This window comes from Pseudomonas sp. S3_B11 (genome assembly GCF_054667715.1).
The window spans coordinates 3551104-3666446 of record NZ_CP162749.1 but is presented as its reverse complement, the minus strand read 5'-3'; the positions used below and the strand labels follow the sequence as shown (position 1 = coordinate 3666446).

98 protein-coding genes, 2 pseudogenes and 2 riboswitches (2 of these 102 only partly in view) are annotated in these 115343 nt (G+C 62.6%); of the genes and pseudogenes, 54 read left to right on the top strand and 46 right to left on the bottom strand.

Features of this window, described 5'->3' with window-relative positions; genetic code table 11:
- Both AB4O22_RS16460 and AB4O22_RS16455 read left to right on the top strand, forming a co-directional pair.
- Positions 1–588 carry the 3' portion of a sulfite exporter TauE/SafE family protein gene (locus AB4O22_RS16460; RefSeq protein WP_003200084.1) on the top strand. Its footprint begins 198 nt before the window's first position, so 588 of the gene's 786 nt are visible here — the last part of the coding sequence; its start codon lies off the left edge, out of view; its stop codon occupies positions 586–588.
- 267 nt (positions 589–855) lie between these two features.
- Positions 856–1404, top strand: coding sequence for a DUF4174 domain-containing protein (locus AB4O22_RS16455; protein WP_003200085.1), 549 nt, complete (start codon positions 856–858; stop codon positions 1402–1404).
- A gap of 64 nt (positions 1405–1468) precedes the next feature.
- Here the strand turns inward: AB4O22_RS16455 and ampC are convergent, their stop codons facing one another.
- Positions 1469–2617 carry a class C beta-lactamase gene (ampC, locus tag AB4O22_RS16450; protein WP_223471636.1) on the bottom strand — a complete coding sequence of 383 codons (1149 nt, stop codon included), beginning with the start codon at positions 2615–2617 and terminating at the stop codon, positions 1469–1471.
- Positions 2618–2888: 271 nt separating this feature from the next.
- On the opposite strand from ampC, the gene AB4O22_RS16445 reads away from it, so the two are divergent.
- A complete protein-coding gene (locus AB4O22_RS16445; RefSeq protein ID WP_223471637.1) occupies positions 2889–3767 on the top strand; it encodes a Dyp-type peroxidase in 879 nt (292 codons plus the stop codon).
- Positions 3768–3845: 78 nt separating this feature from the next.
- Positions 3846–4592: an SDR family oxidoreductase gene (locus tag AB4O22_RS16440; protein ID WP_003200090.1), complete on the top strand. Its 747-nt coding sequence runs from the start codon at positions 3846–3848 to the stop codon at positions 4590–4592.
- 115 nt (positions 4593–4707) lie between these two features.
- On the opposite strand, the gene mapR is transcribed toward AB4O22_RS16440, so the two are convergent.
- From mapR to AB4O22_RS16425, 3 genes and pseudogenes are all read right to left on the bottom strand, one after another.
- A complete protein-coding gene (gene mapR / locus AB4O22_RS16435; protein ID WP_003200093.1) occupies positions 4708–6117 on the bottom strand; it encodes a GntR family transcriptional regulator MpaR in 1410 nt (469 codons plus the stop codon).
- A 182-nt stretch (positions 6118–6299) separates the two neighbouring features.
- Positions 6300–7715, bottom strand: a pseudogene (gene ccoG / locus AB4O22_RS16430) (cytochrome c oxidase accessory protein CcoG).
- A 288-nt stretch (positions 7716–8003) separates the two neighbouring features.
- Positions 8004–8240 (bottom strand): DUF3203 family protein, encoded by a 237-nt coding sequence (locus AB4O22_RS16425; RefSeq protein WP_003200097.1) that lies wholly within the window; start codon positions 8238–8240, stop codon positions 8004–8006.
- A gap of 135 nt (positions 8241–8375) precedes the next feature.
- Here AB4O22_RS16425 and AB4O22_RS16420 point away from each other — a divergent pair, with 135 nt between their 5' ends.
- Positions 8376–8876 carry an MgtC/SapB family protein gene (locus AB4O22_RS16420; RefSeq protein WP_003200100.1) on the top strand — a complete coding sequence of 167 codons (501 nt, stop codon included), beginning with the start codon at positions 8376–8378 and terminating at the stop codon, positions 8874–8876.
- Positions 8877–9017: 141 nt separating this feature from the next.
- Here AB4O22_RS16420 and AB4O22_RS16415 read toward each other — a convergent pair whose 3' ends face one another.
- On the bottom strand, positions 9018–9182 hold the full coding sequence (locus AB4O22_RS16415; RefSeq protein WP_013692690.1) for a hypothetical protein: 165 nt from the start codon (positions 9180–9182) through the stop codon (positions 9018–9020).
- 211 nt (positions 9183–9393) lie between these two features.
- On the opposite strand from AB4O22_RS16415, the gene AB4O22_RS16410 reads away from it, so the two are divergent.
- The 3 genes and pseudogenes from AB4O22_RS16410 (at position 9394) to glgB (ending at position 17150) form a co-directional block, all read left to right on the top strand.
- Positions 9394–11391 (top strand): alpha-1,4-glucan--maltose-1-phosphate maltosyltransferase, encoded by a 1998-nt coding sequence (locus tag AB4O22_RS16410; protein WP_460096749.1) that lies wholly within the window; start codon positions 9394–9396, stop codon positions 11389–11391.
- Positions 11392–11560: 169 nt separating this feature from the next.
- The gene (gene treS, locus AB4O22_RS16405) at positions 11561–14905 is read left to right on the top strand and encodes a maltose alpha-D-glucosyltransferase (protein ID WP_460096747.1); all 3345 of its coding nucleotides are present in this window, start codon (positions 11561–11563) and stop codon (positions 14903–14905) included.
- An 11-nt stretch (positions 14906–14916) separates the two neighbouring features.
- Positions 14917–17150, top strand: a pseudogene (glgB, locus tag AB4O22_RS16400) (1,4-alpha-glucan branching protein GlgB).
- A gap of 128 nt (positions 17151–17278) precedes the next feature.
- Here the strand turns inward: glgB and gudD are convergent.
- Positions 17279–18622 carry a glucarate dehydratase gene (gene gudD, locus AB4O22_RS16395; protein ID WP_223473122.1) on the bottom strand — a complete coding sequence of 448 codons (1344 nt, stop codon included), beginning with the start codon at positions 18620–18622 and terminating at the stop codon, positions 17279–17281.
- Between the two features lie 28 nt (positions 18623–18650).
- The gene (locus tag AB4O22_RS16390) at positions 18651–19997 is read right to left on the bottom strand and encodes an MFS transporter (protein WP_003200111.1); all 1347 of its coding nucleotides are present in this window, start codon (positions 19995–19997) and stop codon (positions 18651–18653) included.
- A 337-nt stretch (positions 19998–20334) separates the two neighbouring features.
- Here AB4O22_RS16390 and AB4O22_RS16385 point away from each other — a divergent pair, with 337 nt between their 5' ends.
- A complete protein-coding gene (locus AB4O22_RS16385) occupies positions 20335–21045 on the top strand; it encodes a FadR/GntR family transcriptional regulator (protein ID WP_460096745.1) in 711 nt (236 codons plus the stop codon).
- A 248-nt stretch (positions 21046–21293) separates the two neighbouring features.
- Here the strand turns inward: AB4O22_RS16385 and AB4O22_RS16380 are convergent, their stop codons facing one another.
- Genes AB4O22_RS16380 through AB4O22_RS16370 form a run of 3 tightly spaced genes read right to left on the bottom strand, consistent with a single transcriptional unit; the run spans position 21294 to position 23886 of the window.
- Positions 21294–22475 carry an acetyl-CoA C-acetyltransferase gene (locus AB4O22_RS16380; protein WP_003200115.1) on the bottom strand — a complete coding sequence of 394 codons (1182 nt, stop codon included), beginning with the start codon at positions 22473–22475 and terminating at the stop codon, positions 21294–21296.
- Positions 22476–22486: 11 nt separating this feature from the next.
- Positions 22487–23152, bottom strand: coding sequence for a CoA transferase subunit B (locus AB4O22_RS16375; protein WP_003180355.1), 666 nt, complete (start codon positions 23150–23152; stop codon positions 22487–22489).
- 35 nt (positions 23153–23187) lie between these two features.
- On the bottom strand, positions 23188–23886 hold the full coding sequence (locus AB4O22_RS16370; protein ID WP_003200117.1) for a CoA transferase subunit A: 699 nt from the start codon (positions 23884–23886) through the stop codon (positions 23188–23190).
- A 130-nt stretch (positions 23887–24016) separates the two neighbouring features.
- On the opposite strand from AB4O22_RS16370, the gene AB4O22_RS16365 reads away from it, so the two are divergent.
- Complete coding sequence (locus tag AB4O22_RS16365; RefSeq protein ID WP_003200120.1) at positions 24017–24922, top strand: LysR family transcriptional regulator; 906 nt, start codon at positions 24017–24019, stop codon at positions 24920–24922.
- Positions 24923–24969: 47 nt separating this feature from the next.
- On the opposite strand, the gene AB4O22_RS16360 is transcribed toward AB4O22_RS16365, so the two are convergent.
- Positions 24970–25797 carry an NAD-dependent protein deacetylase gene (locus AB4O22_RS16360; RefSeq protein ID WP_003200121.1) on the bottom strand — a complete coding sequence of 276 codons (828 nt, stop codon included), beginning with the start codon at positions 25795–25797 and terminating at the stop codon, positions 24970–24972.
- 185 nt (positions 25798–25982) lie between these two features.
- Between AB4O22_RS16360 and AB4O22_RS16355 the strand changes: the two genes are divergently transcribed.
- From AB4O22_RS16355 to AB4O22_RS16340, 4 genes are all read left to right on the top strand, one after another.
- Positions 25983–26255: a hypothetical protein gene (locus AB4O22_RS16355; RefSeq protein ID WP_003200123.1), complete on the top strand. Its 273-nt coding sequence runs from the start codon at positions 25983–25985 to the stop codon at positions 26253–26255.
- A gap of 35 nt (positions 26256–26290) precedes the next feature.
- A complete protein-coding gene (locus tag AB4O22_RS16350; protein WP_013692693.1) occupies positions 26291–26539 on the top strand; it encodes a metallothionein in 249 nt (82 codons plus the stop codon).
- A gap of 393 nt (positions 26540–26932) precedes the next feature.
- Entirely contained in the window at positions 26933–27310 is a 378-nt protein-coding gene (locus AB4O22_RS16345) for a con-10 family general stress protein (RefSeq protein WP_013692695.1), read from the top strand.
- A 311-nt stretch (positions 27311–27621) separates the two neighbouring features.
- Complete coding sequence (locus tag AB4O22_RS16340) at positions 27622–28551, top strand: ZIP family metal transporter (RefSeq protein WP_013692696.1); 930 nt, start codon at positions 27622–27624, stop codon at positions 28549–28551.
- 24 nt (positions 28552–28575) lie between these two features.
- On the opposite strand, the gene AB4O22_RS16335 is transcribed toward AB4O22_RS16340, so the two are convergent.
- Positions 28576–28983, bottom strand: coding sequence for a YkvA family protein (locus AB4O22_RS16335; protein ID WP_212795669.1), 408 nt, complete (start codon positions 28981–28983; stop codon positions 28576–28578).
- Between the two features lie 179 nt (positions 28984–29162).
- On the opposite strand from AB4O22_RS16335, the gene AB4O22_RS16330 reads away from it, so the two are divergent.
- Positions 29163–30182 (top strand): hypothetical protein, encoded by a 1020-nt coding sequence (locus AB4O22_RS16330; RefSeq protein WP_038856110.1) that lies wholly within the window; start codon positions 29163–29165, stop codon positions 30180–30182.
- A gap of 9 nt (positions 30183–30191) precedes the next feature.
- Here AB4O22_RS16330 and AB4O22_RS16325 read toward each other — a convergent pair whose 3' ends face one another.
- Positions 30192–30386, bottom strand: a complete 195-nt coding sequence (locus AB4O22_RS16325) for a hypothetical protein (RefSeq protein ID WP_003200134.1) — start codon at positions 30384–30386, stop codon at positions 30192–30194.
- A gap of 218 nt (positions 30387–30604) precedes the next feature.
- Between AB4O22_RS16325 and glsB the strand changes: the two genes are divergently transcribed.
- Positions 30605–31513: a glutaminase B gene (gene glsB / locus AB4O22_RS16320; RefSeq protein ID WP_003200136.1), complete on the top strand. Its 909-nt coding sequence runs from the start codon at positions 30605–30607 to the stop codon at positions 31511–31513.
- A gap of 63 nt (positions 31514–31576) precedes the next feature.
- On the opposite strand, the gene AB4O22_RS16315 is transcribed toward glsB, so the two are convergent.
- Together AB4O22_RS16315 and AB4O22_RS16310 are read right to left on the bottom strand one after the other, a co-directional pair.
- On the bottom strand, positions 31577–31906 hold the full coding sequence (locus AB4O22_RS16315; protein WP_003200138.1) for a hypothetical protein: 330 nt from the start codon (positions 31904–31906) through the stop codon (positions 31577–31579).
- Between the two features lie 663 nt (positions 31907–32569).
- Positions 32570–34516: a DNA topoisomerase III gene (locus AB4O22_RS16310; RefSeq protein WP_460096743.1), complete on the bottom strand. Its 1947-nt coding sequence runs from the start codon at positions 34514–34516 to the stop codon at positions 32570–32572.
- Between the two features lie 244 nt (positions 34517–34760).
- Here AB4O22_RS16310 and AB4O22_RS16305 point away from each other — a divergent pair, with 244 nt between their 5' ends.
- From AB4O22_RS16305 to AB4O22_RS16290, 4 genes are all read left to right on the top strand, one after another.
- Positions 34761–35168, top strand: coding sequence for a response regulator (locus AB4O22_RS16305; protein WP_003200142.1), 408 nt, complete (start codon positions 34761–34763; stop codon positions 35166–35168).
- Positions 35169–35271: 103 nt separating this feature from the next.
- Positions 35272–35793 (top strand): sigma-70 family RNA polymerase sigma factor, encoded by a 522-nt coding sequence (locus AB4O22_RS16300; RefSeq protein ID WP_003200143.1) that lies wholly within the window; start codon positions 35272–35274, stop codon positions 35791–35793.
- Positions 35790–36749: a FecR domain-containing protein gene (locus tag AB4O22_RS16295; protein ID WP_003200145.1), complete on the top strand. Its 960-nt coding sequence runs from the start codon at positions 35790–35792 to the stop codon at positions 36747–36749. Before AB4O22_RS16300 ends, AB4O22_RS16295 begins: the two co-directional genes overlap by 4 nt.
- Positions 36750–36845: 96 nt before the next feature.
- Positions 36846–39323, top strand: coding sequence for a TonB-dependent siderophore receptor (locus tag AB4O22_RS16290; protein ID WP_460096741.1), 2478 nt, complete (start codon positions 36846–36848; stop codon positions 39321–39323).
- A gap of 42 nt (positions 39324–39365) precedes the next feature.
- Here AB4O22_RS16290 and AB4O22_RS16285 read toward each other — a convergent pair whose 3' ends face one another.
- Positions 39366–40988 (bottom strand): MFS transporter, encoded by a 1623-nt coding sequence (locus AB4O22_RS16285; protein WP_003200149.1) that lies wholly within the window; start codon positions 40986–40988, stop codon positions 39366–39368.
- Between the two features lie 205 nt (positions 40989–41193).
- On the bottom strand, positions 41194–42837 hold the full coding sequence (locus AB4O22_RS16280) for a GMC family oxidoreductase (RefSeq protein WP_038858847.1): 1644 nt from the start codon (positions 42835–42837) through the stop codon (positions 41194–41196).
- Positions 42838–42967: 130 nt separating this feature from the next.
- Between AB4O22_RS16280 and AB4O22_RS16275 the strand changes: the two genes are divergently transcribed.
- The 3 genes from AB4O22_RS16275 to AB4O22_RS16265 all read left to right on the top strand — a co-directional run bounded on the left by AB4O22_RS16275 (position 42968) and on the right by AB4O22_RS16265 (position 45770).
- Positions 42968–43852: a LysR family transcriptional regulator gene (locus AB4O22_RS16275; RefSeq protein ID WP_003200152.1), complete on the top strand. Its 885-nt coding sequence runs from the start codon at positions 42968–42970 to the stop codon at positions 43850–43852.
- Positions 43853–43984: 132 nt separating this feature from the next.
- The gene (locus AB4O22_RS16270; RefSeq protein ID WP_003200154.1) at positions 43985–44356 is read left to right on the top strand and encodes a c-type cytochrome; all 372 of its coding nucleotides are present in this window, start codon (positions 43985–43987) and stop codon (positions 44354–44356) included.
- Positions 44357–44471: 115 nt separating this feature from the next.
- Positions 44472–45770, top strand: a complete 1299-nt coding sequence (locus AB4O22_RS16265) for a D-arabinono-1,4-lactone oxidase (RefSeq protein WP_460097721.1) — start codon at positions 44472–44474, stop codon at positions 45768–45770.
- An 82-nt stretch (positions 45771–45852) separates the two neighbouring features.
- On the opposite strand, the gene AB4O22_RS16260 is transcribed toward AB4O22_RS16265, so the two are convergent.
- On the bottom strand, positions 45853–46797 hold the full coding sequence (locus AB4O22_RS16260; protein ID WP_003200158.1) for a SphA family protein: 945 nt from the start codon (positions 46795–46797) through the stop codon (positions 45853–45855).
- A 206-nt stretch (positions 46798–47003) separates the two neighbouring features.
- Here AB4O22_RS16260 and AB4O22_RS16255 point away from each other — a divergent pair, with 206 nt between their 5' ends.
- The 7 genes from AB4O22_RS16255 to AB4O22_RS16225 all read left to right on the top strand — a co-directional run bounded on the left by AB4O22_RS16255 (position 47004) and on the right by AB4O22_RS16225 (position 56689).
- Positions 47004–48047, top strand: a complete 1044-nt coding sequence (locus AB4O22_RS16255) for an AraC family transcriptional regulator (protein WP_003200160.1) — start codon at positions 47004–47006, stop codon at positions 48045–48047.
- A 282-nt stretch (positions 48048–48329) separates the two neighbouring features.
- Positions 48330–48947, top strand: a complete 618-nt coding sequence (gene lexA, locus AB4O22_RS16250; protein ID WP_013692700.1) for a transcriptional repressor LexA — start codon at positions 48330–48332, stop codon at positions 48945–48947.
- Positions 48947–49579 carry a translesion DNA synthesis-associated protein ImuA gene (gene imuA / locus AB4O22_RS16245; protein ID WP_003200164.1) on the top strand — a complete coding sequence of 211 codons (633 nt, stop codon included), beginning with the start codon at positions 48947–48949 and terminating at the stop codon, positions 49577–49579. Before lexA ends, imuA begins: the two co-directional genes overlap by 1 nt.
- A gap of 7 nt (positions 49580–49586) precedes the next feature.
- Positions 49587–51008 (top strand): Y-family DNA polymerase, encoded by a 1422-nt coding sequence (locus tag AB4O22_RS16240; protein WP_003200166.1) that lies wholly within the window; start codon positions 49587–49589, stop codon positions 51006–51008.
- The gene (locus AB4O22_RS16235) at positions 50984–54082 is read left to right on the top strand and encodes an error-prone DNA polymerase (RefSeq protein ID WP_460105437.1); all 3099 of its coding nucleotides are present in this window, start codon (positions 50984–50986) and stop codon (positions 54080–54082) included. Before AB4O22_RS16240 ends, AB4O22_RS16235 begins: the two co-directional genes overlap by 25 nt.
- A gap of 117 nt (positions 54083–54199) precedes the next feature.
- On the top strand, positions 54200–56311 hold the full coding sequence (locus AB4O22_RS16230) for an ATP-binding protein (RefSeq protein ID WP_460096739.1): 2112 nt from the start codon (positions 54200–54202) through the stop codon (positions 56309–56311).
- A gap of 96 nt (positions 56312–56407) precedes the next feature.
- Positions 56408–56689: a hypothetical protein gene (locus AB4O22_RS16225; protein WP_460096737.1), complete on the top strand. Its 282-nt coding sequence runs from the start codon at positions 56408–56410 to the stop codon at positions 56687–56689.
- A 192-nt stretch (positions 56690–56881) separates the two neighbouring features.
- Here AB4O22_RS16225 and AB4O22_RS16220 read toward each other — a convergent pair whose 3' ends face one another.
- The gene (locus AB4O22_RS16220) at positions 56882–57403 is read right to left on the bottom strand and encodes a DUF4142 domain-containing protein (RefSeq protein WP_123351362.1); all 522 of its coding nucleotides are present in this window, start codon (positions 57401–57403) and stop codon (positions 56882–56884) included.
- Between the two features lie 217 nt (positions 57404–57620).
- On the opposite strand from AB4O22_RS16220, the gene AB4O22_RS16215 reads away from it, so the two are divergent.
- On the top strand, positions 57621–57857 hold the full coding sequence (locus AB4O22_RS16215) for a YdcH family protein (protein ID WP_003200175.1): 237 nt from the start codon (positions 57621–57623) through the stop codon (positions 57855–57857).
- A 73-nt stretch (positions 57858–57930) separates the two neighbouring features.
- On the opposite strand, the gene AB4O22_RS16210 is transcribed toward AB4O22_RS16215, so the two are convergent.
- The 4 genes from AB4O22_RS16210 to AB4O22_RS16195 all read right to left on the bottom strand — a co-directional run bounded on the left by AB4O22_RS16210 (position 57931) and on the right by AB4O22_RS16195 (position 61867).
- Positions 57931–58794, bottom strand: coding sequence for a LysR family transcriptional regulator (locus AB4O22_RS16210; protein ID WP_003200177.1), 864 nt, complete (start codon positions 58792–58794; stop codon positions 57931–57933).
- Positions 58795–58857: 63 nt separating this feature from the next.
- Complete coding sequence (locus AB4O22_RS16205) at positions 58858–60576, bottom strand: hydrogenase maturation protein (protein ID WP_013692705.1); 1719 nt, start codon at positions 60574–60576, stop codon at positions 58858–58860.
- A gap of 214 nt (positions 60577–60790) precedes the next feature.
- A complete protein-coding gene (locus AB4O22_RS16200) occupies positions 60791–61105 on the bottom strand; it encodes an SCP2 sterol-binding domain-containing protein (protein ID WP_003200180.1) in 315 nt (104 codons plus the stop codon).
- Between the two features lie 51 nt (positions 61106–61156).
- Positions 61157–61867, bottom strand: coding sequence for a histidine phosphatase family protein (locus AB4O22_RS16195; protein ID WP_003200182.1), 711 nt, complete (start codon positions 61865–61867; stop codon positions 61157–61159).
- A 226-nt stretch (positions 61868–62093) separates the two neighbouring features.
- Between AB4O22_RS16195 and sohB the strand changes: the two genes are divergently transcribed.
- Positions 62094–63125: a protease SohB gene (sohB, locus tag AB4O22_RS16190; RefSeq protein WP_003200184.1), complete on the top strand. Its 1032-nt coding sequence runs from the start codon at positions 62094–62096 to the stop codon at positions 63123–63125.
- Between the two features lie 205 nt (positions 63126–63330).
- Here the strand turns inward: sohB and AB4O22_RS16185 are convergent, their stop codons facing one another.
- Both AB4O22_RS16185 and AB4O22_RS16180 read right to left on the bottom strand, forming a co-directional pair.
- Entirely contained in the window at positions 63331–63825 is a 495-nt protein-coding gene (locus tag AB4O22_RS16185; RefSeq protein ID WP_003200186.1) for a DUF934 domain-containing protein, read from the bottom strand.
- Positions 63809–65467: a nitrite/sulfite reductase gene (locus AB4O22_RS16180; RefSeq protein WP_003200188.1), complete on the bottom strand. Its 1659-nt coding sequence runs from the start codon at positions 65465–65467 to the stop codon at positions 63809–63811. The genes AB4O22_RS16185 and AB4O22_RS16180 overlap by 17 nt, the downstream gene beginning before the upstream one ends.
- Positions 65468–65970: 503 nt before the next feature.
- Between AB4O22_RS16180 and AB4O22_RS16175 the strand changes: the two genes are divergently transcribed.
- Positions 65971–67110, top strand: a complete 1140-nt coding sequence (locus AB4O22_RS16175) for an ABC transporter substrate-binding protein (RefSeq protein ID WP_003200192.1) — start codon at positions 65971–65973, stop codon at positions 67108–67110.
- Positions 67111–67184: 74 nt separating this feature from the next.
- Here AB4O22_RS16175 and AB4O22_RS16170 read toward each other — a convergent pair whose 3' ends face one another.
- Both AB4O22_RS16170 and metH read right to left on the bottom strand, forming a co-directional pair.
- The gene (locus tag AB4O22_RS16170; protein WP_003200193.1) at positions 67185–67403 is read right to left on the bottom strand and encodes a DUF2970 domain-containing protein; all 219 of its coding nucleotides are present in this window, start codon (positions 67401–67403) and stop codon (positions 67185–67187) included.
- A gap of 54 nt (positions 67404–67457) precedes the next feature.
- Positions 67458–71168 carry a methionine synthase gene (gene metH, locus AB4O22_RS16165; protein ID WP_460096734.1) on the bottom strand — a complete coding sequence of 1237 codons (3711 nt, stop codon included), beginning with the start codon at positions 71166–71168 and terminating at the stop codon, positions 67458–67460.
- A gap of 156 nt (positions 71169–71324) precedes the next feature.
- Between metH and AB4O22_RS16160 the strand changes: the two genes are divergently transcribed.
- Complete coding sequence (locus tag AB4O22_RS16160) at positions 71325–73616, top strand: fatty acid cis/trans isomerase (RefSeq protein ID WP_060613696.1); 2292 nt, start codon at positions 71325–71327, stop codon at positions 73614–73616.
- A 115-nt stretch (positions 73617–73731) separates the two neighbouring features.
- The gene (gene nfuA, locus AB4O22_RS16155) at positions 73732–74316 is read left to right on the top strand and encodes a Fe-S biogenesis protein NfuA (RefSeq protein WP_003182850.1); all 585 of its coding nucleotides are present in this window, start codon (positions 73732–73734) and stop codon (positions 74314–74316) included.
- 180 nt (positions 74317–74496) lie between these two features.
- On the opposite strand, the gene cobM is transcribed toward nfuA, so the two are convergent.
- From cobM to AB4O22_RS16135, 4 genes are all read right to left on the bottom strand, one after another.
- On the bottom strand, positions 74497–75243 hold the full coding sequence (gene cobM, locus AB4O22_RS16150; protein ID WP_027912555.1) for a precorrin-4 C(11)-methyltransferase: 747 nt from the start codon (positions 75241–75243) through the stop codon (positions 74497–74499).
- A 77-nt stretch (positions 75244–75320) separates the two neighbouring features.
- A complete protein-coding gene (locus AB4O22_RS16145; RefSeq protein ID WP_003200202.1) occupies positions 75321–75725 on the bottom strand; it encodes a cobalamin biosynthesis protein in 405 nt (134 codons plus the stop codon).
- Positions 75722–76417 carry a CbtA family protein gene (locus AB4O22_RS16140; RefSeq protein WP_003200205.1) on the bottom strand — a complete coding sequence of 232 codons (696 nt, stop codon included), beginning with the start codon at positions 76415–76417 and terminating at the stop codon, positions 75722–75724. Before AB4O22_RS16140 ends, AB4O22_RS16145 begins: the two co-directional genes overlap by 4 nt.
- An 11-nt stretch (positions 76418–76428) precedes the next feature.
- Entirely contained in the window at positions 76429–76617 is a 189-nt protein-coding gene (locus AB4O22_RS16135; RefSeq protein WP_014338677.1) for a CbtB domain-containing protein, read from the bottom strand.
- A 100-nt stretch (positions 76618–76717) separates the two neighbouring features.
- Positions 76718–76940: riboswitch (cobalamin riboswitch) on the bottom strand.
- Positions 76941–77153: 213 nt separating this feature from the next.
- A riboswitch (cobalamin riboswitch) is annotated at positions 77154–77367 on the top strand.
- Positions 77368–77465: 98 nt separating this feature from the next.
- Between AB4O22_RS16135 and cobW the strand changes: the two genes are divergently transcribed.
- The 15 genes from cobW to AB4O22_RS16060 all read left to right on the top strand — a co-directional run bounded on the left by cobW (position 77466) and on the right by AB4O22_RS16060 (position 93728).
- A complete protein-coding gene (cobW, locus tag AB4O22_RS16130) occupies positions 77466–78530 on the top strand; it encodes a cobalamin biosynthesis protein CobW (protein WP_003200209.1) in 1065 nt (354 codons plus the stop codon).
- A gap of 3 nt (positions 78531–78533) precedes the next feature.
- On the top strand, positions 78534–82307 hold the full coding sequence (gene cobN, locus AB4O22_RS16125; RefSeq protein WP_431093372.1) for a cobaltochelatase subunit CobN: 3774 nt from the start codon (positions 78534–78536) through the stop codon (positions 82305–82307).
- A gap of 47 nt (positions 82308–82354) precedes the next feature.
- Positions 82355–83353, top strand: coding sequence for an ATP-binding protein (locus tag AB4O22_RS16120; protein WP_027912553.1), 999 nt, complete (start codon positions 82355–82357; stop codon positions 83351–83353).
- A 101-nt stretch (positions 83354–83454) separates the two neighbouring features.
- Positions 83455–84012: a vWA domain-containing protein gene (locus AB4O22_RS16115; protein WP_081042411.1), complete on the top strand. Its 558-nt coding sequence runs from the start codon at positions 83455–83457 to the stop codon at positions 84010–84012.
- 200 nt (positions 84013–84212) lie between these two features.
- A complete protein-coding gene (locus AB4O22_RS16110) occupies positions 84213–85859 on the top strand; it encodes a phospholipase D-like domain-containing protein (protein ID WP_460096731.1) in 1647 nt (548 codons plus the stop codon).
- Between the two features lie 64 nt (positions 85860–85923).
- Complete coding sequence (locus AB4O22_RS16105) at positions 85924–86172, top strand: type II toxin-antitoxin system Phd/YefM family antitoxin (RefSeq protein ID WP_013692712.1); 249 nt, start codon at positions 85924–85926, stop codon at positions 86170–86172.
- 110 nt (positions 86173–86282) lie between these two features.
- The gene (locus AB4O22_RS16100) at positions 86283–86624 is read left to right on the top strand and encodes a YdcA family protein (RefSeq protein ID WP_003200220.1); all 342 of its coding nucleotides are present in this window, start codon (positions 86283–86285) and stop codon (positions 86622–86624) included.
- A 395-nt stretch (positions 86625–87019) separates the two neighbouring features.
- Positions 87020–87868 carry a transporter substrate-binding domain-containing protein gene (locus AB4O22_RS16095; protein WP_223473145.1) on the top strand — a complete coding sequence of 283 codons (849 nt, stop codon included), beginning with the start codon at positions 87020–87022 and terminating at the stop codon, positions 87866–87868.
- A 54-nt stretch (positions 87869–87922) separates the two neighbouring features.
- Positions 87923–88585 carry an amino acid ABC transporter permease gene (locus tag AB4O22_RS16090; RefSeq protein WP_436132212.1) on the top strand — a complete coding sequence of 221 codons (663 nt, stop codon included), beginning with the start codon at positions 87923–87925 and terminating at the stop codon, positions 88583–88585.
- A gap of 9 nt (positions 88586–88594) precedes the next feature.
- Positions 88595–89257 (top strand): amino acid ABC transporter permease, encoded by a 663-nt coding sequence (locus AB4O22_RS16085; RefSeq protein ID WP_028236639.1) that lies wholly within the window; start codon positions 88595–88597, stop codon positions 89255–89257.
- Positions 89254–90075 (top strand): amino acid ABC transporter ATP-binding protein, encoded by an 822-nt coding sequence (locus tag AB4O22_RS16080; protein WP_003200230.1) that lies wholly within the window; start codon positions 89254–89256, stop codon positions 90073–90075. Before AB4O22_RS16085 ends, AB4O22_RS16080 begins: the two co-directional genes overlap by 4 nt.
- Before the next feature lie 26 nt (positions 90076–90101).
- Positions 90102–90491 (top strand): RidA family protein, encoded by a 390-nt coding sequence (locus AB4O22_RS16075; protein WP_013692714.1) that lies wholly within the window; start codon positions 90102–90104, stop codon positions 90489–90491.
- A gap of 145 nt (positions 90492–90636) precedes the next feature.
- The gene (locus AB4O22_RS16070; protein ID WP_003200234.1) at positions 90637–91401 is read left to right on the top strand and encodes an IclR family transcriptional regulator; all 765 of its coding nucleotides are present in this window, start codon (positions 90637–90639) and stop codon (positions 91399–91401) included.
- 40 nt (positions 91402–91441) lie between these two features.
- Positions 91442–92659, top strand: a complete 1218-nt coding sequence (locus AB4O22_RS16065; RefSeq protein WP_460096730.1) for an amino acid deaminase — start codon at positions 91442–91444, stop codon at positions 92657–92659.
- Positions 92660–92813: 154 nt separating this feature from the next.
- Entirely contained in the window at positions 92814–93728 is a 915-nt protein-coding gene (locus AB4O22_RS16060) for a sugar kinase (RefSeq protein WP_003200238.1), read from the top strand.
- A 122-nt stretch (positions 93729–93850) separates the two neighbouring features.
- On the opposite strand, the gene AB4O22_RS16055 is transcribed toward AB4O22_RS16060, so the two are convergent.
- Positions 93851–94126, bottom strand: coding sequence for a peptidylprolyl isomerase (locus tag AB4O22_RS16055; RefSeq protein WP_003182808.1), 276 nt, complete (start codon positions 94124–94126; stop codon positions 93851–93853).
- A 48-nt stretch (positions 94127–94174) separates the two neighbouring features.
- Positions 94175–96712, bottom strand: coding sequence for a hybrid sensor histidine kinase/response regulator (locus tag AB4O22_RS16050; protein WP_223473148.1), 2538 nt, complete (start codon positions 96710–96712; stop codon positions 94175–94177).
- 132 nt (positions 96713–96844) lie between these two features.
- Here AB4O22_RS16050 and AB4O22_RS16045 point away from each other — a divergent pair, with 132 nt between their 5' ends.
- Positions 96845–97963, top strand: coding sequence for a PilT/PilU family type 4a pilus ATPase (locus tag AB4O22_RS16045; protein WP_057448215.1), 1119 nt, complete (start codon positions 96845–96847; stop codon positions 97961–97963).
- 117 nt (positions 97964–98080) lie between these two features.
- On the opposite strand, the gene AB4O22_RS16040 is transcribed toward AB4O22_RS16045, so the two are convergent.
- From AB4O22_RS16040 to AB4O22_RS15995, 10 genes are all read right to left on the bottom strand, one after another.
- The gene (locus tag AB4O22_RS16040) at positions 98081–100036 is read right to left on the bottom strand and encodes an acetoacetate--CoA ligase (protein WP_223492981.1); all 1956 of its coding nucleotides are present in this window, start codon (positions 100034–100036) and stop codon (positions 98081–98083) included.
- Between the two features lie 158 nt (positions 100037–100194).
- Positions 100195–100971 carry a 3-hydroxybutyrate dehydrogenase gene (locus AB4O22_RS16035; protein ID WP_039011205.1) on the bottom strand — a complete coding sequence of 259 codons (777 nt, stop codon included), beginning with the start codon at positions 100969–100971 and terminating at the stop codon, positions 100195–100197.
- Positions 100972–100978: 7 nt separating this feature from the next.
- Entirely contained in the window at positions 100979–102370 is a 1392-nt protein-coding gene (locus AB4O22_RS16030) for a GntP family permease (RefSeq protein ID WP_003200250.1), read from the bottom strand.
- A 302-nt stretch (positions 102371–102672) separates the two neighbouring features.
- Entirely contained in the window at positions 102673–104088 is a 1416-nt protein-coding gene (locus AB4O22_RS16025; protein ID WP_003200252.1) for a sigma-54 interaction domain-containing protein, read from the bottom strand.
- Positions 104089–104232: 144 nt separating this feature from the next.
- On the bottom strand, positions 104233–105813 hold the full coding sequence (locus tag AB4O22_RS16020) for an ABC transporter ATP-binding protein (protein WP_460097836.1): 1581 nt from the start codon (positions 105811–105813) through the stop codon (positions 104233–104235).
- Positions 105814–105838: 25 nt separating this feature from the next.
- Positions 105839–106861: an ABC transporter permease gene (locus AB4O22_RS16015; protein ID WP_003200255.1), complete on the bottom strand. Its 1023-nt coding sequence runs from the start codon at positions 106859–106861 to the stop codon at positions 105839–105841.
- Positions 106861–107919, bottom strand: coding sequence for a microcin C ABC transporter permease YejB (locus tag AB4O22_RS16010; protein ID WP_003200258.1), 1059 nt, complete (start codon positions 107917–107919; stop codon positions 106861–106863). The genes AB4O22_RS16015 and AB4O22_RS16010 overlap by 1 nt, the downstream gene beginning before the upstream one ends.
- The gene (locus tag AB4O22_RS16005) at positions 107919–109787 is read right to left on the bottom strand and encodes an extracellular solute-binding protein (protein WP_003200260.1); all 1869 of its coding nucleotides are present in this window, start codon (positions 109785–109787) and stop codon (positions 107919–107921) included. Before AB4O22_RS16005 ends, AB4O22_RS16010 begins: the two co-directional genes overlap by 1 nt.
- Positions 109788–109908: 121 nt before the next feature.
- Positions 109909–110190, bottom strand: coding sequence for a peptidylprolyl isomerase (locus AB4O22_RS16000; protein WP_003200262.1), 282 nt, complete (start codon positions 110188–110190; stop codon positions 109909–109911).
- Between the two features lie 96 nt (positions 110191–110286).
- The gene (locus AB4O22_RS15995; RefSeq protein ID WP_367859455.1) at positions 110287–111156 is read right to left on the bottom strand and encodes an esterase/lipase family protein; all 870 of its coding nucleotides are present in this window, start codon (positions 111154–111156) and stop codon (positions 110287–110289) included.
- 323 nt (positions 111157–111479) lie between these two features.
- Between AB4O22_RS15995 and AB4O22_RS15990 the strand changes: the two genes are divergently transcribed.
- Positions 111480–112541 (top strand): hypothetical protein, encoded by a 1062-nt coding sequence (locus AB4O22_RS15990; protein WP_460096725.1) that lies wholly within the window; start codon positions 111480–111482, stop codon positions 112539–112541.
- Positions 112542–112700: 159 nt separating this feature from the next.
- On the opposite strand, the gene AB4O22_RS15985 is transcribed toward AB4O22_RS15990, so the two are convergent.
- From AB4O22_RS15985 to AB4O22_RS15975, 3 genes are all read right to left on the bottom strand, one after another.
- Complete coding sequence (locus AB4O22_RS15985) at positions 112701–113771, bottom strand: 3-deoxy-7-phosphoheptulonate synthase (RefSeq protein WP_013692722.1); 1071 nt, start codon at positions 113769–113771, stop codon at positions 112701–112703.
- 47 nt (positions 113772–113818) lie between these two features.
- Positions 113819–113971 carry a hypothetical protein gene (locus AB4O22_RS15980; RefSeq protein ID WP_003200270.1) on the bottom strand — a complete coding sequence of 51 codons (153 nt, stop codon included), beginning with the start codon at positions 113969–113971 and terminating at the stop codon, positions 113819–113821.
- A 132-nt stretch (positions 113972–114103) separates the two neighbouring features.
- Positions 114104–114232 (bottom strand): hypothetical protein, encoded by a 129-nt coding sequence (locus AB4O22_RS15975; protein WP_257785723.1) that lies wholly within the window; start codon positions 114230–114232, stop codon positions 114104–114106.
- Between the two features lie 154 nt (positions 114233–114386).
- Between AB4O22_RS15975 and AB4O22_RS15970 the strand changes: the two genes are divergently transcribed.
- Positions 114387–115148, top strand: a complete 762-nt coding sequence (locus AB4O22_RS15970; RefSeq protein WP_460096723.1) for a carbon-nitrogen hydrolase family protein — start codon at positions 114387–114389, stop codon at positions 115146–115148.
- 7 nt (positions 115149–115155) lie between these two features.
- On the top strand, positions 115156–115343 hold the 5' portion of the coding sequence (locus tag AB4O22_RS15965) for a GNAT family N-acetyltransferase (RefSeq protein ID WP_460096722.1). Its footprint extends 247 nt past the window's final position; only the first 188 of its 435 coding nucleotides appear in the window; its start codon is at positions 115156–115158; the stop codon falls past the right edge of the window.

Sequence of the window (115343 nt, the reverse complement as noted above, 5' to 3'; positions counted from 1 at the left end):
CGCAACATCGACTGGGCGATTACTGGCTGGCTGACGTTGGGCAGTGTGCCGGCGGTCGGCTTGACGCTGTGGTTCCTCAGCAGCCTGCACAGCTCCCCCGAGGCGATGAACGCGGTAATCAAGCAAGCCTTGGGCTTTGTGTTGTTCGCCACCGCCCTGGCGATCCTGTTCAAGAAGCGCCTGCTGCAATTTGCCCACGACCGCGCTGGCGGCCACTACAACCCCTCCGGTTCGCGCCTCAATGTGCTGACGGTCATCACTGGCCTCGTGCTGGGTGCGATGGTCGCCTTGACCTCCATCGGCGCTGGCGCCCTGGGCACTGTCGCGCTGTTCATCCTCTACCCGTTCCTGGTCACCAAGCGCCTGGTGGGCACCGAGATCGCCCACGCCGTACCGCTGACCCTGGTGGCTGGCCTGGGCCATGCGAGCATGGGCAACATGGACTGGCACATCCTGGGTTTCCTGCTGATCGGTTCGTTGCCGGGGATCTACCTGGGCAGTCATTTGTCGGGACGCATCTCCGACGAATTGCTGCGCCCGTGCCTGGCGGTGATGCTGGCGATGATCGGGTTCAAGCTGGCGTTCTAGAACAGTCAGCTCAAGTCCAATAGTGTGGGAGCGAGCTTGCTCGCGATAACGGTGTGTCAGTCGACTCGATGTTGGGCGTCATGACGCTATCGCGAGCAAGCTCGCTCCCACAATTAGTCTCTCCCGACTTCAGCGCTCTCCTTGCGGTTGCGCAATGAACCCCCTGGCCTAAGCTTCAAGTCAGGCAGGCGCAGTATTGAGCGACTCTCGCGGAACAATCGCCGCCCTGTGCAATCAGTACAGCGTAAATATCAAAAGGAGAGGCGCATGCTCATTCGGTCGTTGACCTTCGCTACCTTGCTGGCCATCGCCGGCCCACTGTTCGCTGCCGATGGCGACTCGCCGCTGTTGGCGGACGCAGGCAAGTCACGTCCCCTTGTCGTCATCGCGCCCAGCACGGTCGACCCTGCCTGGGTGAGCCTGAAAAAGGCCTTGGATGAACCGGCAGGCAAGCAGGGCTTTTCCGAGCGCAACATGGTGCTCTATACCGTGCTCAATACCATTGGGCAGCGCGATGGCAAGGATCTGGATCCGCAAAGCACCATGGCGTTGATTCGCTCGCTCAAGCTGGGAGCCGGAGCACAGACCAAGATCATCCTGGTGGGCAAGGACGGGGAAAAGAAGCTTGAGCATTCCGGGGCGATCGAACTGAAAGACCTCTTCGATGCCGTCGATAAACTGCCTGCGGCAGAGAAAGAAGCAACACCTCCAGCCCCACCACCCGCGCCAGAGCCTGCACCGACCAAGGATGCGAAAGGCGCCAAGCCTGGCAAGGCAGTCAAGCCGGCGGGGCCGGTGAAGCCGCTGGATGATTGATTTCCGCCGACAGACTCTTATGATGAGGGGATAAATCCCCTCGCCACAAGTGAGCCCAGCCGATTTATTTCACGTCCAGCGCAGCGAGGATCCGATGCGCCGCTTTCACCCGTTCTTCGATCGGGTAGTTCCTGTTGGCAAGCATGACGATCCCCATGTCCTTTCCGGGTACGAACGCCGCGTATGCGCCGAAACCGTTGGTAGATCCTGTCTTGTTGACCCAGGCGCCGTCCGGCGCTGGGCGGGGCGGGTTGAGAGGTTCGACTTTTTGTGGGGTCAGGGCCATTTGCGGTGTGTTGCCAGCGAGCAGGTCATCCAAGGTGAACGGAGCGGGGTAGAACTCCCAGCCCAGCCCCTGATTCATCCCGCCAACCCTGTAGAAACCTGTATGCGTCGTGGCGATCGCTTGCTTCAGATCCGCGTCCAGTTTTTCCGGTCGCAGGTTGGCCTCGAGGAAACGCATCAGGTCCGATGAGCTGGTTTTCACCCCGTAGGCCTCGGAGTCCAGGGCTCCCGGTCCGACCCGGACGGGCTTGCCGTCTTTTGCATAACCTTGGGCGTATCGGCCCAACTGATCCTGCGGCACCCGCACATAGCTGTGCTGGAGGCCCAGCCCTGGCATCAGCGTGCGCTCCATCACCTCGTCAAACGGCCGCCCCAGGCTGCGGGCTGCCAGATAGCCGAACAGGCCGATGCTCGGGTTTGAATAGAGCCGCTGGGTGCCGGCCGGGTAGAGCGGCTTCCAGGTCGTGTAATAACTGAACATCCGGTCCGGATGGTCCGCCTCGGCGGGGAACTGCAACGGCAGGCCTCCGGCGGTATAGGTGGCGAGGTTGAGCAGGCTGATGCCCTCGAAGGCACTGCCGCGCAGCTCGGGAGCAAAGCGACTGGCCGGGTCCGCCAGGGACAGCTTGCCCTGGGCCTGGGCATAGGCGCCAAGGGTGGCGGTGAAGGTCTTGCTGATCGAGCCGATTTCGAAGAGGGTCTGGTCGGTGACCGGCTTTTTCGTGTCCTTGGAGGCCACGCCGTAGTTGAAGTAATGGCGTTGACCGTTGTAGGTGATCGCCACGGCCATGCCGGCGATGTCCTGTTGCTTCATCAAGGGCTGGATCGTGGCATTGACAGCGTCTTCAATACGATCCTGGGCAAAGCCCGGAGCTGCCCCGCAGACCAGGAAAAAAGTGCCTGCGAGTATCGATTTGGCCATGTGCATGTCGGACCGTCTCCTTGGATGGCGGTGGTTCAAGCTGCTCTGTATCCAGCAGCTTTCGATGCCTGAGTGCATCTTGGGGTGGTCAATCTAGGAGGTTTTCGGTTGCTCGGCAATCGGTGCTCATCCGGCTCGAGGGCGCTTCGGAGTCGTCCGACTGGGCCGCAGGAGTGTTCCTACGAAAATCTTCGGTCGTCGGCTTTCGGTGTCGCATGGCAAACCACACAAACCCCCGGCTGCCGGGTAAACTTGCGCTCTTTCTAAAGGAGTTCACATGAGTTACTACCAGCCCGGCATTCTCGCCACCCCTGTTCCGCCTCAGGCCCGTCATTTGTTTTTTGCCCTGGAATCGGTCGAGGCATTGCCGGCTGCGATAGACAAACTCCTGTTGCTGGTCGATGGGCGGGTCGTGGTCGGCTTTGGCGAATCGCTGGTCCAGGCGCTGGGCGCCCAGGTCGAAGGCCTGCGAGCCTTCCCTGCCTTGGCCGGCGTGGGCGTGGACAACCCCTCGACCCAACACGCGCTGTGGTGCTGGCTGCACGGCGAAGACCGCGGCGAGCTGATGCACCGCAGTCGCGCCATCGAGGCGGTGCTGGCCCCGGCGCTGCGCCTGGTGCAGATGAACGAAACCTTCCGCCATATGACCGGCCATGACCTGACCGGCTACGAAGACGGCACCGAAAACCCTCACGACGAAGCGGCCATCGCCGCCGCCCTGACCCAGGGTGTCGATGGGGTGCGCGGTGGCAGTTTCGCCGCGATCCAGCAATGGCAGCACGATCTGGATGGCTTCGCGGCGATGCAACCCCATGAGCGCGACAACATCATGGGCCGTCGCCTGAGCGACAACGAAGAACTCGACGACGCGCCGGAATCGGCCCACGTCAAGCGCACCGCCCAGGAAAGCTTCGCCCCGGAGGCGTTCGTGGTGCGTCGTTCCATGCCGTGGATCGAAGGCGACCGTGCGGGGCTGATGTTCCTGGCGTTCGGTTTCTCCCTCGATGCTTTCGAGGCACAACTGCGCCGCATGAGTGGCCTGGAAGACGGCATCACCGATGGCCTGTATCGCATGAGCCGGCCAATCACCGGCGGCTATTACTGGTGCCCGCCACTGTTGGACGGACGCCTGGATCTGCGCGCCCTGGCCCGGTAAGCGCAACGGTTTGTGCAAAGCGTGACGTGAACGCTATTCTTGGGCCGGATGTCTATCCGTGGAATGGGGGAAGCAAACGTGGATAAAGTCATCGTCATCACCGGTGGCGGCCGCGGAATCGGGGCGGCCACGGCGCTGTTGGCTGCCGAGTTGGGCTATCGGATCTGCATCAATTACCAGTCCGATGAGAGTGCTGCGCAGGAGGTGCTCGAACAGGTCCGGGCCAAGGGCGCGCAGGCGATTGCCGTGCGGGCCGACGTGAGCATCGAAGACGAAGTGATCGGCCTGTTCGACCGGGTGGACGCCGAGCTGGGCCGTGTCACCGCCCTGGTGAACAACGCCGGCACGGTCGCGCAGAAATCCCGGCTCGATGAAATGTCCGAATTCCGCATTCTCAAGATCATGAAGACCAACGTGCTGGGGCCGATTCTTTGCGCCAAGCACGCGGTGCTGCGCATGTCGCCCAGGCACGGCGGGCAGGGTGGCAGCATCGTCAACGTCTCGTCGGTGGCCGCGCGCTTGGGCGCACCGGGGGAGTACGTCGATTACGCGGCCTCCAAGGGCGCGCTGGACACCTTCACCATCGGCTTGTCCAAGGAAGTGGCCGGCGAAGGCATTCGCGTCAACGCGGTGCGCCCCGGCTACATCTACACCGATTTCCATGCCCTGAGCGGTGACCCGGACCGGGTCAGCAAGCTGGAATCAGCGATCCCCATGGCCCGGGGCGGGCGTCCGGATGAAGTGGCCGAAGCGATTATCTGGCTGTTGTCGGACAAGGCTTCGTATGCGACCGGGACGTTTGTGGATCTGGGGGGCGGGCGCTGAGTCCTGGGGTGTCTGTTTCGGCCCTATCGCGAGCAAGCTTTGCTCCCACAGGGGACAGTGTTCCGATGTGGGAGCAAAGCTTGCTCGCGATGGCGGTCTGACGGACAACCCGATATCAGAACGAACGAATAATCCGCCCCAGCGTCTCCATGGCCTTTTCCGAGGCCTCGGTCCACGGGCTGCCGTAATTCAAGCGGATGCAATTCCTGAAACGCCGGGTTGGTGAAAAGATCGGTCCCGGCGCGATGCTGATGCCCTGGGCCAGGGCCATCTGGAACAGCTTGAGCGAATCCATCTGCTCCGGCAGCTCCAGCCACAGGAAGTAGCCCCCCGCCGGCTGGCTGACCCGGGTCTGGGCGGGGAAGTAGCGGGCGATGGCGGCGAGCATCGCGCTTTGCTGTTCCTCCAGGGCATAGCGCAGTTTGCGCAGGTGACGGTCGTAGCCGCCGTGTTGCAGGTAGTCGGCGATGGCGGCCTGGGCCGGCATCGAGGCGCACAACGAGGTCATGAGCTTGAGCCGTTCGATCTTCTGCGCGTAGCGCCCGGCGGCGACCCAGCCGATGCGATAACCCGGTGCCAGGCTCTTGGCGAACGAACCGCAATGCATCACCAAGCCTTCGGTGTCGAACGCCTTGGCAGGCTTGGGGGCCTGCTGGCCGTAATAGAGTTCGGCGTACACGTCGTCCTCGATCAGCGGCACCTGATGGCGGCGCAGCAACTCTACCAACGCCTGTTTGCGCTCCTCGGGCATGGTCGCGCCCATGGGGTTCTGGAAGCTGGTCATGCACCAGCAGGCCTTGATCGGATGGCGCTCCAGTGTCTGCGCCAGCACGTCCAGGTCGATGCCGTCGCGCGGGTGCACGGGAATTTCCACGGCCTTGAGCTTCAGGCGCTCCAGTACCTGCAGGCTGGCGTAGAACGCTGGCGCTTCGATCGCCACCAGATCGCCGGGTTCGGTCACGGCTTGCAGGCACAGGTTCAACGCTTCCAGGGCGCCGTTGGTGACCAACAGCTCCTCCATGGGCAGCATCAACCCGCCGACCATGTAGCGCAGGGCGATCTGTCGGCGCAGTTGCGGGTTGCCTGGCGACATGTCCGTGACCACCATTCGCGGGTCCATGTCCCGTGTTGCGCTGGACAGCGAACGAGACAGCCGTTGCAGTGGGAACAGCATCGGGCTGGGGAATGCCGAGCCGAACGGTACGGTGGCCGGGTCCTTGATCGAGTCGAGGACCGAAAATACCAGCTCACTGACGTCGACTTCGGTGGACTCGTGCACCTGGCTGCTGATCGCAGGCTCCGAAAACGGGCTCGGCGCATGGGTGTTGACGAAGTAGCCGGAGCGCGGCCGGGCCCGGATCATGCCGCGTCGTTCCAGCAGGTAATAGGCCTGGAACACGGTGGACGGGCTGACACCGTAGGTCTGGCTGGCGTAGCGTACCGACGGCACACGCTGACCTGGCCCCAGCATGCCCGAGCGGATCAGTTCAGCGATGTCGTCGGCAAATTTCTCGTAGCGTTTCATGGTGGTGCCCAGTCTTGAATGACGCGTGGTTTGCGCTTTTTAAACTGTGGGAGATTCTGTGGGAGCAAAGCTTGCTCGCGACGCAGGCGACACGGATCAACAGTAAGGTCGCGTTATCGTTCTTCGCGAGCAAGCTTTGCTCCCACACGCTCGCTCCCACAGGTGCCCGGCATCTTAAAGCTTCAACGATTCATCGGTGCGACAAAACGGCTCTTGGCGATGCTGTAGATGCCTGGCTCGTCGCTGTCGGCGACCTTGAACGTCATTTCCTGGGAGCCTTTGCCGGGCCGTTCGCTGAGCATCGCCACCGACACCGGCACATCGACGATTTCCCCCCCGGGGCCAGGCTCAGTTGGGTCTTGCCTTGCAGGATGAAGCCGTCGCCGTCCACCAGGGACAGATGGTAATCCTGGCGCTGTTGGGTCTTGTTGATGATTTTCAGGCTGTAGATGTTCTCGATCTGGCCTGCGCTGTTTTCCCGAAACAGGCCACGGTCCTTGCTGACGTCCAGCGACACCATGGGCCGTTGCATCAGCGCCACGACCAGCGCGCCGATCATCACCAGCAGCACGGCGGTATAGCCGATCAGGCCGAGGTCGCAGCAGGTGAGTCTTGCCACCCTGCAGCTGATGTTCGGAGGTGTATTTGATCAGGCCGCGGGCGTAGCCCATCTTGTCCATGATCGAGTCGCAGGCATCGATGCAGGCCGCGCAGCCGATGCACTCCATCTGCAGGCCGTCGCGGATGTCGATGCCGGTGGGGCAGACCTGCACGCACATCTGGCAGTCGATGCAGTCGCCCAGACCAATATTGGCCGGGTTTGCCTCGCGTTTGCGTGGGCCGCGGATTTCACCGCGGGCCGCATCGTAGGAAATGGTCAGCGTGTCCTTGTCGAACATCACGCTCTGGAAGCGTGCATAGGGGCACATATGCATGCACACCGCTTCACGCAGCCAGCCGGCGTTGAGGTAGGTGGCTGCGGTAAAGAAGAGCACCCAGAACAGACTCACGCCGGCCATTTGCAGGGTCAGCAGTTCTTCGGCCAAGGGGCGGATCGGCGTGAAGTACCCCACGAACGTCAGGCCGGTGAGCAGGCTGATGGCCAGCCACAGCGTGTGCTTGGCGCTGCGGCGCAAGAGTTTGTTCAGGCCCCAGGGCGCGGCCTGCAGTTTGATCCGCTGGTTGCGTTCGCCCTCGGTGATTTTCTCGCACCACATGAAGATCCAGGTCCAGGAACTCTGCGGGCAGGTGTACCCGCACCACACGCGGCCGGCAAACACGGTGATCGCAAACAGGCCGAAGGCGGCAATGATCAGCAAGGCCGACAGCAGGATGAAATCCTGGGGCCAGAAGGTCGCGCCAAAGATGTGGAATTTGCTTTCGGAAAGGTCCCAGAGCACCGCCTGGCGTCCGCCCCAGTTCAACCACACCGTGCCGAAGAACAGCAGGAACAGAACCCCCGCACCGCTGATGCGCAGGGTACGAAACAAACCGGTGAAGCTGCGGGTGTGGATCAGGTTGTCGGTGCTCCTGGCCTTTATCTTCGTTGGCGCAGGTTCGAACGTCTGTATCAACTGGACGGGGATTCTATCGCTCATGGTCGGTCGCTCATCAGCCTCTATCTGGCCGGGGCACTATGACCATGGAACTGTTTGCATAACAGACTCAGGTGTTTCGATAAAAACCGGATCAGATGACGCGAAACCCAGGCCCTGCGACACTTTGATGCACCCGAGGACGAGCGAACATACCGTTGAGGCCAGGGGGTAGTGGGAGCAAAGCTTGCTCGCGATACAGACACCTCGGTTCAAGAAGTATCGTGTTGTTTTCATCGCGAGCAAGCTTTGCTCCCACGGATTGAACACCTCGCAGAGGCTTCAAGCCGTTCAGATCGCCGAGCCGCTGTCGCTGGCCTTCAGGTGCTTGCGCCCGTCGACTGCGCCGGCCACGGTCAGTGCATCGGCCTCGGCCTCGGTGATGTAGACCCGGTCGCCATTGAGCTCCACGACTGACATGGCCTTGTCCGGGTCGGTGATGATGGTCAGCTCGCTGGCAGGGCGCTGTTCGGTGCCATTGGGGGTTTCGAAATGGCAGGTCTGGTTGTCATCGATACGGACAGTCATGGTGTTGCTCCTTCTGGGGTCATGTACGTTAGGTCGTGCGGCCAAGCCGGGGTTCGTTGCGGCTGATCAGCGGTCGGGCGCACCTCTGGCGCCGCCTGCGGTCCATCGTTTATCGAATGAAAAAGAGGACGGTCCATGGACGCCTGGTGGCATGAAGTCTGGGTAACCCTGCAGGCGGAATTCGCCGACATCACCGATGCCCAGCAGATGACCCGGGTCACGGTGCGTCTGCTAATGGCCGCGCTGTTGGGCGGCATTTTGGGTTTCGAGCGCGAACACAAGGGCAAGGCTGCCGGCGTGCGGACCCACATGCTTGTGGCCCTGGGGGCGGCGCTGTTCGTATTGGTGCCACAGATGTCCGGGTCCCAGGCCGACGCGATGAGTCGGGTGATACAAGGCGTGGTCGCCGGCATCGGTTTTCTCGGCGCCGGCACCATCCTGAAAAACACCGACGGCGACGAAGGTCACGTCAAGGGCCTGACCACGGCTGCGGGCCTCTGGATGACCGCCGCCATTGGCGTCGCCGCCGGGCTGGGCCGGGAGGCGACGGCGGTGCTCAGCACGGTGCTGGCGCTGGCGATCTTCAGTGTGATGCCGGTGATCGTCCGGGCGCTGGAGAAGGGCGGCAAGCCATAGCCTGAGCATAAGACTTGAACATTAAACTTGTGGGAGCGAGCTTGCTCGCGATGGCGGAGGATCAGCCAGTCACTATGCTGATTGACAGTCTGCTATCGCGAGCAAGCTCGCTCCCATAGGGGGCAGCTCCAAGTCGTTGGCTCAAACCCGCTCCGGCGGCGCCTCGCTCGGCGGGTCGCCCAGCGGCGGTTGTGGGTCCAGTGGCGGGTCTTTCTCTGGAATCGGCTCGGGATCAGGGCCGGGCGGGGGCAAGGTGGGGTCGTCGATGTTCGGATCGGGTGTTTCGGCCGGGATGGGAATGTTCATCGGGACGGGTCTCCGTGACGCACATGGCTTGAGTCGTGCTTATTGTTGTTGACCACCTTGCACCGGCTTTGATCCCCGGGATGCATCGGGGTAAATCCCTCTGAACTTTTAGCCGCTGATCCGGTTCGGAGTTTAAGTGAGTTTTTTCAGGGACCCGTTGGGCCTTTACCGCCACAAGCGCGTCCATGGGGCGTAAAAGGAGCGATGCTCGATGACTGCCGAACACCCGACTGAACTGGCCTACAACCCGCATTTGCCGCTGTCCCAAGCCTTGCTGTTGCCGCGTATCGCTATTGAAAGCACCATGCCGGTGATCGACGGCGGGCAATTCGCCGCCAAGGCCGTGGCTGGACAGGACGTGACAGTGACCAGCAAAGTCTTCGCCGATGGTCATGACAAGCTGGCCGTGCGCATTCGCTGGCGTGCGCTGCAGGATGAAGTGTGGAACAGCGAGGTCATGAGTGACCTGGGCAACAACGGCTGGCACGGCCAGTTCAACGTGCCGGAACAAGGCCGCTATGTGTTTTGTATCGAGGCCTGGATCGATCAGTTCGCCAGTTTTCGCTACGAGCTGGAGAAGAAATTCGGTGCAGGAGTGCCGATCAGCCTGGAGCTGCAAGAAGGGCGCAGCCAAGTGCAAATGGCCGTCGAGCGCAGCACGGGTGAATTGAGCGAGCAACTGGCGGCCTTGCACCATGAGCTCTCCGGCTTGTTGCCGACCGAGCAGGTGGCGCTGTTCCTGGCGCCGCGCAGTGCCGATCTGATGTCCCGGGCCGATCATCGCCCGTACTTGAGCATCAGCCCCGAGTATCCGCTGGATGTGGAGCGCAAGCTGTCCGAGTTTGCCAGCTGGTATGAGCTGTTTCCCCGATCGATCACCGACGATCCCCAGCGCCACGGCACTTTCAACGACGTGCATTCACGCCTGGCGGTGATCCAGGACATGGGCTTCGACGTGCTGTACTTCCCGCCGATCCACCCCATCGGTCGCAGTTTCCGCAAAGGCCCGAACAATTCCCTCACTGCCGGTCCCGACGACCCGGGCAGTCCGTATGCCATTGGCAGCGAGGAGGGCGGGCACGAGGCCATTCACCCGCAATTGGGTAGCCGCGAGGACTTCCGGCGCCTGGTGGCGGCGGCCGCTGACCACGGCCTGGAGATCGCCCTGGACTTCGCGATCCAGTGTTCCCAGGATCACCCCTGGCTCAAGCAGCACCCGGGCTGGTTCAGCTGGCGGCCGGACGGCACGATCAAATATGCGGAAAACCCGCCGAAGAAATACCAGGACATCGTCAACGTTGATTTCTACGCGGCCGATGCGATTCCCAGCCTGTGGACGGAGCTGCGGGACATCGTGGTGGGCTGGGTCAAGGAAGGCGTGAAGATATTCCGCGTCGACAACCCTCACACTAAACCGTTGCCGTTCTGGCAATGGCTGATCGCCGATGTGCGGGCGCAATATCCTGAAGTGATCTTCCTGGCTGAAGCGTTCACTACGCCGGCCATGATGGCGCGGCTGGGCAAGGTCGGTTACTCCCAGAGCTACACCTATTTCACCTGGCGCAACACCAAGGCTGAGCTGGCGACCTACTTCAGTGAGCTCAATGAATCGCCGTGGCGTGAATGCTACCGGCCGAATTTTTTCGTCAACACGCCGGACATCAACCCGGCCTTTCTCCATGAGTCGGGGCGCGCCGGTTTTTTGATCCGCGCGGCCCTGGCAACCATGGGCTCAGGCCTGTGGGGCATGTATTCGGGCTTCGAGCTGTGTGAGTCGGCACCGGTGCCGGGCAAGGAGGAATACCTCGATTCGGAGAAATACGAGATCCGCCCCCGGGACTTCACCGCGCCGGGCAACATCATTGCCGAGATCGCCCAGCTCAACCGCATCCGCCGGCAGAACCCGGCGCTGCATACCCACTTGGGCCTGAAAATCTACAACGCCTGGAACGACAACATTCTGTATTTCGGCAAGCGCACCGCCGACGGCAGCAATTTCATCCTGGTGGCGGTGAGCCTTGATCCGCACAACCCGCAGGAAGCCAGTTTTGAGTTGCCGCTGTGGGAGATGGGCCTGCCCGACGACGCCCAGACCCAGGGCGAGGATCTGATGAATGGACATCGCTGGACCTGGTACGGCAAGTACCAGTTCATGCGGATTGACCCGGCGTACCAGCCGTTCGGGATTTGGCGGATCAGCGTGGCGTGATGCTGTGGGAGCAAGGCTTGCCCGCGATGAAGAGGGCGCGGTCTCCCTGAGGAATCGAGGTGCCTGCATCGCGAGCAAGCTTTGCTCCCACAAAGCGCAGGCCTCACAACACAAAAAGACCTCACAAGCCTGTATCCCGCGGCTTTATTGAATTCATCAGGAGTTGCAAATGGCGAAGAAACCCCGGTCTGCCACCTTTATCAAAGACCCGCTCTGGTACAAGGACGCGGTGATCTATCAGGTCCACGTAAAATCCTATTTCGACTCCAATAACGACGGGATCGGTGACTTTCCCGGCTTGATCGAAAAGCTCGACTACATCGCCGATCTGGGCGTCAACACCATCTGGCTGCTGCCGTTCTATCCTTCACCCAGGCGCGACGACGGTTATGACATTGCCGAATACCGCGGCGTCAGCCCCGACTACGGCACCATGGCCGATGCGCGGCGGTTCATTGCCGAAGCCCACAAGCGCAACCTGCGGGTGATCACCGAGCTGGTCATCAACCACACCTCGGACCAGCACCCCTGGTTCCAGCGCGCGCGCAAGGCCAAGCCGGGTTCGAAGGCGCGGGACTTCTACGTCTGGTCCGATGACGACCACAAGTACGACGGCACGCGCATCATCTTCCTCGACACCGAGAAGTCCAACTGGACCTGGGACCCGGTGGCGGGCCAGTACTTCTGGCACCGCTTCTACTCCCACCAGCCCGACCTCAACTTCGATAACCCGCAGGTCCTCAAGGCCGTGTTGTCGGTGATGCGCTACTGGCTGGACATGGGCATCGACGGCCTGCGCCTGGACGCCATCCCGTACCTGATCGAGCGCGACGGCACCAACAACGAAAACCTGCCCGAGACCCATGACGTCCTGAAGCTGATCCGCGCCGAGATCGACGCCAACTACCCCGACCGCATGTTGCTGGCCGAAGCCAACCAGTGGCCGGAGGACACCCAGTTGTACTTCGGCGATGTCGACGCCCAGGGGATGAACGGTGACGAATGCCACATGGCCTTCCACTTCCCGCTGATGCCGCGCATGTACATGGCGCTGGCCCAGGAAGATCGCTTCCCTATCACCGACATCCTGCGCCAGACCCCGGAGATCCCCGCCAATTGCCAATGGGCGATTTTCCTGCGCAACCATGATGAGTTGACCCTGGAGATGGTCACCGACAAGGAGCGTGACTACCTGTGGAACTACTACGCCGCCGACCGTCGGGCGCGTATCAACCTGGGCATTCGTCGGCGCCTGGCGCCGTTGGTGGAGCGCGACCGTCGTCGCGTCGAGTTGCTCAACAGCCTGCTGCTGTCGATGCCTGGCACGCCAACGCTGTACTACGGCGATGAAATCGGCATGGGCGACAACATCTACCTCGGCGACCGCGATGGCGTGCGTACGCCGATGCAGTGGTCCATCGACCGCAACGGCGGTTTCTCCCGTGCCGACCCGGCCAGCCTGGTGCTGCCGCCGATCATGGACCCGCAGTACGGCTACCAGTCGGTCAACGTCGAGACTCAGGCCGGCGACCCGCACTCGCTGCTCAACTGGACCCGGCGCATGCTGGCGGTGCGCAAGCAGTCCAAGGCCTTTGGCCGTGGCACGTTGAAGATGCTCTCGCCGAGCAATCGCCGGATCCTGGCCTATACCCGCGAATACACCGGGCCCGACGGCAAGCACGAAATCATCCTCTGCGTGGCCAACGTGTCCCGCAGCGCCCAGGCTGCTGAACTGGATCTGTCGACCTACGCCGGCATGGTCCCGGTGGAGATGCTCGGCGGCAATGCCTTTCCACCCATCGGCCAGTTGAACTTCCTGCTGACCCTCGCGCCGTACGGCTTCTATTGGTTCGCCCTGGCAACCGAGAACCAGATGCCGAGCTGGCACGTGGAGCCGGCCCAGAGCCTGCCGGACTTCACCACCCTGGTGCTGAAAAAACGCCTGGAAGAATTGCTCGAAACGCCATCGCGCACCACGCTGGAGCAAACCATCCTGCCGAGCTGGTTGCAGAACCGGCGCTGGTTCGCCGGCAAGGACAGCGCGATCGAGAAGGTCGAGATAGTCTATGGCGTGCGCTTTGGTGACCCGCAGCACCCGGTGCTGCTCAGCGAAATCGATGTCACCAGTGGCGGCCAGACCCTGCGTTATCAGCTGCCGTTCGGCCTGCTCGCCGAAGACCAGGTCGGTGCGGCATTGCCGCAGCAACTGGCGTTGTCGCGGGTACGTCGGGTGCGTCAGGTGGGCTTGATCACCGATGCATTCAGCCTGGAAAGCTTCGTGCGCGCCGTGCTGCACAGCATGCAGGCCGCCACGGTGCTGCCGTTCGCCGAAGGTGAGTTGCGCTTCGAACCCACCGAAGGCCTGGCTGCGCTGAACCTGGGCGAAGAGCCGGAGGTGCGCTACCTGTCCGCCGAACAGTCCAATAGTTCGGTGGTGGTGGGCAGCGGCCTCGTGCTCAAGCTGATTCGCAAGGTCGCCTCGGGTGTGCACCCGGAACTGGAAATGAGCGCCTACTTGACCGCCGCCGGTTTCAGCAACATCTCACCGCTGCTGGGTTCGGTGGTTCGCCGCGACGTCCAGGGTGAAGATGCGCTGCTGATGATCGCCCAGGGCTACTTGAGCAATCAGGGCGATGCCTGGGAATGGACCCAGAACAACCTCGAACGCGCCCTGCGCGATGAGCTGGCGGACGCGGTGTCCGAACAGGAGCAGCATTACAACGCCCTGGGCGAACTGAAGGATTTCGCCGGCATGCTCGGCCAGCGCCTGGGGGAAATGCACCAGGTATTGGCCCAGGCCACCGACGACCCGGACTTCGCGCCGCAGGCTACCAACGTCAAGCAAGCCCAGGCCATCGGCAAGGACGTGGCCGCCCAAGTGGAAAACGCCTTGCGCCTGCTCAAACAGAACCAGGGCCAATTGAACCCCGCGGACCAGGCCATGGTCGCACGTTTGCTGGAGCACAAGAAAACCGTCCTGGCCCATGTCCAGACGCTGGCCGGCAAGGCTGAGGGAGGCTTGCGCATTCGCGTCCACGGTGACCTGCACCTGGGGCAGGTGCTGGTGATCAAGGGCGACGCCTACCTGATCGACTTCGAAGGTGAGCCGGCGCGGCCATTGCATGAGCGACGGGGCAAGCACAGCCCCTATAAAGACGTCAGTGGCGTGTTGCGTTCCTTCGATTACGCGGCGGCCATGGCGATTCACTTGCACACCGTCGACAGCACGGCCGATGCCGATGCGGCGCGGCAAAGGGTCGCCGATCGTTATTTGAAAGAGGCTCGCCAGGCATTTGTCGAGGCATATCGGCTGGCGGCAGCTAGTCTTGCCCATGAGTGGAAGGATGCTGAAGGCGAAGACGCCGCACTGGCGTTGTTCGGCCTGGAGAAGGCGGCCTATGAAGTGGCCTATGAAGCCGAGAATCGCCCCACCTGGCTGCCCGTGCCGTTGCACGGTCTGGTCGGGTTATTGAGTGGGCTGCAACCCTTTTCCGACGTAGCCGGACCGATTTAGTGGAGAGAATCATGAGTGTCTCGAACAAAGAACCACAGGGGCAGGCCAAAGAGTCGTTGCTGCCGGCGCCCCATGACATCGACGCGCTGGTGCGTGCCGAACACCACGACCCGTTTTCCATCCTGGGGCCTCATGGCGACGACGCCGGCGGCCAATTCATTCGCGCGTATCTGCCCGGAGCCCTGAGCGTGCATGTGCTGGCCCGCGATGGCGGCGAAGAGCTGGGGGAGCTGCAATCCACCGCAACCCCGGGACTGTTCGTCGGCCATTTCGACCGTACCCAGGCGTACTTGCTGCGCACCCGTTGGGCCGGCGGTGAGCAAGTTGCCGAAGACCCCTACAGCTTCGGTCCGCTGCTGGGAGAGATGGACCTTTACCTGTTTGGCGAGGGCAATCACCGCGACCTCAGTTCCTGCCTCGGTGCGCAACTGACCACAGTCGATGGCATCGACGGCGTGCGGTTCGCTGTCTGGGCGCCGAACGCCCGACGCGTTTCGGTGGTCGGGGACTTCAACGTCTGGGACGGGCGTCGGCATCCGATGCGCATCCGTTATCCGTCCGGCGTGTGGGAGATATTCATTCCCAGGCTGGGCCCCGGCGAAGGTTACAAGTATGAAATCCTCGGCGCCCACGGCATCCTGCCGCTCAAGGCCGACCCGGTGGCCCTGGCCACGCAGATGCCGCCAGACACGGCGTCGAGAGTCGCCTCACCCCTGAAGATCGAGTGGCAGGACGACGAGTGGATGCAGCACCGTCGCGAGCGGCATCTCCCGGGTGCGCCGCTGTCGATCTACGAATTGCACGCCGGCTCCTGGCAGTGCGAAATCGACGAGGCGGGGGAGGTGGCCCGGCAGTACAACTGGCATGAAATGGCCGAGCGGCTGATCCCGTATGTCAAGGACCTGGGCTTCACCCACATCGAGCTGATGCCGATCATGGAGCACCCGTTCGGCGGCTCCTGGGGCTATCAGCCGCTGTCGCAATTCGCGCCGACGGCACGCTTCGGCTCGCCGGACGATTTCGCGGCGTTCGTCAACGCCTGCCACCAGGCCAATATCGGCGTCATCCTCGACTGGGTGCCGGCGCATTTTCCCACCGACACCCACGGCCTGGCCCAGTTCGACGGCACTGCGCTGTACGAATACGGCAACCCGCTGGAAGGCTTCCACCAGGATTGGGACACGCTGATCTACAACCTGGGCCGCACCGAAGTGCACGGTTTCATGCTGGCGTCGGCGCTGCACTGGCTCAAGCATTTCCACGTCGATGGCCTGCGGGTGGATGCCGTGGCCTCGATGTTGTACCGCGACTATTCGCGCAAGGCCGGCGAGTGGGTGCCCAACCGCCACGGCGGACGGGAAAACCTCGAAGCGATCGATTTCCTGCGGCACCTCAACGATGTGGTGGCGCTGGAAACCCCGGTGCGCTGGTCATCGCCGAAGAATCCACGGCGTGGCCGGGCGTCAGCCAGAGCACCCAGCAGGGCGGCCTGGGTTTCGCCTACAAGTGGAACATGGGCTGGATGCACGATTCGCTGCACTACATCCAGCAAGACCCGGTGTACCGCGCCCATCACCACAACGAACTGAGCTTCGGCCTGGTGTATGCCTGGTCCGAGCGCTTCGTCCTGCCGATTTCCCATGACGAAGTGGTTCACGGCAAACGCTCGCTGATCGACAAGATGCCCGGTGACCGCTGGCAGAAATTCGCCAACCTGAGGGCCTACCTCAGCTTCATGTGGGGGCATCCCGGCAAGAAGCTGTTGTTCATGGGCTGTGAATTCGGCCAATGGCGCGAGTGGAACCACGACCAGCAGTTGGACTGGTACCTGCTGCAATACCCTGAGCACCGTGGTGTGCAGAAACTGGTCAGCGATCTGAACCGTCTGTATCGCGAAGAGCCGGCGCTGCACGATCAGGATGACGCGCCCCAGGGGTTCCAGTGGTTGATTGGTGACGATGCGCTCAACAGCGTCTACGCCTGGCTGCGCTGGAGCAAGGAGGGCCGGCCGGTGCTGGTGGTCGCCAACTTCACACCGGTGCCGCGCGAGGCCTACCGGGTCGGCGTGCCGTTCGGCGGGCGCTGGGTCGAATTGCTCAACAGCGATGCCGACACCTACGCCGGTTCCAACTATGGCAATGGCGGTGGTGCCTCCACCGAAGAGGTGCCCAGCCATGGCCAGGCCCTGTCGCTGGAACTCAACTTGCCGCCGTTGGCGGTTTTGATCCTGCGGCCGGAGGGTTAGTCGCGAGTCTTGCCGTGCAACCCTGTGGGAGCGAGCCTGCTCGCGATGGCGGTGGATCAGTCACCTGGATAGAGGCTGACACTGCGCAATCGCGAGCAAGCTCGCTCCCACAAGGGATATTGCTCGCTTCAGCGAACCAGGCACGGCCGCTTGTTGTTGAACGTCCAGCCTGGAATCAGGAACTGCATCGCCACCGCATCGTCCCGCGCGCCAAGGCCCATGCCCTTGTACAACTCATGGGCCTTGGCCAGTTGGTCGGTGTCCAGCTCAATCCCCAGCCCCGGTTTTTTCGGCACTTGCACGCAGCCGCCCTGGATCTGCAACGGTGCCTTGGTCAGCCGCTGGCCGTCCTGCCAGATCCAATGGGTGTCGATGGCCGTGATGTCGCCCGGTGCGGCAGCGGCCACGTGGGTGAACATCGCCAGGGAAATGTCGAAGTGGTTGTTGGAGTGCGAGCCCCAGGTCAGGCCCCATTCATTGCACATCTGCGCCACCCGTACCGAACCCTGCATGGTCCAGAAGTGCGGATCGGCCAGGGGAATGTCCACGGACTGCAAGGTGATGGCGTGGCCCATCTCGCGCCAGTCGGTGGCGATCATGTTGGTGGCGGTCTTGAGGCCCGTGGCGCGGCGGAACTCGGCCATGACTTCGCGGCCGGAGTAGCCGTTCTCGGCACCGCAAGGGTCTTCGGCGTAGGCCAGCACCTTGTGCTGGTCGCGGCACAAACGAATGGCTTCCTTGAGTGACCAGGCACCGTTCGGGTCCAGGGTAATGCGTGCCTGGGGAAAGCGTTCGGCCAGCGCCGTAACCGCTTCGATCTCCGCGTCGCCTTGCAGCACGCCGCCCTTGAGCTTGAAGTCCTGGAAACCATAGCGGGCGTGTGCCGCTTCGGCCAGGCGGACCACGGCGTCGGCGTCCAGGGCCTTCTCATGGCGGATGCGGAACCAGTCGTTGTCGGCGTCCGGCTCGCTGCGGTAGGGCAGGTCGGTCTGCTGGCGATCGCCGACGTAAAACAGATAGCCGAGCATCTTCACTTCATCGCGTTGCTGGCCTTCGCCAAGCAGGGCGGCGACCGGTACGTCCAGGTGTTGGCCGAGCAGGTCCAGCAACGCCGCTTCCAGGCCGGTCACCGCGTGGATGGTGATGCGCAGGTCGAACGTCTGCAGGCCACGACCGCCGGCATCGCGGTCGGCAAAGGCGTGGCGCACGGTGTTGAGGATCTTCTGGTATGTGCCGATGGGGCTGCCGACCACCAGCGAACGGGCGTCTTCGAGGGTCTGGCGAATGCGCTCGCCACCGGGCACTTCGCCCACGCCGGTGTGGCCGGCGTTGTCTTTGAGGATGACGATGTTGCGGGTGAAGAACGGGCCGTGGGCGCCGCTGAGGTTCAGCAACATGCCGTCATGGCCGGCCACGGGCACGATCTGCATGCTGGTGATGATCGGGGCTTTGCTGGTTTCTGGGGTGCTCATCTGTAATTATCCTTGAACAATCGAATGATCAGACGTGGCTGGCGGCCGGGTCGGCTGGGGTTGTCACGGCTTTGGGCTTGGGCGTGTTGCGTGCGGCAAACACGATGATCGCGGCAATGATCGAGGTGGCCGCCAAGCCATAGAGGCCGCCCTGGATCGAGCCGGTGTTCTGTTCCAGCAGGCCGAACGTGGTTGGGGCGACGAACCCACCGAGGTTGCCCACCGAGTTGATCAGGGCAATCACCCCGGCGGCGATCCGGGCGTCCAGGTAAGCCTGGGGAATTGGCCAGAACAGCGACGACGCCGACTTGAAGCCCAGGGCCGCGAAGCAGATGGCGACGAAGGCGAAGATCGGCCCGCCGGTGGTGGACATGAACATCCCGGCTGCCGCGATCAACAGGGCCGTGGCGACCCAGGCCTGCTGGAATTTCCACTTGGCCGACAGCGAGGCGAAGGCGTACATGCCGACGATCGACAACAGCCACGGGATCGAGTTGAACAGCCCGACCTGGATGTCGCTCAGTTCGCCCATTTTCTTGATGATGCTCGGCAGCCAGAACGTGGCGGCATAGATCGTCAATTGGATGAAGAAGTAGATCAGGCAAAACAGGATGATCTGGCGGTCCTTGAGCAACTGGCCGATGGACAGTTTGATCGGCGAGGCGGCTTCTCGTGCGCGCTGTTCATCGTCGATGGTTTTGACCAGCACATCTTGTTCTTCGCGGCTCAACCATTTGGCGTCGTGGGGCTTGGAGTCCAGCCAGAACCAGACGAAGACGCACAGGCCGACGGAAAACATCCCTTCGATGAAGTACATCCACTGCCAGCCGTGCATGCCCAGGCCATTGATTTGCAGCAGCAGCCCCGACAGCGGGCCGGAGATCAGCGACGCGATGGCCGAACCGCTGAGGAAGATGGCGATGGCTTTGCCGCGTTCGACACCCGGCAGCCAGCGAGTGAAGTAGTAGATCACCCCAGGGAAGAAGCCGGCTTCGGCCACGCCCAGCAGGAAACGCAGGATGTAGAAGTGGGTTTCGTTCTGGATGAAGGCCATGCCCGCGGCCACCAGGCCCCAGGTGAGCATGATGCGGGTCAGCCAGATACGGGCGCCGATTTTTTGCAAGAGGATGTTGGACGGGACTTCGAACAGCGCGTAGCCGATGAAGAACAGGCCGGCGCCAAAGCCGTAGGCCGCGGCACCGATGCCCAGGTCGTGCTCCATATGGGCGCGCACGAAGCCGATGTTCACGCGGTCGATGTAGTTGACGATAAACATGATGACGAACAGCGGCAGGATGTGGCGCTTGACCTTGGCGATGGCCGACAGCAGCACCGGATCCGCTCCGGCATTCGCCTTGAGGCTGGATGTGTTCACTGGTTTTTCTCCCACTCGTTATTTTTATGCGGGGCATCGTGCAGGTGCCGATGTTGATAGACATCATACAACTTGATTTTTTTGAGTGACAAGATATTTTTTAGCGCGATTGGATGGGCGGTCAGACTTTTTAATGCTGTATTTGTTGGGTGTCGTTGAGGTTTTTGACGGTGTGCAGGGCGCACGGTGCGATAGAGGTCGAGCTTTTATGGGCGTTGATTTTCGAAGTTAATCGCCAGGCGCGGTGTGTTGTCATACAAGTTGGGCGTTCTGTAATGCTCACTCTCAAGCCTGCTGATGGTAGGATCGACCAGCCTGTTTTCGAGGAACCCTGGCGATGCAAGACACCGAAGCGCCGCTGCGCAAGCGTACCCATAACCTGGCCCATGACCTGGTGGCGAAGCTGAGCCAGAGCATCTTGCTGGGACAGTTGAAACCCGGGGAAAAACTGCCATCGGAAGGTGCCATCGTTCGCGAGCATGGCGTCAGCCGGACCGTGGTGCGCGAGGCGATTTCCAAGTTGCAGGCTTCGGGGCTGGTGGAGACCCGCCACGGCATCGGCACCTTTGTGCTGGCGCAAACCGGCGAGCCGGGGTTGCGGCTCAATGTCGACACTGCGGCGGGTGTTCGGGCAATCCTGGAGCTGCGCCTGGGCCTGGAAACCCAGGCGGTGGCATTGGCGGCCCAGCGTCGCAGCGAACACCAGTTGCAGCAGATGCGCCATGCGCTGGATGACTATCAGCGGCTGTCCAGCAACAATGACAGCTGTGTCGAGGCCGACCGGCGCTTCCATCTGCTCATCGCCGAAGCCACGGACAACGCCTGTTTTGTTGAAATCATGCAGCACCTGGGCAGTGCGATGATCCCCAGGACCCGAGTGAACGTGGCCGAACGCGGCCAGGCGGACCTGGGCAAGCTGGCACAACTGGCCAACCTCGAGCATGAGGCGATCTTCAACGCCATCAAACGCCAGGACCCGGACGCCGCCCGCGCCGCCATGTGGCTGCACCTGACCAACAGCCGCGACCGGTTTGGCGCAGGTTCCTGACGGCTCATCGTCGCCTGACCCACCGCCATCGCGAGCAAGCTCGCTCCCACAGGGGATTGGCGGTGGGCACAGAATCCCAGAACACCACAGATCCACTGTGGGAGCGAGCTTGCTCGCGATGAGGTCGGTAGGCCATGCGCAAAACAGCAGGCAAAAAAAACCGGCGCAACCGAGGTTGCGCCGGTGGTGGTGCCAGTGGTTGTGCGGATATTCGTGGGTCCGCGCAACCACCGTTGAACCTGTATCGGTTATGCCCGTTCCAGCGCCAGGGCCACGCCTTGGCCGCCGCCGATGCACAGTGTCGCGAGGCCTTTCTTGGCGTCGCGCTTGATCATTTCATGCAGCAGCGACACCAGGACTCGGCACCCCGATGCGCCGATAGGGTGGCCCAGGGCGATGGCGCCGCCGTTGACGTTGACCTTGTCCATGTCCCATTTCAGTTCCCGGGCCACGGCCAGCGATTGGGCGGCGAAGGCTTCGTTGGCTTCGACCAGGTCCAGTTGATCCAGCGACCAGCCAGCCTTGTCCAGGCAGCGGCGGGTAGCCGAGACCGGGCCAATGCCCATGATGGCCGGGTCGACGCCGGCATTGGCGTAGGCACTGATTTTCGCCAGCACGGGCAGGCCCAGGGCCTTGGCTTTTTCCGCGCTCATCAGGATCACCGCAGCGGCGCCATCGTTGAGCGAGGACGCGTTGCCCGCGGTGACGCTGCCGTCCTTCTTGAAGGCAGGCTTGAGCTTGCCCAAGGATTCGGCGGTCGTCCCGGCGCGCGGCTGTTCGTCGGTGGCGAACGCCACAGGATCGCCTTTGCGCTGGGGAATCAGGATCGGCGTGATCTCATCGGCGAACCGACCGCCCTCGATGGCGGCGACGGCCTTCTGCTGGGACGCGGCAGAGAAAGCGTCCTGCTCCTCGCGGCTGATGCCGTACTTGTCCACCAGGTTCTCGGCGGTGATGCCCATGTGGTAATCGTTGAAGGCATCCCACAGGCCGTCGGTGATCATGCTGTCGATCATCTTCGCGTGGCCCATGCGCAGGCCGGTGCGGGCGGCCGGCAACACGTACGGGGCCAGGCTCATGTTCTCCATGCCGCCGGCGATGATGACGTCGGCGTCGCCACAGCGGATCGCCTGGGCGCCCAGGTGCAATGCCTTGAGGCCCGAGCCGCAGACCTTGTTCAGGGTCAGCGCCGGCACCGCATGAGGCAGGCCGGCCAGGATCGCCGCCTGGCGAGCCGGGTTTTGCCCGGATCCTGCGGTCAGCACCTGGCCAAGAATCACTTCATCGACCTGTTCGCCCGACAAACCGGTCTGTTCCAGCAGGCGACGAATCACCGCGGCACCGAGTTCCGGCGCGGGAATGGAAGCCAGCGAACCCTGGAAACTGCCGATGGCGGTACGGGTAGCGGCGACAATCACGACTTCTTGCATCGAATCTCTCCTCACTGGGCAGCGAACTGCATTTCAGGCACGTGGTCCGGCACGATCAATTTGCCGGCGGTCTTGGCGACGATTTCCTCGACGCTGACGCCCGGGGCACGTTCTTTCAGGATGAAGGCGCCGTCCTGGATTTCCAGGTAGGCCAGGTCGGTCAACACCCGCTTGATGCAACCGGCGCCGGTCAGCGGCAGGCTGCAACGCGGCAGCAGTTTCGACTCGCCGTCCTTGGACGCATGGGTCATGGTGACGATGATGTTCTCGGCACCGGCCACCAGGTCCATCGCGCCGCCCATGCCCTTGACCAGCTTGCCGGGGATCATCCACGAGGCAATATTGCCTTCCACGTCCACCTCGAACGCGCCGAGCACGGTCAGGTCGATATGCCCGCCACGGATCATGGCAAACGATTCGGCCGAAGAGAAGATCGACGCGCCAATGCGCGCGGTGACGGTCTGCTTGCCGGCGTTGATCATGTCGGCATCGACTTCGGCTTCGGTGGGAAACGCACCCATGCCGAGCAGGCCGTTTTCCGATTGCAGCATGACTTCCATGCCTTCGGGAATGTAGTTGGCGACCAGGGTCGGAATGCCGATGCCCAGGTTCACGTAGTAGCCGTCCTGCATTTCGCGGGCGACGCGTTGAGCCATTTGTTCGCGGGAAAGTGCCATGTTGTTATTCCTTCATTCGGGCCGGGGGCAGGGGATCACTTACGCACGGTGCGCTGTTCGATGCGTTTTTCGAACGTGCCGCAAATGACCCGGTCGACGTAGATGCCAGGGGTGTGGATCTGCGTCGGGTCCAGCTCGCCGGGTTCGACGATTTCTTCGACTTCCACCACCGTGATCTTGCCCGCCGTGGCGGCCAGTGGATTGAAGTTCTGGGCGGTGTGGCGATAGATCACGTTGCCGAAATGATCGGCCTTCCAGCCTTTGACGATGGCGAAGTCGCCGGTGATGGATTCTTCCATCAGGTACTGGCGACCATGGAATTCACGCACTTCCTTGCCTTCGGCCACCGGGGTGCCGACGCCGGTGGCGGTGAAGAACGCCGGGATGCCTGCGCCGCCGGCGCGCATTTTTTCCGCGAGGGTGCCTTGGGGGGTAAGTACGACTTCGATTTCACCGCTGAGCAGTTGCTTCTCGAACAGGGCGTTTTCGCCCACGTAGGAGGCGACCACCTTGCGGATCTGCCGGTCTTCCAGCAGCACGCCGAGGCCGAAGCCGTCGACGCCGCAGTTATTGGACACTACGGTGAGGTCGCGGATGCCCTTGCGCTTGATCTCGGCGATCAGGTTTTCCGGGATACCGCACAGGCCGAAGCCGCCGGCGATGACGGTCATGCCGTCCTTCAAGCCTTCCAGCGCTTCCTCATAAGAGCTCACGCGTTTGTCGAAACCTGCCATAGACACCTCTTTTATTCTTGATGGGGTCGCAATGGGATGCAGTGTTGCGCCAAGTCATATATTTGTTAAGTTGATTTTTAGGTTGGATTGATTGATAAAACTCAACAATAGACCCTGGAGCGTAGCGAGCATGACCCTCAAGCAAATCCGCGCCTTCCTCGCCGTGGCCCAGAGCCTGAGCTTTGCCGTGGCCTGCGAGCGGTTGCACCTGTCCCAGTCGGCCCTGAGCCTGACCATCAAGGCCCTGGAAGAAGGCCTCGGCGGTCGCTTGTTCAGCCGTAATACCCGTAACGTGGCGCTGACGCCCGAAGGCGAATCCTTGCTGCCACTGGCCCGACGGCTGATTGCCGACTGGGACAACGCCGAGGACGAAATGCGCCAGCGCTTCACCTTGCAGCGTGGCCGCGTGACGTTGGCGGCGATGCCGTCGTTTGCCGGCAACCTGCTGCCGCCGATCCTCAAGACCTTCCGCGCCCGCTATCCGAATGTCAACGTCACGGTCAACGACGTGATCAACGAGCAAGTACTGGAAATGGTCCGCGATCGTCATGTCGAATTGGGTGTGGCGTTCGAGCCGATGCAGGGTTCGTCATTGGCGTTCACGCCCTTGTATCTGGATCGCTTCGTCGCGGTAGTGCCGTTGGACTCACCGTTTGCCCTGCGCGACGAAATCCACTGGGAAACCCTGCTGGAACAGCCCTTCATCACGCTGCAACGGCCCTCCACCGTACGGGTGATGCTGGAGGAGCATCTGCGGGCCCGGGGCATGAAACTGCCTGTGGAGTTCGAGAGCCACCAATTGGCGACCGTCGGGCGGATGGTCGCCAGCGGGCTGGGGGTGAGTGCCGTGCCGGCGCTGTGCGTCGGGCAGATGCATGAGCTGGGCGCCCGCTGCATCACCTTGAGCGATCCGGTGATCGAACGGGCCATCGGGGTGCTGACCAAGCCGGGGCATGAACTGTCTGCGGCGGCGCAGGCGTTGTTCGATACGCTCAGGGATCAGGATTTGGGCACATTGACCGCAGGCTACCACTGATCCTGTGGGAGCGAGCAAGCTCGCTCCCACAGGGGTATGGCGTGGTGTCAGATCAACAGTGGCAACAGTTGCTCACACGGCTCTTCAAGCTTGAGGTCCAGCAGCTCATCGGCCCGGGTCTTGCCTCGGTTGATCGCCAGCAGCGGCTTGCCCTGGTCCTTGATGGCCCGGCACAGGCGAAATGCCGAATACGCCATCAGCGACGAGCCCACCACGAGCAGGCCGTCCGCTTGCTCGACGGCTTGCACGGCGCGGGTCGCGGTGAGGGGGGCGACGTTCTCGCCGAAAAACACTACGTCGGGTTTCAATCGCTCGCCGCCGCAATGAGGGCAGCGAGGCACTTGGAAGCGCGCCTCGAAGGCCGGGTCGAGCAGGGTGTCGCCATCGGGTGCCTGCACCGCATCGACACCGGCCAGGTAAGGGTTTTCGGTTTCCATCAACTGTTGAATCTGCTGTCGTTCGCTGCGCTGGCCGCAATCCAGGCACAGCACGCGATGCAGGCTGCCGTGCAGTTCGATGACGTCCTGGCTGCCGGCCTGGTCATGCAGGGTGTCGACATTCTGGGTAATCAGGCCGGTGATGCGCTGCCGTGCCTGCAATTGGGCCAAGGCCTCGTGAGCTGCGTTCGGCCTGGCCTGCCGCACCCGTGGCCAGCCCAGCATCGCCCGCGCCCAGTAGCGCCGTCTTGCCTCGGCCTGGGCGAGGAACTCCTGATACATCATCGGCTGTCGACCCCGGCGTACACCGTCGCTGTCGCGGTAGTCGGGGATGCCCGAAGGGGTGCTGATGCCAGCACCGGTGAGCACCAGGAAGCGGCGTCCGGCCAGGTACGCCTGCAACTGATCGAGCGGTTCGCGATGGAAATCGTCCGGCATGGGTGTTTCTCCGTGGGCCTGGATTCGTTGAGGGTAGCACTGTCGAGCACGGGGCCTGCGTCACGCCTTTCGTCGCTCAGCGGCGCTGTTCTGCAAACTTTCCTTGCAGGAGGGGCCTCCACACTTATGTGCGAAAGAGCAATCGGGTTGTTTCGGTCGCTCTGAACCTGTCGCAGGGGAGGCTTATGAAACAGACCATCGGTGAAGTACGGGCCATCAATCGACCGCGCGCAATGGTGGGTGTGTACGTGGGGCAGGAGCACGGCCATACCGTGCTAGCGCTGCGTTCGGCCAATGACATCGATATTGGCGACATCCTGGAGTGGGACAGCGGCACGGCCTTGGGCACTCAGTCCTATCACAACCAGACCAAGGGCTGGACCGCCGATGTGTATGTGGCAAACCACGGTGTGGCGACGGCCAACCTTGAGGTCCAGTTGATGGTGGGCTCTTCCTGACGGCGCCTTCGACTTATTACTTAGGGAGAAAGAGCATGAGCAAACTAAAGTGCGGTTGCCCCGATTGCCAATGCGAGGTGGATCCGCAACGGATGTTCAACCACGACGGCGAGGCTTATTGCAGCCAGGCGTGTGCCGAACAACATCCCAACGGTGAGCCGTGTCCGGCCCCCGACTGCCATTGCGAACGCAGTGGCAAGGTGGGTGAGCGGAATGTCACCGATAACCAACTGGACGACGCGCTGGAGGAAACGTTTCCGGCGAGCGATCCGATTTCACCCTGAGCATTCTTGAATCCGGGTATCGGCGACAGGGTATCCGGACGCCGCAAGCCGGTCAGTGCGGTGGTGCAGGACAACACCGGCAGCCCGCGAGTTTTGGCTTCCTGGAACGGCGCGAGGCCAGGGTGACGAGACCGGTGCAATGGGGTGCCGGCGCCACTTGGCCTTTGGCGGACAGCGTGGAAAGACACGCACTGTTTTCCCCCCATGTGGGAGTTTCAGCCTCGACCTGTTTAATAGCCTGATGCAATAAAGATCATGGCGGCGGCAATATAAATCGAGCATTGACCATTCGTCGCCGTTTACAACGTTTCCTTAAAACCTTGGCGGCGTCATGTTTTCCGAATAAGACGAGTCAGCAAGACTCGTTGACATCAACTAAACGAGGTGAATGAAATGGCTAACACAGGAAATAACAATCCTGGCAATTTCGCTAACGATCGTGAAAAGGCATCGGCAGCCGGGAAAAAGGGCGGCCATGCATCAGGTGGTAACTTCGCCAATAATCCTGAGCGTGCATCCGAGGCCGGGCGCAAGGGAGGGCAGGCATCGGGTGGTAATTTTGCCAACGACCCTGGGCGTGCCGCAGAAGCCGGCCGCAAAGGCGGGCAGGCCTCTGGCGGTAATTTTGCCAACGACCCTGAGCGGGCTTCGGAAGCCGGCCGCAAAGGTGGCCAGGCCTCGGGCGGCAACTTTGCCAACGACCGGGAGAAAGCCTCCGAAGCGGGTAGAAAAGGCGGTGAGAACAGCCGCGGCGGCGGCCGTGATTCATAATGCCCGCTGACATGGCAAGCCCCGTGCCCATGGCATGGGGCCCCATTGGTTTATATAGCCGAGTTTGCCGGGTTTAAACTACTGCCGGGCTTTACAGTCTTTTCGCTTTGTTCGTTAAAAATATCGGTTAATTGGTGAGTTAATCACCGTTCGTCTCGTTTATTGAATAAAAGATAAATCATCCTGTTACTTCCTCCGACTATAAAAAACGGCGAGGGCGGCGCTTCCTTGCCTGGATATTATGTTTGATCGTTGCCACCGTTTAGGAGCACGATCAGCCATGTTTTGGTCAACACCCGTAAGGACCTTCGATGGACCAACCCACCTCCCGGAGTCGATCGCCCTGGCGCACCTGGCTCAACCCCGTGCAAGACAACCTGTTGCTGGGGGTAACGTTCTGGCTCGGGCTGGCGTTGGTGGCCGCGTTGTTGCTCTACAGTGGCTACAACGCCCTGGTTGGCGCCAATCGTCAAAACCTGGGCTACGCAGTGCTGGGCGGTACCTCGGGCTTTGCCGCCACCGCCCTGGGTGCGTTGATGGCAGTGGTGCTGCGCGATATCGCCTCGCGTACCCAGGACATCATGCTGGGTTTTGCCGCCGGCATGATGCTCGCCGCCAGTTCGTTCTCATTGATCCTGCCGGGCATCGAAGCGGCACAGGTCATCTGCGGCAATCAGTTGCTTGCCGCGTTTGTCGTCGTGGTCGGCCTGGGCCTGGGCGTCGCCCTGATGATCGGCCTGGACCGTTTCGTGCCGCACGAGCACGAACTCAGTGGCCGGCGTGGGCCCCAGGCCGAACGTATCAATCGCGTCTGGCTGTTCGTGCTTGCCATCACCTTGCACAACTTGCCGGAGGGCATGGCCATCGGCGTCAGTTTTGCCGACGGCGACTTCAAGGTCGGCCTGCCCCTGACCACCGCCATCGCTATCCAGGACATCCCCGAAGGCCTGGCCATTGCCATGGCGCTGCGGGTTACCGGTATCAGCACCTTGCGTGCGGCGCTCATCGCGGTCGGCTCGGGGTTGATGGAGCCACTGGGCGCGGTGATTGGCCTGGGCATGTCATCGGGTGTCGCCGTCGCGTACCCCATCAGCCTGGGGTTGGCGGCGGGGGCGATGATTTTCGTGGTATCCCACGAAGTGATTCCCGAAACCCACCGCAACGGCCATGAAACACCGGCCACTCTGGGGCTGATGATGGGGTTTGCGGTAATGATGTTTCTCGACACGGCGCTGGGCTGAGCCCCCTGAACCGAATGCATGGTTTCAGCCGGTATTGACGGGACCGCCGTAGAACATGAACCAGGTACCTGCCAGTGTCGCTATCCAGGCCAGCACAATCAACACCGCCGCTAGCTTGTTCACCGGGCGCTGGCCATCGTTTTCCTGCCATTGTCGGGCCTTGGCTGCACATTCTGCCAGCACTGCGAGCGGCGTCAGGCGAAGCGCCAACCAAATCCCCAGGGGCAGCAAGATCACATCATCCAGATAACCCAATACCGGGATGAAATCTGGGATCAGGTCAATGGGGCTCAGGGCATACGCCACCACGATAACGGCGATCCATTTGGGCAGCCAGGGCGTCTGCGGATGGCGATAGCAGAACCACAGCGTCATGGTCTGGCGTTTCAGGGTCCTGGCCCATTGGCGAAGACGTTCGAGGAGCTTGGTCATCAAAGCCCTGCAAAGTCTAGGGATCGACAAAGGATACTCGCAAACTGCGAGATGACACCTGTGGGAGCAAGCTTTGCTCCCACAGGTTTGCTCCCATAGGTTTTTGCCTCCACAGGTTTTACTGTTCTCGCGACCTATACTCAACCCCATGGGTGACCTGAATCCGGGGTGGCGCGATCGTGCTGCGTTCGCTGGTGCTGGCCGTTTTGCTCGTTCTGGCGGGGTGCGCCACGCCGCAGCGCGGTCAACAGGCTGCCACGGTGACGATTGACCAGGCCACTTGGCGACAGGTGGACCAGCAGATCATCGCAGCATCGAAAAGCGCTATCGAAAAGGCGGGGCTCTACGCCCGCGGGTCGATGGAGCATTGGCGTGTGTTGGTCTATGAGCGCACCGAGGCTGAGTTCATCCCCTGGTTCAGCAGCTATTGGACCCAGGAATGGCTGGCGGTGAAGGTCAGCTGGTATGCCGCCAGTGCCAAGGCTGAGGAGGATTCCTCGGCCAGGCGCCTGGCGGTTTACCTGCAAGAACAATATCGCGAGCAGGTACTGGAACCGGTGGCGGTGGAAATTGATCCCGAGGCGATCAGGGCTGCCGCGACGGACTACTACATACGTCAGCTCAATCAGCAGGTCCAGGTCATCGCCCTGCGGCATCGAATCCCGAACGAACTGATGAACCGGCGCCTGCACGGTATTCCTGCCATCAACCTGGGGCCGCCGGCGGCGCGTAACGCGTCGTTGTACGAGGTGGTGCATACCGAACCGCTGAACACGCTGCCGGCTTATGCGGCCCTGATCGACCACGTCAACAAGGCCGCTACCACAGGTGCCGGGCCCTCAGAGGCGGTGATCGCAACGGTGGCGCAACGCACCAGCGAAAAAATCGAGGCGCAATTTGCCACCCGAGGGGCGACCGGCGCGGCGGCGGCGGTGGCCGGGAAGGCGGCCGGGGCGTTGATCTCGGTGGGCGTGGCGGGTATTCGCGCGATCATCCACGAGGGCGAGCGGCCGGAAATGGAGGCAGAAATCCGCAAAAGCCTGAGCGCTGCGTTCGATGAGGCGTGGTTCAGGTCGCTCAAGCATCCCCTCAGCGGGGTGATGGCGCCGGTGTACTACCTGGACGAGGAAATAGAAGGCAACCTGGTGGAGGCGGAGCTGGCCAATCGCGCGGTGGCATTGCCGGACATCAAGCCGTGACGGGCTGGCTCATTCTGACCCGAGGGTGACGCGGCAACCCTTGCGCTGGCGGATCTGCTCGTCCGATGGGCGTTCCTTGATGAACTCGAAGCGCGGCTCGCCTTCGCTGTAGATCACCAGCCAGCCCCATTCCAGCTCGCTTTCATCCTGCCCGGGCTTGGGCGGCGAGGCCCACCAGGGTTCTTTTTGCATGATCTGGCGCATCGTCTGCTCCTGTCGATTGATCCTTTGAACTATAGACCGCTCGATTTTGTGACAAGCGCCTGTGAAAGCGCTTGCTCCCACAAAGTCTGCTTCCACAGATCCCCTTGCCGGAGGGTTGTGTGCCTGAAGCTTGATAATCAGTGTGCTCTGACCTCGCCCACCAGCGTCTAGCGTCTGTATCCCCGCACTCGAACGGGGAATGACTGGACCCCGCGCATATGCAAGCACTGTTGAACGAGATCCTCGATGCGGTTCGCCCCCTGATTGGTCAGGGCAAGGTGGCCGACTACATTCCGGCCCTGGGCACTGTGGCGCCCAACCAGTTGGGCATTGCCGTGTATGGCAACGACGGCGAGTTGTATTGCGCCGGCGACGCCGAAACAGCGTTTTCGGTGCAGAGTATTTCCAAGGTGTTCAGCCTGGTGCAGGCCATCGGGCATTCCGGCGAAGCGATCTGGGAGCGCCTGGGCCATGAGCCGTCCGGCCAACCGTTCAATTCCCTGGTGCAACTGGAATTCGAACGCGGTCGACCACGCAACCCGTTCATCAATGCCGGCGCGTTGGTGATCTGCGATATAAACCAGTCGCGTTTCGCCGCCCCGGCGCTGTCGATGCGCGATTTCGTACGCCGTCTGTCGGGTAACCCACAGGTGATGGTGGACGGCAAGGTCGCCGAATCGGAATACCAGCACCGCGCCCGCAACGCGGCGATGGCGTACCTGATGCAATCGTTCGGCAATTTCCATAACGATGTGGAAGCGGTACTGCGCAGTTACTTCAGCCACTGCGCCCTGCGGATGAGCTGTGTCGACCTGGCACGGGCATTCTGCTTCCTGGCCAACGACGGGTTCTGCAAGCACAGCGGCGAACAGATCCTCAGCGCCCGGCAAACCCAGCAGGTCAATTCCATCATGGCCACCAGCGGCTTGTACGATGAGGCCGGCAATTTCGCTTATCGCGTCGGCCTGCCGGGCAAGAGCGGGGTCGGTGGCGGGATTGTCGCCGTAGTGCCGGGGCGGTTCACGGTGTGCGTCTGGTCGCCTGAGCTCAACGTCGCCGGCAACTCCCTGGCCGGCATGGCGGCGCTGGAGTTGATGAGCCAGCGGATCGGCTGGTCGGTGTTCTAGAACCTGCCTCACAAAAAAAGGCCCGCTCCTGGATCAGGAGCGGGCCTTTTTGTGGAGTGGTTATCAGCAGAGGCGGTCGATGACCCGGACCTCAGAAGTGTTCTGCATCGACTGCCAGGCCTGGGTCAGCGTTTGCAACACGCGACCGATGAAGTCTTTGTCGGCCGCGGCCTTCTTGCCAACGTAGCCCTGGCCACGACGGTACATCTTCAGCCGGGCACCCAGCTCTTGCGTGTTCTTTTCGAACTCGTCTTCGCGGGTGTAGGGCGACAGGCAGTCCATATGCACCTGGCCAGTCTTGCTGATCCACAGGATATGGCTGTCGAGAGTGTCCTTGTGTGCTGCGAATATGCGAGCCAGTTCATCAATAGATGGTTGATTATTCAGATTCATGTGTAAGCCCCTTGACCATTTGGTTGATCTGTCTGGTGGTTCGCAAAAACTTCGCTACTCGGTAAGTACCTGCCTGCTACCGAAACCAGGCCGTCAGCATTCTTCCGTCGAACTTCGACAGGGTCGTGCATCGGTTGTGTAGTCTTATCGAAGGGCTGCTACGCAAATGCGCTACAACGAAGAGAAACAGCGAAGAATCTTCAGGCAGTGTCAACTTTCGAGGGTCGAACCACGCGCGTCATGAGGATTGATCGCCGGCGTTTCTCGTCCTTGTTACCGGACGGTCAGGCCAGGTCAGCACCTTCAATCTGCCTTGTGGGCAGTCCCTTATCAAAAAACAGCTCGGCGGTCAGACGAGCTTGCTCAAACAGTTGCCTGTACTCCCGATCGGGGAGACGTCTGCATCATGCAAGGGCAAATCGGAGGCGTCAACGGTTTTGTAGTGATTATTTTTGGTCACTACATATTGTCGGACAAAACGGTTTGGGTATGAAAAATTGGCGAAGGCGCGGACTTATCTGTGGGAGCAAGGCTTGCCCGCGATGAAGATCACACGGTCGATCTGGAACCGAGTCGCCTGCTTCGCGGGCAAGCCTTGCTCCCACAAAGCCTTGCTCCCACAGATCTTCTGCCACAGGTTCCATGTCTTCGGTGAGCCGCTGCTCAGGTCGCCTTGGCCTTGCTCGCCTTGCGCGGTGCGCCGCCAGCCTTGCGCTTGGCCGGCTTGCGTTTGTTTTTCCACGGCGTTGCGCCGCGCCCGGCGGGGCTGGCCGGGCCGCTGATGGTCAGGCTCATGCCCTGGCAGCGGGCGACGTGCTTGCTCATCCAGGCGGCTTGTCGGGTCACGAATTCCTCCAGGCTCATTTCGCCGCTTTGCACCATGTCCAGCGCCTGCTCCCAGATGGCCGTGGTGCCCGGGTCGGCGATGGCCCGGGGCACGGCGTCGATCAGGCTGAAGGCCGCCGGGGTGGCGGACAGCGCCTTGCCGTTTTTCACCAGGTAACCGCGGTCGAGCAGCCCCTGGATGATCGAGGCCCGGGTCGCTTCGGTGCCAATGCCGGTGGTGTCCTTGAGCTTTTGCTTGAGCAGCGGATCTTCTACCAGTTTGGCGACGTTCTTCATCGCCTTGATCAGGTCGCCTTCGGTGAACGGCTTGGGCGGTTGGGTCCACAGGTCCTTGGGTTTCACCTCGTCCACGGCGCAGTCGCGGCCTTCGGCCAGCGCCGGCAAGGTCTGCGGCGCCGGTGCTTCACGGCCCCTGGCCGGGGCCAGCGCTTCGGGCAGGGCGCGTTTCCAGCCGGGTTCGACGATCTGCTTGCCTACGGCCCGCAGCGCCTGGCCGGCACAGTCGAAGTCGGCCTGGGTCCGGTCGTATTCGTGGTTGGGCAGGAACTGCGCCAGGTAGCGCGCGCGAATCAGCGTATAGACCGCGCGCTGCTTGTCGGCGAGTTTGTCGAGGTTCCTGGCGGCGGCGGTGGGAATGATGCCGTGGTGGGCGCTGACCTTGGCGTCGTTCCAGGCCCGGGACTTGCGTTGCGGCTGCAGGTGCTCGCGCAGCGGTGCAAGGCTTGGGTCGGCCTGGGCGAGGGCGGCCAGGATGGCTGGTGCTTCACTGTGCTGGCTCAAGGGCAGGAAACCGCAATCGCTGCGAGGGTAGGTGATGAGCTTGTAGGTCTCGTAGAGCGACTGGGCGATGTCCAGGGTTTCCTGGGCGCCGAGGCCGAGTTTCTTCGAGCAGACTTCCTGCAGCGTGCCCAGGTCGAAGGGCAAGGGTGCCGCTTCGCGCAGACGCTCGGTGCGCACTTTCAGCGTCCGGGCGCTGGCGGCGTTGCTCATGGCCATGGCCGCGTCTCGGGCCAGGGCCTGGTTCAGGCAGCGCTCCTGGTCGTCGCAGGCGTCCGGGTCGGCGCGCCACTGGGCGGTGAACGCCGTGCCTTCGTGGCTGAGCTGCACGTCGATGGCCCAATAGGCGATCGGTACGAAGTCGGCGATGCTGCGGTCGCGGTCCACCACCAGGCGCAGCGTGGGTGTCTGTACGCGGCCCACCGGCAACACGCCCTGGTAGCCGGACTGGCGCCCCAGCAGGGTGAACAGGCGACTCATGTTCATGCCGATCAGCCAGTCGGCCCGGGAACGGCCCAGCGCCGAGTGATACAGGTTGAAGGTTTCGGCCCCCGGCTTGAGGGCGGCCAGGGCCTTGCGGATCGATGCTTCGTCCAGGGCCGACAGCCATAGCCGCCGGATCGGCCCGCGATAACGGCAATGTTCCACCAGCTCCCGGGCGATCATTTCGCCTTCGCGGTCGGCGTCGGTGGCGATCACCAATTCCTTCGCTTCCCCCAGCAGGCGCTTGACCGCCTTGTACTGGCTGGCGGTTTTCGGCTTGACGGTCATTTTCCATTGCGCCGGCACGATGGGCAGGTCGGCCAGTACCCAGCGCTTGTAGCGCGCGTCGTAGGCGTCGGGTGGGGCGGTTTCCAGCAGATGGCCGATGCACCAGGTGACCGTGATGCCAGGGCCCAGCCAGCAACCGTCGCCACGGCGCGTGGCACCGAGCACGGCGGCGATGTCCTTGGCCTGGGACGGTTTTTCACACAGGTACAGCTGCATAGCGCCCTTTTCCCGAGCAGATTTTCATGGGGCTGTAGCATGGTCATGGATGCGCGCCAGGGCAAGTTTTATCTGTATGGATATACAGATAAAAAGCGTTGCGCTGCGTTGCCAGGACGGCTCTGGCATGACATTCGGCGGCCTGTTGGCACACAGAATGAATTTCTCGCAGGGGGATTGCTCATAACTTCAAGGCGGTTGCTGCCGCAAAGAAGGTTTTATGAGGTCAAGGAGAGTCACTTTCATGAATTCGATGCCAAATGGCAACGGCCAGGCGACTACACGTTTGATTCTCGTTGTGGAAGATGATCCGACCATCCTGGAGTTCCTCTGTGAAATTCTCGAGGAGGAAGGGTTTGTCGTGGAGCCTCGGGAAAGCGCCGACGCGGCGTTGACGTTTCTCGAAGAGAGCGCCCATTACGTCGACCTGTTGCTCACGGATATCACCATGCCCGGCAAGATCGACGGCGCGGACCTGGCCAACCTGACCGGCGACCGCTGGCCGCAGATACCGCTGCTGATCATGTCCGGTTTCGAGACCCCGGAAAGCGCGGGAATCAAGCATCATGCTTCGTTCATCGCCAAGCCCTGGGCGCTGGGACAGATGCTGGACCTGGTGGAAAGCACGGTAAAAAGTCACTCCATGAACTGAGTCATTCCAGCGAGTGGGTGGTGGCCGGGCATGTTTGGGTTGCAAGCGGCGATAGGCTCCATGACAATGCGAGTCATTATCAGTCGCGAATTATTCCATTGCCATGTCCGCCAACGATCTGTCCCTACGCAGTGCTGTCGACGTTCTGTACAGTGATCATCATGGTTGGCTCCAGGGCTGGCTGCGCAAGCGTTTGGGCAACACCTTCGATGCCGCGGACCTTGCCCAGGATACGTTTGTGCGGGTCATCAAGGCGCGCACTGCGCTGGATATCCGTGAGCCACGACCGTACCTGTCGATGATCGCCAAAGGGCTGTTGATCGACCTGTTTCGCCGTCGCTCGCTGGAGCAATCCTACCTCGAAGTATTGGCGGCCATGCCGCAAGAGCAGCACCCCTCGCTGGAAGAGCAGGCAATCATGCTCCAGGCCCTGATGGAGATCGACCGCTTGCTCCTGGGGCTGGGGCCGCGGGTAAGGCAGGCGTTCATCCTGTCGCAGTTCGATGGCCTGACTTACCCGCAAATTGCCGAACGCCTGGGTGTCAGCGTACGCACGGTCAACAATCACATGGCCAAGGCCATGGAGCATTGCTGCCTGATGCAGATTCAACTGCAGCTTTCATGAACCTGCCCCCTGAAGAGTTGCACGCCATTCGCGTGGCGGCGCAGTGGTACGCCCGGCTGCATTCCGGTATCACCACCGACGCGGACCGGGCCGACTGGCGCGCCTGGCTGGCTGCCGATCCGCTGCACGGCCAAGCCTGGCAACGCATGGCGGCAGTGGCCGAGCAGATGGCAAGCGTACCGGGCGCCCTGGCCGCACCGACCTTGAGCGACGCCCACCATCGATCCCGCCGCCAGGTATTGCGTAGCGTTTTGCTGCTGACGTCCGCTGGCGGCCTGGGCTGGCTGGGCTGGCGCAGTCAGGCAAGCCAAAACCTGTTTTGCGATTACCGCACCGCCGTGGGCGAGCGTCGCGAGTTCCAACTGGCTGATGGCAGCACGGTCCTGCTCAACACCGATACCTCGATCAATGTTCGTTTCGATGGGAGGCAGCGGCTCGTGGAGTTGTTGCAGGGTGAGGTGCTTGTGACGACGGCGGTCGATCCCTTGCAGCGTCCGTTCAAAGTGGTGACGGGGCCGGTCGAGGTGCTTGCGCTGGGCACGCGGTTTATCGTCCGTGGTCAGGTGCGAGGCGGCGAAGTGGCGGTGCTGGAGAAAGCGGTCGAGGTGAGTCTGTCGGCGATGGGGTCAAGGAGGCGGGTCGAAGCCGGCCAGCGCCTGGATTTCAATGAGCGGTCGCTGGGCACGTTGCGGGGCAACGATGTGTCGGTCGGTGCCTGGCAGAAGGGCAGCATCATCGCCATTGACCGTCCCCTGGCGGCGCTGCTGGATGAACTGTCGCGCTATCGCCCCGGTGTGCTGCGCTGGGACCCGGCGATTGGCGACTTGAAGGTCTCCGGTGTGTTTCCTGTCGATAACACTGACCTCGCCCTGGCGGCGTTGGAGAGCGGCTTTTCGTTGCGGGTGACGCGCTACAGCCGATTCTGGGTCCAGGTCGCAGGTGGCGAGCGGCGGTGACGCTGTGTAATAAAAATATCCGCCCCTGCACTTTTCAGCCTCATCGTTCGGCTCTTCCTCAGTGAGTTTTTATCGACCGTTTTGGGGAGGGGAAATATGCCTTGGGTAAGCGCGCCAGGCCGTCTGGTGTTTGCAGTGAAAATCGGCTTGCTGGCTGTCACCACCGCCGGCGCCACGGCCGTGAATGCCAACCCGGTTCCAGGCGCCTCGGTGCAGCAGCGTTCGGTGCAGGCCTACGATATCGGCGCCGGCAGCCTGGTGGATGTGCTGACCCGTTTCTCCAGCGCCGCCGGTGTCGCCCTTTCGTTTGATGCCCGGCAACTGGAGGATCTGCAATCGCCCGGCCTGAGAGGTTCTTTCGGCGTGGCTGACGGCTTCGCTCGCGTTCTTGGCGGGAGCGGCCTGCAAGCTGAGCCCCAGGCCAACGGCACGTACGTGCTGCGCCGGTTACCTGCCAACGGTTCGGTCATGGAACTGGGAGCAACCAGCATCGAGGCACAGATGCTCGGGGCGACCACCGAGAACAGTGGTTCCTACACGACGGGCGCGGTGACCATCGGCAAGGGCGAGCAATCCCTGCGCGAAACGCCGCAGTCGGTGACGGTGATCACCCGCAAGATGCTCGATGACCAGAACCTCAACACCATCGATCAAGTGATGGAAAAGACCCCCGGCATCACCGTCTACGACTCGACCATGGGCGGCAAGTATTTCTATTCCCGTGGGTTCCGGATGTCCGGTCAGTATCAATACGACGGCGTTCCGCTGGACATGGGCAACAGCTATGTCCAGGCCGACAGTTTCAGCAGCGACATGGCTTATTACGACCGGGTCGAAGTCCTGCGCGGTGCCGCAGGGATGATGAAAGGCGCGGGCGGTACTTCCGGTGGCGTCAATTTTGTCCGCAAGCGTGGCCAGGCCACGGCCCAGACCGAACTCAGCCTCTCGGGCGGCACTTGGGACAACTACCGCGGGCAGGTCGATACCGGTGGCCCGTTGAATGATTCCGGCACCGTGCGGGGCAGGGCGGTGATCGCCGAGCAGAGCCGGCATTATTTCTACGACGATGCCCGGCGCAAGGACCAGATTTATTACGGTGCCCTGGATTTCGATCTGTCGCCCGACACGACGCTCGGCGTGGGCGTTGCCTATGAAGACGTTGATGCAAGCCCTTGCTGGGGCGGGCTTCCTCGCTACCGCGACGGCAGCGATCTGAAACTCAGCCGTTCCACTTGCCTGGATCCGTCGTGGAACACTTGGCGCAGCCAACGGACCACGGTGTTCAGCGATCTCAAGCATCAGCTCAATGACGACTGGGCGGTGAAGGTAGCCGGTGTCTATACGAAAAATACCCAGGACATCAAATACGCCTTTGCATCGGGTTCGGTGGCGCCAGGCACCTCGACCACCAACCTGCTGGGCAGCATGTACGACTACGACCAGGTCGATTACGGCCTCGACGCCTACCTGGACGGCAAGTTCGACGCCCTGGGGCAGCAACATGAATTGATCGTTGGTTTCAACGCCAGTCGTTCGGACAAGGATGACTTCTTCTCGGTGGCACTGCTGCCACAGAAGCAGAACGTGTTCGATCCGGATCGACATATTCCCGAACCGGACGACAGTTACTTCATCGAAAACTCGACGCGCGGTGGCCCGGTCAAGACCGTTACCCAGCAGCAAGGCATGTATTCGACCCTTCGCCTGAAACTGGCGGACCCGCTGACCTTTGTCGTCGGCAGTCGGGTGAGCTGGTACCGCTCCAAGACCGACTCGGTGTTCCTCACGGGTGGTTCGGAGCACGCCAAGAGCACGGAGACCGGCCAGGTCACGCCGTTTGCCGCCGTGCTGCTGGACCTCAATGAGCACCTGACGGCCTATGCCAGTTATTCGGATATCTTCACGCCCCAGGGCAACTATCGCTCCGAAAGCGGCGCGGCGCTCAAGCCCCTGGTGGGCGAGAGTTATGAGTTGGGGATCAAGGGCGAGTGGTTCGAGGGACGCTTGAACAGTGCTTTCAACCTGTTCCGCACGCTGCAGAAAGACCAGGCCCAGACCGACTACAACTCAAGTTGTGCGTCCTCGGACGGTTACTGCTATGAGAACGCCGGCAAGGTTCGCGCCCAGGGCTTCGAAGCCGAGATCAGCGGTGAAGTCATCGAGCGCCTGCAACTGCTTGCCGGCTACACCTACACCCAGACCAAGACCCTCAGCGACATAGACACCAGCCTCAACGGTGGTTCGTTCAACAGTTATGTGCCGCGTCATGTGCTGCGCCTGTGGGGCGATTATGCCCTCGGCGGAGCGTTCGAACGGTTCAGTGTCGGTGCCGGGGTCAATGCCCAAAGCGACAACTTCCGGGTATCGCCAGCGACGGGCGAGAAGATCACCCAGGCCGGTTATGCCGTGTGGAATGGCCGCGTCGGCTACCGCATCGATGACACCTGGTCGTTGGCCCTCAATGGCAACAACCTGTTCGACAAGCGCTACTACACCACCATCGGTACCGAGGGTTTCGGTAACTATTACGGTGAGCCGCGCAACTTCACCATGACCGTGAAGGCGCGCTTCTGATCCGCTGGCGAGGGCGCCAGTGCCCTCGCCACGGTTTCGTCCTCAGTTTTTATCCAGGTCCACGTTCCGGGTTTCCCGCAGGCAGATCATGCCCACCACCAGGCTCACCCCGGTGATCACCACCGGGTACCACAGCCCATAGAAAATATCCCCGGTGTAGACCACCAGGGCGAACGAGACGGTGGGCAGGAAGCCGCCGAACCAACCGTTGCCGATGTGATAGGGCAGGGACATGGAGGTGTAGCGAATGCGGGTCGGGAACAGTTCGACCATCAACGCTGCCAGCGGTCCGTAGCACATCGCGGAGATGATGATCAGCGCCACGATCAAGGCCACGATCATCGGCCGGTTGATCTGCTGGGTATCGGCCTGTTGCGGGTAGCCTGCCAGGGTCACGGCGCCGCGCAGGGCGGCTTCGTCGTACCCTTCGAGTTTCACGTCACCAACGCTGACCTGCACCGTGCTGCCGGCCGGGGCCGCGACGCTGCTGTAGGGCAGGCCTTGCTTGACCAGGAAGGTCTTGACCTTGTCGCAAGGGCTGTCGAAACGCGCCTTGCCCACCGGGTCGAACTGGAAGGTACAGGTTGCCGGGTCGGCGATCACGGTGATCGGTGCCTGGCGGCTCGCCTGGTCGATGGCCGGGTTGGCGTAGTGGGCCAGGGTCTTGAAGATCGGGAAGTACAGCGCGGTGGCCAGCAGCAGGCCGATCATCAGCACCGGTTTGCGCCCGACCTTGTCCGACAGCCAGCCGAAAAAGATGAAGAACGGTGCGCCGATCACCACGCTGACAATCAGCAAGCTGTTGGCCAGGGCCGGGTCCATCTTCAGGAACTGGGTGAGGAAAAACAGCACGTAGAACTGCGCGGCATAGAAGGTCACCGCTTGCCCGGCGTTGATGCTGAACAGGGCGATCAGCACCACCTTGAGATTCTCCCATTTGCCGAAGGATTCGCGGATCGGCGCCTTGCAGCACTTGCCTTCTTCTTTCATTTTCAGGAAGGCCGGCGACTCATGCAGGCTCAGGCGAATCCAGGTGGAGATGCCCAGCAGCAGGATCGACAGCAGGAACGGAATGCGCCAGCCCCAGACTTCGAACTGATCGCCGGTGAAGTAGCGACAGCCCAGCACCACCAGCAGCGACAGCAACAGCCCGAGGGTAGCGGTGGACTGAATCCAGCTGGTATGAAAACCGCGCTTGCCCATTGGCGCGTGCTCGGCAACGTAGGTCGCCGCGCCACCGTACTCACCGCCCAGGGCCAGGCCCTGGAGCATGCGCAACACCACCAGGATGATCGGCGCGGCGATGCCGATGCTGGCGTAGTTGGGCAGCAGGCCGACGCAGAACGTCGCCAGACCCATGAGGATGATGGTCGCCAGGAAGGTGTATTTGCGCCCGATCATGTCCCCCAGCCGGCCGAACACCAGTGCCCCGAATGGCCGCACGATGAAGCCGGCGGCGAACGCCATCAGGGCGAAAATGAACGCGGTGGTGTCGTTGACCCCGGCAAAGAACTGCTTGCTGATCACCGCCGCCAGGGCGCCATAGAGGAAAAAGTCGTACCACTCGAACACCGTCCCCAAGGACGAGGCGAAGATGACTTTCTGGGTTTCCTGGCTGGTGCCGACGCTGCGCGTGGCTTCCAGGGACTGAACATGCTCGGACATAGCGGTATCCCTCACAGTGATTGTTTTTGTTGTTCCACTGCGACGCCGGGGTGGCGTCTCCTGATTTGACACACTTTCCTTGAATCGACCCATCCCCTTGTGGGAGCGAGCTTGCTCGCGATAGCGGCGGCACATTCAACCTATGCGTGGCAGACAGACCGCTATCGCGAGCAAGCTCGCTCCCACAGGGGGGCTCTGCTGTTTTTCAGACCGTGGCCGGCTCCTTCTGGGGCGTGGTGATTCTTGTGTCTGCCTCAAGCATCATCTGCGCCGCCTTCTCGGCAATCATCAAGGTCGGCGAGCAGGTGTTGCCCGAGGTGATGCGCGGCATGATCGAGGCGTCGGCGATGCGCAGGCCCTTGATGCCGTGGACACGCAGTTGCGCATCCACCACCGCGTCGCGATCCTGGCCCATGCGGCACGTGCCGACCGGGTGGAAAATCGTCGTGCCAATCCGGGCTGCGGCCTGGTGCAGCTCCTCTTCGGTTTGCAGGCTGGGGCCCGGCAGGTATTCCACCGGTTTGAACGCGCTCAGGGCCGGGGCCGCGACGATGCGTCGGGTCAGGCGGATGGCGTCGGCGGCGACCCGCAAGTCTTCGGGATGGCTCAGGTAATTGGGTTGGATCAGCGGTGCTTCGTGCGGGTCGGGCGAACGAATGTCCACCCGGCCACGGCTTTGCGGGCGCAGGTCGCAGACCGATGCGGTGAACGCCGGGAAGCTGTGCAGCGGTTCGCCGAAGCGTTCCAGGGACAACGGTTGTACGTGGTATTCGAGGTTGGCCGAGGCCTGTTCCGGGCCCGAGCGGGCGAATGCACCGAGCTGGCTGGGGGCCATGGACAGTGGGCCGCTGCGGTCGTACAGGTAGCGCAGGCCCATGCCCATCTTGCCCCACAGAGTGCCGGCGATCTGGTTCAGGGTGCGGGCGTTTTCCAACTGGTAGATCAGCCGCAGTTGCAGGTGGTCCTGCAAGTTGCCGCCGACACCGGGCAGTTCATGGGTCACACCGATGCCCAGGCGTTGCAGCAGGTTGCGCGAGCCGATCCCGGAACGTTGCAGGATGCCCGGCGAGCCAACGGCTCCGGCGCACAGGACAATTTCCTTGCGGGCCTTGAAGGTCATGCCCTTGCCTTGCCAGCGCGCGCTGACGGCGTGGGCGCGGTCGTCACGCAGCAACACGCGGTCGACCTCGACGTCGGTCAATACCGTGAGGTTGGCGCGGTGGCGAATCGGCTTGAGAAACGCCTTGGCCGCGTTCCAGCGTACCCCGGCTTTCTGGTTGACCTGGAAGTAGCCGCAGCCTTCGTTGTCGCCGCTGTTGAAGTCGTCGACGTTGGGGATGCCGCTCTGTTCGGCGGCGCTGCGGAAGGCATCGAGAATCGGCCATGACAAGCGCTGGCGTTCGACCCGCCATTCCCCAGCGGCGCCGTGGAATTCGGACGCGCCGGCAAAGTGGTTTTCACTCTGGCGGAACAGCGGCAGCACATCGTTCCAGGCCCAGCCGGAATTGCCCTCGGCGGCCCAGCTGTCGTAGTCCGTCGCCTGGCCGCGCATGTAGATCATGCCGTTGATGGAGGAGCAGCCACCCAGGACCTTGCCGCGAGGGTAGCTCAGGGCGCGCCCTTGCAGGCCTGGTTGTGCTTCGGTCTTGAAGCACCAGTCGGTGCGTGGGTTGCCGATGCAGAACAGGTAGCCGACCGGGATGTGAATCCACGGATAGTTGTCGCGCCCACCGGCTTCGAGCAGCAGCACCCGGTGTTGCGGATTGGCCGACAGCCGATTGGCCAGCAGGCATCCGGCAGGGCCGGCGCCCACGATCACGTAATCGTATTCATCGACGACAGGTTGCATTCGCGACCTCATTCTTGTTTTTGTGGGATCCATCCTAGTTGTTAGTTTTCGTCAAAAGAATGTTAGTTTTTGCGCAGCGGCTGTGCGTTTATAAACAGTCATGCCTTCAGGCGCGTTCAAGGATCGCTTCATGTTCGACTGGAATGACCTGCGTTATTTCCTGGAGCTGCAACGCAGCGGACGTCTGCTGACGGCTGCACGGCGGCTGAACACCACCCACGCCACCGTGGCCCGGCACATCGAGGCCATCGAAAAAAGCCTGGGCTCCGCGCTGTTTGTCCAGCATGCCCAGGGCTATGAACTGACCCCGGCCGGCGAGACGCTGCTCAAGCACGCCGAAGCCATGGAAAACGTGGCGTTGCTGGCCCAGGAGGACATCACCCAATCCAGTGCGCCCCTGGGCAAGATCCGCCTGGGGGTGACCGAAGGGCTGGGCATCATGTTCCTCGCCAGTCGCATGGACGGGCTGTTCCAGCGTTATCCGGGGCTGGAAGTGGAACTGGTGGCGGTGCCGCGCTTTGTCAGCATCCTCAACCGTGAGGCGGAAATCAGCATTCACCTCGAACGCCCGGCGGCCGACCTGCTGGTCACCCGCAAACTCACCGACTACAGCCTGGCGCTGTACGCCAGCCAGGCCTACCTGGACCGCTCGCCAGCACTGCGCAGCCGCGAGGACCTGGCCCGCCACGCCTGGATCGGGTATGTCGATGACCTGCTGTTCAGCCAGGAACTGATGTTCCTCAACAGCTTCTGCCGCAACCCTCGGGTGGTGTTCCACAGCACCAGCGTCATCGCTCAGCAACAGGCCGCGCGCTCGGGCCTGGGGATCGCCGTGCTGCCTTGCTACATGGCCAGCGGCGACCCGACGCTGGTGCCGTTGCTGCCGGACGAAACCATCCGCCGCAGTTACTGGATCAGCACTCGTCGCGAACTGCACAAATCCGTGCGATTGCGGGTGCTGTGGGATTACGTGGTGCAGTTGTGCGAGCGTGAGCAGGGGCTGCTGTTGCCCTGAGCAAGCTCCCTCGCCAGGGTGCATATGTCCTGGCCGCCCAAGCCCCCTTTTATGGCCCCCAATGACCTCAAGCCGATGCAGTGGCGTGCCTTAGTGTTGACCCACAACAAAAGCGCCGCCGAGAGGGCCTCTATGCCGGCTACCACGCCTTCAACCGTGTTCCACTCAGCCTTCATCGTGCTGCTCGGCACCCTGCTCACAGGGTGCGGCGAAGAGGCCAAGCCGCCCGCGCCCACGGTGTTCACGGCCATGCCCAGCGATGCGGCGCTGGCCCAGGTCTACGACAGCAGCTGCAAGCTCTGCCACGCCAACCCCGCTGCCGGGGCGCCGTTGACCGGCGATACGAACGCCTGGGCGCCACGGGTGGCCCAGGGCGCCGACACCCTGCTGGACCACGCGATCAACGGCTACAACGGCATGCCGCCGATGGGCCTGTGCATGCACTGTTCCGAAGAGCAGTTCCTGGCCCTGATCGCCTTCATGTCCGGCCAACACTTCCAATAATAACTACGGGTACTACGGCATGACGATGGACTCCTCACGGCGCCGGTTGCTGCAACAGGCCGGTGTTGTCGCAGCCTTTACGGCCCTGGGCAGCCAGGGCGCCCTGGCCGAGCTGATGCGCGCGCCGCGGCTGATTCCATGGCGCAACTGGTCCGGTGCGCAGAGTTGCCTGCCGGCGGCGCGCCTGGCCCCCAAGGACCTCGATGAACTGGTGAGCGTGGTGAGACGCGCCGAAGGGCGGATTCGTCCGGTGGGTTCCGGGCATTCCTTCAGTGCCCTGGTGCCCACTGACGGCACCTTGTTGTCGCTGAGTTTTTTCAGCGGCCTGTTGGCTCATGATGCAGCCAGCCTGCAAGCCGAGTTCGGCGGCGGCACGCCCATGTCCCGCATGGGCCCGGCGCTCAAGGCCATCGGCCAGGCACTGCCGAACATGGCCGACGTGGATTACCAGACCCTGGCCGGTGCCATCGCCACCTCGACCCACGGCACTGGCAAGGCCTTCGGCTCGTACGCGTCCCAAGTGGTCGGCCTGCAACTGGTGACGGCCAGCGGCGCGGTCCTCGATTGTGATGCCCAGCGTCATCCTGAAGTGTTCAAGGCCGCTCGGGTGTCCCTTGGCGCGCTGGGGCTGGTGACCCGCGTGCGCCTGCAGAACCGCGCCGCCTATCGCTTGCGCGAGCACCAATGGATGGCGAAAACCGAGGAGTTGCTCGAAGACGTGGACACCAATACCCGGGACAACCAGCACTGGGAAATGCAGGTCGTCACCCATTCCGACTATGCGTTGTCGATCGCCCTGAACGAAACCACCGATCCGGCCACGCCGCCGATCAGCCCCGAGGAGGAGGGCGGCAACGAATTCGTCAGCCTGATCGAAAACCTCGACAAGTACGGCAGCGACTTTCCAGCGATCCGGCGAGCGCTGCTCAACAGCCTGCGGCTGGTGGCCGATTTCGACGACCGGGTCGGTGACTCCCATGACATCTATGCCAACGCTCGCACCGTGCGCTTCAACGAGATGGAGTACTCGGTGCCGGCCGAACACGGCCCGGCGTGCCTGCGGGAGATTCTGGCGCTGATCCGCGACAAGGACCTGCGCACCTGGTTTCCCATCGAATACCGCTACGTGAAGGCCGACGACATTGCCTTGAGCATGTTTGAAGGCCGGGACAGTTGCTCGATCTCGGTGCACCAGCATTACCAGATGGACCATCACAATTTCTTTGCCGCCATCGAGCCGATCTTCTGGAAATACCAGGGTCGTCCGCATTGGGGGAAATTGCATTCCCTGAACGCCAAGGCGCTCCAGGCGCTGTACCCGCGCTGGACGGAATTCACCGAGGTGCGTCAGGCGCTGGACCCCAGCGGCAAGTTCCTCAATGGGCATCTTTCATCGATTCTGGGTTTGAGCTGAAGGAAGAACCTGTGGGAGCGAGCCTGCTCGCGAAGCAGGCGACTCGGTCTTATGACAAAACAAGCGGTATGGCTGCATCCATTCAAAACGCAAACGGAATACTGACCTTGGCCCAGAGCATTTCGCCCTCGGTGCGGTTCTCCACTGCAAATTCCTTGGCCCAGCGGATTTCGGCGCTGGCGTACTTGAGGAAGGTCAGGTGCAGCGCCGGGCCGATGGCGAAGACCTGGCCGCGCACACCATCGTCGACGTCCTGCCCGGCGAATTGCACGGTGCGGCCGTACTGTTTGTCGTCGGTGGTCTGTTTGAGGTAGTAGCCGTTGAGCCCCAGCATCACGTTGTCGGTCAGGCGGTAGCTGGCGGAATAATCGAAGTGGAAAATCTGCCCCGAACGGTAGTCGGTGTCCTTGTTCTTGCGGTTGAAGCTGTAGGTGGTTTTCATCGACACCTCGGTGTTTTCCGTGGGCAGCCAGGTGAAGGAAAACAGCGGCTTGTAGGTGTAGAAATTGTTGCTGGTATTGGCCAGTCGATCGGTGCTGTATTCGCCGGTCGGCACGGTGATTTCCACCGCCGCGGCCAGGGTCAGGTTCTTGCCCATGTCCCAGAGCACGATGGGCGAAATCGTGGTGTCGCCCATGCCCTCGCGGGTGTCATGCAGGCCGAACACCGAGACTTCCTGCTTGAGCCACGGCTGGGCGATGTAGATCCCCAGGCGCCCACCGGCCACCCGCAACGGGCTCAAGTAATCGATGCGCGGGATCACCGCCGTGGATTCGATTTCGACATTCGGCACTTCGCCGCCCAACGAACTGATGTTGAGCTTCCGGGCCTTGTAGTGGTTGTAGTAGACGTTGAACGCAACCATGTTGTCCGGAAGGCTGTCGACCTCCAGCGGCAGCATGAAGAAGCCATCTGTACCGGGGCCGATGTTGTCGACCCCGGCTTCGGTAGCCAGGGCCGGCAAGGCACTGGCGCAGGCCAGGCCGAGGGTCAATTGCAAGGCGAGTGTCGTGCGGATCGGGTTCATGTGGGGGCTCATTATTATTGTTGGTGATGCACCGAAAGTCCGAGCCATACAAATAAGCCGTTCGCCGCCAACAGGGCAGGGTATTGGCGGCCATACAGGGGACTTGGGCGGCCAGATTTTTGTGCCCCTCGATCCGCTGGGGCATGCTAACTTTGTGAAACAACCGGTTACAAAAACGCCACCTAACGTGCTCCGGAACCCGCCCCATGCAGATGAAAGTCATCGACCCGACCTATGAATTGGCGCTGGTATCGCCATTCCTGCTGCAGACCCTGGCCGAAGTGGTGGCGGACAAAGGCTTCGATGCCGCCAGCCTGTGTCGCGGCCTGGGGTTCGGCCTCGATGATCTGCAAGATCCCGCCCAGCGCATTTCCTACCGCCAGGCCGTGGTCATGATTCAACGGGCGCTCAAGCTGTTACCCGACCAGGGGCTGGGGTTGTGGGTGGGCGACCGCAACGTGCTTGGCACCCTCGGCCTGTTGGGCCACGTCTTATCGCTGTGCGAAACCCTGCGCGATGCCTTCGCCCTGGGCGTCCGTTACCAGCACACTAGCGGCGGCATCGCCGTGGCCAGCGTCGAAGAAGCCACTGACCGGATCATGGTCGAGGCGATCTGCCGCCTGCCTTTCGCCGAGATCCAGGTGTTTGCCGTGGAAGAGTTCTTCGCCAGCCTGATGGTCTATGGCCGGGCGCTGGCGGGGCCCGACTTCAAGCCCCAGGCCGTGGAGTTCATGCACGCCGCGCCGTCCTATGCCCAGCAATACCAGCGGATTTTGGGACCGGATGTGCACTTCGGTTGCCGACACAATCGCATGCTGATCGACGTGCGCTGGCTGGATATGCGTTTGCCCAATCACCACCCGTTGGCCCTGCGCCAGGCATTGGCCTTGCTGGAGCAGGAGGCCACCGAGGTACACCAGAAAATCGATCTGATCCAGACCGTGGAACGGGCGATTGCCCGGGACCTGACCCGGGGCAGCCATATCGAGAAAATCGCCAGCGATCTCAACATGAGCAGCCGCACTCTGCGTCGGCGCCTGACCGAACACAACCTGACCTTCGAGGCATTGCTCGAACAAGTGCGCCGTGGCCGGACCCTGAACCTGTTGGCCAACCCTGGACTGTCCATCGAGCGCATCACTGAAGAAGTCGGCTATAGCGATGTGCGCAGTTTTCGCCGGGCGTTCCGACGCTGGACAGGCATGAGCCCGAGCGCATTTCGCAACGAGAGCGCCGACGCCCGGCTCTAAGGATATGTCCAAACAGTATTTCTCAAGCCGTGTGGGAAGCGACCTGACAGTCGGCCTGGTTCTGCAGCCGTACCTCGATCCAACTGTGGGAGCAAAGCTTGCTCGCGATGGCGGTGGGTCAGCCTCCATGGATGTCGAATGGCCTGATGCCTTCGCGAGCAGGCTCGCTCCCACAAGGTAATGCTGTTCACTTGAGGAAAAGTGTTGATACCTGTGGCCAGAGATTGCTCCCGCTGTGAACTGACTGGCGGCGCTTGTCAGAAAAATCCTTAAAGAGTACAAATGTACTCCATGACGACTCTCACTCCCCGCCGTACCGCCATCCTGACTTTCATCCGCGAACGCATCGCCGATCAGGGCCAGCCTCCCAGCCTCGCTGAAATCAGCGAGGCGTTTGGTTTTGCCTCCCGCAGTGTGGCGCGCAAGCATGTGCTGGCGCTGACCGAAGCCGGTTTCATCGAGGTCAATCCGCACCAGGCCCGGGGCATTCGCTTGCTGAACCAGCCACCACGACCCGAGTTGCTGGACGTGCCGGTGCTGGGGCGAGTGGCCGCCGGGCTGCCGATTGGTGCCGATGCCGAGGTCCACAGCCGCCTGATGCTGGACCCGGCGATTTTTACCAAGGCGCCGGATTACCTGCTGCGGGTCCAGGGCGATTCGATGATCGAGGACGGCATTCTCGACGGTGACCTGGTGGGCGTGCAGCGCACACCGCAGGCCGCCAACGGCCAGATTGTCGTGGCGCGTCTGGACGGTGAAGTCACCATCAAGCGCTTCGAGCGCATTGGCGAGCGGGTTCGTTTGTTGCCGCGCAACCCGGCCTACCAGCCGATCATCGTCGAGGCCGATCAGGACCTGGCGATAGAAGGGGTGTTCTGTGGCTTGGTGAGGCAAGGCTGATGGGCGCCGTCGTTGCGCTGGACACGCTGTTCAACGGCGGCCAGGTCTGGAAGGGTCGGCCTGCGCCGCCAGCCGCCAGCCCGCAACCCACCGGCCATGCGGCGCTGGATGCGGCGTTGCCCAGTGGTGGCTGGCCGGAGGCGGCGTTGACGGAACTGCTTATCGCCGCGCCGGGCGTGGGTGAGTTGCAACTGGTGTGGCCGACCCTGGCGCGGCTGTCGGCGGCGGGGGAGCGGATCGTGCTGGTGGCGCCACCGTTCGTGCCCTATCCCCAGGCCTGGCAGAACGCTGGCGTCGACCTGCAACAGTTGTCGGTGATCCGCGCCGATGAGCGCGATGCCCTGTGGGCCACCGAACAGTGCTTGCGTTCGGGCAGTTGTGGCGCGGTCCTGTGCTGGCCCCGCCAGGCGGACGACCGGGCCTTGCGCCGTTTGCAAGTGGCGGCGGAAACCGGCCAGACCCTGGCATTCGCCTGGCGCTCGATCCAGGAGGCCATCAACCCGTCGCCGGCGGCGCTGCGCATCGCCATCGATACCCGGCCGGCGCAGTTGCGCGTGCTCAAATGCCGCGGCGGGGTGGCTCGTTCGGCGCCGATTGCCTTTGCCACGCTCGCCCCACAAACCGGGCATTGAGGTTGCGATGCGCTGGGTCTGTATTCTCTTCCCGCAATTGGCGCTGGACGCCGCGCTGCGTCAGCGCCCCGATCCCGACCAGCCCCTGGCATTGCTGACCGGTCCGGCACAGCGTCGGGTGCTGCAAGCGGTGAATGCGCCGGCACGGGCTCTGGGCTTGCGTCCCGGCCAGACCATGACCGCCGCCCAGGCCTTGAGCAAAGGCTTTGCCACCGCCGAATACGACGCGGCGCAAATCGAACACTGGCAACAGTTCCTGGCGGCCTGGGCCTACCGTTTCAGCTCCCAGGTCAGCGTGCATTACCCGCGTACGCTGCTGTTCGAGATCGAGTCGAGCCTGGGCCTGTTTGGCCCCTGGCCGGTGTTCGAGGCGCGCTTGCGGACCGAGCTGACCGAGCTGGGTTTTCGTCATCGCATCGTCGCCGCGCCCAATCCGGTGGCGGCGCGGGTGTTGGCCAATGCCTATGACGCCCTGGTGGTGCCCGACGCCGAGACCTTGCAACAATGCCTGGGAGACATGCCCGTGGAGCGGATCGGCCTGGAACCCGAGGTCGCCACGGCGCTGTCGCGCATGGGCCTGCGCCGTCTGAGCCAGGTCCAGGCCTTGCCCCGGCAGACCCTGGCTCGGCGCTTCGAGGCCCAGGTGCTCAAGCACCTCGACGCGCTGACGGGCAGTCGCACCCTGGCGCTGTCGTTCTACCTGCCGCCAGACCGTTTCGATGTGCGCATCGAACTCAACTACGACGTTCAGTCCCATCAGGCGCTGCTGTTTCCGTTGCGCCGGCTGACCGGTGACTTGTCGGCCTTCCTGTGCGGTCGCGACAGCGGCGTGCAGCGCTTCGACCTGCACCTGGAGCACGCCGGTTTGCCGGACACGCTGATCAAGGTCGGCTTGCTCAGCGCCGAACGGGACCCTGCGATGCTCTTCGAACTGGCCCGCGGTCGCTTGGAACAGGTGCAGGTCGCGGCCCCAGTGCGGGGTTTTCGCTTGTGTGCCGAGGACCTGCCGAGTTTCGTGCCCCAGCGCCTGGAGCTGTTCGACGAGCGCCCGCAACAGTCCTTGCCCTGGGAGCAACTGCGCGAACGCCTGCGGGCGCGGCTGGGGGATGACGCGGTGCAGGGCCTGGGGTTTCGCGATGACCATCGACCTGAATGCGCCTGGCAAATGACACCGCAACCCCGGCCCCAGGCCTGTCCGGTGCGCGCTGGCGTGCAGCGTCCCGGCTGGCTGCTGAATGAAGCCCAGCTGCTGCAGGACAGCCAGGCGCGAATCCTCATGGGCCCGGAACGCATCGAGACCGGTTGGTGGGACGGCGCCGACGTACGCCGTGACTACTACCTGATCGAAACCCGCAGCGGACAACGTGGCTGGGCCTATCGAACGGTGGGCGAGGGCGGGCCGTTGTGGCTGCAGGGCTGGTTCGCATGAGCGTCGAGTATGCAGAGCTGCATTGCCTGTCGAACTTCAGCTTCCAACGCGGCGCCTCCAGTGCCCTGGAGCTGTGTCGTCGGGCCAGGCAAGAGGGCTACCAGGCCCTGGCGATCACCGATGAATGCACACTGGCTGGAATCGTCCGGGCCTGGCAGGCGGCCAAGGAACTGGAACTGCAACTGATCGTCGGCAGCGAAATCCAGGTCGAGAACGGCCCGAAGCTGGTGTTGCTGGTGGAAAACCTGGAGGGCTATCAAGCCTTGTGCCGGCTGATCACCCGCGCCCGACGTCGCAGCGAGAAGGGACACTATCGCATTGTGCGAGAGGACTTCGACCAGCCCTTGTCGGGGCTGCTGGCGTTGTGGATAGCCGAGGGCAAAGACGCCGAGGAACATGGCCGTTGGCTCCAGTCGATCTTTGCCGGGCGCCTGTGGCTGACGGTCCAGTTGCATTGTGGACAGGACGACCGCCGTCGGTTGGCAGACTCGTTGGCGCTGGCCGAGCGCTTGGATCTTCCAGTTGTGGCCAGTGGCGATGTGCACATGCACGTGCGCGGCCGTCGTGCCCTGCAGGACACCATGACCGCCATCCGCCACCACGTCACGGTGGCCGAGGCTGGCCAGCGCCTGCACCCCAACGGCGAGCGCCACCTGCGCAGCCGCAAGGATCTGGCCGATCTCTACCCGCGGGCCTTGCTCGACGAAACCCTGAACATCGCCCGGCGCTGCACCTTCGATCTTGGCCAACTGCGTTACCAATACCCCCGCGAGCTGGTGCCCGAGGGGCATGACCCGGCGTCCTGGCTGCGGGAACTGACTGAGCGCGGCATGCGCGAGCGGTGGAAGGATGGCGCGACAGACAAAGTGCGGGCACAGATCGACAAGGAGCTGAGCCTGATCGCCGAGCTGGGCTATGACAGTTATTTCCTCACCGTACAGGACATCGTCAGCTTCGCCCGCAGCCGCCATATCCTTTGCCAGGGGCGTGGTTCGGCGGCCAACTCGGCAGTGTGCTACGCCCTGGGTATCACCGAAATCGACCCCAGCCTTACCAGCCTGTTGTTTGAACGCTTCCTGTCCCGGGAGCGCAACGAGCCGCCGGATATCGACGTCGATTTTGAACACGACCGTCGCGAGGAAGTGCTGCAGTACGTGTTCCAGCGCTACGGTCGTCATCGTGCGGCATTGACGGCGGTGGTCAGCAGTTACCACGGCGCCGGCGCGGTGCGCGATGTGGCCAAGGCCCTGGGGCTGCCGCCGGACCAGGTCAACGCCCTGGCCGATTGCTGTGGCCGCTGGAGCGACGAGGCGCCGCCAGTGGAGCGCCTGCGTGAAGGCGGCTTCGACCCGGACAGCCCGGTGTTGCGCCGGGTCCTGAGCCTGACCCGGCAATTGATCGGTTTCCCTCGGCATTTGTCCCAGCACCCTGGCGGCTTCGTGATTTCCGAGCAGCCCCTGGACACCCTGGTGCCGGTGGAAAACGCCGCCATGGCCGAACGCACCATCATCCAGTGGGACAAGGACGACCTGGATGCGGTCGGGCTGCTCAAGGTGGACATCCTGGCCCTGGGCATGCTCAGTGCGATTCGTCGCTGTTTCGATTTGATCGAGCACTACCGGGGCCAGCGCTACGCCCTGGCGTCGCTGCCCCAGAATGATCGGGCGACCTACGAAATGATCAGCCGCGCCGATACTATCGGTGTGTTCCAGATCGAGTCCCGGGCGCAGATGTCGATGTTGCCCCGGCTGAGGCCCAAGACGTTCTACGATTTGGTCATCGAAGTGGCGATTGTACGGCCCGGGCCGATCCAGGGTGGGATGGTGCATCCGTACCTGCGGCGCAGAAACAAAGAAGAGGCGGTGACTTATCCCTCTGAAGCGTTGAAGCAAGTGCTCAACCGCACCCTGGGTGTTCCCTTGTTCCAGGAGCAGGTCATGCAGATCGCCATCGTTGCGGCCGATTACACCCCGGGTGAAGCAGACCAATTGCGTCGCTCCATGGCTGCCTGGAAACGTCACGGTGGGTTGGAGCCTCATCGGGAACGCCTGGCGCAGGGGATGAAGAAAAACGGCTACACCGCTGAATTCGCCGCGCAAATCTTCGAACAGATCAAAGGCTTCGGCAATTACGGTTTTCCCGAATCCCATGCCGCCAGTTTCGCCTTGCTGACCTACGCCAGCAGTTGGCTCAAATGCCACGAACCGGCCGCGTTCGCTTGTGCCCTGATCAACAGTTGGCCCATGGGGTTCTACAGCCCGGACCAGATCCTCCAGGATGCCCGCCGGCATCAACTGTCGATCCGCCCGGTGGACGTGCGTGCCAGCGATTGGGATTGCAGCCTCGAGCCCATGGAAGGCCGACAACCGGCGATTCGCATGGGGCTGCGCATGGTCAAGGGCTTTCGCGAAGAGGATGCCCGCCGTATCGAAGCGGCCCGCCGGCATCGGCCCTTCAGCGACGTGGCCGACTTGGGCGAGCGCGCGCAGCTCGATGCCCGGGCCCAGGCGCAACTGGCCGACGCCGGTGCCTTGCAGGGTTTGGCCGGTGATCGCCATCGTGCCCGCTGGGAAGTGGCCGGGGTGCAGAAGCAACTGGGCTTGTTCGCCGGTTTGCCCAGTCAGGAGGAACCACCCGTGGCCCTGCCAAAACCCACGCTGGGGGAAAACCTGTTTGCCGATTACACCACGCTCGGCACGACACTGGGCCCTCATCCACTGGCCCTGCTGCGTCCCGAACTGCGCGCCCGCCGCTGCCGCAGTTCACGGGAGTTGCAGGATGTGGAGCATGGGCGCAATGTCAGCGTCGCCGGGTTGGTCACCGGCCGCCAACGCCCGGGCACGGCCAGCGGTGTAACCTTCGTCACCCTGGAAGATGAATTCGGCAACCTCAACGTGGTGGTCTGGCGCGACTTGGCCGAACGCCAGCGCAAGACCTTGGTGGGCTCGCAATTGCTCAGGGTCGACGGGCGCTGGGAAAGCGTCGGCGAGGTCCGCCACTTGATCGCCGGGCGCCTGAGCGACCTGACCGAGTTGTTGGCGGGTATCCAGGTGCATAGCCGTGATTTCCGCTGAATCCGCAAACAGGATCCTCCCATGAAACCAAACGCCAACCCAGCGCTCGAAGCACTGATCGCAAGGGATTTGTGTAATGCCGACTCCCTGCAGGCATTTTGAGGTTCAGAATCGACCATGCAGTTTCTATCCCAAAATCACGGGTGCCCTGGATGGGGCGGTGAAATGGCCGGGCGTATCCGGGCGTTCGATTGGAGCCGGACCGAGTTGGGCGCCATCGAGCACTGGTCCGCCAGCCTGCGCAGTGCCGTTCAGTTGTTGCTGGCTTCGCCCTTGCCGATGGTGATGTTGTGGGGCCGCCAGGGCTTCATGATCTACAACGATGCCTATGCCGAGTTCGCCGGTGGCCGTCATCCCTACCTGCTGGGGTGCGCGGTGGAGTTGGGTTGGCCGGAGGTCGCCGAATTCAATCGGCATGTGCTGGACGTCTGCCTGGCCGGCGGCACCTTGTCCTACCGCAGCAAAGAGTTGGTCCTGCTGCGCGATGGCAAGCCTGAAGATGTGTGGATGGACCTCTATTACAGCCCGGTGCCCGATGACGACCAGTCCCCGGCGGGCGTGCTGGCGATTGTGGTGGAGACCACCGAGCTCGTGTTGACCGAGCGCGCCCGGCAAGAGGCCGAACGCAGTTACCGGGCCGTCAATGAGCGCATCCAGTTGGCCCTCTCGGCCGGACCATTGCTGGGGTCGTTCGTCTGGGATATCCAGGCCGACACCCTGTCGGGCGATGAGCGTTTCGCCCGTACCTTCAACTACCCGCCAGACTGTTCGCTGGACGCACTGCCCATCGAAATTGCCCGCCAGCGCATCCACGCCGATGACCTCGAAGAGGTCAACCAGCGGGTCGAACTGACCTTGCGCACGGGCATCCCCTACAGCGCTGAATATCGAGTGCGCCGCGTGGGCGGTGATTACCTGTGGGTGCTGGCCAGCGGTCGCTGCGAATTCGATGCCACGGGCAAGCCCCTGCGTTTTCCAGGTGTGCTGATTGACATCAATGAACGCAAGACAGCCGAAGCTTCGCTGCTCAAATTCACCCGCGACCTGGAACAGCGGGTCGCCGATGAGGTGCAGGCGCGGCTGGCGGCAGAAGAGCAGTTGCGTCAGTCGCAAAAGCTCGAGGCCATTGGCGGTCTCACTGGCGGCGTGGCCCATGACTTCAACAACCTGCTGCAAGTGATTGCCGGCAATCTGCACTTGCTGGCCCGCCACGAGCGGGACAACGCCAACGTGCAACGGCGGGTCAGTGCCTCCATCGAAGCCGTGGAACGGGGGGCCAAGTTGTCATCGCAGTTGCTGGCTTTTGCCCGGCGCCAGCCATTGTCACCGGCGGTCTACAACCCACGACGCATCTACGATGGCATGGGTGAACTGCTGCAGCGGGCCTTGGGCGAAACCATCCAGATTGAAGTGAGCCTGCCCCAGGAGCCCTGGTGCATCCACGTCGATCGCAATCAACTGGAAAACGCCCTGTTGAACCTGGCGATCAATGCTCGCGATGCCATGGGCGGCGAGGGCACCATCCGCCTGATCGGTGAGAACATCGGACTCGATGAAGCGTTCTGTGCCGGCAAGGGGATCCCGGCCGGCGACTACGTCCGGCTGTCGGTGATCGACCGCGGTGCCGGCATGCCGCCCGACATCCTGAAGCAGGTGTTCGAACCGTTTTTCACCACCAAGACCGATGGCCAGGGCACCGGGCTTGGACTGAGCATGGTGTTCGGGTTCGTCAAGCAAAGTGGCGGCCATATCGAGATCTCCAGCGACCTGGGCGAGGGCACGCGGGTACGGATGTATTTCCCTCGAAGCCTTGCGCCCGAAGCGGGGGAAACCGAGCAACACGACGTGCTTCAGTGCGGCAGGCAAGAGACGATCCTGGTGGTGGAGGACAACGAAGAGGTGCGCAGCGCGTCGGTGGAACTGTTGGAACAGTCTGGTTATCGGACCCTCACGGCCGTCAACGGTGATGAGGCGATGAAGCTGCTGCTGGAAGGCATCTCGGTCGACTTGATCTTCACCGACGTGGTCATGCCCGGCTTGATCAAGAGTTCCGACCTGGCCGCCTGGGCCAAGGTGCAGAACCCGCCGGTTCCGGTGCTGTTCACCTCGGGACACACCCGGGACATCATCTCCCGGAACCATCAACTGAGCCCCGATACCCATTTATTGAGCAAACCCTACGGCCCGGACGCGCTGACCCGGATGGTGAGGAGTGTGCTGGGCGGCTGATCGCGGCGCTGCAAACAAATGGAACCGAAGCCGTCGCGTCACCTTCGAATGTTCAAGACCGGTCATCCATCCGGCCCTGCCATGAACGAGGTGCCCATGAACGACGATCCCGCAACCACCCAGCAACAAGGCCAGGCGCAGACACCGTCCCCCCGTAACGATCCGGCCATCGACCCCCAAGTCCCGGACAAGCCTGCGAGCGCCCAGCCAGTCAGCCCTGCCGGAACGGACCAGGCCCAAAGCGGCGCCACTGAGGTCGATCAGAAGCATCATCATCAGGACAATGACAACACCTTCAGTCCCGGCTTCAAGTCTGAACCGGATCGGCCGAAATCTGGCGAGGATACTGACGCTGATATCGACACCGATGGTGGCTAGCCCCTGAAGGATGTGCGACACCGAGCCATTGTGGGAGCGAGCTTGCTCGCGATGACTGTGGCAAATTCGCCATCCCTGTGACTGAAACACCGCTATCGCGAGCAAGCTCGCTCCCACAGGGGGCGCTTCGAGAAAACGGCGCTTCCCTTCCAAGGGAGGCGCCGTTTTTCCTTGAGTGAGCAGTGTCTCGCTCTACTTGCTTGGATGCGCAGCCTGAAGTTTCTTGGCGGCATCCAGGTGATGTTGCAGATCCGGCAGCATCTTCTGGGCGAACGCCTTGAGTTCGGTATTGCCAGCCTTCTTGTCGTCGGTAACGGTATCGGCTTCTTTCTTGAACAGGGCGATGGTTTCTTCGTGGGCCTTGACCTGGTTGTTGGCGTAGGCCGCATCAAAAGACTCATCGCGCACGTCGAGAATCTTCGCCTTGGCTTTTTTCATCAGCGTGGTGTCGTCGGGTACTTCGATGTCATGTTTTTGCGCCAGGGCTTTCAGCTCTTCGTTGGCCTTGGTGTGGTCGGTGATCATCTTGTTGGCGAACGCCTTGATGTCCGCCGATTGGCTTTTTTCCAAGGCCAGTTTGCTGGTCTCGATTTCTGCAATGCCGCCGGCCGCCGCGTTGTCGACAAAGTCGTTGGAAGTCGCGGCCCATGCCATGCCCATGCTGGTACTCAGGGCAACTGCCAGGCCGAGTTGACGCAGGGTAAATCTGTCCATAGGTAAGTCTCCACACAAGTTGAACGAGCGACTCTTGTCGTCTCTGAGCAATGGAGGGTGGGGTACAGGCAAAGGTTTGATCGCCAAGCGATCCGGTACGACGAACGGTCACCGCTGGTCGGATTGGCGGTCGACAGAACCCTGTCGAGGAGGCCATCCTGATAATCGACGGGTGCCGCAAGGGCGCCTGCCACCGACCCATCGAAGGAGGTGCTCCATGCCGGTGTCCCACGATTTGTGCCAGGATCTCAAATGCACAAAAGACCACATCCAGCAAAAACGCAGCGAGAATCCAAGGCTCGACTCGTTAATTCAAAAATACTCCCAACTTGATGCCGAGGTGGTCGAAGCCGAGAAACCGTCCTCCGGCGCGCTGTCCGACGATGCTTTGGAGACGCTCAAGAAGAAGCGATTGCTGGTCAAGGACGAGATCGTGGCTCAGATGCAGCGCTAGCCTCGGGACCGAACCTGTGAAGGCCCTTCGTGTTGCGAAGGGCTTTTTGGGCGAGGCCCTCACTCTCATAAACTCAGGTCAATGGATCCCAGCGCTGCGACCAGTCGCTGCCGGTCTTGACGATCTCTCGCAACACCTCGAATGCCTGCTGCAACGCTGCTGAATCCCGATCGCGGGAGTAGACCAGGTAAGTGGGGTAGTTGAATTCCGGTGCCTTGGGCACCCGTTCCAGGATGCCGCTGTCCAGGTAGCTCTGCACGACCCGGGTGCGGAAGTAACCGCTGCCGCCGTTTTCCAGGATGTACTGCAAGGCCAGGGGACCGAGGTTGAAGGTCACGGCGGCCTTGGCCTTGTCCGGTAGCGCGGTGTCGTGTTGGCGGCGGAAGTCAGCACTCCAGTCGATGTACACGTAGGGTTCGGGACGGGCGGCCAGGCGTACCAGGATGAGTTTTTCTTCCAGCAGCTGTTCTACCTGCAGGCGCGGCCAGTATTCGGGTTGATACACCACCGCCGCGTCCAGCAGCCCCAGCTCCAGCTGTTGCAGCAGTTTCTCGCCGTCGCGGATGTCCATGCGCAGGGCATGGCCGGGAATTTTCTGGCGCAGTTCGCCGGCCCAGGCGAGCATCAAGGGATTGCACAGGCTGACCTCGCCTCCCAGGTGCAAGACGTTGCGATAACCCTCGGGCAGTGGCAGGTCCCGGCGGGCTGCTTCCCAGGTCTGCACGAGCTGGTTGGCGTAGACCACAAACGCCTCGCCGTCGCTGGTCAAGCGCGCGCCGGCACGGTTGCGCACGAACAGCGCGCAGCCGAGCTGGCTTTCGAGCTTCTGCACCCGGGCGGTGATCGCCGTCTGGGTCACGTGCAGCTTTTCGGCCGCAGCAGCGAGGCTGCCGTGGCGGACGATTTCCAGGAAGGTGCGGGCGAGGTCGATGTCCATGTTCAGGCCGATACGGGGGAAGCGGGCATTGTAAGAGCTGCCGCGCCTCGCCGATACCGGGCATTATTGGACGGCTTGGGCCTGTGCTGTTCGCGCCCAAGGGGCGACCAGGCGTTCTGGTGTGCGGCACGCCTTGTGCTTGAAGACGAACCCACGGCACTTGTCGGCGAAGCCGTGGCGATTGTCCACCATGTCATGTCGCATCTGCGCGAGTTCGCCATCGCGGCACGCCTGGATCGCTGACAGGCTCCGCTCGGCCTTGCGAACCCGGATGCTTTCATAGTTCGGATCGAGCAGCGCACTGTTGGCTCGCTGCAGCAGCCACAGGCCGAACTCGTCGGGGCAGCGTGGTCCGATCTCCTGGACCATGCCGTAGCGCAACGCCTGGAGGGCGCTGATCGGCAGGCAGTCCTGGGTGAGTTTCCAGGCCATGTCCGGGCCGACCGCGCGGGGCAGGCTGTAGGTCCAGTATTCGGAGCCGTACAGGCCCATGGTCGCGTAGTGCGGGTTGAGCACGATGTCACGGCGCGCCAGCACGATATCGGCCGCCAGAGCCAACATCACACCGCCGGCCCCGGCGTTACCCGTCAGGCCGCTGACCACCAGTTGCCGTGCGCTGAACAACTCAAGGCAAACGTCATCGATGGCCTGGATGTTGGCCCAGGCCTCCAGGCCGGGTTCGGCGGCGGCCTGGATAACGTTCAGGTGCACACCGTTGGAAAAGCTGCCGCGCCCGCCGCGGATCAACAGCACCTGGGTGTCCCGGGACTTGGCCCAGCGCAATGCCGCCACCAGCCGTTGGCATTGCTCAGTGCTCATCGCCCCGTTATAGAGCTCGAACGTCAGCTCTCCCACATGGCCGCATTCCCGATAGCGAATGGGCTGGTAAGGCTCATCGCTGAACGGCTGGCGAGCCAGGGAACCGTCGAGCATCGGGACGCCTTCGAGCCGGTTCGACAATACGTGGCGCGCCGGACGCTTGAAGGTCTGTTCGCCGGGCTGCGGCTTGCGGCGCAGGGCGCCGATCCACAGGCTTGCATCCCCTGTCGCCACCAGCACCGCATCGTCACGCACGGCCAGCAGTTCGCCGGGCAGGCCGTGACGAACGTCCGGATGGGCGTCGTACAGGTAAAACTGCTCGCCGGCCAGGCTTGCCAGCACTCCGGGTTGACCGTCGGCGGCATCGATGCAGCGTTTGATGAAGCCGGTGCTGTCGTGCCAGCTGAAGGTGCGATGGGCCTGGGTCATGTTCGGTTGCAGGCGTCCGACCACGTCATGACGGTCATAGTCCAGTGGCACCGGGATGAAACCGTCGAGGTATTTTTCCACGACCTCGCGGATGCAACGAATGGCCGCATCGCTGACCGGGCCGTTATACAGCTCGGATTTGCGCAGGCCTTGGGGCAGGTCGAATTCGCAAGTGGCCCAGACTGGCCCGGCGTCCATTTCCTCTACCGCCTGCAACGCCGTGACACCCCAGCGTTCGGGCTGCCGAGTGATCGCCCAGTCCAGGGCGCTGGCGCCGCGGTCGCCGACAATTCCGGGATGAATGATCACCACCGGGCGCCGAGGGTTGCGCCATAACTGCTCGGGTACGCGGTCCTTGAGGAACGGGCAGATCACCAGGTGGGCGCCGCTTTCTTCGATTTGCCGGCAGACCGAGGCCGGATCGGTGAACAGCACGACGCTGGGGTGATAGCCGGCCTCGCGCAGATCCAGCCAGGCGCGTTGGGTCAGGCCGTTGAAGGCACTCGACAGCAAAATGATCTTCAGTGTGGGCATGAGTCTCTTCCGTGAGATGAGCAGGCGCCGGCTCCCGATGAGCCGTCCCTGGCTTGATGGAAGCGCTACGTTAGCGGCTGGGGGAAGAGCGACAACTGACAGGGATCAAGGTTGTGAGTGCAACGCGGGATCAGGGGAGGGCAAAAACACGAATCCCGCCACGGGGGCGGGATTCGTCTGCAATCAAAGGCCCGCGAAGAACGCGAGCGCAGTCTCAGCCTGGGAACAGCTCGGACAGTTTCATGGCCAGCATCATGTCGCCTTCGGCGCGCAGCTTGCCGCCCATGAACGCTTGCATGCCGTCGGTGCTGCCGTCGACGATGCCTTGCAGGGTTTCGCCGTCCATCACCAGGGTCACCTGGGCGTCCGGGTTTTCACCTTCCTGCAGTTCGCAGGTGCTGTCCTTGACGACCAGCGAGAAGTTCTTGGTATCGTCGATGCGGAAACCGAATACCAGGTCCAGGCCGGCAGCGGCGGCTGGGTTGAACTTGGCTTTCATGGCTTGTACGGCGTCGGCTACGGAGGTCATGGTTTCGATCCTTATTTGGGTGGTACAGCAAGGGTCTACAGTAATCCGGACTCAGCGAAAGGTGATGAGGTCCGGGGCCTTCAGCAGTTGCAGGTGGGCATGGCTGTTGAAGGAAGCCAGGGCCACCTCGCGGCCCCTGAATTTCAGGTGGTTGAGCGAGGTGTTGACGATTTGCCAGTTCAATTCGAAGGCCTGTCGGGCCGGTATCCGGGTGATCAGGTGGAGCAGGGCGGTGATGGTGCCGCCGGAGGTGAACACGGCGATTTTATGGGTGTTGTCGGCTTGCTCCAGGATGCGGTGCAGGCCCGCCTGGACCCGCTCGACAAAACCCAGCCAGCTTTCCAGGCCCGGCGGGTCATACTGGCCGCTGAGCCAGCGTTCGACGATCAGTGCGAAGATGCGCTGGAATTCGGCGCGGTTCTGCGCAGCGTTGCGCAGGATATGCAGCGCCTCGGGCTCTTGGGGAAGCATGTCCGGCAGCAGGGCGCGAATGACCGCGTCGGCATCGAACTCGTTGAACGCGGCGTCGATTTCCAGCTCGGGAACCGGCAACCCGGCGGCGGACATCTGGCCCAGCGCACCGATGGCGGTATCCTGTTGGCGACGCAGGTCACCCGAGAGGCAGCGATCGAATACGACACCGAGCTCCGCCAGGTGACCGCCGAGCACTTGCGCCTGGCGCACGCCATTGGGTGAAAGGACATCGTAGTCGTCCGCACCAAAGGAGGCCTGGCCATGTCGAATCAGATAGATACTGCCCACGTCCGCGTCATCCCGGTACGTTGAAGGTTTGGCGAGGTTATGGGGATGGCGGTGAGCTGTCAATGAAAAAACATACGCTTGTTTGAAATGCCCGTTGCAGCCTTGTCCTGCCTCGCTCGCGTTAAGGTAACCAGCGGTTTCATGACTGGTCGCGACGCAGGCGCATGGGTATGCTGGGACCGTTACGCGCCTGCGTTCAGTGGCGCATTGCATTTAAGGAGTTGCTGTGGAGTTTTTCATCGAGTACGCCGGTTTCCTGGCCAAGACCGTGACGTTGGTGATCGCCATCCTGGTGGTGCTGGCCAGTTTTGCGGCGCTGCGCAGCAAGGGGCGACGTAAGTCGACCGGCCAGTTGCAGGTGAGCAAACTCAACGATTTCTACAAGGGGCTGCGTGAGCGCCTGGAACAGACGCTGCTGGACAAGGATCAGCTCAAGGCCCTGCGCAAGGCCGAAGGCAAGGCTGAAAAGGCCGGGAAGAAAAACAAGGACAAGCCGGCGGCCAAGCCCCGGGTGTTCGTGCTGGATTTCGACGGTGACATCAAGGCCTCGGCCACCGAGAGCCTGCGTCATGAAATCACTGCGCTGCTGACCCTGGCGACGCCGAAGGATGAAGTGGTGCTGCGCCTGGAAAGTGGCGGCGGCATGGTCCACAGCTACGGCTTGGCCTCGTCGCAACTGGCGCGGATCCGTCAGGCCGGCGTGCCGTTGACAGTCTGCATCGACAAGGTCGCGGCCAGCGGCGGCTACATGATGGCGTGCATCGGCGAGAAGATCATCAGCGCTCCCTTCGCGATCCTGGGCTCCATCGGCGTCGTCGCGCAATTGCCCAACGTCAATCGGCTGCTGAAGAAACACGACATCGATTTCGAAGTGTTGACGGCCGGGGAATACAAACGCACGTTGACGGTGTTCGGCGAAAATACCGAGAAGGGCCGGGAGAAATTCCAGGAAGACCTGGACATCACCCATGAGCTGTTCAAGAACTTCGTGTCCAACTACCGCCCGCAACTGGCCATTGATGAAGTGGCGACCGGTGAGGTCTGGCTGGGTGTCGCGGCGCAGGGCAAGGGCTTGGTGGACGAGCTGAAAACCAGCGATGAATACCTGGCCGAACGCGCCAAGGGTGCCGAGCTGTACCACCTGCACTACGCCGAACGCAAAAGCCTGCAGGAACGCATCGGCATGGCGGCCAGCGGCTCGGTGGATCGCGTGCTGCTCAGTTGGTGGAGCCGCCTGACCCAGCAGCGGTTCTGGTAATTCGGGGGCAGAACCGCCAATTCCCTGTGGGAGCGAGCTTGCTCGCGATAGCGGCGGCACAGCCAACATCCTCTGTCCAGACACACCGCCATCGCGAGCAAGCTCGCTCCCACAGTGGTTCGGGGGGGAGCTGGGCATTGATCATTCAGAAACAAAAAAGCCCTGAACCGGTACACCCGGCTCAGGGCTTTTTCATAGGGCTTTCTCAGCGACGACGGAACAGCGGCAGCGGCTCGTCAGTGGCTGCCTGGTAGGTCACCGAGAAGTCCTTGAGGCTTTCGAGGGCTTCGTAGGGATCTTTGTCGGCGCGCAAGGCAAAGGCGTCGAAGCCGCAGCGGCGCATGTAGAACAACTGGTCGCGCAGTACGTCGCCAATCGCCCGCAATTCACCCTTGAAACCATAGCGGTCACGCAGCAGGCGGGCGTTGGAGTAGCTGCGCCCGTCGGTGAAGGCCGGGAAGTTCAAGGCGATGACCTGCAACTGGTTGGCGTCCTCGCCGATTTCCTCGGCTTCCTCGTCGGCGTCCAGCCACACGCCCAGGCCGCCGTCGCGGGCCTTGAGGGCGTGGGCATGATCGCGCCACAGGGCCAGGGGCACGATCAGGTCGTCACAGTTGGAGATGCCATCGAGGGTCGCGTCCTTGGGCAGCAGGTGCCAGGTTTCGTCGACAACCTCGTTGTTCTTAATGATTCGCTGCATAGACGCGTTCCTTGAAGAGGTCGATGCCAATACGTTGGTAAGTGTCGATGAAGCGCTCGTCTTCGGTACGTTGTTCGATGTACACGTCGATCAGCTTCTCGATCACGTCAGGCATGTCGTCCTGGGCAAACGACGGGCCGAGGATCTTGCCCAGGCTGGCGTCGCGGCTACCGCTGCCGCCCAGGGAGACCTGGTAGAACTCTTCGCCTTTCTTGTCCACGCCCAGGATGCCGATGTGGCCGACGTGGTGGTGACCACAGGCGTTCATGCAGCCGGAAATGTTCAGGTCCAGCTCGCCGATGTCGAACAGGTAGTCCAGGTCGTCGAAACGACGCTGGATCGATTCGGCGATAGGGATCGACTTGGCGTTGGCCAGCGAGCAGAAATCGCCGCCCGGGCAGCAGATCATGTCGGTCAGCAGGCCGATGTTCGGGGTGGCGAAACCTTGCTCGCGCAGCTCGCCCCACAGGGTGAACAACTGGCTCTGTTCAACGTCCGCCAGGATGATGTTCTGTTCGTGGGAGGTGCGCAGCTGGCCGAAGCTGTAGCGCTCGGCCAGGTCGGCCACGGCGTCCAGTTGCTTGTCGGTGATGTCGCCTGGCGCGACGCCGGTCGGCTTCAGGGACAGGGTCACCGCGACATAACCCGGCTTCTTGTGGGCCAGGGTGTTGCGGGTGCGCCAGCGGGCGAAGCCTGGGTGTTCCTTGTCGAGGGCTGCCAGTTCGGCGTCCTGATTACCCAGCGCCTTGTACTGCGGGTCGACAAAGTGCTTGGCGACGCGATGCACTTCGGCTTCGGTCAGGGTGGTCTGGCCGCCACGCAGGTGAGCCATCTCGGCTTCGACCTTCTCGGCGAACACTTCAGGCGTCAGGGCCTTGACCAGGATCTTGATCCGCGCCTTGTATTTGTTGTCGCGACGGCCGTAGCGGTTGTATACCCGCAGGATGGCGTCGAGGTAGCTCAGCAGGTCCTGCCACGGCAGGAACTCGTTGATGAACGCGCCGACCACCGGCGTACGCCCCAGGCCACCGCCGACCAGTACACGGAAGCCCAGCTCGCCGGCCGCGTTGTAGACCGTTTCCAGGCCGATGTCGTGGACTTCGATGGCCGCACGGTCCGAGGTCGAGCCGTTGATGGCGATCTTGAACTTGCGCGGCAGATAGGCGAATTCCGGGTGGAAAGTCGTCCACTGGCGGACAATCTCGCACCACGGGCGCGGGTCGATCAACTCGTCGGCTGCGACACCAGCGAACTGGTCGGTGGTGACGTTGCGCAGGCAGTTGCCGCTGGTCTGGATCGCGTGCATCTGCACGGTGGCCAGTTCGGCGAGGATCTCGGGCACATCTTCCAGGGCTGGCCAGTTGTACTGGACGTTCTGCCGGGTACTGATGTGGGCGTAGCCCTTGTCGTAGTCGCGGGCAATTTTCGCCAGCTTGCGCACCTGGCGCGAGGTCAGTTGGCCATAAGGCACAGCCACGCGCAGCATCGGGGCGAAGCGCTGGATATACAAGCCATTCTGCAAGCGCAGAGGGCGGAATTCTTCTTCGCTCAGCTCGCCTGCCAGATAGCGTCGGGTCTGATCACGGAACTGCTTGACGCGGTCCTCGATGATCCGCTGATCGTACTCGTCATATACGTACATATAAGTCTCGGTCTCAGGCTTGGGCCGATCAGAAACAGCTGCATGTTGGCTCGCTGGAATCGGGTTCTGCCTCGGCAATTCTGCGCGCACGGCCGCGCACTCCTAGAGGAGCCGGTGCAAGATACCTGTTTTGAGTTATGCGCAAAAGTGATGTTTGAGTATATGTAAAGAACCAAATCGACTAATGAGATTGATTATTGCCTAACCCACATTTGTCGTACGGGCAATCATCGTCTTAACTGTGGTCGAGTCCCTATGCAATCACCTACAAAACCGACAAGAGGCGATGCAATGAGCAATCCGACCAAAGCAAGGAAAAGCGACAGTACTGTTGATGCCTGGGCCATTTTGTTCCTGATTATCCTGGTGGTGGGCACCGCAGTGTTCTGGGTCAGTCATCAATAAGTTCGAGCCGTTGCAGGCCACATGAAGGTCTCGTGTTCATGTGCCCGTTCGCCACCCGGGTCGTTATACTGGGTGGCGTATTATTTGGGGCGGGCGGGATGTCGAAGTTTATCTGTAGGCTACTGGGGCTGTTATGCCTGTCATTCTGGGCCCAGGCCCAGGCCGCCCATGTGGTTTCTTCTTCGTCCGAGGCGTTGCCTGGCAGTTCGGCTGCTCCTTCAGTCGTGTTCCTTAACCCGGGGTACTCCACCGAGCCCTTCTGGGTCAGCTACACCGAATTCATGCAAGCGGCGGCAAGCAAACTGGGCTTGCGGCTGCGCGTGGAGTATGCCGAGCGCGATCCCCAGCGGATGATTCGCCAGGCGCGGGAGGCCGTCACGGCGAAGGACCGTCCGGACTATCTGGTGTTGGTCAACGAGCAGTATGTCGCCCCGCGGATCCTGCAATTGGCGCAGGGCAGTGGGGTCAAGCTGTTCCTGGTGAACAACACGTTGACCAGCGATCAGACTCGCCTGCTGACAGAGAATGGTGCCCCACCTCCCGAGTTGCTCGGCAGCCTGGTGCCCAATGATGAGCGCAGCGGTTACCTGATGCTCAAGGAACTGTTGCGACAATACGGACCGCTGGCACCTGGGCAGACGCTCGATCTGCTGGCTTTTTCCGGGAAGAAACTCACCCCTTCGGCGCAACTGCGCGAGAAAGGCCTGCTCCGGGCGCTGGCCGAGCACCCGCAAGTGCATCTGCGCCAGTTGGTCTATGGCGAGTGGAATCGCGAACGGGCTCATGAGCAGGCAAGCCAGTTGATCAAGCGCTATCCGCAGACCGCGCTGGTCTGGTCGGCCAATGATGAAATGGCCCTGGGCGCCATGCAGGCGTTCGAGGAAGCGGGTCGCCAACCGGGCAAGGATGTGTTGTTCAGCGCCATGAACAGCTCCAGGGCGGCGCTCCAGGCCCGCATCGACGGGCGCTTGAGCGTGCTGTTCACCGGGCATTTCAGCTTGGGAGGGTGGGCCATGGTGCTGCTCCATGATCACGCCCGGGGCGTCGACCTCGCGCGTCATGGCGGCTACAACCAGCAGATCGACCTGATGCAATCGCTCGATCCGGCCCGTGCCCGCGCGTGGTTGAACATGAATCCGGCCAAGGACTATCGCCTGGACTTCAAGCGCTTCAGCCTGGTGTCCCACCCGGATGGCGAGCGTTATGCCTTTTCGCTCGATGCACTGGGGCGGCGCTAGAGCGGCTCAGATCGAGATGGGCGATATGGCTGTTTCGGTTCGCAAGAGAGCTGTTTCCATACTGTGCAGACGTTCTATACGTCCGCAAAGTACAACACCAGATTGACGATCCCATACAACGTCAACCCGAAAATCACCGTAAACAGGATGCCGAGGATGATGAAGTGGCTCGGCTTGCCATGGGTGAAGTCGCGGGCGCGGTTTTTTCCGCTTTGCACGCCGAAGGCCGCCGCTCCCACGCTGTGGAGCATTTGCCAGAGGGTGGGCGGCTTATTTTCGGTTGGTTCGTCCATGATGCTCTCCATACACAAGGTCGTATGTAGAGAGCATAGCCAATTGCTGCGCACTCAGTTGTCGTAACCCAGGTTTGGCGACAGCCAGCGCTCCGTCACGCTCAGGTCCTGGCCCTTGCGGGCGGTGTAGCTCTGGACCTGGTCCTTGTCGATCTTGCCCACGGCGAAGTATTGCGCCTGGGGGTGGGCGAAATACCAGCCGCTGACCGCTGCTGCCGGGAACATGGCGTAGTGTTCGGTGAGGAACACACCGCTGCGCCCGGCCTTCAGTTCGCTGGCCTCGGGATCGAGCAGGCGGAACAGGGTGGCCTTCTCGGTGTGGTCCGGGCAGGCCGGGTAGCCAGGGGCAGGGCGGATGCCGGTGTACTGCTCCTTGATCAGGGCGTCGTTGTCCAGGCTCTCGTCCTGGGCATAGCCCCAATAGTCTTTGCGCACCTGCTGGTGCAGCCATTCGGCACAAGCTTCGGCCAGTCGGTCGGCCAGGGCCTTGACCATGATCGAGTTGTAGTCGTCGCCGGCTTCCTGGTAGGCCTTGGCGACTTCTTCGGCACCGATGCCAGCGGTGGTAATGAAACCGCCGACGTAGTCGGTCACCCCGCTGTCCTTCGGCGCGACGAAGTCGGCCAGGGAGAAGTTCGGCTTGCCGTCGGTCTTGATGATCTGTTGGCGCAGGTGATGCAGGCGGGCCAGTGGCTTGCCATCGTCGCCGTAGACTTCCAGGTCATCGTCGTGCACCTGGTTGGCCGGCCAGAAACCGAACACGGCGCGGGCGCTGATGAGTTTCTCGTCGATCAGCTTGCGCAACATCGCCCGGGCATCGGCGTACAGCGCGGTGGCGGCTTCGCCGACCACTTCGTCGGTGAGGATGCGCGGGTATTTGCCGGCCAGGTCCCAGGAAATGAAGAATGGTGTCCAGTCGATGTATTCGGCCAGGACGTTCAGGTCGATGTTGTCCAGTACTTTGGCGCCCGTGAAGGTCGGCTTGACCGGCTGGTAGCTGCTCCAGTCGAACTGTGGCTTCTTGGCCACGGCGGCGGGGTAGCTCAGGCGTTCGGTGCGGGCGCTGCGGTTGGAAGTACGCTCGCGTACGTCGATGTAGTCCAGGCGGGTTTTCTCGACGAAAGCCGGCTTGAGCTCCTTGGACAGCAACTGGGTCGCCACGCCTACGGCGCGGGAGGCGTCGGTGACGTAGATCACCGCGTCGTTGCTGTACTTGGGCTCGATCTTCACCGCCGTGTGGGCCTTGGAGGTGGTGGCCCCGCCAATCATCAGCGGCAGGTGGAAGCCCTGGCGCTGCATCTCGCGCGCCACATGCACCATTTCATCCAGGGACGGGGTGATCAGGCCAGAGAGGCCGATGATGTCGCACTTCTGCTCCTTGGCCACCTGCAGGATTTTCTCCGCCGGTACCATCACGCCCAGGTCGACGATGTCATAGCCGTTGCAACCGAGCACCACGCCGACGATGTTCTTGCCGATGTCATGCACGTCGCCCTTGACCGTGGCCATCAGGATCTTGCCCTTGGCCTCCGGCTTGTCGCCTTTTTCCGCCTCGATGAACGGGATCAGGTGGGCTACGGCCTGCTTCATCACGCGGGCGGACTTGACCACCTGGGGCAGGAACATTTTGCCGGCTCCAAACAGGTCGCCGACGATGTTCATGCCGGCCATCAGCGGGCCTTCGATGACCTCGATCGGGCGGGCGAAAGACAGTCGCGATTCCTCGGTGTCTTCAACGATGTGGGTGGTGATGCCCTTGACCAGCGCATGTTCCAGGCGCTTGTTCACTTCCCAGCCGCGCCATTCCTCGGTTTCCGCTTCCTTGACGCTGCCGTCGCCCTTGTACTTGTCGGCGATGGCCAGCAGGGCGTCGGTGCCTTCGGGGGTGCGGTTGAGGATCACGTCTTCCACGGCGTCGCGCAGCTCCGCCGGGATCTGGTCGTAGATCTCCAGTTGGCCGGCGTTGACGATGCCCATGGTCAGGCCCGCGCGGATCGCATAGAGCAGGAACACCGAGTGGATTGCCTCGCGCACCGGGTTGTTGCCGCGGAACGAGAAGGACACGTTGGAGACCCCGCCCGAGGTCAGTGCGTAGGGCAGTTCGTCACGGATGTAGGCGCAGGCGTTGATGAAATCCACGGCATAGTTGTTGTGCTCTTCGATACCGGTGGCGACGGCGAAGATGTTCGGGTCGAAAATGATGTCTTCCGGTGGGAAGCCGACTTCATTGACCAGGATGTCGTAGGAGCGCTTGCAGATTTCCTTCTTGCGCGCCTCGGTGTCGGCCTGGCCGGCTTCGTCGAAGGCCATCACCACCACGGCGGCACCGTAGCGCTTGCACAGCTTGGCGTGATGGATGAACTGCTCGACGCCTTCCTTCATGCTGATGGAGTTGACGATGCCCTTGCCCTGGATGCATTTGAGGCCGGCTTCGATCACTTCCCACTTGGAGGAGTCGATCATGATCGGCACGCGGGAGATGTCCGGTTCGCCGGCAATCAGATTGAGGAAGGTCACCATGGCCTTCTTCGAATCGAGCATGCCCTCGTCCATGTTGATGTCGATCACCTGGGCGCCGGCCTCGACCTGTTGCAGGGCCACTTCCAGGGCCTCGGTGTAGTTGTCCTCGCGGATCAGCCGGGCGAACTTGGCGGAACCGGTGATGTTGGTCCGCTCGCCGACGTTGACGAACAGCGAACTGCGATCGATGGTGAACGGTTCCAGGCCCGACAGGCGGCAGGCCCGCGGGATCTCCGGGATTGGCCGCGGCGCATAGCCGGCCACGGCCTTGGCGATCGCTTCGATGTGCGTCGGGGTGGTGCCGCAGCAGCCACCGACAATGTTCAGGAAGCCGCTCTGGGCGAACTCTTCGATGACCTTGGCCGTTTCGGCTGGCAGTTCGTCGTATTCACCGAATTCGTTGGGCAGGCCGGCGTTGGGGTGGGCCGATACGTGGGTGCTGGCCTTGTTCGACAGCTCCTCCAGGTACGGACGCAGTTCGCTGGCGCCGAGGGCGCAATTCAGGCCCACGGAGATCGGCTTGGCGTGGGCCACGGAGTTCCAGAAGGCTTCGGTGGTCTGGCCCGAGAGGGTACGGCCGGAGGCGTCGGTGATGGTGCCGGAGATCATGATCGGCAGTTCGACGCCCAGTTCTTCGTAGACACCTTGCACGGCAAAGATCGCCGCCTTGGCGTTCAGCGTATCGAAAATGGTTTCGATCAGGATCAGGTCGGCACCGCCTTCGATCAGGCCCTTGGTGGCCTCGGTGTAGTTTTCCACCAGTTCGTCGAAGGTCACGTTGCGGTAGCCGGGGTTGTTCACATCCGGTGACAGCGAGCAGGTGCGGCTGGTCGGGCCGAGCACGCCGGCGACGAAGCGCGGCTTGTCCGGGGTTTCCAGGGTCTTGGCGTCGGCCACTTTACGGGCCAGGCGCGCGCCTTCCAGGTTCAGCTCGTAGGCCAGGCCCTGCATGCCGTAGTCGGCCTGGGACACCTGGGTGGCGTTGAAGGTGTTGGTCTCCAGGATGTCGGCGCCGGCATCCAGGTAGGCTTTTTCAATGGCACCGATCACGTCGGGGCGGCTGAGCACCAGCAAATCGTTGTTGCCCTTGACGTCGCTCGGCCAGTCGGCGAAGCGCTTGCCGCGGTAGTCCTGTTCTTCCAGCTTGTAGCTCTGGATCATCGTGCCCATGCCGCCGTCGAGGATCAGGATGCGTTCCTTGAGGGCTTGCTGGAGAAGATAAAGGCGAGCGCTGCGATCAGACATAGGACTACCTGGAAAAAAAGACCATTACGAAGGCCGGGATGATAGCAAACCTGTGCAGGATTTGATCATGAGGGGCTTTTGCATGAATATCGCTCATGTTTGCAAGGCGATGCTGGCCCGGTAGAATCGCCGGACTATCTCTTAGGGACCCGAGACATGCCGTACCGCGTCTTATTCGGCAGTCTGTTGCTGCTGTTGTGTTTTACCGCAGCGGCCGGGAGTCTCGCTCCCGCGATCTCCTACACCCGCGACATCCAGCCGATCTTCACGGAAAAATGCGTGGCCTGTCATGCCTGCTACGATTCCGCCTGCCAGTTGAACCTGGGCAGCGGCGAAGGCGCGGCACGGGGGGCGAGCAAGCTGTCGGTGTACGACGGCGAGCGGCGCCAGGCGGCCGATCCGACCCGTTTGTTCTATGACGCCTCCGGCCAGCGCGCCTGGCAGCGCAAGGGCTTCTATTCGGTGCTCGATGCACAAGGCAGCCAGGCTGCCCTGATGGCGCGCATGCTGGAGTTGGGCCACCGCACGCCGTTGCAGCCCAACGCCAAACTGCCCGAAGAGATCGTGCTGGGCCTCAATCGTGAAAACAGTTGCGCGATGCCCGATCAATTCAACGAATACGCCGGTGCCCATCCCAAGGAAGGCATGCCCCTGGCCGTCACCGGCCTGACCGACCAGCAATACCAGACCCTGCAACGCTGGCTGGCCGCAGGCGCCCCCATCGATCAGCAGGCCCTGGCCCCGAGTGCCGCCGAAGCCTTGCAGGTGGTGCAATGGGAAAACCTGCTCAATGCCCCTGGCGCCCGGGAAAGCCTGGTGGGCCGCTGGTTGTTCGAGCATTGGTTCCTGGCGCACATCTATTTCAAGGACGGTGAGCCGGGGCATTTCTTCCAGTGGGTCCGTTCGCGCACGCCCACCGGCCAGCCGATCGACCTGATCAATACCCGTCGTCCGAATGATGACCCCGGCACCAGCGTCTATTACCGGCTCTGGCCGGTGCAAGGGGTGATCGTACACAAGACCCACATCACCTACGGCTTGAGCGCGGCGAAGATGGCGCGCATCAAGAGCCTGTTCTACAGCGGCAAATGGCAGGTTTCCGCGTTGCCGGGCTACGGTCCGGAGCGCCGGGCCAATCCGTTCTCCACCTTCGAAGCTATCCCGGCCCAGGCTCGCTACCAGTTCATGCTCGATAACGCCGAGTATTTCGTGCGCACCTTCATTCGCGGGCCGGTGTGCCGGGGCCAGATTGCCACGGACGTGATCCGCGACAATTTCTGGGCGTTGTTCCAAGCGCCCGAACACGACCTGTACATCACCGATCCGAACTACCGCGGCCAGGCCACGCCGCTGCTGGCGATGCCGGGGCAGAACGACGATGTGGGCAGCGTCGTCAGCCTGTGGCTCGACTACCGGGACAAGCGCAACGAATACGAAGCCTTGCGCCGCGACGTCTATGCCGACGCTCCGGCGCCGAGTTGGTCGACGCTGTGGGCCGGGAACGACAATGCGTTGCTGAGCATTTTCCGGCACTTCGACAGCGCCTCGGTCAACAAGGGCCTGATCGGCGAAGTGCCGCAGACGATGTGGCTGTTCGACTTCCCATTGCTGGAACGCACCTATTACCAATTGGCGGTGAACTTCGATGTATTCGGCAACGTGTCCCACCAGGCCCAGACCCGGCTGTATTTCGATCTGATCCGCAACGGTGCGGAGCAGAACTTCCTGCGCCTGATGCCGGCCGACTCCCGGGAAGGCTACCTTGACGACTGGTACCAGGCCGGCGGCAAATTCAAGATGTGGCTCGATTACGAGACCATCGACGATGACAAGCCGACCGCCCTCAAGCTCGACGAACGCGACCCCAAGGGCGATTTCGCCCTGCAATTGCTGGCCCGTTACGGCGAGCTGAATGCGCGCCCCGATCCGATCAACCGCTGCGACGGGGCCTACTGCTCGCGCCCGAACATCGACCCGGCGCTGCAAAACGCCGAACAGGCCCTCAGTCGGCTGGTGTCACGCCCGGCGGCGGGGCTCAAGGTGATCGACCAACTGCCGGAAGCGACCCTGCTGCGCGTCGAAACCGCCAGCGGTCATCGTGAGGTCTACAGCCTGCTGCGCAACCGAGCCCACAGCAACGTGGCGTTCCTGCTGGGCGAGGAGGCGCGCTACCAGCCGGGGCTGGACACGCTGACGGTCTACCCGGGTGTGCTCAGCAGCTATCCGAACTTCATGTTCAACATTCCGGCCGAGCAAGTGCCGGCGTTCGTCGAGGCCATGCAAGGCGCCCAGGATGCATCGGCGTTCGAGCGGATTGTCGAGCGCTGGGGCATTCGCCGCAGTCACCCGCAGTTCTGGCACTACTTCCATGACCTGAGCCAGTACATCCAGGAGACGGAGCCCGTGGAAAACGGTGTGCTGGACATGAATCGCTACCAGAACCTCTGATCGACAGCACCGGTGGCAAACTCCGTGCCGCCGGGCTCTTTCCTGACAAAAATACTAGGACTTTGTCCGGCGCGATGATTGGCGTAAACTGCCGGCAAGCCTGCGAGGAGTTTCCATGACCGCCATTACCATTACCGATGCCGCCCACGATTACCTGGCCGACCTGCTGTCCAAGCAGAACACGCCTGGGATCGGGATCCGCATCTTCATCACCCAGCCCGGCACCCAGTACGCTGAGACGTGCATTGCCTACTGCAAGCCGGGGGAAGAAAAACCCGAAGACACCGCGCTGGGGCTCAAGAGCTTCACCGCGTACATCGACTCGTTCAGCGAAGCCTTCCTGGACGATGCGGTGGTCGACTACGCCACTGACCGCATGGGCGGCCAACTGACCATCAAGGCGCCAAACGCCAAGGTGCCGATGGTCAATGCCGACAGCCCGGTCAACGAGCGCATCAATTACTACCTGCAAACCGAAATCAACCCGGGACTGGCCAGCCACGGCGGCCAGGTTTCGCTGATCGACGTGGTGGAAGACGGCATCGCCGTACTCCAGTTCGGCGGCGGCTGCCAGGGCTGCGGCCAGGCTGACGTCACCTTGAAGGAAGGCATCGAGCGGACCTTGCTCGAGCGCATTCCGGAGCTCAAGGGCGTACGCGACGTGACCGACCACACGCAGAAAGAAAACGCCTACTACTGATTGTGGCGATACCATCTTGCGATCAGCTCGTAACCTGTGGGAGCGAGCTTGTGGGAGCAAGGCTTGCCCGCGATGCAAACACCTTGGTGTAGCGGATAGACCGAGGCGACGCCTTCGCGGGCAAGCCTTGCTCCCACAGGTTCGCTCCCGCAGGGGGATCCCGGTGGATTCTCTGGCGAGTCAGGGCCTGTAGAGATGCGCATGCCCGGCGCGGTACAGCGAAGACTCGCTGAACACATCGTTGCCCAGCACACGTCCCACCAGAATCAGCGCCGTGCGGCGAAAGCCCTTGGCGTGTACCTTTGCTGCGATATCGTCCAGCGTCCCCATCACCCAATCCTGATCCGGCCAGGTCGCCCGGTGGATCACGGCAATCGGGCAATCGGCGCCATAGTGGGGCCGCAGTTCGTCGACGATTTTTTCCAGATGATTGACCCCCAGGTGAATCGCCATGGTCGCCCCGTGCTGCGCCAGGCTGCCCAGTTCTTCCCCAGCGGGCATCGGGCTTTTGTCGGCGTAGCGGGTGAGGATCAGGCTTTGGGAAATGTCCGGCAAGGTCAGTTCGGCGCCCAGCAGGGCGGCGCAGGCTGAGGTCGCTGTCACCCCCGGGATGATTTCGAAAGGGATGGCCAATTCCCGCAGGCAACGAATCTGCTCGCCGATGGCGCCGTACAGGCTCGGGTCGCCGGAATGCACCCGGGCCACGTCCTGGCCCTTGAGATGGGTGCTCTTGATCAATTCGATGATCTGTTCCAGATGCAGCTCGGCGCTGTTGATCACCTGTTCGGCACAATGGCCTTCAAGGACGGCGGTTGGCACCAGCGAGCCGGCGTAGATGATCACCGCGCACTGGCGGATCAGTCGCTGGCCTTTGACCGTGATGAGGTCCGGGTCGCCGGGGCCGGCGCCGATGAAGTAAACGGTCATGACCGGCTCCTGTGGAAGGTGGGTGAGCGTTGCCCAGATGAAGATCGCTCATGATCCTGGGCGCCGATTATCGGGATTTACGCCACGACCGCCAATGCCAACGTGCTCTTGGGGCCTTTTTGGCGAGTAATCAGTAGCGTCGCGGGCGATCTGCCCAACTGGTCGGCCAAGGCGAGGGCGGCGCTTTCGGCGATGCCGTAGCAACCGGTTCGCTCGAAGGCGATCTCGGAACGGTGACTGAGCCGCTGCTCGTAGCTGGCCAACTGTTCGACACTGAAGCAGGTCAGCGGCAGCGCCAGTTGCCCGGCCAGCTCCAGCAGCCCGGGCTCGTCACGCTTGAGGTCGATACTGGCCAGGGCCCGTACCCGATGAAGTTCGATGCCGTGGGCCAGCAGCGTCTGGTCGAGCAGGGCCCGCAGCGTGCTGGCCGGGCAACCACGCTGGCAGCCCAGGCCGATCACCAGGATCGGCTCGGCGCTCATGCGTCGTGGTGGGCTTGGCCGTCACGGCGAAACAGCCAGGCGCTGATCAGGCCCAGCGCCAGCCAGAACGCGACGTTGGTCAACTGCGAGGCAATCTTGAACTGGCTCTCCAGCGCTTCGGGCGCCAGCATCGAGTGGACTTCGGGCTGCGGCGCGCCGATGACGTGGGGCACCAGCAATGTTGCCACGCCCAGCACCTTGAGCAGCCAATGCTGGCCGAAGGCGATCAAGGCAATGCCCACCGCCGTGGACGCCGCGGTGCCGATCCACCACATCTGTCGTTGGGCCAGGTCGGCCGCTGCGGTGCCAGGCAATTCCGGGGGCAGGCCAAGCGTCGGCGCCAAGACGAAAGTGGCATAACCGGCCAGGCCCCAGAGCAGGCCCTGGGACGTGCGAGTCGGTGCGCGCAAGGTGTACAGGCCCGCCAGCATCAGGGCAAACCCCACGGCGACCACCAGGTTGCCGCCCGTGGTGGACAGCACGCGCTGCCAGCCGTCTTCCGGCTCCCAGGCCTCGGCATCATGGGTATGAGCCGCCCCGTCGGCGTGTTCATGGACCTCGGTCGCCGGGGCCTTCTCGAAGGTTTCCGCCTGGAGAATCAGCGGCGATACCCAGAAACTTTGCAGCAGGGTCAGCAGCAAGGCGGCCAGCAAGCCGCTGAAACCAGCGGTCTGCGCGATACGCTTGATCATGTCGTCAGTTCTCAATGGCACGGGAATGCGGCGCTGTGACGGGTATCGTGAGCAGCGTTGTGCACCGCTTCGATGTGGGAGAAACCGGCGAAATAGACCAGCCCCGCGCCGAGGATGGAAGCAAGGATCGCGGCGCTCAGGCGTTGGCTCAGGGTGGTGGTGCTGCTGGCGGTGCGGGCGGTGCTGCTGATGGTCGACATGGCGCTTCCCTCTGTTCTTGTTCAGTGGGCATTCGAGCGCGATGAAACCCCGGGCGAAAGCCCGCCAAGGTTCGAACAGCGCCCGCCCACCGCGGGTTTGTTGATGCATGAGTCAAGGGCCGGTCTCCGGGCTCGCGAGGGGCGGGGCTTGCGCCTGGCCTGCAAGCGTCACCTTCCCATGTCCGGGGACACAGTGGTTCAGACGCTTCGCTCGCTTACCGTTGCGGGGGCAGCACCGGACTGACGTGGCTTTGGAGTAAAGCACACGATTCACCGGTTTCCCGTTTCACCCTGTGAAGGGCACCCGTAACTAGGCGTACAGGAGAGCATGGGCGGGGGCGGGGCGTCAATTGGCGTGGGTTCTCAGGCTGGCACCGAGTTGCGCCCATCGCGAGCAAGCTCGCTCCCACAATGAATCTCGCGGATCACAAAACTCATGTTCAACAAAGATCAACTGTGGGAGCGAGCCTGCTCGCGATGAGGCCCGGACATACACCGCAGAACACTCTGGCGATTGACCCGCCCCCACACCCTGCGTAGCCTTGCGCCTTCGAGGTTCTTCGGCACATGCCGGAGCTAAGAAGGGAACGCGGTCCAAGCCGCGGCTGCCCCCGCAACTGTGAACGGTGCTGTTTCTGCAAGGCCACTGTGCATGCCCTTTAAAACGGGCGCACGGGAAGGCGCAGCAATTGCCAGTCGAAAGATTGGCCCGCCGTCAGCCAGGAGACCTGCCTCGAGACAGATTCTCACTACAACCGGGCGGGGTGATCCGGTGGCGAAATCTTCCGCGCACGCCTGTGCCAGCGGTTGTCGTCCCGTTTGCCCGCCACCTTGCCAAAGGGCATCCGATGAAAACACTGGCCAAACTCCCCGTCACCATCGTCACCGGTTTCCTCGGCTCGGGTAAAACCACCTTGCTGCGGCACATGCTCGACAACGCCCAGGGCCGGCGCATCGCCGTGATCGTCAACGAATTCGGCGAGCTGGGCATCGACGGCGAAATCCTCAAGCAGTGCTCCATCGGTTGCACCGAAGAAGAAGCCAACGGCCGCGTCTATGAACTGGCCAACGGCTGCCTGTGCTGCACGGTGCAGGAAGAGTTCTTCCCGGTGATGCGCGAACTGGTGGCCCGGCGTGGCGACCTCGATCACATCCTCATCGAAACCTCCGGCCTGGCCCTGCCCAAGCCGCTGGTCCAGGCCTTCCAATGGCCGGAAATCCGCAGCGCCTGCACCGTCGATGCGGTAATCACCGTGGTCGACAGCCCGGCCGTGGCCGCGGGTACCTTTGCCGCGTTCCCCGACCAGGTCGATGCCCAGCGCAAACTCGACCCGAACCTGGACCACGAATCGCCGCTGCACGAACTGTTCGCCGACCAACTGGCGAGCGCCGACCTGGTGATCCTCAACAAGGCTGACCTGATCAGCCCTGAGGACCTGGCCAAAGTTCGCCTGGAAGTCGCCGAAGAGCTGCCACCGGCGGTCAAGGTCATCGAAGCCAGCAGCGGTCGCCTGCCGCTGGACGTATTGATCGGCCTGGGCGCTGGTTCCGAAGAACACATCGACGGCCGCCACAGCCATCACGACCATCACCACGATGGCGACGATGATGACCACGATCATGACGCCTTCGATTCCATTTCCATCGAACTGCCCCAGGCTGACGAAAGCCTGTTGCTCGACGCGCTGACGCAACTGGTGGTCCAGCACGGAGTATTGCGAGTCAAGGGTTTCGCGGCGATTCCGAACAAGCCGATGCGCCTGTTGATCCAGGGCGTCGGGACGCGTTTCGACAAGCATTTCGACCGCCAGTGGGGCGCTGAGGAAGCGCGGGTCACCCGCCTGGTGCTGATCGGCCAGGCGCTTGACGCCGCGCTGCTCGAAGCGCAGTTGCGCGCCGCCCTCGGGGCCTAAGCCATGCACCTGCTCAGGACCCAGCCCGGCGGTTTCGTGTCGGATGACAACATTGCCGACCTGGGGCAAACCCCCGCCGAACTGGTGATCCTGTGCAGCGGCGACTCCAGCCTGGCGCTGCTGGCCGAAGCGGCGAAGCAGTTGCCGGGTGACTACCCGCAGTTTCGCCTCGCCAACCCGATGCAGGTGCAGAACCACGCCTCGGTGGATCTGTATGTCGAAGACGTGCTGCAACACGCCAAGGTCATCCTGTTGTCGCTGCATGGCGGCATCGGCTATTGGCGCTACGGCATCGAGCGCCTGATGGAACTGGCGGGGCGCGGGGTGAAGCTGATCCTGGTGCCGGGGGATGATCGTCCAGACCCGGAACTCAGTGACCTGAGCAACGTGGCCGTTGAGGACCGCGACCGGCTCTGGCAGTTCTTGCGCCAGGGCGGGCTGGGCAATGCCCTCGACCTGTTTTACAACCTAGGCAGCCAATGGTTCGGCCGCGATTATCCGTGGGCCGAGCCGCAGGCCTTGCCACGCACGGCCATCTATCACCCGGCGAAAACCAGCGCCAACCTCGACGACTGGCAAGCCGACTGGAGCGCCGGGCAACCGGTGGCGGCGGTGCTGTTTTATCGCTCCCACCTGCAAGCGGCGAACACCGCGTTCATCGACGTGTTCTGCCAGCGCCTGCAAGCGGCGGGGCTCAATCCGCTGCCGATTGCCGTGGCAAGCCTCAAGGAGCCTGGTTGCCTCGCACTTGTAGAGGACTGGCTGGACGAGGTGCAGGCGGGGGTGATCCTCAACACCACCGGCTTCGCTCAATCCAGCCCCGAAGCTCCGCATTTGCGACCGTTTCGCCGCAACATCCCGGTGATCCAGGCGATCTGCGCCCAGGACAACGAACCCGGCTGGCGGGCCAGCGAGCAGGGCTTGGGACCGCGAGACCTGGCGATGCACATTGCCTTGCCGGAACTGGACGGACGGATCATCAGCCGCCCCATCAGTTTCAAGGACCTGGCCTGGCGCAGCGAGCGCAGCCAGAGCGATGTGGTCTGCTACCGGGCCGCGCCCGAGCGCATGGATTTTGTCGCCGAACTGGCCCGACGCTGGACCACCCTGGCGCGTTTGCCCAATGCCCAGAAGCGTGTGGCGCTGATCCTCGCCAACTACCCGACCCGCGACGGTCGCATCGGCAATGGCGTCGGCCTGGACACCCCGGCGTCGGCCTTGAATATCCTGCGGGCCCTGCAGGCCGAGGGCTATCCGTTGCCGTCCGAACTGCCGGCGAGCGGCACCGCGTTGATCCAGCAATTGCTCGGCGGGGTCAGTAATGACCTGGACAGCCTCGACCTGCGTCCCTGTCACCAGAGCCTGGCCCTCGCCGAGTACCAGGCCTTGTTCGACGCATTGCCCGAAGGCAATCGCCAAGCGGTGCTGGCGCGCTGGGGCTCGCCCGAGCAGGACCCGATGTTCCGCGACGGCCGTCTGATGGTCGCCGGTCTTCGGCTGGGCCTGACCTTCGTCGGTATCCAGCCGGCGCGGGGTTATCAGGTCGATCCGAGCGCGGTGTACCATGACCCGGACCTGGTACCGCCCCACGGTTACCTGGCGTTTTATTTCTGGTTGCGCCACACCTACGGCGTCCACGGGGTGATTCACGTCGGCAAGCACGGCAACCTCGAATGGCTGCCGGGCAAGGGCGTCGGGCTGTCGGAAAACTGCTGGCCGGACGTGCTGCTGGGGCCGCTGCCGAATATCTATCCGTTCATCGTCAACGACCCGGGTGAGGGCGCCCAGGCCAAGCGTCGTACCCAGGCGGTAATCATCGACCACTTGATGCCGCCGCTGACCCGGGCCGAAACCTATGGGCCACTGCGTAACCTCGAGCTGCTGGCTGACGAGTACTACGAGGCGCAATTGCTCGATCCGCGCCGTGCCCGGGAGCTGCAACGGGACATCCTCAATCTGGTGCGCGAGACCCACATCGACCGCGAACTGCAACTCGACGCATCCCTCGACAGCGACACCGACGCGGCGATCTGGCTGCCACGCCTGGACACTTACCTGTGCGACTTGAAGGAGTCGCAGATCCGCGATGGCTTGCACATTTTTGGTGAGTCGCCCAGCGGACGGCTGCGCATCGACACCTTGCTGGCGTTGCTGCGCATTCCCCGGGGCGACGGCAAAGGCGCGCAGTCGAGCCTGTTGCGGGCGCTGGCCAAGGCGTTCGGGCTGGGTTTCGATCCACTGGATTGTGCCTTGGCCGAGCCCTGGACTGGCGAGTGTCCCGAGGCGTTGCGTCAGGTCAGCGCCGAGCCCTGGCGCACCACCGGCGATACCCGCGAGCGCCTGGAGCTGTTCGCTGTGCAGTTGATCGAGCAGGCGCTGGACGGTGCGGTGGAGCAACTCGACGCGCCGGGTTGGGAGGTGGCGGGCAGCATCATTGAAAACCTGCGATCCGTCGTGGCCCCGCGCCTGGACGCTTGCGGCCCGGCGGAAATGCGCGGCCTGCTCGATGCCTTGAACGGGCGCTTCGTGCCGGCCGGCCCCAGCGGCGCGCCGAGCCGCGGGCGCCTCGATGTGTTGCCCACCGGGCGCAACTTCTTCTCGGTGGACGTGCGCAACCTGCCCACCACCACGGCGTGGCGCATCGGTTTCCAATCGGCGAACCTGATCCTTGAACGGCACTTGCAGGACCACGGCGATCACCTGCGTCAGCTCGGCCTGTCGGTGTGGGGCACCGCCACCATGCGTACCGGCGGCGATGACATCGCCCAGGCCATGGCGCTGATGGGCGTGCGTCCGGTGTGGGCCACGGGCAGCCAGCGGGTCGATGACTTCGAGATCCTGCCGCTGAGCCTGCTGGACCGGCCTCGGGTCGATGTCACGCTGCGCGTGTCCGGCTTCTTTCGTGACGCCTTTGCCAACCTGATCCGCTTGTTCGATGCCGCCGTGCAGGCCGTCGCCGCCCTCGATGAGCCGGACGACATGAACCCGTTGGCGGCCAAGGTGCGCGGCGAACGCGAAGCCTTGCTGGCATCGGGTCTTGAGCCGGAAGCCGCGGCGCGCCAGGCCGGCTGGCGGATCTTCGGCGCCAAGCCCGGTGCCTATGGCGCGGGCGTGCAGGGGGCGATTGACGGTCGCTTGTGGCAGAGCCGCGAGGATCTGGCCGAGGTGTACCTGAACTGGGGTGGTTACGCCTACGGCGCCAGCGATGAAGGCACTGCTGCCCGGGAGCAGTTCTCCCGGCGTTTGAGCCAGGTGCAGGCGGTGTTGCAGAACCAGGACAATCGCGAGCATGACCTGCTCGATTCCAACGATTACTACCAGTTCCAGGGCGGCATGCTGGCGGCTGTCGAGACCCTCAGTGGTGATGCGGCGGCCAGTTACCATGGCGATCACAGCCAGCCAGACTTGCCCAGGATCCGCACCCTGAAAGAAGAGCTCAACCGCGTCATCCGTTCCCGCGCAGCGAATCCGAAGTGGATCGACGGCGTGAAGCGTCACGGCTATAAAGGCGCGTTCGAACTGGCGGCGACGGTGGACAACCTGTTTGCCTTCGACGCCACCACTCGGTTGATCGACGATCACCAGTACGCCTTGCTGGCCGATGCCTACCTGCTCGACCCGGACACCCGGGATTTCGTCCGCCAGCACAACCCCGACGCTCTGCGGGACATGACCGAGCGCATGCTCGAAGCGCAGCAGCGGGGGATGTGGCAGGCGCCGGGGGAGTACCGCGAGGCGCTGGAGAATTTGTTGTTGGACATAGAAGAAGATGGCTGACGTGCCGTTGTGGCGAGGGATTATTGAACATTCATGAGACATCCAACATGACCCACACCCCCCATTTCCCGCTCTGCGCCGTGGTCGGTGCCGATGATCTGAAACTGGCCCTGTGCCTGGCCGCGATCGATCCGAAAATCGGCGGTGTGCTGATCGAAGGGCCGCGTGGCATGGCCAAGTCCACACTGGCCCGGGGCCTGGCGGACCTGCTGGCCAGCGGTCAGTTCGTCACCTTGCCCCTCGGTGCTACCGAAGAGCGACTGGTGGGCACCCTGGACCTGGACGCGGCGCTGGGGGAAGGGCGCGCGCAGTTTTCTCCCGGTGTGTTGGCCAAGGCCGATGGTGGCGTGCTGTACGTCGATGAAGTGAACCTGCTGCCCGATCACCTGGTGGACTTGCTGCTCGATGTGGCCGCCAGCGGCACCAACCTCATCGAGCGCGACGGCATTTCCCATCGGCATCCGGCGCGCTTTGTGCTGATCGGCACCATGAATCCGGAAGAGGGCGAACTGCGCCCGCAGTTGCTCGACCGTTTTGGCCTGAACGTCGCCCTCGACGGTCACACCGCACCGACTGAGCGCGGCCAGATCATCCGACGGCGGCTGGATTTCGACAGTGATCCGCAGGCGTTCTGCGCGGCGTGGGAGACGACCCAGGCGCAGTTGCGCGAACGTTGCCAACAGGCACGCGACCGCTTGGCCGGGATCGCCCTGGATGACGCGGCGCTGGCGCAGATCACCGAGCGCTGCTTTGCCGCCGGGGTCGATGGCTTGCGCGCCGACCTGGTCTGGCTGCGGGCGGCCCGGGCCCATGCGGCTTGGCGCGGGGCTGCTGCAATTGCCGATGAAGACATCGATGCGGTGGCCGAGTTTGCCTTGCGGCACCGGCGGCGCGGGCATTCGGCACCGACACCGTCCCAGGCGCCGACCGGCGCGGAAAAAACCACTGAACCCAGCGAGGGCCAGGGCCAGTGGGGTGACCTGCCGGCCCGGGCATTGCCGACCGGTGCTCGGCGTGACGTGCCGAGCTGGCCAAAAAAGCCCTAGGCATTCGCCCCCGTTCGCCAGCGGGGGCGAATGCCAGCCCCCGTGCCGGACGACTCGACCAGGGCCGCCAGGGCCGCAGCAAAGCGGCGGCCAGCGGTGCGGTGAACTGGCCGGGGACGCTGCTCAATGGCCGGCCACGTCTGCGTGAGGACTTGTGCTGGCACGCTCGCCAGCGCTCGCCCCATGAGCTGTGGCTGGTGATCGTCGATGCGTCGGCCTCGACCCGTCGTCATCGCGCCTTGAGTGACGGCAAGGGCCTGCTGGCGCAACTGTTCGACGACGCCTATCGCCAACGGGCCCGCCTGGGGCTGTTGACGGCCAGCGGTACGCAGCCGGACTGGCAGGTGCAAGGGCTCAAGGCCTCGGCCGGTCTGCGCGACTGGCTCGATGGGCTGGGCGCCGGTGGCGGAACGCCGTTGCTGGCGGCGCTGAACGAGGCCGGGCGCTGGCTGGAGGCCCGACGCAAGCGCTACCCGGCGGAGCAGCAACGGGTCTTGGTGATGACCGATGGGCGAGTCAAGGAGGGGCTTTCACTGCCGTTGCTCGATTGCCCGTGCCTGTTGATCGACATCGAAAGAGGCCCGATTCGCCTGGGCCGGGCCCGGCAGTTGGCGGGGCGGTTGGGGGCGGAGTATCGGCATATCGATGAAACCACTTGAAATGTTCTTTGACTGTGAAGGCCTCATCGCAAGCAAGCTCGCTCCCACATTTGGTTTCGCTGTGCACACATAACTGATGAACACCACAGCCCCCTGTGGGAGCGAGCTTGCTCGCGATCAGCATCACCTCGGTCCCTGATCTGACCATCTAACCTGTATCACTGCACTATGCTCAGGCAGCCCCCTCACAGGAGTGAACCATGCGCGTACTCGTCACCAACGCCCAGGACGATTTTCGGGTCAAGGCCTATGCCGGCACCAACGGCGTGCTGCTCGCCATGGACCTGGCGGAATCCCGACGCCAGGGGCTGCTGGGTTTTGCCATCGAGAAGCAGCAGGGGGACAAACCCTGGCTGTTCCTGTTCAACAGCCTGACCTTCCCCGACAAGGCCCACACCTTTCCTCAGTTCCACGCCACCCCCAGCGACAAGGCACCCTTGCAGAAATTTCGCTGGGCCGACTACGCGGTCAACCCCGGCGTGACCATGCACTACCGCGTGCACCTGGCCTACGGCAGCCCCGATGCACCGCAGTTGGGCGAATCCCTGGAGGTCACGGTCACCAGCGACGACGGGCAGCCGGCCAACCAGCGGGTCATCTTCAACCGTGCCGTGGCCGCCAGCCAGGCGTTCCAGCGCAAGTTTCCTGAAGTGGACGCGCTGATCGACGCCAACAAGCACCTGTCCATCGATGACTGGCCCGACGCCCCGCGTCGCTGGCTGGAGAATGGCCTGTTGGGACGCCTGATCGGTTTTATCGACCGGGCGCTGGATGCCAACTGGGCCCTGGATGTCGCCATTTATGAATACGAACTGCCGGTGATCGTCGACGCGGTGAATGCCGCCCATGCTCGCGGTGCGAAGGTGCGGGTGCTGTATCACGCCGAGCCGGGGGACGACACCACGGCGCGCAACGAAGCCAGCCTCGAGAAAATGCCAGCAGCCAACAAGCGCGGACGAGTTACCCATAACATTTTCCACGACAAGTTCATTGTGCTGAGCAAGGTGGACGGCAACGGCTCATTGCAACCGGAGGCGGTGCTGTGCGGCAGCACCAACTTCACCGCCAACGGTGTCTACCGCCAGGCCAACGTCGTTCATGTGCTGGACGACCCTCGGGTGAGCGGCAGCTACTTCCAGGTGTTCGAGCAAATCTGGGCCGAACCCCAGGACGTCGGTGCCACTCGCCAGTGGCTGACCGACAACAATGCCATGGCTCCACAAGAGGCGTTGTTCGCCGGGTTCTCGCCGCGCACCGGGGAGGGCGACCTGGATCGCTTCGTCGACATCATCAAGGGCGCGCGAAAGGACCTGCTGTTCGTCACCGCCTTTGTGTTGCCCGAGCGCATCCTCGACGCCGTGCTCGGCGCACCCAATGACGACGTGCTGCGCTACGGTCTGCAAAACTCCAAGAGCCGCATCACCGGCTTTCACGCCGATCGCACCGCCGAATTCGCCGCCACCGCGCTGCTCAACACCGGCCTGGAAGGCTGGCTGCGGGAAAACATGAAAGGCCAGAAGGGCAACCTGCTGGTGCACACCAAAGCCATCGTCACCGACTTCACCACCGATACGCCGACCATCATCAGCGGCAGCCACAACCTGAGCGCCGCGGCGAGCAGCGGCAACGACGAGAATTACCTGATCATCCAGGGCAACACCGACCTGGCCGACCGCTACGGGCTGGAGTTGCTGCGTTTCTATGAACATTACCGCTTTCGCTACTTCGCAAAAAAACTCGCCCTCAAGCAGGTCAAGCCACTGGCGGTGGATGACAGCTGGAGTGATGACTATTACCGCGAGGGGGATTTGCGGATGTTGTCCAGGGTGAGGTTTTGCGGGCGCTGACAGTTTTAAGAGTTGTATTAGAACGCTATTGTTTAGCGCCATTCAGTACTCAAGGTCTCATTCCATGACTCGTATCGTGCTTTCTCGAGTTGTAGCCAGCATTTCTGAACTCAAGAAAAATCCGATGGGTACCGTTGCAGCGGGTGAGGGATTATCCGTAGCGATCCTGAATCGTAACGAGCCGGCTTTTTACTGCGTCCCAGCCAGAGAATACGAAGCCATGATGAATCGGCTTGAGGACATGGAGCTTGTCGCTCTGTGTCACGAGCGGGAGAACGATCCATCAATCAAGGTTGCGCTTGATGATTTATGAGCAGAAGTTCCTGTAGAAAACAGGGTTGTTCGAGTTGAGATCTTGCGGGCGTCAGGCGCAGTAGATGATCCAGTGCTAGCATAGGGCCATACATCAGCCTGGAAGCTGCCATGAATCTCTGTCACGGAACGTCCGCTTTACTTCGCGCCTGTGTCGCGATTCTGTTGTTGACCCTGGGCACTTCGGCCCTTGCCGCCAATCAACCGTGTTCCGGGCGCAAGGGCGGTATTGCCGGGTGTGACGGCGATACCTTCCTGTGCAACGACGGCTCCATCAGTGCTTCGAAGAAGTCCTGTTCCGCTGTGCTGGGGCTTCGGAACGAGGCCCGGCCGCAGTCGTTGCTCAAGTCCGCCGACGGTTGCCAATGCGGCAGTGGCAATTACTGCGTCGGCCCCCGGGGCGGGGTCTATTGCCTCACGCCTGGCGGCAGCAAGAGCTACAAGCGCAAATAGCCCAGGCACACCGCCGAACCATTGTGGGAGCGAGTTTGCTCGCGATAGCGTCAGGTCAGTCGCCATCAATATTGACTGATACACCGCCATCGCGAGCAAGCTCGCTCCCACAGGGTATTTTACAAATTCCAGAGTGGCTCCGTTTCGGTGCACCGGGGGCGCCGAATACCCGGCTTGGGGCCTTGTTACCCGTGCGTCGTGGCCCACGGTAGCAACAGTGTTCGCACGCAGATGCCACTGTGCGGGCGCCTGTTTTTCCCATCCCCCTGATTTCCTTAACTTTCCATTTTCCTCACCCACGCGCTGCAAGCCTGTGGCACACTTTCTGCTGTCTATTCCGTTGTTACATACCACGTTCCGGTATAGCGGAATAAACCCATTCTGGAGTGCTTGCCATGCAACGCCGACCTTCCTTGTTCAAAGCGTGTGTTTTTCTCTTCGCGGCCACGACGGCTGCCATGGGGGTCGCTCAGGCGGCCGACAGCAAGCTGGACAGCGTGCTGCAGCGGGGGAAATTGATCGTGGGCACGGGCAGTACCAATGCGCCGTGGCACTTCCAGGGAGCGGATGGCAAGTTGCAGGGCTTTGATATCGATATTGCGCGGATGGTCGCCAAGGGGTTGTTCAACGACCCGGAGAAAGTCGAGTTCGTGGTGCAGTCTTCCGATGCGCGCATACCCAACCTGTTGACCGACAAGGTCGACATGAGCTGCCAGTTCATCACCGTCACCGCCAGCCGCGCCCAGCAAGTGGCGTTCACCCTGCCGTACTACCGCGAAGGCGTGGGCCTGCTGCTGCCGGCCAACAGCAAGTACAAGGAAATCGAAGACCTCAAGGCCGCCGGCGACGGCGTCACCGTGGCGGTGCTGCAGAACGTCTACGCCGAGGAGCTGGTGCACCAGGCGCTGCCCAAGGCCAAGGTCGACCAGTACGACAGCGTCGACCTGATGTACCAGGCAGTGAACTCCGGTCGCGCCGATGCCGCCGCCACCGACCAGTCCTCGGTCAAGTACCTGATGGTGCAGAACCCTGGCCGCTACCGCAGCCCGGTCTATGCCTGGAGCCCGCAAACCTACGCCTGTGCGGTCAAGCGCGGCGACCAGGACTGGCTGAACTTCGTCAACACCACCTTGCATGAAGCCATGACCGGCGTGGAATTCCCCACCTATGCGGCGTCCTTCAAGCAGTGGTTCGGTGTCGAGCTGCCGTCGCCAGCGATCGGTTTCCCCGTCGAATTCAAATGACCCTGTGAGCCCGGGGCGCCACTTGCGGGCGCTCCGTCGAAGGTACTGCCGACCATGAATTATCAGTTGAACTTTGCCGCCGTCTGGCGCGATTTCGACACCCTGCTGGCGGGGCTTGGCCTGGGGCTTTCCCTGGCACTGGTGTCGATCGCCATCGGTTGCGTGATCGGCCTGGCGATGGCGTTCGCGCTGCTGAGCAAACATCGGCTCTTGCGAGTGCTGGCGTCGGTGTATGTGACGGTGATCCGCAATACGCCGATCCTGGTGTTGATCCTGCTGATCTACTTCGCCTTGCCGAGCCTGGGCATCCGCCTGGACAAGCTGCCGTCGTTCGTCATCACCCTCTCGCTGTACGCCGGGGCCTACCTGACCGAAGTGTTTCGCGGCGGACTGTTGAGCATTCACAAGGGACAGCGTGAAGCCGGGCTGGCCATCGGCCTGGGCGAGTGGCAGGTGAAGGCCTACATCACCGTACCGGTGATGCTGCGCAACGTGTTGCCGGCGTTGTCGAACAACTTCATTTCGCTGTTCAAGGACACCTCCCTGGCGGCGGCGATTGCCGTGCCGGAGCTGACCTATTACGCCCGCAAGATCAACGTGGAGAGCTACCGGGTGATCGAAACCTGGCTGGTGACCACGGCCCTGTATGTCGCGGCCTGTTACCTCATTGCCATGGTGCTGCGTTATTTCGAGCAGCGCCTGGCGATCCGCCGTTAGGAGTGTCCCATGTACGAATCACCCAGTTGGTTGCATGAGTTATGGGTTGCCCGGGACACCCTGTGGGCCGGCTTCCTGACCAGTGTGCAGTGTTCGCTGCTGGCGATTGTGTTGGGCACGTTGATCGGCCTGGTCGCCGGGCTGGTGCTGACCTATGGCCGGACCTGGATGCGCGCGCCGTTTCGCTTCTATGTCGACCTGATTCGCGGCACGCCGGTGTTCGTGCTGGTGCTGGCCTGCTTCTACATGGCTCCGGCCCTGGGCTGGCAGATCGGTGCGTTCCAGGCCGGCGTGCTGGGCTTGACGCTGTTCTGCGGCTCCCACGTGGCCGAGATCGTGCGTGGGGCCTTGCAGGCGTTGCCCCGTGGGCAGATGGAGGCGAGCCAGGCCATCGGCCTGACGTTCTACCAGTCGCTGGGCTATGTGCTGTTGCCCCAGGCGTTGCGGCAGATCTTGCCGACCTGGGTCAATTCCTCCACCGAGATCGTCAAGGCCTCGACCCTGCTGTCGGTGATCGGCGTCGCCGAACTGCTGCTCAGCACCCAGCAGATCATCGCCCGGACGTTCATGACCCTGGAGTTTTACCTGTTCGCCGGGTTTCTCTTTTTCATCATCAATTACGCCATTGAATTGCTCGGGCGGCACATTGAAAAGCGGGTGGCCTTGCCATGACTGACGTTTCGAATCTCTCCAACACGGAGCTTTCCAACACAGAGCTCTCCAACACCCAGCCGCTGCTGGACATTCGCGGCTTGCGCAAACAATACGGCCCGTTGGAAGTGCTCAAGGGCGTGGACCTGAGCATGCAGCGCGGCAACGTAGTCACGCTGATCGGTTCCAGCGGTTCGGGCAAGACCACGCTGCTGCGCTGCGTCAACATGCTGGAAGAGTTCCAGGGCGGGCAGATCATGCTCGACGGCGAATCCATCGGTTACGACGACATCGACGGCAAGCGTGTGCGCCACGCCGAAAAAATCATCGCCCGGCACCGGGCCATGACCGGCATGGCTTTCCAGCAATTCAACCTGTTCCCGCATTTGACCGCGTTGCAGAACGTCACCCTGGGCCTGCTCAAAGTGAAAAAGCTGCCCAAGGACGAGGCCGTGGCCCTGGCCGAGAAATGGCTGGAGCGAGTGGGCCTGTTGGAGCGGCGCGATCACTTTCCCGGCCAGTTGTCCGGCGGGCAGCAGCAGCGCGTGGCAATCGCCCGGGCAATTGCCATGAACCCCAGCCTGATGCTGTTCGACGAAGTGACCTCGGCCCTGGACCCGGAACTGGTCGGCGAGGTGCTGAACGTGATCAAGGGCCTGGCCGAAGACGGCATGACCATGCTGCTGGTGACCCACGAAATGCGCTTTGCCTTCGAGGTCTCCGACAAGATCGTGTTCATGAACCAGGGCCGCATCGAAGAGCAGGGGCCGCCGAAGGAATTGTTCGAACGGCCACAGTCGCCACGGCTGGCAGAATTTCTCAAGAACACGCGTTTTTAATTTTCCATTCAATAAGGAGATAACCCATGAGCATTACGCGCTACGGCACCGGCAGCACCGCAGGTGGCGGTCAGCCTCGGCCATTCGCCCGCGCCGTGGAAGCCGATGGCTGGCTGCACGTGTCCGGCCAGGTGCCGGCGGTGAACGGCGAGATCATTGTCGGCGGGATCGTCGAACAGACCCACCAGACCATGAAGAACCTGGTCGCTATTCTCGAGGAGGCCGGATACGGCCTGGAAGATGTGGTGCGCTGCGGTGTGTGGCTGGAAGACCCGCGGGATTTCTGGAGTTTCAACAAGGTCTTCGGCGAGTACTTCAGCCCGGAACACGCCCCGGCCAGGGCCTGCGTGCAGGCGAGCATGATGGTCGATTGCAAGGTCGAGATCGATTGCGTGGCCTACAAGAAGAAGGCCTGAACCACGGGGGCCTTATCGCGGGCAAGCCTTGCTCCCACAAGGAAACGCATTCTTCCGTGGGAGCATGGCTTGCCCGCGATAGCGATCTATCAGGCGGCGCAGCAGTCTGGTTAAACTCCCGGCCAACTGAATGGGAACCAAAGACATGACCGAAGACACCATCAAACGCCGGGCCCGGGGATTGGATCGGGCGTTCGATATCCTCGATTTCCTCAAGGAAATCGGCCAGCCGCTGCGCCCGAACGATATTGCCAGCGGCATCGGCAGCCCCAAGTCCACGGTCTATGAACTGGTGGCGTCGCTGCTGGAGCGGCGCATCCTCGAGCCGGTGGGCAAGGACGGCCATGTCTACCTGGGCCGCCAGTTGTATTTTCTCGGGCAGGCACACCTGCGGCATTTCGACCTGAGCCGCGAGGCTGACCAGGCCTTGCAGGAGATCGTGCGCCAGACCCGGGAAACGGCGCAGATGTGCCTGCTCAACGGGCGCAAATACACCGTCGCGCTGATGAAGGAAGGCGAGCGGCATTTTCGCATTTCATCGGACATCGGGGAAAACGCGCCGATCCCGTGGACGGCGTCCGGGCGCCTGCTGCTGGCGCATTTGAGTGACCAGCAGATCGTCGACCTGATCGATCCCGACGACTTCATTTTGCCGGACGGCGAGCGCCTGCCCCTGGAGCAATTCCTCAAGGAAATCCGTCAGGCCGGCCTCGATGGGTTTTTCTCCTTCGACAGTGTCGCCGACACCTTCACCCACTGCTTCGCCGCACCGGTCAAAGACCCGAATGGCGTGGCCATCGCCACCCTGTGCATCGTCGCCCCTCGGGCCGACGCCAAGAACAATTACGCCGACTACCGCCGGGTGCTGATCGAAAGCGCCAACCACCTGGCCCGTCGTATCAATGAATAGACAGCAACGGCACTAGCGGCCGTGTGCGAGGAGTTCGAACATGCCTTCCGCCATCCTTAATGCCGGCGTCGAGAAGGGCGCCGCCACCGTCGGCGCCCACCTGCTACGGGACGTCAGCCTGCCGGCGCTGGTGCTGCATCGCGCGGCGCTGGAGCACAACATCCGCTGGATGCAGGATTTCGTCAGCAGCAGCGGTGCCGAACTGGCGCCCCACGGCAAGACCAGCATGACCCCGGCATTGTTTCGCCGGCAACTGGACGCAGGCGCCTGGGGCCTGACCCTCGCCAGCGCCGTGCAGACCCGTGCCGCTTACGCCCATGGCGTGCGCCGGGTGTTGATGGCCAACCAATTGGTGGGCACGCCGAACATGGCGCTGATTGCCGATTTGCTCGCCGACCCGGCGTTCGAATTCCACTGCCTGGTCGATCATCCGGACAACGTCGCTGCCTTGGGCGCTTACTTCGCCTCGCGCGGAGTACGGCTCAATGTGATGATCGAGTACGGCGTGGTCGGCGGTCGTTGTGGCTGCCGGACAGAGGCCGAGGTCTTGGCCCTGGCCGAGGCGATCCAGGCGCAACCGGCGCTGGCGTTGACCGGCATCGAAGGCTACGAAGGGGTGATCCATGGTGACCACGCCATCAGTGGCATTCGTGCGTTCGCGGCGTCCCTGGTGCGGCTGGCGGTGCAGTTGCAGGACAACCGCGCGTTCGCCATCGACAAACCGATCGTCACCGCCTCGGGGTCGGCCTGGTACGACCTGATCGCCGAATCCTTCGAAGCCCAGAATGCCCACGGGCGTTTCCTCAGCGTGCTGCGTCCCGGCAGCTACGTGGCCCATGACCATGGCATCTACAAGGAAGCGCAGTGCTGCGTGCTGGAGCGTCGCAGCGATTTGCACGAAGGCCTGCGCCCGGCGCTGGAAGTCTGGGCCCATGTGCAATCGCTGCCGGAGCCGGGTTTCGCGGTGATCGCCCTGGGCAAGCGCGACGTGGCCTACGACGCTGGCTTGCCGGTGCCGCTCAAGCGCTACCAGCCCGGTTCGGACACGGTGGCGGGTGATGATGTGAGTGCCTGCAAGGTGACGGCGGTGATGGACCAGCATGCGTTCATGACCGTGGCGGCGGGGGTTGAGTTGCGGGTCGGGGACATCATCTCGTTCGGTACTTCACACCCGTGCCTGACGTTCGACAAGTGGCGGGTGGGGTGCCTGGTGGATGAGCAGTTGCGGGTGGTCGAGAGCATGGAGACGTGTTTCTAGCCTTTAGACCGAGTCGCGGCTATCGCGGGCAAGCCTTGCTCCCACACTGATCGACTGTGAACACAAAATGGGTGTTTACCCAAGATCCCCTGTGGGAGCAAGGCTTGCCCGCGATAGCGACCTTCCAGACACCGCTGAATTATCAGGATCATCCATGAGCAACCCCAAACCCCGCATCGCCCTGATCGGCGAATGCATGATCGAACTGCAACAACGCGCCGACGGCAGCCTGCTGCAAAGCTTCGGCGGCGACACCCTGAACACGGCGGTGTACCTGGCCCGCGCCTTGGGCGACAGGGGCGCGGTGGATTACGTCACCGCCTTGGGCGACGACAGTTTCAGCGATGCCATGTGTGAAAACTGGGCCGCCGAGAACATCGGGCTGCAACGGGTCCAGCGCTTGCCTGGACGTCTGCCGGGCTTGTATTGCATCCAGACCGATGCGGCAGGTGAGCGGCGATTCCTGTACTGGCGCAACGAGGCGGCGGTGCGCGATTGTTTTACCACCCCGGCCGCCGGGCCGATCCTGGCCGCGTTGCTGGATTACGATGTGCTGTATTTCAGCGGCGTCACCCTGGCGGTGCTCGGCGAGCAGGGGCGTGGCAAACTCATCGAAACCCTGGTCGAAGCGCGTCGGCGCGGGGCGCTGGTGGTGTTCGACAATAACTTCCGGCCCCGGCTCTGGGGCTCGATCGAGGCGGCACGGGCGGCGTATCGCAGCGTCTTGCCCTATGTGGAGTTGGCGCTGCTGACCGTAGAGGACGAGCAGGCATTGTTCGGTCATGCCGACAGCGAAGCGGTGTTCGCCGCCTATGCGCAGCTTGGCACGCCCGAGGTGGTGCTCAAGCGCGGTGCCGAGGCCTGCCTGATTCGTTGCGACGGCCAGTCTTATGAAGTACCTGCCCTGCGGGTCGAGCGCGTCGTCGACACCACGGCGGCGGGGGACTCCTTCAGCGCCGCGTACCTGGCGAATCGTTTGCTGGGCGGCAGCCCGGTGGAAGCGGCCGAGGCAGGCCACCTGTTGGCGAGCCGGGTGATCCAGGTGCCGGGGGCGTTGATGCCCAGATAGAGGAGACACAGAACCTGTGGGAGCGAGCTTGCTCGCGATAGCGTCGGATCAGCCGGCATCCCTGTCGACTGACACACTGCTATCGCGAGCAAGCTCGCTCCCACAGGGGGATTGGGCGATCGTTAGTCCCGGTAGAACACCTGCACCAGGTGATACCCGAACTTGCTCTTGATCGGCCCATGCACCACCCGCAGCGGCTTCTTGAAAATCACCGCATCGATCACGCCGACCATCTGCCCCGGCCTTACTTCACCCAAATCGCCGCCGCGTTTGCCTGAAGGGCAGGTGGAGTATTTCTTGGCCAGCACATCGAAGGCTTCGCCCTTGGCGATGCGTTGCTTGAGCTGTTCGGCTTCTTCGGCGGTTTTCACCAGGATATGGCGGGCTTGGGCTTTCATTGCTGCGGTGACCTGAACGGTGCGACGGGGCGGCGATTATGCCTCAAGTCAGCTGCCATGGTTGATCATCGTCCGAATCTTGTTGGCCAGCAGATCGAGGGAGAAGGGCTTGGCGACCATGTCCATGCCCTGGTCGAGGAACCCCTGGCGTTCGGCGGCTTTCTGCGCGTAACCGGTCATGAACAGCACTTTCAACCCAGGCCGGTGCTGGCGGGCGATCTCCGCCAGTTGCCGGCCATTCATGCCCGGCAGCCCGACATCGGTCACCAGCAGGTCGATGCGCTGGTCCGATTCCAGCACGGGAAGCGCGGTCACGGCGTCCCGGGCTTCGAGAGCCGTGTAGCCCAAGGCCTGCAACAGGTCGAGCACCAACATACGCACGGCGGGCTCATCCTCCACCAGCAACACGGTTTCCCCGGCAATGGCCGGCGGTACGACGAACGCCTCTGGCGTTTCGGGTGGTTGGGTCGGCGAAACGTGCAAGCGCGGCAGGTACAACTGCACCCGCGTGCCCTGGCCCGGCACGCTGTCGAGGTTGAGGTGCCCACCCGACTGCTGGGCAAAACCGTAGATCATCGACAAGCCCAGGCCGGTGCCCTGGCCGATGGGCTTGGTGGTGAAGAATGGATCGAAGGCCTTGGCCAGTACGGCGGGGGTCATGCCGCTACCGTTGTCGCTGACGGCGATCATCACGTAGTCCCCGGCCTTGACCGGCTCCAGGGTGTTGATGTCAGTAGCGTCGAGATAGACGTTGGCGGTTTCGACGATCAGTTCGCCGCCCTCGGGCATGGCATCGCGGGCGTTGATCACCAGGTTGAGCAGGGCGTTTTCCAACTGGCTGGCATCGGTGTTGACCGGCCACAGCTCGCTGGCCAGTTGCAGCCGCAGCACGATGTGATCGCCAGTGGTGCGGCTCAGCAGGTCTTCGAGCGAGTGCACCAGGTCATTGGCGTCCAGCGGTTTGCGGTCCAGGGACTGGCGTCGGGAAAAAGCCAGCAGCCGATGGGTCAGGGCCGCGGCGCGGTTGGCCGAGGACACCGCGGCTTCGGTGAAGCGGCCGATCTCGTCAGTGCGGCCAGCGGCGATGTAGCGTTGCATCAGGTCGAGGCTGCCGAGGATGCCGGTGAGCATATTGTTGAAGTCATGGGCAATGCCGCCCGTGAGCTGGCCCACGGCTTCCATTTTCTGCGCATGGCGCAGGGCTTCTTCGGCGCGCTCGCGTTCGAACATCTCGCTTTGCAGCCGGTGATTGGCTTCGGCCAGTTGCTGGGTACGGGCGATGACGCGTTCTTCCAGTGTTTCGTTGAGGTTGCGCAGGGCCTCTTCGGTTTTCCGGCTCTCGGTCTCGTCGATCACGAAGATGTAGAAACCGTTCACCGCACCGTCCGCCCCATGGCGAGGCAGGTAGTTGATCAGCGAATGGCGCGGGCGCCCGTCGCGATGGTCCATTTGCACGGTGAAGCTGCACGGCTGGCCGGCCAGGGCGTCGGCGATCTGTTGGGCGCGGGCGGCGTAGGCCTCTTCGCCGAGCACTTCGCGGATGGTCTTGCCGTAGAGCTCCTGCGGGGTCAGGCCGTACCAGTCCAGGTAAGCGCTGTTGTTCAGCCGGAAACGCTCTTCGCGGTCCACGTAGCTGATGAGGATCGGCATCGCATTGATGATCAACTGCAGCTCGGTCTGGCTCTGGCGCAGGGCTTGCTCGGTGCGCTTGCGTTCGGTCAGGTCCAGCGCCGCGCCAAGAAAGCGCTTGGGTCGGCCGTGGCGATCCTTGTAGCAACGGCCGCGTACGTACACCCAGCGCAACTCATCGTCGGGCTGCAGCAGTCGGTACTCCTCGGCGTATTCGGTGCCGTGGGTGATGCAGTGCTTGATGCTGCGGGCAACCATCGCCCGGTCTTCGGGGTGCACGCCTTCAAGGTAGGCACTGATGGGCAACTGGCGGGACAGGCTGGGGTCGACGCCATGCAACAGGGCGAAGTGCGCATCGGCAATAAAGCGGTCTTCGCTGATGTCCCAGTCCCAGGTGCCCAACGCATCGGCGGCGGCCAGGGCCAGTTGCAAGCGCTCTTCGCTTTCGTGCTGGGCCTTGAGGCTGGCCTCGGAGCGGCGTTCGAACTCCATGGCCAGGCGGCGTCGTTCGCCGGTTTCGATGGCGGTGACCAGGATGCCGGCGACGCTGCCGCCTTCGTCACGCACCGGGCTGTAGGTCAGGTCCAGCCAGACATCACAGAGACGGCCGGCGAAGGGCACGCGCCATTGCTGGTCGCGGCAGGTGTGCGTCTGGCCTTGCAACACACGGTGATAAATCCCTTCGGTCGCACTCTTGAGTTCGGGCCATGCTGTATGGGTCGGCCGGCCGAATGCCCGGGGGTGCTTGTCACCGGCCAGTCGGCCGAAGGCGTCGTTGTAGAGATGGGACAGCTGCGGTCCCCACAGCAAGGCCATCGCCATGGGCGAATGGAGCATGATGTCCACGGCGGTGCGCAGGCTCTGGGGCCAGTTCTGGGCAGTGCCCAGCGGGGTCAGGGCCCAGTCCATCTGGCTGATCAGGCGCTGTGTATCGCTGCCGGCGGGTGTCGCGTTCATCCCGCGATCCCTGGCTGTCGTGTCTGTGCCACGGCGTCGACTATCCTCAGAAGAGGGTACATGCGGGTGGGTCTGAAGGGTTTCATGTTCGGCTCAGCTTGTTTCATTGACGTCTCGCGGAAGTTTCAGTCCATGGAAATCGATCCGTTGTTGCGAATCCTGGCGAGCCAGAATGGTTCCGACCTTTACATGTCCACGGGTGCGCCACCGTGCGCGCGTTTCGAGGGCGTGATCAAGCCCTTGGGGAACGAGGCGTTCAAGGTCGGTGACATTGCCAGGCTCGCCGAGTCTCTCATGGACGCCGAACAGCGTCTTGAGTTCGATCGGGAGTTGGAAATGAACCTGGCGATCTCCCTGGCTGGCGTCGGGCGGTTCCGGGTCAATATCTTCAAGCAGCGCAATGACGTGTCCATGGTGATACGCAACGTCAAGCTGGACATTCCGCGCTTCGAAGACCTGAAACTGCCTCGGGTGCTTTTGGACACCATCATGCAGAAACAGGGGTTGATGCTGTTCGTCGGCGCCACAGGCTCGGGCAAGTCGACCTCCCTGGCGGCGCTGATCGATTACCGCAATCGCAACAGCAGCGGCCACATCATCACCATCGAGGACCCGGTGGAGTATATCCATCGGCACAAGAAATCCATCATCAATCAACGGGAAGTCGGTGTCGACACCCGCAGTTTCCATGCAGCCCTGAAAAACACCCTGCGTCAGGCACCGGACGTGGTGCTGATCGGCGAAATTCGCGACCGGGAAACCATGGAACATGCCCTGGCGTTTGCCGACACCGGGCATCTGGTGATTTCCACCTTGCATGCCCATAACGCCAACCAGGCCCTGGACCGGGTGATCAATTTCTTTCCGGAAGAGCGTCGGCCGCAGTTGCTCAATGACCTGGGCAACAACCTCAAGGCGTTCGTCTCCCAGCGCCTGGTGCGCACCCGCACCGGCCAGCGGCGAGCGGCGGTGGAGGTCATGCTGGGCTCGCCCACGGTGGCCGACCTGATCCGGCGCAACGAGCTCGGCGAGCTCAAGGGCATCATGGAAAAGTCAGAGGAACTGGGGATGCAAACCTTCGATCAGGCGCTGTTCAACCTGGTGGTCGAAGGCGCCATCGATGAGGAGGAAGCGCTGAAAAATGCCGACTCGGCGAACAACCTGCGGTTGCGTTTGAAGTTGCATAGCGAGTCGGGGGCGGCGGCGCCACCGGCCGATCCGGCGGCGGGAGAGTGGGGGCTTATGGATTGATTGGTTTATAGGGAAACCGCGTTATCGTTCATCGCGAGCAAGCTCGCTCCCACAGTGGATCTGCGGTGATTGGCAGACCCTGTGGGAGCGAGCTTGCTCGCGATGAGGCCCTGACGGTCAGCTCGCAAGCTCCGGCCGATCCCGAAACTGCTCCAAAGCCCCGGGGTTGGCCAAGGCATCGGTGTTCTTCACCACCTCGCCATGCACCACATTGCGCACCGCCAGCTCCACCACCTTGCCGCTGATGGTTCGCGGAATATCACTGACCGCGAGGATCTTCGCCGGCACATGACGCGGGGTGGTGTTGGCCCGGATGACCTGGCGGATCCGTTGCTCCAGGGCTTCATCCAGTATCACGCCATCGCGCAGGCGCACGAACAGCACCACCCGGACATCGCCCTGCCATTGCTGGCCGATGGAGACGCAGTCCAGCACTTGCTCGACTTTTTCCACCTGCCGATAGATTTCCGCCGTGCCGATGCGCACGCCGCCGGGGTTGAGCACGGCGTCGGAGCGTCCGTGGATCAGGAAACCGCCGTGGGGCAGTTCTTCGGCGTAGTCACCTTGGGCCCACACGCCGGGAAACTGGGCGAAGTAGGAGGCGTGGAGTTTTTCCTGCCGAGGGTCGTTCCACAAGCCAATGGGCATCGCCGGGAAATGGCGGATGCACACCAACTCACCTTTTTCACCAATGACCGGGTTGCCGGTCTCGTTCCAGACCTGCACGGCCATGCCCAGGCTCTTGCCCTGCATCTCGCCCCGGCGCACCGGTGACAGTGGGTTGCCGTTGACGAAGCAGGACACAATGTCGGTGCCGCCGGACATCGAGGCTAGGCAGACATCGGCCTTGATGTCGCGGTACACGTAATCGTAGCTATGGGGCGCCAGTGCCGAACCGGTGGAGAGCAGGGTTTTCAGGCTGTCCAAACGGTGCGTCTGACGGGGCTTGAGGCCCTCGCTTTCCAGGGCGGCGAGGAATTTGGGGCTGGTGCCGAATACGCTGATGCGCTGCTGATCGATCAGGTCCAGCAAGCGCTCGGGGCCGGGGTGGAACGGCGAACCATCGTAGAGCACCACCGTGCTGCCCACGGCGAGGGCCGACACCAGCCAGTTCCACATCATCCAACCGCAGGTCGTGTAGTAGAACAGCCGATCCTCGGGCCCGAGGTCGACATGCAGGCCATGCTCCTTGACGTGTTGCAGCAGCACGCCACCGGTGCCATGGACGATGCACTTCGGCACGCCGGTGGTGCCGCTGGAATACAGGATGTACAGCGGGTGATCGAAGGGAACGCTGACGAACGCCGGTTCGCCACCGCTTTGATAAAAGTCGTTCCACAACGCGACTGCGGCCGCGGTCTTGAAGTCTTCGGCGCGGGCGTCAGGCTGGGCATAAGGCAGTACGATCAATTGCTGCAATGACGGCAATCGTTCAAGGATTTCGTTGACCTTGGCTCGCTGGTCGATGATTTTCCCGGCATAGCGATAACCCGCGCAGGTGATCAACACTTTGGGCTCGATCTGGCCGAACCGGTCGATGACGCCCTGGGTACCGAAGTCCGGTGACGAGCACGACCAGATAGCGCCCAGGCTGGTGGTGGCGAGCATGCCGACCAGGGTCTGCCAGGTGTTGGGCATGCAAGCGGCGACTCGATCGCCCTGGGTGACGCCGGCGGCTTTGAGGCTTGTTTGCAGGCCGGCGACATGGGCGGCGAGTTCGGCCCAGGTCAGTTGTTCCTGGCCGCCGTTTTCGTCGAGCGCCACCACCGCGACGGCGTCATCGCGGCGGCGCAGCAGGTGTTCGGCGAAGTTCAGCGTGGCGCCAGGGAACCACTGGGCGCTGGGCATTTGCGAACCTTCCACCAATACCGCGTCGGGCGCTTGGTGAAAGCGAATTTCGAAAAAATCGACAATGGCCTGCCAGAAGGCTTCGCGCTGGTCGATGCTCCAGGCGTGCAGGGCCGGGTAGTCGTGCAGTTGCAGGTGATGTCGCGCGTTGACGAACTGGCGAAAGGCGTTCATGCGCGACTGGGCGATGCGTTCGGGGCTGGGTTGCCAGAGTATGTCGGACATGGGGTGCCTCTTGTTCTTTTGTCGGGCCTGACGATCGTTCCTACGCTCTGCGTGGGAATGCCTCTGGGGACGCTCCGCGTTCCGTTCTTGGGACGCAGAGCGTCCCTGTCTGCATTCCCACGCAGAGCGTGGGAACGATCAGTATCCAGTAGAGAGGGTTATTGAGCCAACCACCCACCATCGATATTCCACGCCGCGCCGCGCACCTGGCTGCCGGCTTCGCTGCACAGGAACAGCACCAGTTCCCCCAGTTGCGGCGGGGTGACGAATTCCAGGGAGGGCTGTTTCTCGGCCAACAGATCGTGCTGTGCCTGTTGCGGATCGACGCCGGCGGCAATGCGATCATCGATCTGTTTTTGCACCAGCGGCGTCAGCACCCAGCCCGGGCAGATGGCGTTGCAGGTCACGTTGCTGGTGGCGGTTTCCAGGCCGACCACTTTGGTCAGGCCGATCACCCCATGCTTGGCCGCGACATACGCCGCCTTGCCCACCGAGCCGACCTGACCGTGCACCGAGGCGACGTTGATAATCCGCCCCCAGCCCTTGGCGCGCATGCCCGGCAGGCTCAGGCGGGTGGCATGGAACACCGAGGACAGGTTGATGGCGATGATCGAGTCCCAGCGCTCCACCGGGAAATCCTCCACGGCGGCCACGTGCTGGATCCCGGCGTTGTTCACCAGGATGTCCACGCCGCCGAACTCGCGTTCGGCGTAGGCGAGCATATCGGCGATCTGCGCCGGGTCGCTGACATCGGCTGGATGATGACCGACCTGGCCGCCGAACTGTTTCACCTCGGCGATCACCGCCGAGGCATCGCCAAAGCCGTTGAGGATCAGGTTGGCCCCGGCCTTGGCCAGGCTCAAGGCGATGCCCAGGCCGATGCCGCTGGTAGAACCGGTGACCAGGGCCGTCTTGCCCGAAAGAGTGGTTGTCATGGGAACCTCACACAATGCCAGTGGCGTAGAACACACCGATCACCACGAAGACCGCGAGGGTCTTGATCAGCGTAATGCAGAAAATGTCTTTGTAGGCTTCGCGGTGGGTCAGCCCGGTTACCGCCAGCAGGGTAATCACCGCGCCGTTGTGGGGCAGGGTGTCCATGCCGCCGCTGGCCATGGCGGCTACCCGGTGTAGCACTTCCAGGGGAATGTTGGCGGCGTGTGCGGCGCTGATAAAGGTTTCGGACATCGCCGCCAAAGCGATGCTCATGCCGCCCGAGGCGGAGCCGGTGATGCCCGCCAACAGCGTGACGGTCACCGCTTCGTTGACCAGTGGGTTGGGAATGCTCTTGAGCCAGTCGGCCAGTACCAGGAAGCCCGGCAAGGATGCGATGACCGCGCCGAAGCCGTATTCCGAAGCGGTGTTCATCGCCGCCAATAAGGCGCCGCCCACGGCGCTCTTGCTGCCTTCGGCGAGTTTGCTGCGAATGGCGCGGAAACCGAACAGCAAGACCATGATGATGCCCACCAGCAACGCCGCCTGCACCGCCCAGATCGCGGTGAGCTTGGCGATGTCGCTGGTCACTGGCGTCGCCATGCCCGGCAGCGCCAGGCTGTGGGTCTTGCCATACCACTGGGGAATCCACTGGGTGAACAACAGGTTCATGAGCCCTACCGCCAACAGTGGCGAAACGGCGATCCAGGGGTTCGGCAGCTTGATGTCTTCGGCGGTTTCCGGCTCGTTGCGCAACTCGGTGCCGTAGCCTTCGCCCGTGCGCTGGGCCTTGTTACGCTGGCGTTGCAGGAACAGCATGCCGAGGCTGAACACGAAGAGCGTGCCGATCACGCCCAGCCACGGTGCGGCCCAGGCAGTGGTGTTGAAGAACGTGCTGGGGATGATGTTCTGGATCTGCGGCGTGCCGGGCAGGGCGTCCATGGTGAACGAGAACGCGCCGAGGGCGATGGTGGCCGGGATCAGGCGCTTGGGGATATTACTCTGGCGGAACATCTCGGCGGCGAATGGATACACCGCGAACACCACGACGAACAGCGACACGCCGCCATAGGTCAGCAAGGCACAGACCAGCACGATTACCAGCATGGCCTGGCGCGTCCCCAGCAAGCGAATCGCCGCGGCGACGATGGAGCGGGAGAACCCCGACAGTTCGATCAGCTTGCCGAACACCGCGCCGAGCAGGAACACCGGGAAATACAGTTTGATGAAGCCGACCATTTTTTCCATGAACACCCCGGTGAAGGCGGGAGCGACGGCGGACGGGTCGGTGAGCAGGACGGCGCCGAGGGCGGCAATGGGGGCAAAGAGGATAACGCTGTAGCCACGGTAGGCGGCGACCATCAGCAGCGTGAGGGCTGCCAAGGCAATGATCACACTCATGGTGTGTCTCCTGGATTGTTATTGTTGTGGTGAAGCTGTGGGGAGGGCTTTAGCGAGTTTTGTGCCAGGTGTGTAACTGGCTGAAATATAAGGAAATTGTTTGGGGTTGTAGGGCGGGAATGAGAGGTTTGTCTCTGTTTTGAGATTTGTGTGGGGTGTGCAGGCCTCATCGCGAGCAAGCTCGCTCCCACAGTTGGCCGCGTATTTCAGGAGAACCCAGTCCCCCTGTGGGAGCGAGCTTGCTCGCGATGAGCGCAAAGCGCTCCAAAACCATAAGTCTATATTTTGAGAATAAAGTCTCTTTATTGAGACTCCGCAATCCCCAACGCCACCATCTTCTTGTACAACGTCGACCTCCCCAGCCCCAACCGCTCGGCCGCTTCAACCACTTTGCCCCCGCATTGCGCGAGGGTGGTTTCGATCAACTGCCGGTCGAAGCGTGCCCGGGCCTGGCTGAAAGTTTCTTGCGGCAACGGTTCCAGGCTTGGGCTTGCCGTGTGGGTTACCGGTATGAACGTGCCGATGGCGGCGCGGATGTCCGCCGCCGTGAGCACCAGGTCATCGCTGAGCAGCGCGGCCCGTTCCAGCACGTTGCGCAGTTCGCGGATGTTGCCCGGCCAGGCGTGTTGCCGCAGCAGGTCGAGGGCGGCGGGGTTCAGTTCGTGCTGGCTGCGCAGTTCTTCAAGGATCGCTTCGCTCAGGGCCGGCAAATCATCCAGGCGTTCGCGCAACGGCGGGACCTGGATCGGCAGCACGTTGAGGCGGTAGTACAGGTCGGCGCGAAACTCTCCGCGCTTGATCGCCGCTTCCAGGTCCATGGACGTGGCGGCGATGATTCGCACGTCGCTTTGCAGTACCTCATTGGAGCCCACCGGTTCGTATTCCTTTTCCTGGAGCACTCGCAGCAGTTTGCTTTGCAGCGGCAACGGCATGTCGCCGATCTCGTCGAGGAACAGCGTACCGCCTTGGGCGATCTGCAGTTTGCCGGCGCGGCCCTTGCGGTCGGCCCCGGTAAACGCCCCTGGCGCGGTGCCGAAGAATTCGGCTTCCAGCAGCGATTCAGGAATCGCCGCGCTGTTGATGCTGACGAACGCCTTGTGTGCGCGCGGCGAAGCACTGTGGATGGCCTGGGCCAGCAGTTCCTTGCCGGTGCCCGTTTCGCCGAGCAGCAGCACTGGCGAATCGGCGCTGGCGCTGCGCCGGGCACGGCGCTTGACCTCAAGGCCGGCGTTGCTGGTGCCAATGAAATGGGCAAAGTTGTACTTGGTCTGCCGCGCCCGCAGCAGCGAGCGGGTGGAAGCCAGTTCTTCCTGCATGCTCAGGTAGCGCTTGAGCATCGGGGACAGGCTGCGTAACTCATCGAACAAGGCAAAGCCGATGGCGCCGATCACCGCGCCCGCGCTGTCGTGGATCGGCAGGCGCATCACCACCAAGGGCTCCTTGGGCGTGTCCTGCATGTCCAGCAGGATCGGGCGTCCGGTGCGCACCACTTCACGCAACAGGCTGCCGGGAATCACGCTCTCGCACGCCCGGCCAATCGCCTCCTGCGCCGAGTTCAGGCCGAAGCGGCGGGCGTAGCGTTCGTTCATCCAGACGATGTTCGCGTCACGGTCGACAATCACCGTGCCTTCGCTGGACTGCTCGATGATCTCGAACAACGAACGGATCGCCAGCGTGCGGACGCGCTTGTAATCCTTGAGGCTTTCGGTGGGGTTCATGGTCGGATCCGAATTGTGTGTTGCCTGTCAGGTCCTCATCGCGAGCAAGCTCGCTCCCACAGTTGATCTTCAGTGCGACGCAGACCACTGTGGGAGCGAGCTTGCTCGCGATGAGGGCGACACGAAGCTACGTCATGCGCCGCATTATGCCCACCCCGTATGCGCCGCCGCCAACAACTCCTTGGTATAAGGATGCTGGGGCGAGTCGAACACGTCATGGCTGGCGCCTTGCTCGACCACTTTGCCGTCCTTGATCACGATCATGTCATGGGCCAAGGCACGGATCACCGCCAGGTCGTGGCTGATGAACAGGTAGGTCAAGTCGTACTTCTCCTGGAGCTGACGAAGCAGGGCGACGACTTGTTTCTGCACGGTGCGGTCCAGTGCCGAGGTGGGTTCGTCCAGCAGAATCAACGCTGGCTTGAGCACCAGGGCCCGGGCAATGGCGATGCGCTGGCGCTGGCCGCCGGAGAACTCATGGGGGTAGCGATGACGGGTCGAAGGGTCGAGGCCGACCTCCTTGAGGGCCTGGATCACCCGGGCTTCACACTGTTCGGGGCTGGAAGGCTGGTGGACCTCCAGGCCCTCGCTGATGATCTGCTGCACCGACATGCGCGGGCTGAGGCTGCCGAACGGGTCCTGGAACACCACCTGCATCTGCTTGCGCCACGGCCGCAGTGCCTTGTGCGACAGCTGATCGAGGGCCTGGCCCTGGAAGTGGATGCTGCCTTCGGAGTCGATCAGCCGCAGGATCGCCTGGCCGAGCGTGGACTTGCCGGAACCGGATTCGCCGACGATGCCCAGGGTCTTGCCGCGCTGGATGCTCAGGCTGATACCGTCCACGGCGCGCAAGTATTCCTTGCGCCGGAACAACCCGCCGCCCAAGGGAAAACTCACGCGCAGGTCCTGCACCTGCAACACGTTTTCGCGCTCGTCCCGGGGCAGGGCTTCGCCTTCCGGTTCGGCATGCAGCAGCTCGCAGCTGTAGGGATGTTTCGGTGCGCTGAACAGGGTTTCGCAAGGCGCCTGTTCGACGATTTCCCCCGCCTTCATCACGCACACCCGTTGGGCGATGCTGCGCACCAGGTTGAGGTCGTGGCTGATCAGCAACAAGGACATGCCGAGCCGTTGCTGCAGCGATTTGAGCAGCAGCAGGATCTTGCGCTGCACGGTCACGTCCAGCGCGGTGGTCGGTTCGTCGGCAATCAACAGCTCCGGCTCGCAGGCCAGGGCCATGGCGATCATCACCCGTTGCCGCTGGCCGCCGGACAGTTGATGAGGATAGGCCTTGAGGCGTTCGGCGGGTTTCTGAATGCCCACCAGGGCCAGCAGCTCCAGGATGCGCTGGCGCGCCGCTTTGCCGCCCAGGCCCCGGTGCAGCATCAGGGTTTCACCGATCTGCTTCTCGACGCTGTGCAGCGGGTTCAGCGAGGTCATCGGCTCCTGGAAGATCATCGCGATCCGGTTGCCACGCAGCTCCCGCAGGGCCGTGGTATCGGCGCCCAGCAGTTCCTGGCCGCGGTAGCGAATGCTGCCGGTGGTGCGGGCTTCTGTCTCGGGCAACAGTTGCAGGATCGAGTGGGCCGTCACTGACTTGCCGGAGCCGGACTCGCCCACCAGGGCCAGGCATTCGCCGGGGCGGATGTCCAGGCACAGGTTGCGCACCACCGTCTGGTCGTTGAAGGCCACGCTCAGGTCGCGGATTTCGATCAGGTTGTCGCTCATCTCAAGGTTCCGCTTCATGGCCGTTTCATGATCGTGGGTCGAACGCGTCTCGCAACGCTTCGCCGATAAACACCAGTAGAGAAAGAATCAGCGCCAGGGTGAAAAACGCCGTGAGCCCCAGCCACGGCGCTTGCAGGTTCTGCTTGCCCTGGGCAATCAATTCGCCCAGCGACGCGCTGCCGGCCGGCATGCCGAAACCGAGGAAGTCCAGGGCGGTGAGGGTGGAGATTGCCCCGGTGAGGATGAAGGGCAGGTAGCTCAGGGTGGCGTTCATCGCGTTGGGCAGGATATGCCGCACAATCACCTTGCGGTCCGACAAACCCAGGGCTCGGGCGGCTTTCACGTATTCCAGGTTGCGCCCGCGCAGGAACTCGGCGCGGACCACGTCCACCAGGGCCAGCCAGGAAAACAGCGCCATGATCCCCAGCAGCCACCAGAAGTTCGGCTCCACGAAGCCGGACAGGATGATCAGCAAGTAGAGCACCGGCAGCCCGGACCAGACTTCCAGCAAGCGTTGCCCGAGCAAATCCACCCAGCCGCCGTAATAGCCCTGCAATGCACCGGCGGCGATGCCGATCAGCGCGCTGATGGCGGTCAGGGCCAGGGCGAACAGGATCGACACTCGAGCGCCGAAGATCACCCGGGCCAGCACGTCCCGGGACTGGTCATCGGTGCCCAGCCAGTTCACCGATGTGGGAGGGCTCGGGGCCGGCTGGTTGAGGTCGTAGTTGGGCGTGTCGTCGCTGAACGGAATCGGTGGAAACCACAGCCAGCCGCCGTCCTTGTGGATCAGGTTCTGCACGTAGCTGCTGCGGTAGTCGGCCTGGAACGGCAGTTGGCCACCGAATTCCTGTTCGGTATGGCGCTTGAACACCGGGAAATACAGCGAGCCCTGGTAACTGACCACCAGCGGCTTGTCATTGGCGATCAGCTCGCCGCCCAGGCTCAGGATGAACAGGCCGATGAACAGCCACAGCGACCACCAGCCCCGACGGTTTTTCTTGAAGCGTTCGAAGCGCCGACGGCCCAAGGGGGAAAACTTGAACATCAGGCGTTCCTCGCGGCGAAGTCGATGCGCGGGTCCACCAGGGTGTAGCAGAGGTCGCCGATGAGTTTGATCAGCAGACCGAACAACGTGAAGATGAACAGCGAACCGAACACCACCGGATAATCCCGGGACACCGCGGCCTCGTAGCTCATGCGTCCCAGGCCGTCGAGGGAAAAAATCACCTCGATCAGCAAGGAGCCGGCGAAGAACACGCTGATGAACGCCTGGGGAATACCCGATACCACCAGCAGCATCGCGTTGCGGAACACGTGGCCGTACAGCACCCGGCGTTCGCTCATGCCCTTGGCCCGCGCGGTGACCACGTACTGGCGGGTGATTTCATTGAGGAACGAGTTCTTGGTCAGGATCGTCAGGGTGGCGAAGCCGCCGATCACCAGCGACGTGACCGGCAGCACCAGGTGCCAGAAGTAATCGGCGATCTTGCCCAGCGTCGACAACGACTCGAAGTTGTCCGATACCAGCCCGCGCACCGGAAACCAGTTCAGCGAGGTGCCGCCGGCGAACACCACGATCAGGAACATCGCGAAGAGGAACGCCGGCATGGCATAGCCAATGATGATCGCCGTGCTGCTCCACACATCGAACGCGGAACCGTGACGCACGGCCTTGCGAATGCCCAGGGGAATCGACACCAGGTAGGTGAGCAGCGTCGCCCAGAGACCGAGGGAAATGGTCACCGGCATTTTTTCCAGGATCAGGTCGGTGACCGTGGCACCGCGGAAGAAGCTCTTGCCGAAGTCCAGGCGAGCGTAGCTGCTGAGCATCAGCCACAGGCGTTCGTGGGCCGGTTTGTCGAAGCCGTATTGTTTCTCGATGTCCTTGATCAACTGTGGATCGAGCCCCCGGCTGGCGCGGGAACTGCCGGTCATGGTGTTGCCCGAACTGCCAATGCTGGCGCCGCCGATGCCTTGCAGGTGAGCGATGGCCTGTTCCACCGGCCCGCCCGGCGCGGCCTGTACGATGACGAAGTTCACCAGCAGGATGATCACCAGGGTCGGAATGATCAGCAGCAGGCGTCTTGCGATATAAGCCCACATCAATGCCGCCCTCCGGGTGTGCCGCGCCTGATGAGTTCGGCACGCATCTGCTCGTTGGTCAACGGTGTGCTGCTCACTTCCCACCAGCTCTCGATGGCTTCGTCATTGCTGGCCTGTACCTTCGGGATGCCGAAGCGGTTCCACCACACGGTCGAGCTGCCCGGCGGGTAATAGTTGGGGATCCAGTAGTAATTCCATTGCAGCACCCGGTCCAGTGCACGGGCGTGGTGGAGCATGTCGGCTTTGGTCGTGGCCTTGACCAGGCCGTCGATCAGGGCATCCACCGCCGGGTTCTGCAGGGCCATGTAGTTGTTGGCCCCCGGGTCGTTGGCCGCCGCCGAGCCAAAGTAGTTGTAGAGTTCCAGACCCGGCGAGGTGCTGACCGGGTAGCCGGTGATGATCATGTCGTAGTCACGGCTCATCAGGCGATTGACGTATTGGGACGCGTCGATGCGCCGGATGCTCATGTCGATGCCAATCTGCGCCAGGGTGCGCTTGTAGGGCAGCAACAGGCGATCCATACCGTTCTGGCTGTTCAGGAACGTGAAGCTCAGCGGCTCGCCCTCGGCATTCACCAGGCGGTCGCCGTCCGGTTTCCAGCCGGCCTGTTCCAGCAACGCCAGGGCTTGCAGTTGTTTGTCGCGGATCACGCCACTGCCGTCGGTTTTCGGAGCCTGGAAGACTTGAGTGAAGACTTCGTCGGGAATCTGTCCGCGCAACGGCTCGAGGATCGCCCGTTCGCCGGTATCGGGCAGTTCTCGAGCGGCGAGTTCAGTGTTGGAAAAGTAACTCTGCTGACGCACATAGACATTGCGCATCATCTGGCGATTGCTCCATTCGAAATCCCAGAGCATCGCCAGGGCCTGGCGCACACGACGATCCTGGAACTGCGGTTTCTGCAGGTTGAAGACGAAACCCTGGGCGGTCTGGGGAGCCTCGGTGGCCAGGTGGGCCTTTTGCAGGCGACCGTCGTGCAGGGCCGGGCTGTCATAGCCGATGGCATAGCCGGTGGCGGAGAACTCGCGATTGTAGTCATAGGCGCCGCCGCGCAGCACCTGGCGGGCCACATCGGTGTCGCCAAAATACTCGATGCTGAAGTGGTCGAAGTTGTAGAGGCCGCGACTGACTGGCAGGTCCTTGCCCCACCAATCGGCATTGCGCTCGAAGGTAATGCTGCGCCCGGAATCGACCTTGCTCACCCTATATGGACCGCTGCCCAGTGGCGCCTCGTAGCCACCGCCGTTGGCGAAATCGCGGGTCTTCCACCAATGTTCGGGAAGGACCGGCAAGGTGGCGATGTCCAGGGGCAGGGTGCGGCTTTCATTGTTCTTGAAGTTGAAGCGCACGGTGCGCTCGTCCTCGACCACGACGTCCTTGACCGCCGCGAACTGGGTGCGATAGCGCAGGCTGCCCTGGGTCATCAACAGCTCGAAGCTGTAGCGCACGTCCTCGGCGGTGATGGGCTTGCCATCGGCGAAGCGCGCCTTGGGGTTCAGGTAGAAGCGCAGGGACAGGCCATCGTCGGCCCGCTCCATCTTCTGCGCTACCAGGCCATAGACGGTATAGGGTTCATCCAGCGAGCGCTGGGCCAGGGGCGAATACAGCATCCCGTCGATCTGGCTGACGCCGATGCCTTTGTCGATGTAGGGCAGGATGTGGTCGAAGTGGCCGATCTCGACGGCCGAGCGGCGCAGGGTCCCGCCTTTGGGGGCCTGGGGATTGGTGTAGGCGAAGTGGCCGAAGCCTTCGGCATATTTGGCCGGTTCGCCATAGACGGTCAGGGCATGTTGCGGTGCTGCATCGACGCCGACGGCGCCTGTCAGCAGGACCACGGCAGTCAATAGCAGGGAAGGGAACGCCAGTCGCATTGTCAGCCTTAAAGCCGGGTGATCGATGACACGATTTGTACGCGAGCGGCGCGTGGATCGCCAGTCCTTATGGCGAAGGGATTTATCTGTGGGAGCAAGGCCTTGCTCCCACAAGGAGCCATCAGTCCTGACGGCTGGTTACTTCCAGCAGGTGGTAACCGAACTGAGTCTTGACCGGACCCTGGACCACATTGATCGGTGCGCTGAACACCACGGTGTCGAATTCCTTGACCATCTGGCCCGGGCCAAACGAACCCAGGTCGCCACCCTGACGGCTGGATGGGCAGGAGGAGTTGGCCTTGGCAACTTCGGCAAAATCGGCGCCGGCTTCGATCTGGGCCTTGAGTTCGTTGCACTTGTCTTCGGTGGAAACCAGGATGTGGCGGGCAGTGGCTTTGGCCATGGGGGAAATTCCTTTCGCTGTATTTAAAGGTGTTGAGCCTACCGGATTCATTGACGGGTTGTTGTCAAAATTGCGTCAAAACCTTGGGGCCGGCGATCAAAGGCCGGCTTTGCGCAGGCGCTCGGCGTGGCGCAGGTAAAGCTCTGTGGGGTCTGTACCCTTGCGTAATGTGCCGACTCCTGGATTGATGGCCTCCATGTGGTCCATTGGATAGTCGGAGCGAATGACCTTGCCCAGGTGCGAACTGAAGCGTCCGACCAGGCCGTCGTTCTGCTCGGCTTCGGTGATGAAGTAGTCGGAAAAGGCGCGGCAGAAACCCTGCAAAGGCTCCGATGCTTGCCCTGTAGCCTCGGGCAACGTACCGCTCCATGAGTAGTAGCGCACGCCATTGACTCGGTCCGGGCCGTTCCCACCCCAGTGCTTCGGCAGGCCCTGGGGGTATTTGTCGTTGAAGGCGCCCACGCCCTCAGTGGTCAACGTCGCCAGCGCGGCGACGGCGGTGGGCGATAGCTGCGCCTGCCCGTCAAGCAGCGAGATGAAATCGGCGAACAGCGTGGCGACGTCTCTTGCCACATGCCCTGGCAACCGTCCGGGGGTAAGGGCCTTGCGCAGGAAGTCGGCCAGTTCGGAGCCATGGTTGGGGCCGCTGACCGACGTGACCGAGGCAACTTTGTCGGGTGCCAGCGCGGCAGCATATCGGGCGGCCAGCGCACCCTGGCTGTGGCCGATCAGGTTGACCCGGGCCGCACCGGTGCCGGCCAGGACCCGATCGATTTGCGCCAGTAGTTGTTCGCCTCTGGCCTCGTTGCAATGGGTGGCCGACAGGTACGGGATGAACACCCGGGCACCGCCTGCGCGCAGGGCTTGTTTGATGCCATGGAAAAGTTCGAAACCGCCGATCCTGTCAAACCCGAACAACCCATGGACCAACAGGATGGGAAATTGAGTGGTTGCATTCCGTTGCATGTTCGTACCTTTTTCGAAGAGGTTCACGGTGAATTTGCGACCTCACTCTAATCCAGACCCGTAATGGACGGTGTAGGAAAAAACCGCGCTGAACCGGGGAAACCGGAATAGAAAAAGTGGGAAGAATGGGAAATCCCCCGACGGTGGCTACATGTGTAGGAGCTCTCCTATAACCCGAGTCGTTTGCAGCTACAGCTTTGAACGCCAGGGACCACCGCCGTTGTCGTCTTGTCTGGCTGTGGGTTTGCCGCGAGCGGGTTTTAATGGCTCCATCGAGCGCCGTTACGCAAACGGTGCCTTCATCCAAGGACTGGAGCCTGTACATGATCACTTACCCCTCTCTTCAACGATCCCGTTCAACCTCAGGAACAAGGCTGCCGCCACCGATCCTGGCAGCGGCCCGGGACGGGGTGATCGACCCCGCTTGGCGCAAGGCCGTCGTGACCATCAAACCTTATCCTCTGATGACGTGCGGGGATGAGGTGCTGTTGCGTTGGCATGGGCTCAACAACGAGGGTGAGCCTTACCGACATGAAGTGGCCGGGTTCGTCACGGAGCGGCAAGTAGGGCGAGACGTCGTGTTCGTCGTGCGCGAACCGCATATTGCCGAGTTGGACGGTGGTTCGCTGGAGCTTTCCTACCGGGTGACGGGCAAACAGTTGCCGGCCACCCTGGTTTCGCAACACCTGCAACTGGATATCGGCGATGTATCACCGCAACTGCTGCCTGCCATTGCCAACGATGCGGTCGGTGGCAGCCTTGATCCGAGTCGGGTGCCTGACGGAACGTGGGTGACCGTTCGGCCCTACGCCAGGATGGCGGTTGGCGATCGGTTGATCCTGACGGCCAGCAAGGATTCCAACGCGCTTTGGCGCGATGTGCTGGAAATAGAAACCCATGCGGTTGGTCGTGAGGTGTCGATCTGGATCGATCATTCGCTGATCGCGCCCCATGTAGGACGCAACCTGGCCTTGGCCTATGTCGTCAGGCGTGGACATTCGGTGCGCCGCGCCGAGCCCTTGTCGTTGCGCATCGGTCCGCTGCAGCGTCCTGCGTTGATGGCGCCCAGGATTCGGGAGATGAACGACGGGTGGCTGAATGTCGACGATTTGCAAGAGGGGGTGACGATTGTCATCGATGATCCCGGGCTTGAGGCGGGCGAACTGGTCTGGTTGCAGTGCAACGGGAACTCGTCTTATGTCCGTGAACGCGAAATCACCGAGGCCACGGCAGGCCAACCGCTCGCTTTTTTGATTCCTGCGGCGTATTGGCAGGATCAAGGCGACAGGTCGGTGGGCGTGTTCTATCAGGTCGAGCGCCTGGATGACGTCAGCCAGCGTTCCGAGTGGGTGACGGTCCAGGTTCGTTCCAGTGCGCCAGACTAAGCTAAGCCCGGCACAATCTCGGTGGGAGCGAGCTTGCTCGCGATGACAGTGTTTCAGGCAACATTAATGCTGGCTGAACTGACGCTATCGCGAGCAAGCTCGCTCCCACAAAGGGGCCCACGCCGCCCCCTGGTTCGAGGGGAAGGTGGGTTCGGGACCTCAGGCTGGCAATTGCAGCTTGCGGTGGGCTTCGCGCAACAACTGCTCGGTAGACTCCCAGCCCAGGCAACCATCGGTGACCGAGACGCCGTAGCGCATCGACGGGCCCAACGGTTGGCAGCCTTCGAACAGATGGCTTTCGAGCATCATGCCGATCAGGGAGCGATTTCCTTGCAGCCGTTGCTCCAGCACGTCATTGAACACCTGCGGTTGGCGCAGCGGGTCTTTGCCGCTATTGGCGTGGCTGCAGTCCACCATGATCCGGGCCGGTATCTTGAGGCGGGTCAGGTCATGGTGTATCTGCGTGACGCTCTGCTGGTCGTAGTTCGGCCCGCGATGACCGCCGCGCAGCACCAGGTGGGTGTCGGGGTTGCCCGGCGTCTGGATGATCGCCGGATGCCCCTGGCTGTCCACGCCGAAATGCCGATGGGGGTGGGCGGCAGAGCGCATGGCGTCGCAGGCAATGCCGACCCCGCCGTCGGTGCCGTTCTTGAACCCCACGGGCATGCCCAGGCCGCTGGCCATTTCCCGGTGGATCTGCGATTCAGTGGTGCGCGCACCAATGGCCACCCAACTGAGCAGGTCGTCGAAGTAGCTGGCGGCCATGGGTTGCAGCAGTTCGGTGGCGACAGGCAAGCCAAGCTGCAATATCTCGCGCATCAGTTCCCGGGACAAGGTCAGGCCGGCGGCCATGTCGTCGCTGCCATCCAGGCCAGGATCGTAGGCCAGGCCTTTCCAGCCTACGGTCGTGCGGGGCTTTTCCACGTAGGCGCGCATGACCAGCAGCATGCTGTCGCGCACTTCATGAGCCACGCGAGCCAGGTTGGCGGCGTATTCGAGGGCGGATTTCGGGTCGTGGATCGAGCAGGGACCGACGATGACCAGCAGGCGGGAGTCCTCACCGTCGAGGATCGCGCGGATGGCCTGGCGATGGGCGCTTACTTGATGGCTCAACGCGGTGCTGAGCGGCAATTGGTGCTTGAGTTGCAACGAGCTCGGCAGACGCAGGGTCAGGGCTTCGTTGGCAGGGTTGAGCGTGGACAGCGGCAAAGCGGAGACGGACGAATTCATGATCTGGCTTCCTGGACGGGCAGCGGGTTCATTCCCGCGCGCCGGTCCTAGTGGGGTGTTCGACAATTGGCCGGATTGGCCCGCAATTGAGGCTTGCCACCGGTAGGTGACCGATCGGAGGCGGCAGGCTGTCCCGAGCGGTGGCTGGTAAATCGCCAGGCGGAAAAACTGTCGTAACGGTAATAAGTGGCGTAGTTCATGGCTCAATCCTCAAGTTGTCTGGTGTTGCAAATGTGTGGGGCCTGAAAAAACAAAACCCCCGGTCGGGAGGCCGACCGGGGGTTTGAAAACTCTGGAAGGCGACCCGTTTGAAAGTGGGCGCCGGTTGGGTATCAGGCGCGCCAGTGGCTAAACCAATACCCAAAATAAAAGCTGACCGGAGTTTGCACGCTGTTCGCCCAGGCAGCCGCAACCGAGCGCGGGGCGCTGGCGGTTTGAAGCGGTGAGAGGGCGTTGAACATGGTCTGTCTCCGATGAATGGCCCTGAGCTTACTTGAGGACGGTGCGCCGGTTCAATCAGAAAATTCTATCGAGGGCATGCAATTGTTCGGCCTGGCTTGAGTCCGCTGGGCTTTGTGACAAACTTCAGGTTTGCAGCGCCTCCCAGGATGACCCATGACCGTTCCAGCCTTCGCCGCCGCCCAGTCGATCTCCATTGCGGGGGACGTTCGTGCCAACCTCGTGCGTCATCAGTATTTCATGCAGGCGGCCGCTGAACAGGGCGTGCAGTTGCTCGTGTTTCCTGAGCTGTCGCTCACCGGCTACGAACGTAGCTTGGCGGCGGATCTGGCCATCCGGCCGGAGGACGGCGTATTGCAACCGCTGCGCGACCTGGCCCGCGAGCTCGGCCTTACGGCGGTGGTAGGCATGCCGATTCGCCTGTCGACGGACGCCCCGGTGTTGATTGGTGCGTTGGTCCTCGGCGCTGACGGTTCCCTCGGGGTGTACAGCAAGCAGCATCTGCACCCTGGGGAAGAAGTCGCCTTCGCCCCGGGGCATGGCGGCTCGATACTGGCGATGGGGCAGGATTGCATCGCCCTGGCGGTATGCGCCGATTTTTGCCACGCCAGCCATGCTGCCGCGGCAGCCGGGCAGGGCGCTACGCTATATGCAGCGGGGGTGTTGATCACCGAGGGTGGCTACGCGCCCGATACGACATTGCTGCAAGGATATGCCCGGCAGCATGCCATGACCGTGCTGATGGCCAATCATGGTGGCGCCACCGGAGGCTGGGAGTCTGCCGGTCGCAGTGCTATCTGGGGCCCGGACGGTTCGCTGCTCGCGGCAGCGCCCGGCACGGGCGAGCTGTTGGTGATCGCCCGCCGCGACGTCAACGGTTGGGTAGGGCAAGTCGTGCCGGTGGCCGTGCTTGAATGAGGTGTTCATGAGTTTCGAGTGGCGTGCCGCAACGGCTGGGGACATCGACTTCGCCCGGCAGCTGACCTGCGGCAACATGCTTGCCTATTACCTCAAGCATGATTTGCTCTGGCAGGACGAAGCGTTCGACTTGGCCTGGATTATTCGCCAGAACTGGATAATCAGTCGTGCCGGCCAGGCACTGGGCTTTGTCAG

Bases quoted from the DNA above. Each gene is read 5' to 3' on its own strand.
- AB4O22_RS16140 (WP_003200205.1), bottom strand. From the start codon at position 76,417: ATGATCAAGCGTATCGCGCAGACCGCTGGTTTCAGCGGCTTGCTGGCC.
- AB4O22_RS16265 (WP_460097721.1), top strand. From the start codon at position 44,472: ATGCGCGCGCCGCGGCTGATTCCATGGCGCAACTGGTCCGGTGCGCAG.
- cobW (WP_003200209.1), top strand. From the start codon at position 77,466: ATGAAAACACTGGCCAAACTCCCCGTCACCATCGTCACCGGTTTCCTC.
- AB4O22_RS16340 (WP_013692696.1), top strand. From the start codon at position 27,622: ATGGACCAACCCACCTCCCGGAGTCGATCGCCCTGGCGCACCTGGCTC.
- AB4O22_RS16035 (WP_039011205.1), bottom strand. From the start codon at position 100,971: ATGACAACCACTCTTTCGGGCAAGACGGCCCTGGTCACCGGTTCTACC.
- AB4O22_RS16145 (WP_003200202.1), bottom strand. From the start codon at position 75,725: ATGAGCGCCGAGCCGATCCTGGTGATCGGCCTGGGCTGCCAGCGTGGT.
- AB4O22_RS16025 (WP_003200252.1), bottom strand. From the start codon at position 104,088: ATGAACCCCACCGAAAGCCTCAAGGATTACAAGCGCGTCCGCACGCTG.
- AB4O22_RS16210 (WP_003200177.1), bottom strand. From the start codon at position 58,794: ATGGACATCGACCTCGCCCGCACCTTCCTGGAAATCGTCCGCCACGGC.
- AB4O22_RS16230 (WP_460096739.1), top strand. From the start codon at position 54,200: ATGCAGTTTCTATCCCAAAATCACGGGTGCCCTGGATGGGGCGGTGAA.
- AB4O22_RS16010 (WP_003200258.1), bottom strand. From the start codon at position 107,919: ATGTGGGCTTATATCGCAAGACGCCTGCTGCTGATCATTCCGACCCTG.
- AB4O22_RS16300 (WP_003200143.1), top strand. From the start codon at position 35,272: ATGTCCGCCAACGATCTGTCCCTACGCAGTGCTGTCGACGTTCTGTAC.
- AB4O22_RS16445 (WP_223471637.1), top strand. From the start codon at position 2,889: ATGAGTTACTACCAGCCCGGCATTCTCGCCACCCCTGTTCCGCCTCAG.
- AB4O22_RS16215 (WP_003200175.1), top strand. From the start codon at position 57,621: ATGCCGGTGTCCCACGATTTGTGCCAGGATCTCAAATGCACAAAAGAC.
- AB4O22_RS16045 (WP_057448215.1), top strand. From the start codon at position 96,845: ATGGAAATCGATCCGTTGTTGCGAATCCTGGCGAGCCAGAATGGTTCC.
- AB4O22_RS16090 (WP_436132212.1), top strand. From the start codon at position 87,923: ATGAATTATCAGTTGAACTTTGCCGCCGTCTGGCGCGATTTCGACACC.
- AB4O22_RS16200 (WP_003200180.1), bottom strand. From the start codon at position 61,105: ATGACCTCCGTAGCCGACGCCGTACAAGCCATGAAAGCCAAGTTCAAC.
- AB4O22_RS15975 (WP_257785723.1), bottom strand. From the start codon at position 114,232: ATGTTCAACGCCCTCTCACCGCTTCAAACCGCCAGCGCCCCGCGCTCG.
- AB4O22_RS16325 (WP_003200134.1), bottom strand. From the start codon at position 30,386: ATGCGCCAGATCATGCAAAAAGAACCCTGGTGGGCCTCGCCGCCCAAG.
- cobN (WP_431093372.1), top strand. From the start codon at position 78,534: ATGCACCTGCTCAGGACCCAGCCCGGCGGTTTCGTGTCGGATGACAAC.
- AB4O22_RS16000 (WP_003200262.1), bottom strand. From the start codon at position 110,190: ATGGCCAAAGCCACTGCCCGCCACATCCTGGTTTCCACCGAAGACAAG.
- AB4O22_RS16020 (WP_460097836.1), bottom strand. From the start codon at position 105,813: ATGAGCGACAACCTGATCGAAATCCGCGACCTGAGCGTGGCCTTCAAC.
- AB4O22_RS16240 (WP_003200166.1), top strand. From the start codon at position 49,587: ATGCGCTGGGTCTGTATTCTCTTCCCGCAATTGGCGCTGGACGCCGCG.
- AB4O22_RS16255 (WP_003200160.1), top strand. From the start codon at position 47,004: ATGCAGATGAAAGTCATCGACCCGACCTATGAATTGGCGCTGGTATCG.
- AB4O22_RS16295 (WP_003200145.1), top strand. From the start codon at position 35,790: ATGAACCTGCCCCCTGAAGAGTTGCACGCCATTCGCGTGGCGGCGCAG.
- AB4O22_RS16385 (WP_460096745.1), top strand. From the start codon at position 20,335: ATGCAAGACACCGAAGCGCCGCTGCGCAAGCGTACCCATAACCTGGCC.
- AB4O22_RS16275 (WP_003200152.1), top strand. From the start codon at position 42,968: ATGTTCGACTGGAATGACCTGCGTTATTTCCTGGAGCTGCAACGCAGC.
- AB4O22_RS16410 (WP_460096749.1), top strand. From the start codon at position 9,394: ATGACTGCCGAACACCCGACTGAACTGGCCTACAACCCGCATTTGCCG.
- mapR (WP_003200093.1), bottom strand. From the start codon at position 6,117: ATGAAACGCTACGAGAAATTTGCCGACGACATCGCTGAACTGATCCGC.
- lexA (WP_013692700.1), top strand. From the start codon at position 48,330: ATGTACTCCATGACGACTCTCACTCCCCGCCGTACCGCCATCCTGACT.
- AB4O22_RS16040 (WP_223492981.1), bottom strand. From the start codon at position 100,036: ATGTCCGACATACTCTGGCAACCCAGCCCCGAACGCATCGCCCAGTCG.
- AB4O22_RS16365 (WP_003200120.1), top strand. From the start codon at position 24,017: ATGACCCTCAAGCAAATCCGCGCCTTCCTCGCCGTGGCCCAGAGCCTG.
- AB4O22_RS16420 (WP_003200100.1), top strand. From the start codon at position 8,376: ATGGACGCCTGGTGGCATGAAGTCTGGGTAACCCTGCAGGCGGAATTC.
- AB4O22_RS16180 (WP_003200188.1), bottom strand. From the start codon at position 65,467: ATGTACGTATATGACGAGTACGATCAGCGGATCATCGAGGACCGCGTC.
- AB4O22_RS16345 (WP_013692695.1), top strand. From the start codon at position 26,933: ATGGCTAACACAGGAAATAACAATCCTGGCAATTTCGCTAACGATCGT.
- AB4O22_RS16135 (WP_014338677.1), bottom strand. From the start codon at position 76,617: ATGTCGACCATCAGCAGCACCGCCCGCACCGCCAGCAGCACCACCACC.
- glsB (WP_003200136.1), top strand. From the start codon at position 30,605: ATGCAAGCACTGTTGAACGAGATCCTCGATGCGGTTCGCCCCCTGATT.
- AB4O22_RS16375 (WP_003180355.1), bottom strand. From the start codon at position 23,152: ATGGCACTTTCCCGCGAACAAATGGCTCAACGCGTCGCCCGCGAAATG.
- AB4O22_RS16055 (WP_003182808.1), bottom strand. From the start codon at position 94,126: ATGAAAGCCCAAGCCCGCCATATCCTGGTGAAAACCGCCGAAGAAGCC.
- AB4O22_RS16160 (WP_060613696.1), top strand. From the start codon at position 71,325: ATGCCGTACCGCGTCTTATTCGGCAGTCTGTTGCTGCTGTTGTGTTTT.
- AB4O22_RS16120 (WP_027912553.1), top strand. From the start codon at position 82,355: ATGACCCACACCCCCCATTTCCCGCTCTGCGCCGTGGTCGGTGCCGAT.
- imuA (WP_003200164.1), top strand. From the start codon at position 48,947: ATGGGCGCCGTCGTTGCGCTGGACACGCTGTTCAACGGCGGCCAGGTC.
- gudD (WP_223473122.1), bottom strand. From the start codon at position 18,622: ATGAGCACCCCAGAAACCAGCAAAGCCCCGATCATCACCAGCATGCAG.
- AB4O22_RS16100 (WP_003200220.1), top strand. From the start codon at position 86,283: ATGAATCTCTGTCACGGAACGTCCGCTTTACTTCGCGCCTGTGTCGCG.
- metH (WP_460096734.1), bottom strand. From the start codon at position 71,168: ATGTCTGATCGCAGCGCTCGCCTTTATCTTCTCCAGCAAGCCCTCAAG.
- AB4O22_RS16060 (WP_003200238.1), top strand. From the start codon at position 92,814: ATGAGCAACCCCAAACCCCGCATCGCCCTGATCGGCGAATGCATGATC.
- nfuA (WP_003182850.1), top strand. From the start codon at position 73,732: ATGACCGCCATTACCATTACCGATGCCGCCCACGATTACCTGGCCGAC.
- AB4O22_RS16105 (WP_013692712.1), top strand. From the start codon at position 85,924: ATGACTCGTATCGTGCTTTCTCGAGTTGTAGCCAGCATTTCTGAACTC.
- AB4O22_RS16335 (WP_212795669.1), bottom strand. From the start codon at position 28,983: ATGACCAAGCTCCTCGAACGTCTTCGCCAATGGGCCAGGACCCTGAAA.
- AB4O22_RS16005 (WP_003200260.1), bottom strand. From the start codon at position 109,787: ATGCGACTGGCGTTCCCTTCCCTGCTATTGACTGCCGTGGTCCTGCTG.
- AB4O22_RS16380 (WP_003200115.1), bottom strand. From the start codon at position 22,475: ATGCAAGAAGTCGTGATTGTCGCCGCTACCCGTACCGCCATCGGCAGT.
- AB4O22_RS16075 (WP_013692714.1), top strand. From the start codon at position 90,102: ATGAGCATTACGCGCTACGGCACCGGCAGCACCGCAGGTGGCGGTCAG.
- AB4O22_RS16315 (WP_003200138.1), bottom strand. From the start codon at position 31,906: ATGAATCTGAATAATCAACCATCTATTGATGAACTGGCTCGCATATTC.
- AB4O22_RS16305 (WP_003200142.1), top strand. From the start codon at position 34,761: ATGAATTCGATGCCAAATGGCAACGGCCAGGCGACTACACGTTTGATT.
- AB4O22_RS15990 (WP_460096725.1), top strand. From the start codon at position 111,480: ATGATCACTTACCCCTCTCTTCAACGATCCCGTTCAACCTCAGGAACA.
- AB4O22_RS15995 (WP_367859455.1), bottom strand. From the start codon at position 111,156: ATGCAACGGAATGCAACCACTCAATTTCCCATCCTGTTGGTCCATGGG.
- AB4O22_RS15980 (WP_003200270.1), bottom strand. From the start codon at position 113,971: ATGAACTACGCCACTTATTACCGTTACGACAGTTTTTCCGCCTGGCGA.
- ampC (WP_223471636.1), bottom strand. From the start codon at position 2,617: ATGCACATGGCCAAATCGATACTCGCAGGCACTTTTTTCCTGGTCTGC.
- AB4O22_RS16185 (WP_003200186.1), bottom strand. From the start codon at position 63,825: ATGCAGCGAATCATTAAGAACAACGAGGTTGTCGACGAAACCTGGCAC.
- AB4O22_RS16085 (WP_028236639.1), top strand. From the start codon at position 88,595: ATGTACGAATCACCCAGTTGGTTGCATGAGTTATGGGTTGCCCGGGAC.
- AB4O22_RS16370 (WP_003200117.1), bottom strand. From the start codon at position 23,886: ATGGCAGGTTTCGACAAACGCGTGAGCTCTTATGAGGAAGCGCTGGAA.
- AB4O22_RS16415 (WP_013692690.1), bottom strand. From the start codon at position 9,182: ATGAACATTCCCATCCCGGCCGAAACACCCGATCCGAACATCGACGAC.
- AB4O22_RS16270 (WP_003200154.1), top strand. From the start codon at position 43,985: ATGCCGGCTACCACGCCTTCAACCGTGTTCCACTCAGCCTTCATCGTG.
- AB4O22_RS16310 (WP_460096743.1), bottom strand. From the start codon at position 34,516: ATGCAGCTGTACCTGTGTGAAAAACCGTCCCAGGCCAAGGACATCGCC.
- AB4O22_RS16050 (WP_223473148.1), bottom strand. From the start codon at position 96,712: ATGAACGCGACACCCGCCGGCAGCGATACACAGCGCCTGATCAGCCAG.
- AB4O22_RS16220 (WP_123351362.1), bottom strand. From the start codon at position 57,403: ATGGACAGATTTACCCTGCGTCAACTCGGCCTGGCAGTTGCCCTGAGT.
- AB4O22_RS16280 (WP_038858847.1), bottom strand. From the start codon at position 42,837: ATGCAACCTGTCGTCGATGAATACGATTACGTGATCGTGGGCGCCGGC.
- AB4O22_RS16290 (WP_460096741.1), top strand. From the start codon at position 36,846: ATGCCTTGGGTAAGCGCGCCAGGCCGTCTGGTGTTTGCAGTGAAAATC.
- AB4O22_RS16070 (WP_003200234.1), top strand. From the start codon at position 90,637: ATGACCGAAGACACCATCAAACGCCGGGCCCGGGGATTGGATCGGGCG.
- AB4O22_RS16015 (WP_003200255.1), bottom strand. From the start codon at position 106,861: ATGTTCAAGTTTTCCCCCTTGGGCCGTCGGCGCTTCGAACGCTTCAAG.
- treS (WP_460096747.1), top strand. From the start codon at position 11,561: ATGGCGAAGAAACCCCGGTCTGCCACCTTTATCAAAGACCCGCTCTGG.
- AB4O22_RS16260 (WP_003200158.1), bottom strand. From the start codon at position 46,797: ATGAACCCGATCCGCACGACACTCGCCTTGCAATTGACCCTCGGCCTG.
- AB4O22_RS16285 (WP_003200149.1), bottom strand. From the start codon at position 40,988: ATGTCCGAGCATGTTCAGTCCCTGGAAGCCACGCGCAGCGTCGGCACC.
- AB4O22_RS15985 (WP_013692722.1), bottom strand. From the start codon at position 113,771: ATGAATTCGTCCGTCTCCGCTTTGCCGCTGTCCACGCTCAACCCTGCC.
- AB4O22_RS16110 (WP_460096731.1), top strand. From the start codon at position 84,213: ATGCGCGTACTCGTCACCAACGCCCAGGACGATTTTCGGGTCAAGGCC.
- AB4O22_RS16455 (WP_003200085.1), top strand. From the start codon at position 856: ATGCTCATTCGGTCGTTGACCTTCGCTACCTTGCTGGCCATCGCCGGC.
- AB4O22_RS16205 (WP_013692705.1), bottom strand. From the start codon at position 60,576: ATGCCCACACTGAAGATCATTTTGCTGTCGAGTGCCTTCAACGGCCTG.
- AB4O22_RS16170 (WP_003200193.1), bottom strand. From the start codon at position 67,403: ATGGACGAACCAACCGAAAATAAGCCGCCCACCCTCTGGCAAATGCTC.
- AB4O22_RS16350 (WP_013692693.1), top strand. From the start codon at position 26,291: ATGAGCAAACTAAAGTGCGGTTGCCCCGATTGCCAATGCGAGGTGGAT.
- AB4O22_RS16360 (WP_003200121.1), bottom strand. From the start codon at position 25,797: ATGCCGGACGATTTCCATCGCGAACCGCTCGATCAGTTGCAGGCGTAC.
- AB4O22_RS16095 (WP_223473145.1), top strand. From the start codon at position 87,020: ATGCAACGCCGACCTTCCTTGTTCAAAGCGTGTGTTTTTCTCTTCGCG.
- AB4O22_RS16065 (WP_460096730.1), top strand. From the start codon at position 91,442: ATGCCTTCCGCCATCCTTAATGCCGGCGTCGAGAAGGGCGCCGCCACC.
- AB4O22_RS16225 (WP_460096737.1), top strand. From the start codon at position 56,408: ATGAACGACGATCCCGCAACCACCCAGCAACAAGGCCAGGCGCAGACA.
- AB4O22_RS15970 (WP_460096723.1), top strand. From the start codon at position 114,387: ATGACCGTTCCAGCCTTCGCCGCCGCCCAGTCGATCTCCATTGCGGGG.
- cobM (WP_027912555.1), bottom strand. From the start codon at position 75,243: ATGACCGTTTACTTCATCGGCGCCGGCCCCGGCGACCCGGACCTCATC.
- AB4O22_RS16425 (WP_003200097.1), bottom strand. From the start codon at position 8,240: ATGACTGTCCGTATCGATGACAACCAGACCTGCCATTTCGAAACCCCC.
- AB4O22_RS16175 (WP_003200192.1), top strand. From the start codon at position 65,971: ATGTCGAAGTTTATCTGTAGGCTACTGGGGCTGTTATGCCTGTCATTC.
- AB4O22_RS16080 (WP_003200230.1), top strand. From the start codon at position 89,254: ATGACTGACGTTTCGAATCTCTCCAACACGGAGCTTTCCAACACAGAG.
- AB4O22_RS16030 (WP_003200250.1), bottom strand. From the start codon at position 102,370: ATGAGTGTGATCATTGCCTTGGCAGCCCTCACGCTGCTGATGGTCGCC.
- AB4O22_RS16355 (WP_003200123.1), top strand. From the start codon at position 25,983: ATGAAACAGACCATCGGTGAAGTACGGGCCATCAATCGACCGCGCGCA.